Origin of the sequence: Colwellia piezophila ATCC BAA-637 (assembly GCF_000378625.1) — a bacterium.
Classification (GTDB): domain Bacteria; phylum Pseudomonadota; class Gammaproteobacteria; order Enterobacterales; family Alteromonadaceae; genus Colwellia; species Colwellia piezophila.
Genome location: NZ_KB905166.1, coordinates 230,686 through 344,589 on the forward strand (window position 1 = coordinate 230,686; position 113,904 = coordinate 344,589).

General features: G+C 37.8%; 130 protein-coding genes and 1 tRNA gene (1 of these 131 only partly in view). 17 read left to right on the forward strand and 114 right to left on the reverse strand.

Features of this window, described 5'->3' with window-relative positions:
- The 6 genes from F580_RS0113125 to F580_RS0113150 all read right to left on the reverse strand — a co-directional run.
- Positions 1–844: the 5' portion of a M20/M25/M40 family metallo-hydrolase gene (locus tag F580_RS0113125; protein WP_019028195.1), read on the reverse strand. 167 nt of this gene lie to the left of the window's left edge; only the first 844 of its 1,011 coding nucleotides appear in the window; it begins with the start codon at positions 842–844; its stop codon lies off the left edge, out of view.
- Between the two features lie 2 nt (positions 845–846).
- Positions 847–2,025, reverse strand: a complete 1,179-nt coding sequence (locus F580_RS0113130) for a tetratricopeptide repeat protein (protein ID WP_019028196.1) — start codon at positions 2,023–2,025, stop codon at positions 847–849.
- 132 nt (positions 2,026–2,157) lie between these two features.
- Complete coding sequence (locus F580_RS0113135) at positions 2,158–3,615, reverse strand: acyloxyacyl hydrolase (protein ID WP_040357320.1); 1,458 nt, start codon at positions 3,613–3,615, stop codon at positions 2,158–2,160.
- A 118-nt stretch (positions 3,616–3,733) separates the two neighbouring features.
- Positions 3,734–3,824: transfer RNA gene (locus F580_RS0113140), tRNA-Ser, on the reverse strand.
- Positions 3,825–4,016: 192 nt separating this feature from the next.
- Positions 4,017–4,781: a hypothetical protein gene (locus F580_RS0113145; protein WP_019028198.1), complete on the reverse strand. Its 765-nt coding sequence runs from the start codon at positions 4,779–4,781 to the stop codon at positions 4,017–4,019.
- A 90-nt stretch (positions 4,782–4,871) separates the two neighbouring features.
- Positions 4,872–6,659, reverse strand: a complete 1,788-nt coding sequence (locus F580_RS0113150; RefSeq protein ID WP_019028199.1) for a nitrilase-related carbon-nitrogen hydrolase — start codon at positions 6,657–6,659, stop codon at positions 4,872–4,874.
- Positions 6,660–6,936: 277 nt separating this feature from the next.
- Between F580_RS0113150 and F580_RS0113155 the strand changes: the two genes are divergently transcribed.
- Positions 6,937–8,025 (forward strand): class I SAM-dependent methyltransferase, encoded by a 1,089-nt coding sequence (locus F580_RS0113155; RefSeq protein ID WP_019028200.1) that lies wholly within the window; start codon positions 6,937–6,939, stop codon positions 8,023–8,025.
- A gap of 179 nt (positions 8,026–8,204) precedes the next feature.
- Here the strand turns inward: F580_RS0113155 and F580_RS0113160 are convergent, their stop codons facing one another.
- The 19 genes from F580_RS0113160 to F580_RS24535 form a co-directional block, all read right to left on the reverse strand.
- Positions 8,205–9,434: a beta-ketoacyl-ACP synthase gene (locus tag F580_RS0113160; protein ID WP_019028201.1), complete on the reverse strand. Its 1,230-nt coding sequence runs from the start codon at positions 9,432–9,434 to the stop codon at positions 8,205–8,207.
- Entirely contained in the window at positions 9,434–10,159 is a 726-nt protein-coding gene (gene fabG / locus F580_RS0113165) for a 3-oxoacyl-ACP reductase FabG (protein WP_019028202.1), read from the reverse strand. Before fabG ends, F580_RS0113160 begins: the two co-directional genes overlap by 1 nt.
- A gap of 84 nt (positions 10,160–10,243) precedes the next feature.
- Positions 10,244–10,702 (reverse strand): hotdog family protein, encoded by a 459-nt coding sequence (locus tag F580_RS0113170; RefSeq protein ID WP_019028203.1) that lies wholly within the window; start codon positions 10,700–10,702, stop codon positions 10,244–10,246.
- Complete coding sequence (locus F580_RS0113175; protein ID WP_019028204.1) at positions 10,695–11,924, reverse strand: beta-ketoacyl-ACP synthase; 1,230 nt, start codon at positions 11,922–11,924, stop codon at positions 10,695–10,697. The genes F580_RS0113170 and F580_RS0113175 overlap by 8 nt, the downstream gene beginning before the upstream one ends.
- A 5-nt stretch (positions 11,925–11,929) precedes the next feature.
- Positions 11,930–12,481, reverse strand: coding sequence for a DUF3261 domain-containing protein (locus F580_RS0113180; protein ID WP_019028205.1), 552 nt, complete (start codon positions 12,479–12,481; stop codon positions 11,930–11,932).
- Positions 12,472–13,731 (reverse strand): NAD(P)/FAD-dependent oxidoreductase, encoded by a 1,260-nt coding sequence (locus F580_RS0113185; protein ID WP_019028206.1) that lies wholly within the window; start codon positions 13,729–13,731, stop codon positions 12,472–12,474. Before F580_RS0113185 ends, F580_RS0113180 begins: the two co-directional genes overlap by 10 nt.
- A complete protein-coding gene (locus tag F580_RS0113190) occupies positions 13,728–16,013 on the reverse strand; it encodes an MMPL family transporter (protein ID WP_019028207.1) in 2,286 nt (761 codons plus the stop codon). Before F580_RS0113190 ends, F580_RS0113185 begins: the two co-directional genes overlap by 4 nt.
- An 8-nt stretch (positions 16,014–16,021) precedes the next feature.
- Entirely contained in the window at positions 16,022–16,699 is a 678-nt protein-coding gene (locus tag F580_RS0113195; protein ID WP_019028208.1) for a LolA family protein, read from the reverse strand.
- Positions 16,699–17,124, reverse strand: coding sequence for an acyl-CoA thioesterase (locus F580_RS0113200; protein ID WP_019028209.1), 426 nt, complete (start codon positions 17,122–17,124; stop codon positions 16,699–16,701). Before F580_RS0113200 ends, F580_RS0113195 begins: the two co-directional genes overlap by 1 nt.
- Positions 17,117–18,658 (reverse strand): HAL/PAL/TAL family ammonia-lyase, encoded by a 1,542-nt coding sequence (locus F580_RS0113205; protein ID WP_019028210.1) that lies wholly within the window; start codon positions 18,656–18,658, stop codon positions 17,117–17,119. The genes F580_RS0113200 and F580_RS0113205 overlap by 8 nt, the downstream gene beginning before the upstream one ends.
- Positions 18,655–19,641 carry a lysophospholipid acyltransferase family protein gene (locus tag F580_RS0113210; protein ID WP_019028211.1) on the reverse strand — a complete coding sequence of 329 codons (987 nt, stop codon included), beginning with the start codon at positions 19,639–19,641 and terminating at the stop codon, positions 18,655–18,657. The genes F580_RS0113205 and F580_RS0113210 overlap by 4 nt, the downstream gene beginning before the upstream one ends.
- A complete protein-coding gene (locus F580_RS0113215) occupies positions 19,641–20,372 on the reverse strand; it encodes a glycosyltransferase family 2 protein (RefSeq protein ID WP_019028212.1) in 732 nt (243 codons plus the stop codon). The genes F580_RS0113210 and F580_RS0113215 overlap by 1 nt, the downstream gene beginning before the upstream one ends.
- Complete coding sequence (locus F580_RS0113220; protein ID WP_019028213.1) at positions 20,369–20,791, reverse strand: ApeI family dehydratase; 423 nt, start codon at positions 20,789–20,791, stop codon at positions 20,369–20,371. The genes F580_RS0113215 and F580_RS0113220 overlap by 4 nt, the downstream gene beginning before the upstream one ends.
- Positions 20,784–22,229, reverse strand: a complete 1,446-nt coding sequence (locus F580_RS24530; protein ID WP_019028214.1) for an AMP-binding protein — start codon at positions 22,227–22,229, stop codon at positions 20,784–20,786. The genes F580_RS0113220 and F580_RS24530 overlap by 8 nt, the downstream gene beginning before the upstream one ends.
- On the reverse strand, positions 22,222–22,785 hold the full coding sequence (locus F580_RS0113230; RefSeq protein ID WP_019028215.1) for a COG4648 family protein: 564 nt from the start codon (positions 22,783–22,785) through the stop codon (positions 22,222–22,224). Before F580_RS0113230 ends, F580_RS24530 begins: the two co-directional genes overlap by 8 nt.
- 48 nt (positions 22,786–22,833) lie before the next feature.
- Positions 22,834–23,082, reverse strand: a complete 249-nt coding sequence (locus tag F580_RS0113235; protein WP_026301430.1) for an acyl carrier protein — start codon at positions 23,080–23,082, stop codon at positions 22,834–22,836.
- Positions 23,083–23,096: 14 nt separating this feature from the next.
- Positions 23,097–23,351: a phosphopantetheine-binding protein gene (locus F580_RS0113240; protein WP_019028217.1), complete on the reverse strand. Its 255-nt coding sequence runs from the start codon at positions 23,349–23,351 to the stop codon at positions 23,097–23,099.
- Positions 23,332–24,105, reverse strand: coding sequence for a lysophospholipid acyltransferase family protein (locus F580_RS0113245; RefSeq protein ID WP_019028218.1), 774 nt, complete (start codon positions 24,103–24,105; stop codon positions 23,332–23,334). Before F580_RS0113245 ends, F580_RS0113240 begins: the two co-directional genes overlap by 20 nt.
- The gene (locus F580_RS24535) at positions 24,098–24,850 is read right to left on the reverse strand and encodes a beta-ketoacyl synthase chain length factor (RefSeq protein WP_019028219.1); all 753 of its coding nucleotides are present in this window, start codon (positions 24,848–24,850) and stop codon (positions 24,098–24,100) included. The genes F580_RS0113245 and F580_RS24535 overlap by 8 nt, the downstream gene beginning before the upstream one ends.
- A gap of 390 nt (positions 24,851–25,240) precedes the next feature.
- Between F580_RS24535 and F580_RS0113255 the strand changes: the two genes are divergently transcribed.
- Both F580_RS0113255 and F580_RS0113260 read left to right on the forward strand, forming a co-directional pair.
- Entirely contained in the window at positions 25,241–26,401 is a 1,161-nt protein-coding gene (locus tag F580_RS0113255; protein ID WP_157443103.1) for a GNAT family N-acetyltransferase, read from the forward strand.
- Positions 26,402–26,459: 58 nt separating this feature from the next.
- A complete protein-coding gene (locus tag F580_RS0113260; protein ID WP_019028221.1) occupies positions 26,460–27,116 on the forward strand; it encodes a DUF938 domain-containing protein in 657 nt (218 codons plus the stop codon).
- 133 nt (positions 27,117–27,249) lie between these two features.
- Here the strand turns inward: F580_RS0113260 and F580_RS0113265 are convergent, their stop codons facing one another.
- Positions 27,250–27,693 (reverse strand): hypothetical protein, encoded by a 444-nt coding sequence (locus F580_RS0113265; protein ID WP_019028222.1) that lies wholly within the window; start codon positions 27,691–27,693, stop codon positions 27,250–27,252.
- A gap of 266 nt (positions 27,694–27,959) precedes the next feature.
- Positions 27,960–28,646 carry a hypothetical protein gene (locus tag F580_RS0113270; protein ID WP_019028223.1) on the reverse strand — a complete coding sequence of 229 codons (687 nt, stop codon included), beginning with the start codon at positions 28,644–28,646 and terminating at the stop codon, positions 27,960–27,962.
- A gap of 197 nt (positions 28,647–28,843) precedes the next feature.
- Between F580_RS0113270 and F580_RS0113275 the strand changes: the two genes are divergently transcribed.
- On the forward strand, positions 28,844–29,215 hold the full coding sequence (locus F580_RS0113275; RefSeq protein WP_019028224.1) for a hypothetical protein: 372 nt from the start codon (positions 28,844–28,846) through the stop codon (positions 29,213–29,215).
- Between the two features lie 225 nt (positions 29,216–29,440).
- Here F580_RS0113275 and F580_RS0113280 read toward each other — a convergent pair whose 3' ends face one another.
- Positions 29,441–30,169, reverse strand: a complete 729-nt coding sequence (locus tag F580_RS0113280) for a hypothetical protein (protein ID WP_019028225.1) — start codon at positions 30,167–30,169, stop codon at positions 29,441–29,443.
- A gap of 235 nt (positions 30,170–30,404) precedes the next feature.
- Between F580_RS0113280 and F580_RS0113285 the strand changes: the two genes are divergently transcribed.
- A complete protein-coding gene (locus F580_RS0113285; RefSeq protein ID WP_019028226.1) occupies positions 30,405–31,100 on the forward strand; it encodes a 2OG-Fe(II) oxygenase in 696 nt (231 codons plus the stop codon).
- Positions 31,101–31,262: 162 nt separating this feature from the next.
- Here F580_RS0113285 and F580_RS0113295 read toward each other — a convergent pair whose 3' ends face one another.
- From F580_RS0113295 to F580_RS26610, 15 genes are all read right to left on the reverse strand, one after another.
- Positions 31,263–31,478 carry a hypothetical protein gene (locus tag F580_RS0113295; RefSeq protein WP_019028228.1) on the reverse strand — a complete coding sequence of 72 codons (216 nt, stop codon included), beginning with the start codon at positions 31,476–31,478 and terminating at the stop codon, positions 31,263–31,265.
- 62 nt (positions 31,479–31,540) lie between these two features.
- Complete coding sequence (locus tag F580_RS0113300; RefSeq protein WP_019028229.1) at positions 31,541–32,434, reverse strand: DMT family transporter; 894 nt, start codon at positions 32,432–32,434, stop codon at positions 31,541–31,543.
- Positions 32,435–32,538: 104 nt separating this feature from the next.
- Complete coding sequence (locus F580_RS27225) at positions 32,539–32,853, reverse strand: DUF6693 family protein (protein ID WP_019028230.1); 315 nt, start codon at positions 32,851–32,853, stop codon at positions 32,539–32,541.
- 112 nt (positions 32,854–32,965) lie between these two features.
- Positions 32,966–33,328: a hypothetical protein gene (locus F580_RS0113310; protein ID WP_019028231.1), complete on the reverse strand. Its 363-nt coding sequence runs from the start codon at positions 33,326–33,328 to the stop codon at positions 32,966–32,968.
- Between the two features lie 96 nt (positions 33,329–33,424).
- Positions 33,425–33,679 carry a hypothetical protein gene (locus F580_RS0113315; protein ID WP_019028232.1) on the reverse strand — a complete coding sequence of 85 codons (255 nt, stop codon included), beginning with the start codon at positions 33,677–33,679 and terminating at the stop codon, positions 33,425–33,427.
- A gap of 103 nt (positions 33,680–33,782) precedes the next feature.
- The gene (locus F580_RS0113320) at positions 33,783–34,187 is read right to left on the reverse strand and encodes a hypothetical protein (protein ID WP_019028233.1); all 405 of its coding nucleotides are present in this window, start codon (positions 34,185–34,187) and stop codon (positions 33,783–33,785) included.
- Positions 34,188–34,315: 128 nt separating this feature from the next.
- Positions 34,316–35,587 carry an alpha/beta hydrolase gene (locus F580_RS0113325; RefSeq protein WP_019028234.1) on the reverse strand — a complete coding sequence of 424 codons (1,272 nt, stop codon included), beginning with the start codon at positions 35,585–35,587 and terminating at the stop codon, positions 34,316–34,318.
- Between the two features lie 678 nt (positions 35,588–36,265).
- The gene (locus F580_RS0113330; protein ID WP_019028235.1) at positions 36,266–37,033 is read right to left on the reverse strand and encodes an IclR family transcriptional regulator; all 768 of its coding nucleotides are present in this window, start codon (positions 37,031–37,033) and stop codon (positions 36,266–36,268) included.
- A gap of 207 nt (positions 37,034–37,240) precedes the next feature.
- A complete protein-coding gene (locus tag F580_RS0113335) occupies positions 37,241–38,737 on the reverse strand; it encodes a CoA-acylating methylmalonate-semialdehyde dehydrogenase (RefSeq protein ID WP_019028236.1) in 1,497 nt (498 codons plus the stop codon).
- Positions 38,738–38,785: 48 nt separating this feature from the next.
- The gene (locus F580_RS0113340) at positions 38,786–39,946 is read right to left on the reverse strand and encodes an iron-containing alcohol dehydrogenase (RefSeq protein WP_019028237.1); all 1,161 of its coding nucleotides are present in this window, start codon (positions 39,944–39,946) and stop codon (positions 38,786–38,788) included.
- A gap of 86 nt (positions 39,947–40,032) precedes the next feature.
- On the reverse strand, positions 40,033–40,968 hold the full coding sequence (locus F580_RS0113345) for an enoyl-CoA hydratase (RefSeq protein WP_281167223.1): 936 nt from the start codon (positions 40,966–40,968) through the stop codon (positions 40,033–40,035).
- A gap of 41 nt (positions 40,969–41,009) precedes the next feature.
- Complete coding sequence (locus tag F580_RS0113350) at positions 41,010–42,272, reverse strand: CaiB/BaiF CoA transferase family protein (protein WP_019028239.1); 1,263 nt, start codon at positions 42,270–42,272, stop codon at positions 41,010–41,012.
- 746 nt (positions 42,273–43,018) lie between these two features.
- Entirely contained in the window at positions 43,019–43,405 is a 387-nt protein-coding gene (locus F580_RS0113355) for a DUF1329 domain-containing protein (RefSeq protein WP_019028240.1), read from the reverse strand.
- A 328-nt stretch (positions 43,406–43,733) separates the two neighbouring features.
- The gene (locus tag F580_RS0113360) at positions 43,734–43,940 is read right to left on the reverse strand and encodes a cold-shock protein (RefSeq protein WP_019028241.1); all 207 of its coding nucleotides are present in this window, start codon (positions 43,938–43,940) and stop codon (positions 43,734–43,736) included.
- Positions 43,941–45,059: 1,119 nt separating this feature from the next.
- The gene (locus F580_RS26610) at positions 45,060–45,305 is read right to left on the reverse strand and encodes a hypothetical protein (protein WP_019028242.1); all 246 of its coding nucleotides are present in this window, start codon (positions 45,303–45,305) and stop codon (positions 45,060–45,062) included.
- Between the two features lie 1,369 nt (positions 45,306–46,674).
- Between F580_RS26610 and F580_RS0113370 the strand changes: the two genes are divergently transcribed.
- Positions 46,675–47,502, forward strand: coding sequence for an AraC family transcriptional regulator (locus F580_RS0113370; RefSeq protein ID WP_019028243.1), 828 nt, complete (start codon positions 46,675–46,677; stop codon positions 47,500–47,502).
- Between the two features lie 242 nt (positions 47,503–47,744).
- Here F580_RS0113370 and F580_RS0113380 read toward each other — a convergent pair whose 3' ends face one another.
- Entirely contained in the window at positions 47,745–48,470 is a 726-nt protein-coding gene (locus tag F580_RS0113380) for a hypothetical protein (protein ID WP_019028245.1), read from the reverse strand.
- A gap of 454 nt (positions 48,471–48,924) precedes the next feature.
- Here F580_RS0113380 and F580_RS0113385 point away from each other — a divergent pair, with 454 nt between their 5' ends.
- The 7 genes from F580_RS0113385 to F580_RS0113430 all read left to right on the forward strand — a co-directional run bounded on the left by F580_RS0113385 (position 48,925) and on the right by F580_RS0113430 (position 63,906).
- Positions 48,925–49,809 carry an ABC transporter ATP-binding protein gene (locus tag F580_RS0113385; RefSeq protein ID WP_019028246.1) on the forward strand — a complete coding sequence of 295 codons (885 nt, stop codon included), beginning with the start codon at positions 48,925–48,927 and terminating at the stop codon, positions 49,807–49,809.
- 10 nt (positions 49,810–49,819) lie between these two features.
- Positions 49,820–53,401, forward strand: a complete 3,582-nt coding sequence (locus F580_RS0113390; protein WP_019028247.1) for a M1 family aminopeptidase — start codon at positions 49,820–49,822, stop codon at positions 53,399–53,401.
- 560 nt (positions 53,402–53,961) lie between these two features.
- On the forward strand, positions 53,962–54,657 hold the full coding sequence (locus F580_RS0113405) for a DUF3667 domain-containing protein (RefSeq protein WP_019028250.1): 696 nt from the start codon (positions 53,962–53,964) through the stop codon (positions 54,655–54,657).
- A 729-nt stretch (positions 54,658–55,386) separates the two neighbouring features.
- Positions 55,387–57,294 (forward strand): YfiR/HmsC family protein, encoded by a 1,908-nt coding sequence (locus F580_RS25560; RefSeq protein ID WP_019028252.1) that lies wholly within the window; start codon positions 55,387–55,389, stop codon positions 57,292–57,294.
- Between the two features lie 11 nt (positions 57,295–57,305).
- On the forward strand, positions 57,306–58,262 hold the full coding sequence (locus tag F580_RS24545) for a DUF3369 domain-containing protein (RefSeq protein ID WP_019028253.1): 957 nt from the start codon (positions 57,306–57,308) through the stop codon (positions 58,260–58,262).
- A 686-nt stretch (positions 58,263–58,948) separates the two neighbouring features.
- A complete protein-coding gene (locus F580_RS0113425) occupies positions 58,949–61,108 on the forward strand; it encodes a TonB-dependent receptor plug domain-containing protein (protein WP_083926984.1) in 2,160 nt (719 codons plus the stop codon).
- Between the two features lie 833 nt (positions 61,109–61,941).
- Complete coding sequence (locus F580_RS0113430; RefSeq protein ID WP_019028255.1) at positions 61,942–63,906, forward strand: TonB-dependent receptor plug domain-containing protein; 1,965 nt, start codon at positions 61,942–61,944, stop codon at positions 63,904–63,906.
- 1,039 nt (positions 63,907–64,945) lie between these two features.
- Here F580_RS0113430 and F580_RS0113440 read toward each other — a convergent pair.
- From F580_RS0113440 to F580_RS0113510, 12 genes are all read right to left on the reverse strand, one after another.
- Complete coding sequence (locus F580_RS0113440; protein WP_019028257.1) at positions 64,946–66,328, reverse strand: MFS transporter; 1,383 nt, start codon at positions 66,326–66,328, stop codon at positions 64,946–64,948.
- A gap of 154 nt (positions 66,329–66,482) precedes the next feature.
- On the reverse strand, positions 66,483–66,902 hold the full coding sequence (locus F580_RS0113445; protein WP_019028258.1) for a VOC family protein: 420 nt from the start codon (positions 66,900–66,902) through the stop codon (positions 66,483–66,485).
- A gap of 199 nt (positions 66,903–67,101) precedes the next feature.
- The gene (gene rho / locus F580_RS24550; RefSeq protein ID WP_019028259.1) at positions 67,102–68,058 is read right to left on the reverse strand and encodes a transcription termination factor Rho; all 957 of its coding nucleotides are present in this window, start codon (positions 68,056–68,058) and stop codon (positions 67,102–67,104) included.
- A gap of 359 nt (positions 68,059–68,417) precedes the next feature.
- The gene (locus tag F580_RS27370; protein WP_019028261.1) at positions 68,418–68,579 is read right to left on the reverse strand and encodes a glycine zipper domain-containing protein; all 162 of its coding nucleotides are present in this window, start codon (positions 68,577–68,579) and stop codon (positions 68,418–68,420) included.
- A 135-nt stretch (positions 68,580–68,714) separates the two neighbouring features.
- A complete protein-coding gene (locus F580_RS0113465) occupies positions 68,715–69,356 on the reverse strand; it encodes a hypothetical protein (protein ID WP_019028262.1) in 642 nt (213 codons plus the stop codon).
- 93 nt (positions 69,357–69,449) lie between these two features.
- Positions 69,450–69,992, reverse strand: a complete 543-nt coding sequence (locus tag F580_RS0113470; protein ID WP_019028263.1) for a hypothetical protein — start codon at positions 69,990–69,992, stop codon at positions 69,450–69,452.
- Positions 69,993–70,109: 117 nt separating this feature from the next.
- Entirely contained in the window at positions 70,110–70,514 is a 405-nt protein-coding gene (locus F580_RS0113475; RefSeq protein ID WP_019028264.1) for a hypothetical protein, read from the reverse strand.
- A 100-nt stretch (positions 70,515–70,614) separates the two neighbouring features.
- A complete protein-coding gene (locus F580_RS0113480; protein WP_019028265.1) occupies positions 70,615–71,037 on the reverse strand; it encodes a VOC family protein in 423 nt (140 codons plus the stop codon).
- A gap of 334 nt (positions 71,038–71,371) precedes the next feature.
- Positions 71,372–71,674 (reverse strand): helix-hairpin-helix domain-containing protein, encoded by a 303-nt coding sequence (locus F580_RS0113485; protein ID WP_019028266.1) that lies wholly within the window; start codon positions 71,672–71,674, stop codon positions 71,372–71,374.
- Between the two features lie 99 nt (positions 71,675–71,773).
- Entirely contained in the window at positions 71,774–72,091 is a 318-nt protein-coding gene (locus tag F580_RS0113490) for a heavy metal-binding domain-containing protein (protein ID WP_019028267.1), read from the reverse strand.
- Positions 72,092–72,536: 445 nt separating this feature from the next.
- Positions 72,537–72,875, reverse strand: a complete 339-nt coding sequence (locus F580_RS0113500) for an outer membrane protein assembly factor BamB family protein (RefSeq protein ID WP_019028269.1) — start codon at positions 72,873–72,875, stop codon at positions 72,537–72,539.
- 131 nt (positions 72,876–73,006) lie between these two features.
- The gene (locus F580_RS0113510) at positions 73,007–73,306 is read right to left on the reverse strand and encodes a hypothetical protein (protein WP_019028271.1); all 300 of its coding nucleotides are present in this window, start codon (positions 73,304–73,306) and stop codon (positions 73,007–73,009) included.
- Between the two features lie 161 nt (positions 73,307–73,467).
- Here F580_RS0113510 and F580_RS0113515 point away from each other — a divergent pair, with 161 nt between their 5' ends.
- Both F580_RS0113515 and F580_RS0113520 read left to right on the forward strand, forming a co-directional pair.
- Positions 73,468–73,698: a type II toxin-antitoxin system ParD family antitoxin gene (locus F580_RS0113515; protein ID WP_019028272.1), complete on the forward strand. Its 231-nt coding sequence runs from the start codon at positions 73,468–73,470 to the stop codon at positions 73,696–73,698.
- Between the two features lie 8 nt (positions 73,699–73,706).
- A complete protein-coding gene (locus F580_RS0113520) occupies positions 73,707–74,000 on the forward strand; it encodes a type II toxin-antitoxin system RelE/ParE family toxin (protein ID WP_019028273.1) in 294 nt (97 codons plus the stop codon).
- Positions 74,001–74,126: 126 nt separating this feature from the next.
- Here the strand turns inward: F580_RS0113520 and F580_RS0113525 are convergent, their stop codons facing one another.
- From F580_RS0113525 to F580_RS0113750, 42 genes are all read right to left on the reverse strand, one after another.
- Complete coding sequence (locus F580_RS0113525; protein WP_019028274.1) at positions 74,127–74,507, reverse strand: VOC family protein; 381 nt, start codon at positions 74,505–74,507, stop codon at positions 74,127–74,129.
- A gap of 97 nt (positions 74,508–74,604) precedes the next feature.
- A complete protein-coding gene (locus F580_RS27125; protein WP_019028275.1) occupies positions 74,605–74,727 on the reverse strand; it encodes a hypothetical protein in 123 nt (40 codons plus the stop codon).
- 132 nt (positions 74,728–74,859) lie between these two features.
- Entirely contained in the window at positions 74,860–75,300 is a 441-nt protein-coding gene (locus F580_RS0113535) for a DUF6326 family protein (protein WP_019028276.1), read from the reverse strand.
- 119 nt (positions 75,301–75,419) lie between these two features.
- Positions 75,420–75,890 carry a GNAT family N-acetyltransferase gene (locus tag F580_RS0113540; RefSeq protein WP_019028277.1) on the reverse strand — a complete coding sequence of 157 codons (471 nt, stop codon included), beginning with the start codon at positions 75,888–75,890 and terminating at the stop codon, positions 75,420–75,422.
- A 225-nt stretch (positions 75,891–76,115) separates the two neighbouring features.
- Positions 76,116–77,855, reverse strand: coding sequence for a gamma-glutamyltransferase (gene ggt, locus F580_RS0113545; protein ID WP_019028278.1), 1,740 nt, complete (start codon positions 77,853–77,855; stop codon positions 76,116–76,118).
- Between the two features lie 511 nt (positions 77,856–78,366).
- Positions 78,367–78,909 (reverse strand): M23 family metallopeptidase, encoded by a 543-nt coding sequence (locus F580_RS24560; RefSeq protein ID WP_019028279.1) that lies wholly within the window; start codon positions 78,907–78,909, stop codon positions 78,367–78,369.
- Positions 78,910–79,114: 205 nt separating this feature from the next.
- Positions 79,115–79,342: a hypothetical protein gene (locus F580_RS0113555; protein WP_019028280.1), complete on the reverse strand. Its 228-nt coding sequence runs from the start codon at positions 79,340–79,342 to the stop codon at positions 79,115–79,117.
- A 119-nt stretch (positions 79,343–79,461) separates the two neighbouring features.
- Positions 79,462–79,647 carry a hypothetical protein gene (locus F580_RS0113560; protein ID WP_019028281.1) on the reverse strand — a complete coding sequence of 62 codons (186 nt, stop codon included), beginning with the start codon at positions 79,645–79,647 and terminating at the stop codon, positions 79,462–79,464.
- Positions 79,648–79,759: 112 nt separating this feature from the next.
- Entirely contained in the window at positions 79,760–80,164 is a 405-nt protein-coding gene (locus tag F580_RS0113565; protein WP_019028282.1) for a hypothetical protein, read from the reverse strand.
- Positions 80,165–80,271: 107 nt separating this feature from the next.
- Positions 80,272–80,724: a hypothetical protein gene (locus tag F580_RS0113570; RefSeq protein ID WP_019028283.1), complete on the reverse strand. Its 453-nt coding sequence runs from the start codon at positions 80,722–80,724 to the stop codon at positions 80,272–80,274.
- A 145-nt stretch (positions 80,725–80,869) separates the two neighbouring features.
- Positions 80,870–81,376 (reverse strand): GNAT family N-acetyltransferase, encoded by a 507-nt coding sequence (locus tag F580_RS0113575; RefSeq protein WP_157443106.1) that lies wholly within the window; start codon positions 81,374–81,376, stop codon positions 80,870–80,872.
- A gap of 116 nt (positions 81,377–81,492) precedes the next feature.
- Complete coding sequence (locus F580_RS0113580) at positions 81,493–81,966, reverse strand: GNAT family N-acetyltransferase (protein WP_019028285.1); 474 nt, start codon at positions 81,964–81,966, stop codon at positions 81,493–81,495.
- A gap of 76 nt (positions 81,967–82,042) precedes the next feature.
- A complete protein-coding gene (locus tag F580_RS0113585) occupies positions 82,043–82,765 on the reverse strand; it encodes an SIMPL domain-containing protein (protein ID WP_019028286.1) in 723 nt (240 codons plus the stop codon).
- Positions 82,766–82,880: 115 nt separating this feature from the next.
- Positions 82,881–83,186, reverse strand: coding sequence for a putative signal transducing protein (locus F580_RS0113590; protein ID WP_019028287.1), 306 nt, complete (start codon positions 83,184–83,186; stop codon positions 82,881–82,883).
- A gap of 114 nt (positions 83,187–83,300) precedes the next feature.
- Positions 83,301–83,681 carry a hypothetical protein gene (locus tag F580_RS0113595; RefSeq protein ID WP_019028288.1) on the reverse strand — a complete coding sequence of 127 codons (381 nt, stop codon included), beginning with the start codon at positions 83,679–83,681 and terminating at the stop codon, positions 83,301–83,303.
- Between the two features lie 965 nt (positions 83,682–84,646).
- Positions 84,647–85,627, reverse strand: a complete 981-nt coding sequence (locus F580_RS0113605; RefSeq protein WP_019028290.1) for an NAD(P)-dependent alcohol dehydrogenase — start codon at positions 85,625–85,627, stop codon at positions 84,647–84,649.
- A gap of 167 nt (positions 85,628–85,794) precedes the next feature.
- A complete protein-coding gene (locus tag F580_RS0113610; protein ID WP_019028291.1) occupies positions 85,795–86,580 on the reverse strand; it encodes a PhzF family phenazine biosynthesis protein in 786 nt (261 codons plus the stop codon).
- A gap of 44 nt (positions 86,581–86,624) precedes the next feature.
- A complete protein-coding gene (locus F580_RS0113615; protein ID WP_019028292.1) occupies positions 86,625–87,074 on the reverse strand; it encodes a GNAT family N-acetyltransferase in 450 nt (149 codons plus the stop codon).
- 124 nt (positions 87,075–87,198) lie between these two features.
- Positions 87,199–88,386: an esterase gene (locus tag F580_RS0113620; protein ID WP_040357256.1), complete on the reverse strand. Its 1,188-nt coding sequence runs from the start codon at positions 88,384–88,386 to the stop codon at positions 87,199–87,201.
- A gap of 134 nt (positions 88,387–88,520) precedes the next feature.
- Positions 88,521–88,994 carry a DUF1203 domain-containing protein gene (locus F580_RS0113630; protein ID WP_019028295.1) on the reverse strand — a complete coding sequence of 158 codons (474 nt, stop codon included), beginning with the start codon at positions 88,992–88,994 and terminating at the stop codon, positions 88,521–88,523.
- 442 nt (positions 88,995–89,436) lie between these two features.
- Positions 89,437–90,018: an alpha/beta hydrolase gene (locus F580_RS24565; protein ID WP_245560626.1), complete on the reverse strand. Its 582-nt coding sequence runs from the start codon at positions 90,016–90,018 to the stop codon at positions 89,437–89,439.
- A 403-nt stretch (positions 90,019–90,421) separates the two neighbouring features.
- Positions 90,422–90,826, reverse strand: a complete 405-nt coding sequence (locus F580_RS0113640; RefSeq protein WP_019028297.1) for a DoxX family protein — start codon at positions 90,824–90,826, stop codon at positions 90,422–90,424.
- Positions 90,827–90,993: 167 nt separating this feature from the next.
- Complete coding sequence (locus tag F580_RS0113645) at positions 90,994–91,455, reverse strand: hypothetical protein (RefSeq protein WP_019028298.1); 462 nt, start codon at positions 91,453–91,455, stop codon at positions 90,994–90,996.
- Positions 91,456–91,498: 43 nt separating this feature from the next.
- On the reverse strand, positions 91,499–92,551 hold the full coding sequence (locus F580_RS0113650; RefSeq protein ID WP_019028299.1) for a S41 family peptidase: 1,053 nt from the start codon (positions 92,549–92,551) through the stop codon (positions 91,499–91,501).
- A 36-nt stretch (positions 92,552–92,587) separates the two neighbouring features.
- Positions 92,588–93,466, reverse strand: coding sequence for a CPBP family intramembrane glutamic endopeptidase (locus F580_RS0113655; RefSeq protein ID WP_051092081.1), 879 nt, complete (start codon positions 93,464–93,466; stop codon positions 92,588–92,590).
- Positions 93,467–93,568: 102 nt separating this feature from the next.
- A complete protein-coding gene (locus F580_RS0113660) occupies positions 93,569–93,886 on the reverse strand; it encodes a hypothetical protein (RefSeq protein WP_019028301.1) in 318 nt (105 codons plus the stop codon).
- A gap of 66 nt (positions 93,887–93,952) precedes the next feature.
- Positions 93,953–94,678 (reverse strand): SIMPL domain-containing protein, encoded by a 726-nt coding sequence (locus tag F580_RS0113665; RefSeq protein ID WP_019028302.1) that lies wholly within the window; start codon positions 94,676–94,678, stop codon positions 93,953–93,955.
- A 124-nt stretch (positions 94,679–94,802) separates the two neighbouring features.
- The gene (locus F580_RS0113670; RefSeq protein ID WP_019028303.1) at positions 94,803–95,177 is read right to left on the reverse strand and encodes a DUF6896 domain-containing protein; all 375 of its coding nucleotides are present in this window, start codon (positions 95,175–95,177) and stop codon (positions 94,803–94,805) included.
- A 117-nt stretch (positions 95,178–95,294) separates the two neighbouring features.
- Positions 95,295–95,675, reverse strand: coding sequence for an energy transducer TonB (locus F580_RS0113675; RefSeq protein WP_019028304.1), 381 nt, complete (start codon positions 95,673–95,675; stop codon positions 95,295–95,297).
- Between the two features lie 109 nt (positions 95,676–95,784).
- Entirely contained in the window at positions 95,785–96,150 is a 366-nt protein-coding gene (locus F580_RS27330) for an undecaprenyl-diphosphatase (RefSeq protein ID WP_083926987.1), read from the reverse strand.
- Between the two features lie 627 nt (positions 96,151–96,777).
- Positions 96,778–97,260, reverse strand: coding sequence for a DoxX family protein (locus F580_RS0113690; RefSeq protein ID WP_019028307.1), 483 nt, complete (start codon positions 97,258–97,260; stop codon positions 96,778–96,780).
- 121 nt (positions 97,261–97,381) lie between these two features.
- Positions 97,382–97,735: a hypothetical protein gene (locus F580_RS0113695; RefSeq protein WP_019028308.1), complete on the reverse strand. Its 354-nt coding sequence runs from the start codon at positions 97,733–97,735 to the stop codon at positions 97,382–97,384.
- 126 nt (positions 97,736–97,861) lie between these two features.
- The gene (locus tag F580_RS0113700; RefSeq protein WP_019028309.1) at positions 97,862–98,104 is read right to left on the reverse strand and encodes a hypothetical protein; all 243 of its coding nucleotides are present in this window, start codon (positions 98,102–98,104) and stop codon (positions 97,862–97,864) included.
- 132 nt (positions 98,105–98,236) lie between these two features.
- Entirely contained in the window at positions 98,237–98,443 is a 207-nt protein-coding gene (locus F580_RS0113705; protein ID WP_019028310.1) for a hypothetical protein, read from the reverse strand.
- A 187-nt stretch (positions 98,444–98,630) separates the two neighbouring features.
- Positions 98,631–99,482 carry an SDR family NAD(P)-dependent oxidoreductase gene (locus tag F580_RS0113715; RefSeq protein WP_019028311.1) on the reverse strand — a complete coding sequence of 284 codons (852 nt, stop codon included), beginning with the start codon at positions 99,480–99,482 and terminating at the stop codon, positions 98,631–98,633.
- A 119-nt stretch (positions 99,483–99,601) separates the two neighbouring features.
- Positions 99,602–99,988, reverse strand: a complete 387-nt coding sequence (locus F580_RS0113720) for a hypothetical protein (protein WP_019028312.1) — start codon at positions 99,986–99,988, stop codon at positions 99,602–99,604.
- Between the two features lie 168 nt (positions 99,989–100,156).
- Positions 100,157–100,666, reverse strand: a complete 510-nt coding sequence (locus F580_RS0113725) for a hypothetical protein (protein WP_019028313.1) — start codon at positions 100,664–100,666, stop codon at positions 100,157–100,159.
- A gap of 117 nt (positions 100,667–100,783) precedes the next feature.
- Positions 100,784–101,536: a type 1 glutamine amidotransferase domain-containing protein gene (locus F580_RS0113730; RefSeq protein ID WP_026301437.1), complete on the reverse strand. Its 753-nt coding sequence runs from the start codon at positions 101,534–101,536 to the stop codon at positions 100,784–100,786.
- A 184-nt stretch (positions 101,537–101,720) separates the two neighbouring features.
- The gene (locus F580_RS0113735; RefSeq protein WP_019028315.1) at positions 101,721–102,104 is read right to left on the reverse strand and encodes a PAS domain S-box protein; all 384 of its coding nucleotides are present in this window, start codon (positions 102,102–102,104) and stop codon (positions 101,721–101,723) included.
- Between the two features lie 112 nt (positions 102,105–102,216).
- Positions 102,217–102,846: a LysE family translocator gene (locus tag F580_RS0113740; RefSeq protein ID WP_245560627.1), complete on the reverse strand. Its 630-nt coding sequence runs from the start codon at positions 102,844–102,846 to the stop codon at positions 102,217–102,219.
- 107 nt (positions 102,847–102,953) lie between these two features.
- Positions 102,954–103,250 carry a HigA family addiction module antitoxin gene (locus F580_RS0113745; protein WP_019028317.1) on the reverse strand — a complete coding sequence of 99 codons (297 nt, stop codon included), beginning with the start codon at positions 103,248–103,250 and terminating at the stop codon, positions 102,954–102,956.
- Positions 103,250–103,531, reverse strand: a complete 282-nt coding sequence (locus F580_RS0113750) for a type II toxin-antitoxin system RelE/ParE family toxin (RefSeq protein ID WP_019028318.1) — start codon at positions 103,529–103,531, stop codon at positions 103,250–103,252. The genes F580_RS0113745 and F580_RS0113750 overlap by 1 nt, the downstream gene beginning before the upstream one ends.
- Before the next feature lie 188 nt (positions 103,532–103,719).
- Between F580_RS0113750 and F580_RS0113755 the strand changes: the two genes are divergently transcribed.
- Positions 103,720–103,959, forward strand: a complete 240-nt coding sequence (locus F580_RS0113755; protein ID WP_019028319.1) for a type II toxin-antitoxin system ParD family antitoxin — start codon at positions 103,720–103,722, stop codon at positions 103,957–103,959.
- On the forward strand, positions 103,959–104,252 hold the full coding sequence (locus F580_RS0113760; protein ID WP_019028320.1) for a type II toxin-antitoxin system RelE/ParE family toxin: 294 nt from the start codon (positions 103,959–103,961) through the stop codon (positions 104,250–104,252). Before F580_RS0113755 ends, F580_RS0113760 begins: the two co-directional genes overlap by 1 nt.
- Before the next feature lie 97 nt (positions 104,253–104,349).
- Here the strand turns inward: F580_RS0113760 and F580_RS0113765 are convergent, their stop codons facing one another.
- From F580_RS0113765 to F580_RS0113840, 16 genes are all read right to left on the reverse strand, one after another.
- On the reverse strand, positions 104,350–104,916 hold the full coding sequence (locus F580_RS0113765) for a GNAT family N-acetyltransferase (protein WP_019028321.1): 567 nt from the start codon (positions 104,914–104,916) through the stop codon (positions 104,350–104,352).
- 55 nt (positions 104,917–104,971) lie between these two features.
- Entirely contained in the window at positions 104,972–105,454 is a 483-nt protein-coding gene (locus F580_RS0113770; protein ID WP_157443108.1) for a hypothetical protein, read from the reverse strand.
- A gap of 115 nt (positions 105,455–105,569) precedes the next feature.
- A complete protein-coding gene (locus F580_RS0113775) occupies positions 105,570–106,040 on the reverse strand; it encodes a protease complex subunit PrcB family protein (RefSeq protein WP_019028323.1) in 471 nt (156 codons plus the stop codon).
- Between the two features lie 102 nt (positions 106,041–106,142).
- Complete coding sequence (locus F580_RS0113780) at positions 106,143–106,682, reverse strand: hypothetical protein (protein ID WP_019028324.1); 540 nt, start codon at positions 106,680–106,682, stop codon at positions 106,143–106,145.
- A gap of 148 nt (positions 106,683–106,830) precedes the next feature.
- A complete protein-coding gene (locus F580_RS0113785; RefSeq protein WP_019028325.1) occupies positions 106,831–107,259 on the reverse strand; it encodes a VOC family protein in 429 nt (142 codons plus the stop codon).
- Between the two features lie 126 nt (positions 107,260–107,385).
- Positions 107,386–107,853 (reverse strand): OsmC family protein, encoded by a 468-nt coding sequence (locus F580_RS0113790; protein WP_019028326.1) that lies wholly within the window; start codon positions 107,851–107,853, stop codon positions 107,386–107,388.
- 117 nt (positions 107,854–107,970) lie between these two features.
- Entirely contained in the window at positions 107,971–108,588 is a 618-nt protein-coding gene (locus tag F580_RS0113795; RefSeq protein WP_019028327.1) for a rhomboid family intramembrane serine protease, read from the reverse strand.
- A gap of 116 nt (positions 108,589–108,704) precedes the next feature.
- Entirely contained in the window at positions 108,705–108,902 is a 198-nt protein-coding gene (locus F580_RS0113800; RefSeq protein ID WP_026301438.1) for a CPXCG motif-containing cysteine-rich protein, read from the reverse strand.
- Between the two features lie 510 nt (positions 108,903–109,412).
- The gene (locus F580_RS0113805; RefSeq protein WP_019028329.1) at positions 109,413–109,781 is read right to left on the reverse strand and encodes a hypothetical protein; all 369 of its coding nucleotides are present in this window, start codon (positions 109,779–109,781) and stop codon (positions 109,413–109,415) included.
- A gap of 122 nt (positions 109,782–109,903) precedes the next feature.
- Complete coding sequence (locus F580_RS0113810) at positions 109,904–110,662, reverse strand: hypothetical protein (RefSeq protein WP_157443109.1); 759 nt, start codon at positions 110,660–110,662, stop codon at positions 109,904–109,906.
- 31 nt (positions 110,663–110,693) lie between these two features.
- Complete coding sequence (locus F580_RS0113815; protein WP_019028331.1) at positions 110,694–111,095, reverse strand: GFA family protein; 402 nt, start codon at positions 111,093–111,095, stop codon at positions 110,694–110,696.
- A 99-nt stretch (positions 111,096–111,194) separates the two neighbouring features.
- On the reverse strand, positions 111,195–111,908 hold the full coding sequence (locus F580_RS0113820) for a hypothetical protein (protein ID WP_019028332.1): 714 nt from the start codon (positions 111,906–111,908) through the stop codon (positions 111,195–111,197).
- A gap of 119 nt (positions 111,909–112,027) precedes the next feature.
- Entirely contained in the window at positions 112,028–112,423 is a 396-nt protein-coding gene (locus F580_RS0113825; protein WP_019028333.1) for a DUF3465 domain-containing protein, read from the reverse strand.
- A gap of 127 nt (positions 112,424–112,550) precedes the next feature.
- Complete coding sequence (locus F580_RS0113830; RefSeq protein WP_019028334.1) at positions 112,551–112,952, reverse strand: hypothetical protein; 402 nt, start codon at positions 112,950–112,952, stop codon at positions 112,551–112,553.
- Positions 112,953–113,157: 205 nt separating this feature from the next.
- Positions 113,158–113,466 (reverse strand): hypothetical protein, encoded by a 309-nt coding sequence (locus F580_RS0113835; protein ID WP_019028335.1) that lies wholly within the window; start codon positions 113,464–113,466, stop codon positions 113,158–113,160.
- 127 nt (positions 113,467–113,593) lie between these two features.
- A partial coding sequence (locus tag F580_RS0113840; RefSeq protein WP_026301439.1) for a hypothetical protein occupies positions 113,594–113,904 on the reverse strand: 311 nt, incomplete at its 5' end.

A 113,904-nucleotide genomic window follows, 5' to 3' on the forward strand; every position in this document is an offset into this window, starting at 1 on the left:
TATGGTAATTTTTATGAGGACCAACGCCAAAATATATAAAGGGAATACCTGCTTTACTAAAGACACCGTGGTCACTCGCCATTAGCCAGTTTATGTGATTGACACTGGTGCCAATACGCTTACGTCCTCTAAATCCATAGGTTAAATGTACGTTAGGTCTTTTTTTTAAACTTGCTTGAAATTTATCAAATTTAGCTAAGTCTTCCGGATTGAGTATTTTATTAAGATCTTTACTGATAAAACGCAATTTCTTTGTATGTTTACTGCCGGCAATCATATCTAAGTTAATGTTTAATCGAATGTTATTAAGTAAGTTTTTTTGTTGTTCGATAAAAGCTTTCGCGCCTAATAAATTAACTTCCTCGCCATCACTAAAGAGTAAAATAATACTGTGCTTTAACGGTGCCTGCTTTAATAGTTTCGCGTAATATAATAATGCCGCGATACCTGAGGCATTATCATCAGCACCATTAAAAACTTTCCCCCCTTTTGTGCCTAAGTGATCATAGTGTGCGCTCAGCAGAATATAGCGGTCCTGAAAATGGCTACCTGGGATAGTGGCAATGACATTTGCACCCTGTTTTGATTGAAAGAAACCTGACTTGGTAAAGGCATGGAGGTATTGATTATTAAAGGGGGGCACGTTTAAGTTTTCAAGCACTGATACCAGGTAAGATTGAGCCTGTAAACTGCCTTGACTTGAAAACTTACGGCCAGAGAATTGATCAGAAGATAAAACATTCAAATGTTGGAGCAGTTTTATCTCATCTTGTGTGCCCCATACAGGGGCTATAGAACACAAGCTAAGCAGTACAATCAATAACTTATAAGCGCTTAAACTCAAGACTACCTTGTCTCTTGGTGTTTAAGGAAATTCAACTTAGCAATATATTGCCTTTGCGTATCTGTTGTCCTAGTTAGCGCAACTGCTTTTTTCATTGACCTTTTTGCTAAGCTTAGTCTGTTTTGTTGATAGTAGGTTTTTGCTAAACCAAAATAAAATTCATGTTGCTCATCATCCAGGGTAATGGCTTTTTTATAATGTTTTATCGCTTTTTGGTAAGACTTAATAAAATAAGCCTCATTAGCTAATAAAGCATGATAATAAGGATTATTAATACGAGACTTATGTATATAGGCCTGAATCGGTTGTGCTTCACTGGTCCGGCCTTGTTTATTCAATAACAAAGCCAAGTTACCTAATGACGTTAGATTATTACCTTTTAGGCTAATTGCATGCCGATACGCGCTTTCTGCCATGGTTTCATGATCAGTTAATTTATATAAAATACCTAAATTACCCCAAGCAGACGCAAATTTATTATCCGTTAATGTCGCTTTTTTAAGGTAATGATAAGCCAGAGTATAATTTTTATTAACCAGTTCTTCAGCGCCTTTATTGTTATAAAACATCGCTAATACAGTATGTTTTTCAATCACTTTTGACGGGAAGTTTTTTTTAGCTATGAATGGGTCAAAGTCTATCCTGGTTGCTTTACCGCCCCACAGCACTCGCCTACTGACATCGCTACTGTCCTTTACCAGTAAATTTACATGACCCGTTAATAAACTATATTTGCCATTACGCACCCAGTATTCGGGAACTTCAACGTTTTGAAAACTGATATTCATGCCTGCTTCCTCAGCCAGGGCATAAGCCATAATGGTCAGAGACATACAGTTAGCTACCTTACTGTGATAAGCCTGTGAAGCCGTGACATTCGCATCACCTTTATAACTTAAGGCGATATTTTCTTCATTAAATAAGTGTTCAAGCAAAATGATGGTTTTTTGTTGTGCGGAGCGGCTATTGACTAATTTGGCTTGCACCATCGCGCGCATTTCATCATCAAGAGCAAAGATTTCTTGTTCTGTTTCAATGGGAATATCGCTTGAAGAGAGGAATTGTTGGTCTAAGTATAAGTTGTGTTGCGCAACAGCAGGTTGGGCTTGATGGTTTTGGTTGCTTTGACAAGCAACCAAACAGGATAGAAATAGCAGTGATATAAAAAATCGATAGTTCATGAACACTCCACTACATAAGTAATGCTAGGAATGTTCTTAGTCTATGACATAGAATAAAAAGTTGCTATGAAGCTAACTAATTATTCATATTTGATTACAATTTATTCAGTTATTATGCAAGTTTGCCCGCTATTAACGTTCACCTTCACCTAAAAGATAGACTAAACGTAAGCTAGTATTATGATCTGAGGTATTAGCATTGGTACTATGATAAAAGCGCCAGTCTAGTTGCAAGGCAAAGTTATTATTTAGCTTGTAGTGCACGCCTACGCCACCATTTACTTGAAACTTTTTAGTCTCGATATCTCTTTTCCATAAAGTTTCACCGAAACCCGCGGTCAAGTAAGGCCTAAAGTCGCTTTGGGTATTAAAGTAGAACTGGCTGTCTAAACTATAATTCTCATAGTTATCATCTACTGAAGTTGCATTATTGGTTAACTTTGCTTTCGAATACGTTACTCGACTCGAGAATTGACGAGTAAAATATAAACCTAAACTGTATTCCGTTGTTGTACCACCTTCAACATCCCATAAATCATCAAGCTCAGTATGGCCAACGCCATAGGTGACACCAATAATGCCGGTATCAATAGGGTCTCTTTTATGAGATGACCTTTTATAGGCTTTTTCTGTATAACTACTACCATCACCGATTTGTAATGAAACATTAAAGTTTATTTGGGTTTCTGTTTGGCCTGCATCACCGAAAGGTCTTTCATTAAAACTAACAAACCCCGTACCGGCTTTAATAATTTCTTTACCAAATAAGTTATTAAGACCAACACTCATATAATCAACCGGATCGAGAAAGAACAATGCGGTGCTACCCAATGTATCAGAGCCCCAGATCGTACTGCCACCTTCACGAAGATCCATTTCAGCATTATAGGCCCATTCTCCGTAAGCCCAACCAAGTACCGGCGTAATCACTAAATCTTGGATAGATGGCACTTCAGCAAAGGCCTCAATACCGTATTCCCAATAGAAAGTCGACATAATAGTCGCGTACATAAAGGCGTCCCATTGACGGTAACCTGATTTACGCGCTACTTGGTAGTAAACACCACCAAAGTAAGGGTGGCCAATAAAGTTGAGCGCTGCTGTGTCTCTGTCCCACACAGGTCCGGCTTTTACATTGTCAGACCATTTACTGAAAATACCTTCTTCTTTATCCCAGTTAGAAATATCTTCTGGTAATAAAGCGATGATACCAATAACACCAAAGCCATAGGCAAATATTGAATTGGTTTGTGACCAAAGTCGATCACTATCCTCACCATTTTTATCAGTAAATATAGACACTTGAAAAGGTGAATCGTAAAAATCAGCAGCCTGAGGAGTATTTTCCCATAGAGAATTTGTCGCCATTTCTCGGTAAATATCTTCAAGGTTTTCTTCGGTAATTGCCGGGCTAAGTTTGATTTCAGTCGATGGCTGGTTCAAAGCAGCGGTGGGAGTATTATTTGGCTTTGTTTCAGCCTGAGCAAACACAAGGCTAGGAAATATAATTGCGGTGGCGAGTGATACGGCTAAAGTAATACGCTTAATATTATTGGTTTTTGCATTACTTGAATCTATATTCATGTCCATAACGGTCACACTCAGTTCCTTAATTATTAACAATACGAAATTACTATAGCAACAGTAATCACTCGCTTTAAAAAAGCAAAAAAGCCGCTAACTTTTCAGTTAGCGGCTTTTTCTAATGTGGCGGTGAGATAGAGATTTGAACTCTAGAAGGGCTACAAACCCTTGCCGGTTTTCAAGACCGGTGCTTTCGACCACTCAGCCATCTCACCAAGTTACTTTGAAAAGAACAACTTATTGCTATTCCTCAAAAGTGGGCGAATTCTAAATACTGACGCCCCTTTTGTAAAGCGTTAAATGCATAATTTGTTAAATAAAGTTAAGCATGCTCGAAAAAAGAACAATTAGAAATTAAATATCATTTAAAACACCTTTCTGCAACTTTACTCAACCGTTCTAAGCCTTTATTTATTTACTGCAGCTAATGGTTGTGTCAGTTGAAACTCTAATAAAGTACCTGCGGGGATATTAATTGAATTGCCACTGGTAAGTAATGATACGCCTAAGCCGACTTTAGCCATATTTTTTGCTCCATCAGAGCCATTAGCTAAGCCACCAATAGCCGCTAAGCGTGCCGTTCTACCAACTGTAGTCTTACCTGTACTTTCAGTTAGCGCTTTCATCTCTGTAGTATGGATCGGCTTCATTTGATTATTAAGCATTATATCAGTCATGGTTAACTGCAAACTTGTTTTACCTCTTAATCGACCTGATTGTTTGACTTGGGTAATAACCCCATACAATGTGCTACCTCGTGGGGCAATCACCACATCATTACTCACTAAATCAGCTTCAAGGCTTACGGTAAATTTATGGCCACCTTTATGCTGTTTAGAGTTAATTGCTGTATTGGTTCTTACGACGACACGTGTACCTGTAGCAGCAACCGCATTATCTTGAACAGCCGGTGGCACATCCTTAGCACTACTCTTCGCTGGGGTTTGTTCACTGGCAGCAGGCACTGCATCACCAAAACTAATACTTTGTACCTTATTGGTATCAAAAGAGAGCTGCTGGCCGGCTATTTCAAAGACCAGTTTATCTGCATTACGTGAAACCAAGGTTCCCGTTAACGTTTGACCATCTTTTAATACCAGCACATCGGCAAGGGCACTAGCCGAAACAAAAAGTGATAAGCCAAGTAATGAAGACGTTATTATTTTTTTCATTATGATTCCATATAACAATTATTAAAAAATACCTGAACGGATAATAGACTCCTTTAATGGCTTAATCTAGCAAGTTTTAATTGTTTATAATCACTTATCACAAGCAGCAATGGGATGAATTACCGCTTTGGTAATTTTACCGTATTGAAGTTTGACCAGTGGTTGATTGCTATAACCGCGGAATTTAGGTGCCTGCCACTGAGGTAATAAGGCTGACTTAGTGGCAGAATTAATGGTTAAATTAGCAATAAGGCCAGTAGATTTTTGCGCTTTGACTTTGTTTTTACTATAGATGTTGTCGCTAGTGTTATTGGTAGGCCTATCATTAGCAAAGCTTTTCTCACGACTTGCAGCAACGATACAAATTCTATTTTCAGCGGCGAGAGACAACAGGTTGTACTCAACCTCACTTCGTTCTTGAATATCAAAAGCTATCAGTAATACCTGTATACCTTGACGGGCCGCCAAGTCTACGATTTCGGGAATAGTCGCGTCATCACCGGTTAACATAGCAAGGCGGATATTACCTTGCTCTAACGGCAATTCAATAATATTTAATTCATCACCTAAAGTCGTCCATTGATATCTTTGACACAAATGTAATTGTGACTGTTTTGCGATCAAGCCCTGTTCACTTATTAACACCGCTTGATGGTTGCCATTGAGGATTAAACTAGTACATAGGTATTGAAAAGGCCTGAGTACCGAGCTTACTTGTTCAATAAGTTGTTCACATAAGCCAGCAATCTCAGCTCTTTTATCAACATCATTAGTCATGGTTTTATCAGCGATAAAGAATAACTCTGGTAATTGAATAATGTCACTGAGGTTATTTTCAATATAATGACAAACATCTTCAATGGCTTGCTCATTCGACTTGTAGGTGGCAAATATTGCCACATTAGCCGTTATCGGCACGTTACTTTGCTTATCATCAGCCGTCTCACACATCAGCTTTTGATAAAGTTTTTCGCGCCGCTGTTTAATAAAAATCGTACCGTCAGGGCGAATCTTATGGTCTAGCCCCGCCCCGGTAAGGTTAAGTTCGGCAAAAGCAAAACCTTCTTCATTACTCATTAGCTTGGCCTGTACTTTGCCACAAGGAGAAACTATTTGGCTTTGACCTGCGCCAAGATGAATACTGACCTGCTCTGGCTCAAAAGTTACTTGAGCGGTTGCTTGGGGTTTACCTTGAGCAACTAATGAACCAATCTTGTTTGCGGTGATAACAAAGGCGTTATTTTCAAAGGCTCGAGCGGGATCATGAAAGCTAGTTTGATCTAATGCACAGGTGCTGATGGAATTACAAAGTAAAGTAGCTCCACTTAAGGCCAAATCTCGCGCAGCATTAAAAGTAAGACTATCGTTCCCTGATAACAGTCCAATTTTTGCTTCATCCGTGGTAATCACTCCTGTAGTTAGGCTACTACTGATGAAAAATTCGTTTTCTAACTCTGTTAACGCTTGTTTATCTTGTTGGTGAATAAGCTCCCCTAATGGTGAGAATAAACAAGTACAAACACTAATATTTGATTTAACCAAGGCGTCTTGATGTTCACGTACTTTGTCCCGTCTTAAAGTGACGTTGATAACAAGGTAGCAATGATGCTTTTTTGCCTGTGCTGCAATCGCTTTTATAAATTCACCTTCTAACGGTAACGCTTCATACCACGCCTGATTATGATCAATGTAACCAGACTGAAGGTCATTACCCTGAGATTCGTTAGCTAGGGTGTTGCTAAAAAGGCTATTAGAAAATTCGGGCAGCACGATTAATTTTGGTTGGCATGTAGCTGCTTTATCTATCAGTCGAAGGCAAGTTACTAAGTTTTCTTGTGGATTAGAGGAGGTGGCAAATTGAGTAACAGCAACACGCATGATAGATTTTGTTCCAGGTAATTAAAGCGGTTTGAAGGGTGAATACTTACATGGTTGATATTTTACCTTAAAAGCTAGCGCCCAGGTCATTTAAATTTAGTTTAACTGGTGTGTAAATAAGCTTTTAATGAGGCTTAAATTCGACTATTTCACTAGGGTCAATCAATCGAAATATTTTACAATTCAACTGATTTTTCTATTTAATACTATTCAAACGCTATGTTTTTTTACTGTTTAATGACAAAATGAAAGTTCACTTATTTTCTGGTAGTTTTCAATGGATTATTATTCTCATCCCAAGGATATTTCAGCTTTAGACGCAAAATTAGAGGCACAAAAGATAGCCTTTTCCCCGATTGCTTTTCAAGCTGTAATGACTCTTCTCAGAACCGATATTCTCAAGTACATTTGCGATGCGGGTGAACAAGGTGCAACCGCTAAAGAATTAGCTGATAAATCAGAAATTTCAACATACGGTGTCAAGGTATTACTCGATATGGCCGCTTCTATGGGCATTGTCTGGATTGAAAATATTGATCACTATAGACTCGATAAAACGGGGCACTTTATTATTAACGATAAAATGACCCAAGCCAACATCAACTTCACTCAAGATGTTTGTTATGAAGGCATGTTCCACTTAGAACAAGCCATTCGAACAGGCACACCCTCAGGCTTAAAAGTATTCGGTGATTGGCCGACAATATATCCGGCATTAACCTCATTACCAGAAAAAGTTAAAAAAAGTTGGTTTGAGTTTGATCATTTTTACTCAGACCATTCATTTCCCGAAGTACTGCCGATTATTTTTGAAGATAAGCCAAAATGTATCTTAGATGTCGGTGGCAATACCGGTAAGTGGACCTTGGCATGTTTACATCATAATAAAGATGTTCGTATGGCTATTATGGACTTACCACAGCAATTAACGGTACTTCAGAAGAACATTGCCGATCAAGGTATGCTTGATCGCATTGAAGTACACCCAACGGATTTACTGGCTAAAGATGCGCCATTTTATCAAGGCGCTGATGTTATCTGGATGAGCCAGTTCTTAGACTGCTTTTCAGAAGACCAAATCCTTGAAATTTTAAAGGGCGCAGTGAAAGTCATGAGCCAAGAGTCTAGCTTATTTATTATGGAGACTTATTGCGATAGACAACGATTTGAAGCCGCTACTTATTGTATTAACGCAACCTCACTTTACTTTACCGCGTTAGCCAATGGCAATAGCCGTATGTATCACTCGGGTGATTTCATCAAGTTGATTCAAAAAGCAGGTTTGTATGTAGAAAAGGATATTGACGATATTGGCTTGGGCCATACCTTGTTCAAATGTCGTAAGAATATGCGATTAACCGACTAAGTAAACCAAGCTTTATTATTAAGGCGCACCGCCTGTTTAGGTGCACCGCCTGTTTAGGTGCACCGCCTGTTTAGGTGCACCGCCTGTTTAGGTGCACCGCCTGTTTAGGTGCTTAGTTGTTTTTGCATTTATTTAGCACTAAATACAAAAACAACAACAGCATCATTTAGCCAATAAAGTTAACTATCCTGCCAACGCTTAAAGATCAGTGAAGTATTGATACCACCAAAAGCAAAATTGTTGCTCATAACATAGTTGGTATTTAACTCTCTTGCCTGCCCTTTAATATAATCCAGTGGTGCACAGTTACCATCAACATTATCAAGATTCAACGTTGGCGCAAACCAGTTATCATTCATCATATTAATACTCGCCCACGCTTCAATAGCACCGCAAGCTCCCAAGGTATGCCCTAAGTAACTTTTAAGTGAGCTAATCGGGATCTCGCCAAAGGTATTGTGAGTTGCGATAGACTCGGCAATATCACCTTTTTCAGTTGACGTGCCATGGGCATTAACGTAACCAATATCTTGTGGTGATAATTGCGCATCTTCTAAGGCCAAACGCATGGCCTTTTCCATGGTTTTAGCCGTAGGTTGCGTTACATGTTTGCCATCTGCATTGGTACCAAAGCCGACTAACTCAGCTAAAATCGTGGCGCCTCTTGCCTGTGCAAACTCAAGCTCTTCCAGGATAAAAGTACAAGCACCCTCACCTATAACTAAACCATCACGGTCTTTTTCAAAAGGACGCGGACTCGTTTTCGGCGCGTCATTTTTTAAACTAGTGGCAAATAACGTATCGAACACCGCGACACTAGATAAACATAATTCTTCTGCACCGCCAGCTACCATGGCTTTTTGCTTACCAAATTTTATCGCTTCATAGGCATAGCCAATACCTTGTGATGACGAGGTACAGGCGGAGCTTGTGGTAATCGTTCTGCCGGTTAAGCCAAAAAACACCCCGACATTAACCGGTGTGGTATGCGCCATCATTTTAATATAACTGGTCGCTGTTATACCATCCATATTGTTATCTTTTAGTAAGTCGCCAAACGCTGGAATAGGCTCAGGTGAGCCCATACAAGAGCCATACGAAATACCCATATCGCCGCTTGTTAAGAGGTCGCTGCCAATTAATCCCGCTTGACTTAACGCCTCTTCAGTCACTTGCGTCGCCATGATCGACACCTTGCCCATAGAGCGTATTTGTTTACGTTTGTAATGACTAGGCGTTTGGTAATGAGGGACTGGAGCCGCTAGGTTAGTATTTAATCCTGAAACTTGACGCCAATCAGGCATATTAACGACAGCATTCTCACCTTTATCAAGGGCTGTTTTAAAACTTTGCCAATTATTACCTAAAGCGGTAATGGCTGAAATACCGGTAATGACAACTCTTTTCATTACGCTAACCCACCATTAACAGAGATGGTTTGACGGGTAATATACGCGGCATCCTCTGACATCAAAAACGACACGGTGCCAGCAACTTCTTCGGGTTTACCCATACGTTTTAATGGGATCATTTTCAATATTTCAGTAACCGGTACTTCTTCAGTCATGTCGGTATCAATCAAACCCGGTGCTACACAGTTCACGGTAATTTTTCGTTTTGCTAGCTCTAATGATAAGGCTTTAGTCGCGCCAATTAAGCCGGCTTTTGCCGCGCTATAATTAACTTGGCCGCGGTTGCCTATAAGACCCGAAACGGATGAAATTGTGACTATTCGACCGCCTTTTCGCGTTTGAATCATCGGCATCACTGTGGGATGGACTACATTGTAAAAACCATCTAAGCTAGTTCTAATGACACTATCCCAATCATCACCGGTCATTGCTGGGAAAGCCATATCTTTGGTTAGGCCTGCATTACATACCACGCCATAATAAGCGCCATTTTCAGCGATATCATCTTCAATGATCGCTTTAACTTGTGCTCTATCACAGACATCAAATTGTAAAATGGTTGCCGTGCGACCTAGCGCTGCTATTTGCTTAGCCGTTTCTTGTGCTCGGTCAATACTACTAAGACAATGCACAACGATATCAAAGCCATCTTTTGCTAACCGTAACGCTATTGACTTGCCAATGCCCCGACTAGAGCCGGTCACTAATACTCTTTTACTCATCTTATTTTATTCCTTACTTATTTCTTCGCTAGGTTCTAGCTAGGTCTTAGTGAAACCTTTACTCAACTTTAGCTAAGCCTAAACTTACACCAACTTACCTGCTACATAAGCGTCTGGATCAGGGGGTAAAAAGACATTGACTTGCGCACTGCTAATAACGCCTTGATGGTTTGAAATTTCACAACTATAAACGCCCAATCCTGATGTTTCTTTGTGTAATTCGACTATTTTGACCTTTAAATGACAACCTTTGTCGAAGTAATTTTGTTTTTGTATATATTTCCTAGTGCCTAAAAGAAAACCTATTTGCACCGGTTCCCCTTGCTCAAGTGCTTTAGCGCCGGCAAAAGCGGCAATGGATTGCGCCATATATTCAATACCAATATAAGCGGGCACACCCGAATTTTCAGCTTGATAAAAGGCTGAGTTTTCATTTATATCAAGCCAACAGGTGGCTGACTCTTGGTTAAACTCATCTAAGCCGCCAATTAAAATCATCGGCTCTCGATGTGAAATAAGCGCGCTAATGGGATATTTATTCACAATTTTTTCCTAAAACTTTTCCTACTCTTTTTCCTAGAATAAGGCTTATATTACTGCCACCAAAGGCGAATGAATTAGATAAGCATAGTGATAAATTATCAAGCTTTTCACCCGAGCTTACTTTAAATTTACTCAGTGTAGGGTCAATATCGCCATTGTTTTTATTAGCAGGAATGAGAAGGTTAGTATTGAGATCGCTCAACAGTAACCAAGTTAAGCCCGCCTCGATTGCCCCTGCTGCCCCTAAAGTATGGCCGGTAAACCGCTTGGTTGAACCCGCCGAAACCGATTGCTGACAAAACGCGGCCACCGCCTTAGCTTCCATATCATCATTTTTGGGTGTACCCGTGCCATGTAAATTGAGATAATCTAATTGTTGGACATCAATATTTGCAGAGTTTAGCGCTTTTTTCATCGCAGCTAAAGCGCCAACGCCATTGGGCTCAGGCGCTGAGACATGATAAGCATCCGATGACTCCCCCACAGATAACAGTTCGATATCAGCGGGCTTTTGGCTCATAACAAATAGCGCAGCACCTTCACCCAGATTAATACCGTCACGTTCACTGCCAAAGGGATTACAATAAGTTTGTGCAGTCGACTCAAGCGACTTAAAACCATTACATGGTAGTTGGCTTAAGGTATCGACACCGCCACAAATAACAATATCTGCCAAGTCACATTCGAGGATCATTTTCGCGCTAGATAAAGCTTTAGCGCTAGAGCTACACGCCGTAGAAATGCTATATACCGGCCCTTGAGCATCAAGTTTACTGGCGATAAAATCTGCGGGTGCAATCATTTCTTGGCTCGAATAATGAAAATCTATCGGCATAACCCCTGACGCTAAATGCGATTTTCGCGCTTGTTCCCCCTCTAATATGCCTGAAGTACTGGTACCTATCACCACAGCGATACGAGCAGATTTTATTTGAGTTTTTAAAGCCGTTATTGTTGGCATGATTTGCGTTAAAGCGGCTAGTGCTAATTGATTATTTCTGCTATCAAAGTGTTCTTTTTCGTTCGCTAAACAAGGTAATTCAGCGTTGACTTGGCCGACATACAAAGCTTGCCCATCGACAAGCAGATTGCTGTTCAAGCTTAAAAACTCTGCATTGCTTTGTTCAGCATTCGTTGACGCTATTAAATTTGTCAGTACACTGAGTTTATCTTTACCCAGCGAGCAGATAATACCTAAATCATGGAGGCTTGAGGTCAACATTACTTTTACTCTACCGGTGAAATGGTTAACTGGTAACCACGTTGAAGGTGTCGAAAACTAATGTTATCGCTGCCTTTGTTTATACGAATCACGACCTTGCCTTTTGATTCTATAACGCGTTCTTTGCCCTCATGGTGCTCAACTATCTTGGCGCCAATGATTGCTTCATTTAACTGCTTTACTGGCCAATACACTAATTGAATATCTGAAATGATATAAGCAAGCGGTAACATATCAACTTCAACATACTTTTTTTGTTGCAGCGCTTGCCCTTCAACAAAAACCAAGGAAAACAAAGGTAAACCTTGCGGTGATACAGCCACTAAGTTAAGGCCTTTTTCTGTTAACTCTAACCGTGTAAGTAGCTGATTAACGTTACCGTTATGAGTAATCGTTAACAGTTGCTGTTTTGAATGATTGACTAGTGTGCTATCTGGAGCGGTTAATTGTAGTGTCACACCTTGTGCAATATCAATCTGGTTAAGGCTCACATTTGAAGTGGCACTACAACCCGAAAGTATCAACACCCATACCGCGATAAATAATTTTACTGACATAACTCTACCAATGTTTTAAAGCGTCTTTCACTTTGCGCGACGTACGGATTTTTTTGATCCCAAGCGTAACCCGCTAAAATTGAACTAATCATACTTTTGACTGTTGTCTCTTGCTCTTGGTAAAAAATAACGTCTTGAAAACCAGACTCATACCATGAGTTTACAAAGGTTTTAAAACAATCAACGCCCTTTTTAAGTGGCACAGCAAAGCTTTCTTCAAAATCAACGGCTTCTCCGTCAAGATATCGCAATACCTGTGGCGCGATTAATACCGCAGAGCAAAGTGCGATGGTGACACCAGAAGAAAATACCGGATCAAGAAACTCTCCAGCATTGCCTAGTAAAGCATAATTCTTTGCCGCTAAGTGGGTGACGTCTGCCGAGTAACCGCCGAGTGTATTAACCTCATTCGGCCATTCTGCATTTTTTAAGATATCACGTAAATTAGGCGCCGCATGGACAAAGTGTTTTAAAATCACTTCAGGACTTTCGTAACCAGAAAACTGTTCAGGTTTACCGACCACGCCAATACTGGAGGTGCCGTCTGAAAAAGGGATTAACCAATACCAGATATCTGAATTATTAGGATTAACCGTGATCAAAATTTTATCGCGATCAAACTTAACCGCGTCACTACTGCTGTCAGTTTCACAAGCAATGTTGTCTTTCACATGGGTGAAATAGGACTGACGTGTTGGTAGATGTGATGGTTTTTCTAAACCTAACATTCGCGGTAAAACACGCGCAAAGCCGCTGGCATCAAGCAAAAACCTAGCTTCTACTTGGTATAAATTCCCTTGTTCATCTAATACTTCTAATAACGGGCATAAACAATCAACAGCAACCGTTTTAACTTCATGACCAAACCTAATTTCAGCTCCCGCCTGGGCAGCGCCATCCGCTAATATTTTATCAAAACTTGCGCGTTTCACTTGGTAGGTGGTACCCGGCCCTTTGGAGAATTTTTCGGTAAAGTCAAACTCAGTATATTGCCCTTGTTTATGAAAAGCCGCGCCATTTTTGAACTGAAAACCATTAGCCGCCGCGTGATCGTGCACCGTCTGCTCTAAGCCCGCTTGGGCTAGAAATTCCATACACTGTGGTAACAAACTTTCGCCAATTGAAAATCGAGGAAAATACTGTTTTTCAAGTACCAGTACACTACGCCCGGCACGAGCAAGCATCGCTGAAGCTACAGCGCCAGAGGGACCTGCACCAATAATAACCACATCAAAGTTTTCTTTTTTCACAAATTTTCCTTATTTACCACAGACAATGGAGCCAGTATAAAAATACTCACTATGCCTAACATTACTGTCAATCCAAAACTATACACCGCAGGAGTTTTACTAAAGACCAAAACACCAAAAACAAATAATGACGAAAGTGCAGACAAGGTTATTGCCAGTACATTGGATTTATTAGTACCTCGGTATTGATAAAAGATCAAATAATCAATGGCTAAAGCTAAAATCAACATCATGGCAAGTACATTGAATAAATTCAGCGGCCCTTGAATGGCATAGCTTAGCACTAATGCAATTGAGACGGATAAAACCAGTGCTAGGCTTTGATTAAATGCGGCCTTAAAGCCAAATTTAGCCAATATCACCAATGAGAAAATGATTAATGCGAACATGAACCAAGCCAATAAGCTCTGCCTTGACTGTGACATTATCTGTGAGATGTTTTCTGCTTTATCAAAGGCTATCAATTGCCCGTTGAAGTTTTCGGTAATGTCCGTCAGATGCGCAGCCGAAATATTTGATAACTGTAACAAGGAGACAAACTGCTCATTATCACCCTCCAGGCTTAAGCCAACATATAAAAACGGCAATACGTAGGGCGCCAACACTGAATGTTTAATGGCTTGATAAGTAAGTATTGTCGAAGGGTTAAAGGTAACAGTTAAACCCGTTGCTTGCTCCCATAAGGTAAATATGGCATGACTTTTAGCAAGGTCAAAACGTTTACTATTTTCATGTTGTTGCAGCTTAGATGGTAGCCAATCACTGATAGCAACGACTTTGGTATGGGTATTAGTATCGCTATTTAACTCAAACACTCGTCGGCGAACGGCTTCCTCGGTCTGTAAAACGTGTTCGAGACTCGATGCTAATATGAAAAATCGCTTTGTCCCTTGCTGAGATAAGGCTTTTTGGTGAAAGGCTTCATTAGCGATAAGCCTGGCGCTACTGCCGTTAAGATCGGCAATACTGTCATTAAATTTTATCGGAAATAATAAACAGGCCGTCAACACGACAGTGCTGATGGTAATCAACAAGCCAACTCTGCGACGTTGCATCCGATGAATAAGATTAATTAATTGCCTTAATCGCTGGTCTAATTGTCGGTCTACTTTTGAATGATTAAATCTTTCATTTGAAAGTGCGATAGCTGGCACTAAGGTAAAGACACAAAACATTGCGCCGACTAAGCCGGCAATAATAAAAGTAGCCACTTGACTCAAAAAGCTTACCGGCGCGAGGGTCAGTAACAAATAACCTAATGCGGTAGAAATAAAACCGAGCATAATAGATTTCTTTACTGTCGCCAACGACGCTTTTTTATTGGTCAGTTCGGTTAAAACATGAAAACAATAATCAATAGATATGCCGATAAGTGTGACACCAAACACTAAGCTAATGATATGAACACTGTCGAATAACAAAGCCAGGGCAATAAAGCCATACAACACCGCATTCGCAATGGTAAGCGATACCGCTAACAGCGCTTTTTTCGTTCTAAAGACCAAATAAACCATCATTAACATGGCAAGTAGGCTCAGACCACCAAAAAACGTCATTTCAAACTGTGCTTGGCTTGAGTTCTCCGCGGTATGAAATAGCACTCCTGAGTACTTCACATTCGTCTCGATAAAGTTTGACTCCACCTGATGAATAACCGATTTTATTTCACTTGCTAGTGTTATTGCCTTGTTTACATTGAGTGCATCACTCTCAATATTAAAAATGATAAAGAAGGTTTTCTCACTATTTAGTCGCGTCTTCGCGACTAATCGACCCTCATCAAGTATCAGTGCATCATTTTGACTAAATGCTTGTTCAACAAATGCCGCGGTCGCTAAACTGGGATCTTGGCCGATTGATGCATTAACAAAAGGGTTTACTACTTCAGCAAGCTTCTTGCTAGCGAATAAGCTATAGCCTTGTTGACTCGTTAATGCCTTCGATAAGTTATCCGTCAGCAGGTAGCCTTGGTATGGCAGATAGAATTGCACAGCCTTCGCTAAATCGACGTCGGTCGACTTTTGATTAAACCAAGGTTCTACTTTTGCTAAGGAGAGGAATTCATCATGAGCTAATTGAGCTTGTTTGCCTGAAAATGAAATAAAGACATGAGTTTTATTGTTGTCAAAGAAGTGTGTTTCCGCATCTTGTAACACCGTTTGCGCATTTTGCGGCAATAGTGTCAAAATATCAGCTTGAAACTTTACTTTGCCAGTAACCAACAACAAGATAAGTAATGTTATCGCCACTAACCCTTGAATAAGTCCAAGTTGATGTTTCATACTCTTCCTTATTTGTCGTTATAAGACTGGGTATACGACATTGATATTTCGGTTCTATTCATATTGGTATCATATAATACCAACGAATCCACGTTGCTTTCACCACATAAGATGATTTGTTCAATGAATGTTCTCATTGACGCTTGTATTGGTTTTAACGTCACACAGTGCGCTGACGTTTGATCGCCATAGAAAGTAAACTTACTGGTTAAGCCGGCAAAGTCACCGCCTATCAGGTCACGTAATAATATGGCAATACTCGCGGCTTGGGCTGGCGCCTTTTTAATACCTGAGCTGTCTTTAAAGTAAAGCTGATCGTTTTTAAATATAATCGCGCTATCTATTGGCTTGAGTGTTTGCCAAATAAATTGCTCTGCTGATATTTCGAAGCTACCGGTAGATAAAAAAGGATTTTTTAACACGGTAAAGTATTTCTTTTGTATGAAGTCACCCTGGTGATTATCAATACCGCCGCCTTGAATATTTAAGCGTTGTTCTACTTGTTCAATGGATAACGCTGACAGTTCATTTTGCTCGGTTTTTGCTTTGGCACTATCGGCTAAAACCGAATTAATTGGCAGCATAAATAAACTAAGTCCCACCACCCTAAGCCAACTTCCCTTTATGCCTTTAGCGCTTAAAGGTTGGCTTAGTTTAAACATTACTTTCGTCATAAAAGTACTCATTAGAGCACCTTCGCCAGTTTATCTAATAAGACTTTAGGACTGGTATATTGCATTTCCTGACTACTTTTCTCAACAGCGACTTGTACCGTGGTTGCTTTGGTCAATTTCTCACCGGTTTTGGCATCAGTAATGACATAATCTATCTTCAAACGCGTTTCATATTCTTTCAAATAAGCAACCACCTTCACCACCTGGGTAAATGCGGCCGAGCCAATGTACTTAATACGCATATCAACTATGGGCCATAAATAACCTGACTCGTCCATGGCAAGGTAATCGTAATCAAATTTTCTTAACAATTCACATCGCGCCACTTCGATATAGCGGGCATAATTACCATGCCAAACAATTTGCATTGGATCGCAATCATGAAATGGTATTTCAATGTCTACTTCTGCGCTTAACAAGGCATTTTTGCTATTCATAAAGTTTCCAACGCTGTGTTTGAATGGCGTCAATGGTATAACGTAAATCGGCTTCTAATGGTCTATCTTCCACCAAGGTTTCAAAGTTTTTGGCAACATCGTCATACATCGCCATTAAATTCGGCGATAAGGTATCGTGGTTCAGCTCACCACTGGTAATGCGAATCCTAACCGCTTGTACCGCAGCCAATAAGGTGCTCGCTAGTACTTGCTCGGTTAATTGCATCACCCGTAAAGCATCTCTAGCGGCTATGGTGCCCATACTCACTTTATCTTGATTGTGACACTCGGTTGAGCGAGAAAATACACTGGCTGGCATGGTTAATTTTAAAGCTTCCGCGGTATAAGCTGAGGCACCAATTTGTACCGCTTTAAAACCATGGTTTATGTATCTACGTTCATCACAGCTTGCCGATAAGTTTGACGGTAAGCCATTGTTATAACGAGTATCAACTAAAGAGGCAATTTGCCTATCCGCTAAATCAGCTAAGTTAGCAACAACCGTTTTCATGCTATCCATAACCATGGCAATATGACCACCATAAAAATGGCCACCATGTAACACATGCTCACCAATACCATCAATTATCGGATTATCATTGGCAGAATTGAGCTCGTTTTCAATCATGCTTCTAAAGAACGGCAGGCTGTCTTGCAATACGCCAATAATATGCGGAGCACAACGAATAGAGTAGCGGTCTTGCAATCTATCCGAGTTTCTAGGATGTTCATAATGGTTTAAATCTTGGCGGATCCAAGCGGCAATTTGCCCTTGCCCTGGATGCGGTTTTACCGAAAACAAAATATCGTCGAAATGATGACTATTACCTTGTAACGCTAGGCTAGAGAGAGCGGTAATACGGCTGGCCAATTTGGCTAAATACTCGGCGCGGTCAAACGCTAAGCAAGAAAGTGCGGTCATCACCGCCGTGCCATTCATTATCGCTAAGCCTTCTTTAGGTCTTAACGTAATAGGTGTTAGGCCTTGCTCTAGCATAACTAGAGCACTGGATTTAATTTCGCCTTTAAACATCACATCGCGTTCGCCAATTAAAGCGCCTGCGACATAAGATAGTGGCGTTAAGTCGCCACTGGCGCCTACTGAGCCTTCTTGTGGAATAACGGGAATAATATCTCGGTTGATAAATTCAACTAATAGATTAAGTAATTCCCAGCTAACACCGGAATATCCTTGGCTTAACGAAGCAAGACGCGTAGCAAGTATCGCTCGCCCTTCAGTGCGGTTAAAGGGTAGGCCTAAGCCACAGCCATGAAAGCGGGTTAAATGTAAGGGCAGCTCTTTAACAAGATCTAATGGAATATTCACTGTTACCGAATCACCATAGCCAGTAGTAACACCATAAATAACGCCATCTTCTTTAAGTAGCGTATCTAAAAACTCAATTGCCGAGTTAATTTTCTTGCCAAAATGTGCATCATTACTTAATTCTACTGGAACATCTTGTTTTGAGATTTTAACAATATCTTCTATTGATAACCTATCTAAGCCAAAAATGGCTACTTGCTGACTCACTTACTCTCTCCATTAATTTCTGTACGGCTAACCTGTTCATCTTTTTGCCAAAAGTCATAAAAATTAAACCATTGGTACGGGTACTTTACCGCGTAAAAACTTAGCCGTTGTGCATATTTCTCTACGATACCTTGTAAAACTTGCTGACGATGTTTTCTCGGTAGCGCTAATTTATCGGTTACATGTTCAAAAATCAGCTTAAAGCGTCCTTTTGATTTAATACAAAAAATCCAATAGATTGGGCATTCTAACAAAGCGGCCAATATAAATGGTCCTTGGGCGAACGGTGCTTGTTCACCTAAAAAGGGTGCATAGATTACTCTGCCACCTATGCTGATACTGGTTCTGTCGCCAACAATAACAATGGCCTCGCCCTGCTCGACTTTCTCTTTCAGTGCAACCGCAAGACCTGGGCCCATGTCGCTCACTTCGATCAGATTTACCGTGACTTTATTGTTTACCCGTTCTAATAATTGATTAAATTTCACCGCATTTTCGGTAAAAACTAACACATTAATAACTGTTTCGTTATTTAGGGTATTTAACGCACGACATACTTCTAAGTTACCTAAATGAGAGCCAATAAAAATCCCGCCCTGCTTTTTTTCTGTTAGCTCTTTAATGCCATCTCGGTCGATGTAATCAATATCATGCTTGGTGATTTTACCAAGCCAAGCATCAAGCTTATCAAAAGCGGAATCTGCAAAGCTGCAATGTAACTTTAAACCGTGCCAAAAACTCACTTTTTCTTGGTTACCTTGTTGATAATTTGCCGCTTTATTTAAGAAATCAAGTGAAGCCTGACGGGCGACTTTATTAACCAGATATAAATAACAAACCACCGGAAATAACACCAACCATAAGATACGTCTGCCAACCAGACGATAAAAGCTAAATAAAACTCGCATACCCACAACAGAGCCACGTTCTTCTAGGTTCGACCAATGACTCTTTTTAGCTTGCTTGACTGAAGAGTTAGCCATTAACTGAAGTGGCGTAAAATAAGTTTAGGAGATCTTAATAACATACCAAAAAACAAGCGGGTATGCATCCAGCTTATTCGGACATTATCTTCAATAGCTCTAAAATGCGATACGCCAAATTCAGGATAAATCACCCTTGTTGGCAAGAACTTAACATCGAGCCCTTGCCAATATAATCGCACCATAATTTCCGTATCAAAGTCCATACGCTTGCCGATGTTAACATTGTCCATTAAAGTTATGCTTGGCGCTAGCGGGTAGACTCTAAAGCCACACATACTGTCTTTTAATTGCCATGATAATGTTTCAATATAAACCCAAAAGTGGGTAATAAAACGCGCAAAATAACGAATTTTAGGAATGGAGTCATCGTACACAGGCTTACCTGAAATGAGGGCTCCAGGGTGTTTTTCAGATAAATCGATTAATAACGGCACATCAGCAAGATTATGTTGACCGTCGGCGTCAACTTGAATGCCATATTCAAAGCCAAGTTGAAAGGCATGTCTTAAACCCCTTTGCACAGCCCCGCCTTTACCTTGATTCTCACTAAGGTGAATAAGGGTCAGTAACGGGACTTTATCAACGAGTGTTTCAAAAAGTTGTTTAGCTGAGGCTTCGCTACCATCATTAATCATAATAATGGGTAATTCATACGCCGATAACCTTAAAAGTACGTCTTCAAGTTGATGAGTATGATTGTAATTGGGGATGATAAAGCAATACTTCACGACGTTTCCCCTACCAAAGTGTCACCTGAAAAAGCTTCATCTAACAAAGTTTCTTGTAGTAAGCTTTCTTCTAAAAGAACACGGCCACTTGAGTGTACACCTTTGGCTGAATGGTATTTGAATAAGAATTTGTGATCAGATTTACGCGTTAACGATAATGAAACTATTTGATCAGCATAGATTATTTCTTGAAACTTAAGTATTTCAACCTGTTTAACCACGCTAGAAGCTAAGTTTAAGTATTGTATAGCAAAATTCACCGCCCAATCCAGCTGCACTACGCCTGCAAGGATAGCTATATTAGGAAAATGCCCCTTAAAGTAATCTAAGCTAGCCTGTACTTTAAACGTCAATATCACTCCATTTTCAATGATTTCTTTGGCAATAAATAACGGCTCGGTTTTCAGTAATTTATTCAAACATCTGCTCCAATTCACTTTGTACTAATTTCCCTTGCGAATTATAAGGTAATTCACTGACGTAACGCCATTTTTTTGGTAAACAGACCAATTCAAATTTTCCCAGTAAATGGTTTTTAAGCGCTCGGGTAAATAACATTGCCGATAACTGATGTTGTTTTACTGAACCTAGTGCGGTTAGACTTACGATGGCAAACAAAACATCGCGTTTACCCAATTTTAGGATAATACGTGATTCATTAACCCAAGCATGCTCGTTCATTAGATGCTCCATAGCCGATAAATTAACCCGCTTCTCTTCTAATTTAACATTGCGGTCTATACGCCCGTACAAGATAAACTGTGTTGGAGACGTTAATTCGCCGGTATCATCGAGTAACATTGACGACTCTTGCACCCAAGGGGATTGTAATATCAGTCTTTTACTGTCTTGCGCTTGGCTTAGCGTAATGCCGGTGAATGTTTGCCACTTGGCAGCAGGCAAAGAGTCAACTTGTCGATAGGCAATGCCGCCGGTTTCAGTGCTGCCATAGACTTGCGTGATAGCAATGTTTAACTGTTGCTTAAGAGTAATGGCAACATCATCGACCAGCGCGCCGCCCGATGAAACAATATGACTGAAACACCTTGACTGTTCTACCAGGACATTGTCACTGACCAATCGTTTCAAGAAGGCCGGACTAGAGATTAAAACCACCGGTTGTTCACTGTTTAGTGAGGCGTTAATATGCTCAGGATAGTCAAAAGAATCAGCAATGGTAGCGCCGATAGATAAAGGCCACAGCAAACGAAAAAGTAAGCCGTAAATATGCTGATGAGAGACAGTAGCAATGACTTTGTGGTAACGCGTTATGCTAAAGGTGTTTTGTAATTGCACTAATTCGGCATTAAGTTGTGGCCATGTTTTATTGACAAATTTGGGCTCTCCTGTTGAGCCCGAGGTAGAGAAATAAAGGTTTCCGGCTTCAGGCCAGGTAAAGATACTATTGATATTTAGCGGGCGTAACTCGCTATTCTCCTTAACGATACTGTTAGAATTCGAATCAAGGTTAGCATCAACGTAACAATCACCATCAATGTTAAATTCAGTCGATTCTATACTGGGAATTTGCAGCGCATGATCAACATAACCTGAAAATGCAACGGCGATTTCCGCAAGGGAATTAAGGGTTTCAACTTGGCCATTATTAGGGAAATAAATATCAAAAGACTCTGCACTTAACGCAAATAAGCGGACTGAAAATTGGTAAGTATCCGCATGAAACAAGACAATTTTGAGTGGCTTTTTTGATAGATTATATGCAGCTGCTGTTTGTTTATAGCGGCGAATCCTGGCCCGATAATGATTAATATCAATGACAAAATCGTTAAAGGAGCGGTCGATATTGTTAAACAAAAATAGTCGTTGCGAATTGGCAAGTTTTGTTAAATTAAACACTTTTCTTGTGTCCCGCTTTGACCTTCAAGCGAACTAGCCACTCTACTGACATTAATATGGCCATCAAGATATAAGAAATAAGGCCGTTGTATAAAGTCCACTGCTCTATCGACAAAAACAGTGCCGTGTAAAGGGCGATACTGCCATTGATACAGAAAAATAAACACCATACCAGGGTAACTTTTTCAGTATATTTAACGGCAAAGTCAACAAGGTCAGGCTCTTGCAGTCTGGCTAAGGTTTCAATGACACTAGGTTTACGGTACAAAGAGTAGGAAAATATAGCCAACAGGCCAATATTCATCGCTACAGGGTAAAGTAAAACACCAATAACTTGATCAAATACCACGGTAAAAAGAAGTACTGATATAGCTAAAATAGACGTTAATTTCAACCAAGGGTGTTTGTTTTTGTTGGACGATGCCAATCGCAATGCAAAAATACCCATAAGCACAATGGCAACATAACGCGGCTCAAAATAAGTAAGCCCCGTATAGACAATGATTGGATATAAGATTAGTAGTAGCGCGAGCAGCGCTGTAGTAATTTTTTTCACTTTTTTATTTTTATTTTTATTTTTATTTTAGTTTATTGCTATTACAGGTTATTCGTTCAGTAATTTTGATAATTCATCAATGATATCATTTACCGTTCTAACCCTTTTAAAGGCATCAGGCTCGATTTTCTTACCGGTGAATACTTTAAGTTTAACAACAAGATCTATGGCATCAATACTGTCTAAGTCTAAATCTTCATATAAGTTTGCCGTCAGCGATATATCTTCAGGTTCAATCTCAAAATCATCGATAAATATTGTTGATAAAACGTTGTATATTTCTTCTCTAGATTGCATTTTTAGATCCATTACTACTGGTTTTGTTCAATAAACTCAGACAAACTATTGATTGAGTTGAAATGTTTTTTTGTTTCTTCTGAATTAGCATCGATTTTTATATTGAAGGTTTTCTTGATGGCTAAGCCCAATTCAAGTGCATCAATACTGTCTAAGCCAAGACCATCGACAAACAACGCCTCATCATCTTGTATGTCTTCTACACTCACATCTTCTAAATCAAGTGTTTCAATAATTAACGTTTTTATCTTAGCCTTTAAGTCCGACATGCTTTTCTAATTCCTTATTATAAAATTGCTCAAGTTCACGCGTGTATACCCTCGACAGGAGAGTTACCGGGATTTCATCATGCTTGTTAGGCTGAGGTGCAGCGGACAGCAAGGTCAATTCAACCTGAAACTTGCGCACTGGTACTCGATACCATTTTTCATTTTTTGTTAATGTGGTCGGATTGATCGTTAACTTAAAACATTGGATAGGAGAACCACACCTAATAGCAATGTTTGCAACACCGCGCTTAAATTTGACCGGTTTATTGGGCGTTGTTCTTGTTCCTTCAGGAAACATAATTAAGTTATTTCCTTTTGCCAATGAATCACGACAATCTTCAATCAATTGTTCGGCATTATCATTGCTAATATAACCGGTATTACTAAGAACGCCTCTAATAAAAGGGTTTTTAAACAAACTGGCTTTGACAATACACACAGCATCAGGAATGACTGAAATCAATAATACCACATCTATTAAAGAGGGGTGATTACAAATAACCAAACTGCCGCGAATATTACTGAATTTTCGACGATTTTCCACCCTAAATTTCGATATTTGTGTGATTTGCATAACACCAATAAAGAACTTAATTGCGTATTGTACTGTCTTTCTTGAACGCTGTTGCGCAATCAGAAGATCTTGGCAAAACAACCTTTGTACCGGTAAAACTAACACCGTTAGTATTAGCCCACCCAGCGCAAAGAGACTAAAGCATAAGCCGGTTGCAAATATCCGCCATAACTTATTCATCACATAACCGATCTATTTTCCATTGATGACCGGGCATCATTAAGGTTTTAGGTTTTGAAGGTTCATTCAGCCACCGACAAAATGAAATCGCCTGCGGTAGTTCCATTACGTTGTCATCTGCAGGACTACCAGTCAAACTGCCACTGTTTACTCTCTTGATTGAAAGCCTCTGACCAGTGAAATCATCTTTCGTTAAAATCAAGGCTACGCCATGATCTATTTGCAGTTCATCTGCATAGTGAGCATAGGGACTAGGCAGAGCTTGATCACAATGCACTAACAATACTTGCTCGTGCTGACCTGTTTTTAAACGAATATACGCTTCAACAAGCGCCATCATAAAGGTATCTTGCCCAGCTGACACGGTTGTTGATGCTTGTCTGTTTTGGGTGAAAATAGTAAACAGCCCGGCAATAGCATTGTGAACGGACAAACTAAAAGCGGTTGGTGAAATATCTTCACCCAAGGCTAAATCATGTAACATTGTTGACGTTTTATGCAGATCGCCATGTCGTGATGAAAACACACTAACTAACGCTTGAGTCTCATCTTTAATAACGTCTAAAGCACAGTGCATCGCCAATTTTGCAAAGGGACTAAGACGTCGCCTTTGCATAGGTTTTAACACGGCTAGTTTTGGCAAATCAGCTTTAATAAAAGACTTTTCCTGAAAACCTTCAACGTTAACGACACTGCTTTGAGCTTCAATTATGATTATATTTTTTATATTTACGCAGAAGTCCATACTAGAACCCTTTTCCTAAATGCCCAACATTCTTATACACTTATTCTAAATTATGTAACTTTAGCAATCTACACTGATTTATCGATAATGCTTAATTGGGAGGGATAAATTATTGTTATAAGCTGATTTATTGTTTAATTTGGTTGAATTGTAGCCGCTCAATGTTTCCAATGCATTAACAAGCTTAGCTTTGACAAGGTTAGCTGAAGTCCAGTACCGATAAGTTCAGTTCAGTTAAAAATACTCATTCATTGCTGAGCTCAAATCCACTCAGTATCAAGGTTAATGATGAAAAGCTAAAGCGCCTTAAAGCCAACGGCGAAAAAGAGTAGTTCCCTGCTGATAATTAAAGGTAATATATAAATACCAACGCTAATGAGAAATTACCGATTGAATACCCACCTAAACATTAATTTCATTAACACTATTGGCCAAGTTACTGCCAAGCATTGGCAAAATTTAACCAACTCACCTTGCCCTTTCCTTCAATATGATTTTTTAAATGCCCTTGAGCAAAGCCAATCAGTTACTGCTGAGCAAGGTTGGCAACCTCATCATCTCGTGGCGACAACAGATAATGAAGTGACCGCTGTTATGCCGATGTATTTGAAAAGTCATTCTTGGGGCGAGTATGTTTTTGACTGGGACTGGGCTGAAGCCTTTGAGCGTAATGGCATAGATTATTACCCTAAACTAGTCGCCACCATTCCTTTTACGCCAGTGAGTAGTGATAAGTTACTCTCCGCGCATCTGAAAATAAATGACGTCTTCGCGCCACTCATCGAGCATTGTCAGCAGAAAAATATTAACAGTTGGCATATTTTGTACTGTGATGAAGTTTTAACTGCGTTACCCGAGCATGTATATCAACGTAACACCGTGCAATTTCATTGGTTCAATCGTAGTTATAAAACATTTGCTGACTTTCTCAGTACCTTCACTGCACGCAAGAGAAAAAACACCCGTAAAGAACGGTTATCTATTACTGAACAAGGTATTAAAATCCGGCAATTAAAAAATAGAGAAATTAGCCAACAAGACCTCAAATTTTTCTATTTAACTTATCAACTGACTTATTTAAAACGCGGTCATCAACCTCATTTAAGTATTAAATTCTTTGAGCTATTAATTGCTAGCAAAACAGACAATATTCTGTTGATTATTGCCAGTAATGAGCAAGAAGATATCGCTTGTGCACTATTCTTTTTTGATGACACGCAATTATATGGTCGGTATTGGGGCTGTACTAAACAGGTGAACAACTTACATTTTGAGCTTTGTTATTATCGAGGCATCGAGTTTTGTATTAAAAACCAACTACAAGTCTTTAACCCCGGCACTCAAGGTGAACACAAGATTCAACGAGGCTTTGAGCCGGTATTAACGCATTCTTATCACTGGATTAAGCATCCTGCTTTTAGAACAGCCGTGCAAGATTTTTGTCAACAAGAGCAACAGCAAATGCTCACGTATCAGCAACAATGCCGGCAAATGTTACCTTTCAAACAGGTAACTTTAACAGCGACACCGGTTAAAGCTTCGCCTCCTTAAGTAAGTCGCTTAGCTCGTATAAGAAACATACTAAAACACCTAAAAATAAGAAAACATAATGAACAAACCTTTCTCCCAAGCTTGTGAAAATAATAAACAACCGATTTTGAATGTTTTGACTACCGTGTTCAATAATAGCCAACATGTGTTGGAAATTGGCTCTGGAACCGGGCAACATGCGGTGTTCTTCGCTAAGCACCTGCCCCACTTAACTTGGCAAACCAGTGATTTAGCGATAAATCATCAGGGGATTAATGCTTGGTTAAACGAAAGCACTTTAACGAATGTGCTACCACCTATTGCCGTTGATTTAAATGATACTTGGCCAATATCAACCCTAAGTAAAAGTAATGCTAAGAGTCAGAGCCAAAGCCATAAGAGCCAACAACAACAACTACTACCCTTTGATGGTTTATATACCGCCAATACCCTACACATAATAAGTTGGCCTTTAGTGATCAAGTTTTTTGAAGGCATTGCCGAAATTATGGGCTCTCAAGCACGTATTTGTATCTACGGCCCATTTAATTACCAAGGGGAATTTACCAGTCCAAGTAATGCAAATTTTGATCTCTGGCTTAAAGACCGAGACAGTCAAAGTGGTATTCGTGATATAGAAGCGATCTTAGCATTGGCAGATGCTGCCGGGCTTGATTTTATTGCTGACCATGGCATGCCAGCTAATAACCGTTTATTGGTGTTTTCTAAGCGCTAACAGCTACGTATTTAGTTAAGTGGCCTTTGGCTGGCTTTTCACCTGCAAATGAATTGAGGGCTGTGCAGATAGCTGAGCAGCTTTGCAAGGAACTAGGAGCTAGATTGAACCTATTGAAATACTTGATATAAGACTATGAAAATTCGATTATTTTAATTATTTTAATTTTATTTTCGACTAACTCAATGGTAAATGTTGACCAAATCGAACGTCTTTTAGTTAATGAATATATTCTCACGGTAAATTCACCTTGGTTTGCCGGTAAAAGTTTAAAATCAAAAACAATGATGTTTTCTTTTTGTTGAGATTCCCTTATTTCTTCAATCGACCTATTAATTAAATTAATATACTCTGTTTTATTGAAATAAAGCGTAACCCCTTGCGCACTTGAACCAAAATTTTGTTCTATTTTTATTTTATTTGAAAGATATTTAAATATATTATCTGGTGAGTCTTTTCTTTCTTTTAACATTAAATCACTAAATGCATTTAATTGCGAAAAGTCTAAGGATTTCGCATAAGTTTCAACTGAGACTAAGACAAGTAAAAATAAGACTAATTTAAAATATCTAATCATGCAAAAAACCTAAAGCTATAACAGCTTAATATTGAGAGGAATTTGTAATAACAGTCCATTGTTTTAGCTTACTCCACATTAATATCTCATATTTTCAATTAGCTATAAACAAAATAACTTTTTATTTTTGTTAAATGTATTTTAATTAAACGTCTAGCTTATACATCAAACAATTCTGTTTCATTTTCCTATATATCTAGGGTGAATTTCCCCCAATACTAAGAATCAAATAACAAAATATATTATTAATAAAGTAAGGTATAAGACTACTTAAAGTCTTCAGTTTCAAAATATAAAGGCTTTATCGTGCCGCAATGTAGAAACTTATATTGAAGTTCCGTTTCTTTGGGTACTGGCGATGAAGTGATAAAACGGTTTAAACAACCCGCGGCTAAATCAACGCTTAATATATGGTCGAAGCTAGGTGCTTGCTGAATTCTATGAATGTAAATTCTATAATTTTGTTTTAAGGTCACGACATCATATTCTTGTTGTCTACTGGAAGGCTTAATGTCATCAAAAGTACGTACATACAGTTGCTTATCAAAAGTCAGTGAAATATTTTGGTAAATTAACATGCCGCCTCGCTCAAAATGTCCGGCGTATAAATCAGCCTGTATCACTATTTTCTCGCCACGCATTAGACGTTGTAGATTAAATGGCTTGGGTTTAATGGTAATAAATTGACTATCTCTGACCGTTTGTAATACCGCCAAATCCTTATTATCTAATTGATAGAGTAACTGCACATTATGAGGCTTTTTATACAGCGGTAAATGAGAGGCATAAATACTGGAACCCTGAACGACTAAAACCATGCCATGAACCCCCATATATGAAGGGTCTAAAGGGGGGAGTTCTTTGACTTCATCCTCCGCAATACTCACTGGTGACAATAGAGCTAAGCCTAAAAAGAACACAAAAAACAACATAACCAATAACACTCTTTTCATAGTGAAGCCCTTATTTCACAGTCGGTTTTTATATTATAGTTGCTTTTTCTAACAAAAATATCCAATCGAAATAAGATGTTAAATTTATTTTCCGATTAAATAACTTAAACAGATAAGCGCCCTGAATTTATTTCTGGTTAAACTTATAGAAAATTTTAAGTACAATAGCGCCACTAACACCCTGACCGAAAAGATGTATGGCATTAAAAGTAGATTTAAGACAATTTCTTGACGACAAAGGCAACGAACTAGCGCTAACTGAGCAAGCAAAAAAGGTTTTCAACTTTGTCACTAAAATTGTCTTGTCAGTTTCACAGCAATCGCTTGCACAAGAAATATTTTCCCATACGGGGTTTTCCGATAATATTGAGCAACCGCTCATTGATGTTGATTTAAAATGCAACACCCGAGGTGATGAGCTGTGTTGTTGTGGCCACATTGAAGCTGGCTGTAACACCATCGGCTCAGTTAACACCATAACGTGGCAATGCGATACCTGTGCAGCAGCGGGCACTATCTCAAATTGGCAAGGTAGTCTATGGGACAAACAAAAACGCACAATGCATTAGCAGATTACTGCGTCAAAACCCAAATTCCCTACAAAAGTAGTCATAAGCAAGCTATTTTGGCCATAACCACCCTGACCATGCACAATTAAAAAAATTTACCCGGACAGCCAATTAACGTAAACCGACATGATTGAGTTAGCAAATTACACGCTCAAAAAATATTGACTGCCCTTACTCTTGTACCGTTACTTTCTCAAAAACAATAATCGTGCTGTTAGCTGTTTTTTATTGTATTGGCTTACCTTGATATAAATAATCTGAAAAGCTATCGATTGATGTTTCGTTGATATCGGTAAAGTAAGCAAAACTCCCCTTCATCTTCATTTCATTTTCCTTGGCGAGTATTGCGCCGTCAATATGTAAAAAAGTAAAGGTGAGCGCTAAATCGGTAATGTTGGCGGTGAACATCGGCGAAAAATCAGCATTATTCCAAATCGTTATTTTTTCAATGAATTGTTTATCTTTTTGATAGACCAACTTGCCTTGCAGCTTACCAATAGCATCTTTTCCTAGTTTTTTGATATGAACATTAAACGCCATTACTATATGATGTTCATCATTAGAGACTAAAGACAAACTTTCTTGGTTAATTAACTGCCTTAACGGCAGTTGTGTATTGCCGCCTTTGTTCTTTGTCTTGCTTTGCGCTTGTTTGTTTTTAGTAAATTTCTTAATTTGTTTTTTTGTCGGTAGCTGGCCATTAATTTGGCTAAGCAGCCATGGTTCACCTGCCAGGGGTAAATGGTGTTCAATACTACTTGAAATATCACCCTCCTCGTTTTCGTAGCGAGATATTTTATAGGACCACCGTTCTTTCTTGGTATTTTCAAATTTAATAATAGCGTTATTCACTTGTTCCTTGCATAACGCTAGTTCAGTTGGCGTATTTTGTGTTGCCAGGACGTTAAAGGCGGCAGTAAAGCAGAGCAGTAACAAGCAATAATTTTTCTTCATCTTTGTTCCTTTTCAAATAATAAAATGAAAGTCTAAGCTTCTCGGTGTGAAATAAAGGTGAAACCTGAATAATATTTACCAGCATTAACGCCTCACTTGTTACATTTTTGTAACTAAATATTTAAAATTAAGTTAATATTGAAAGCAGACAATTTACGTAACGACTTTTGAATAATGATGAGTAACGTATTTGAAAAATTAATAATATGAATAAAAATAATAATAAGGATAACTAATGAGCCAATTTATCGGCGTGTTTGAAAACGCTTTTTCCGACGAGCTGTGTGACAAACTTATTAAAGGTCATCAAACAAGTGATAGAGTTGTCAAAGGTCGTGTCGGCAGCGGTGTGATGACCAACCTTAAAGATAGCCATGATGTGACAATGGCTGAAAAAGAGTGGCAATCGTTACAACTTGAGCTGATCAATGCGAGTTATCCTCATGTAAAAGCTTATTTAACTGAGCATTATATGGCATTAATTTCAGCGTTGAACCCAACGGTTAAAGATCCCGAAACCGGGTTGCCTACCTCAGTAAATAAAGAAAATTTTGACCGTTTAGGTAAACCCTATTTAGATCAATTGATCCAATATGTTTTTTGTTACGATAATTTTACCGTACAGCGCTACGAACAAGGGGTTGGTGGTTATCATTATTGGCATTCAGAAATTTTTCCGCAGTTGCCTCACAATAAGCCATTACATAGAGTATTAGCTTTTTTATATTATCTAAATGATGTTGAGGAAGGTGGCGAAACTGAGTTTCATTATCAGGGTATAAAAGTTAAACCAAAAAAAGGCTCACTGGTTATTTTTCCTGCCGGATTTACCCACACTCATAAAGGACATATTCCAATATCAGATGAAAAATATGTTGTTACTTCTTGGCTAATGTATAACAAAGCTGAACAGCTCTATGGTAAGAATTAACCAGCGGTAACCAGAACATTCACCTTAAAATTATTTGAAAACACTACAATAGCTTCAATTATTAATGGCGGTGTTAATTGTTCAAGCCCACGCTTACCTGTCGATGTTAATTTACTGATTAGGTCTTTTGCCATAAGACCTAGATTGCATAACTTGTACTAACTATTTAGAGATAAGAGACTTAGCGTAACCAAACAGCCGATCTTTTACTTGCGGGCTTAAACCTAAACTTAACAGGCTTGATGAAAACACTGCAATGACTATAATACTCTTGATAATTTTAGCCCCGGTAAATAAGGCAAAAAGTATGAGTAAAGCCGCATAGCCAATACCGATTAAGCCTAAAAATAAGCACATTCCTTTAATATCGTTATTCATATATTTCCTTAATAAAATAATAAAAATCCGTGACAGTGTTATTTGTCGTCTTAACTTACTGGTTATGTTTTATTAGCGATTTTTTGTTGTGAAAAATATTTACCTAATACCACAATTAATATACCACCAAGTACTATAGTCGCTGAAATAATAAGGCGCACGGTAATTACCTCTGACACAAACATCACCCCTCCTATCGCTGCAATAATTGGTACAGACAGTTGCATAACGGCTGCTTGTGTTGAAGAGAGCCCCCCAAGTGCGATATACCATATTGTATATCCTAATCCAGAGGTTATAACACCTGATAACAAAGCCAATACTATGCCTTCTAATGAGTAATGCATACTTTGCAGGGTAAAAACCGTTAATAACGCCACAAAAGGTATAGTCCTTAGAAAGTTATAAGTGGTATCCATCAATGGATTTTCGGAGCTACGCCCTTTTAAGGTATAGATACCCCATGAAATACCAGCGACTGTCATCAGCATGAAACCGTCAATGGAAGGCGCGGTTATATTGGGTAAAATGAGATAAACAAACCCTATGAAAGCGATGATAACACCAGACCACTCACTAATATGTAAGCGCGTACCAGACATAACAGACAGTAATATGATGGTAATTTGCACGGTGCCAAAGAGAATAAGTGCACCAGTACCGGTATCGACTGAAAGATAAGCATATGAAAATGTTATGGCATAAAGAAACAACGAAAAACCTGCGGTCCAACTGCCTTTAGAGGATACCGCTTTGTTACTTCCTTTGATGCTTGCTTTGAGGCTTAAAATGATGAAAAGAGCGATAGCACCTGATAACAGCCTGATCCCAGTAAAGCTAGATGCATCAATAGCACCATTACCCAACGCTAAACGACAGAGTACTGAGTTGGCAGCAAAGGCAATTAATGCCAAGGCGGTCAGTAAGCTTGTTTTTATCAAATATTTATTGCTCATAGCTGCTCATTTCAAACAAAACGACTACCAAAGTAGTTCAAGACAGATTTATACCGCCAATTACTGCCTGTCTTTTTTAATTAAGTTGTTAATTAACTTGTTAGTTAGCCGATAGTGGTATGGTTTAGCGAATAATTCCATACTTTATAAAAGTAAAAAACATAACCTAATCCGAAAGTAATGATGGAGATAATTATCCATAGAATTACATGACCAATACTGCCAAAGATATCTGTATTACAGGACATTTGCCTTGATACACCTTGATCATCTATGACAACGGAACGGTTGATAATAAATTTGGAAAATGAATAAGGGAAGAAAAATAAAGCAATCCCCACAGTTATGATGCTAAGCATGAACCAGATAATTAAATGGCCTAAGATATCTAAAGTGGCTACATCGGCTTGAATTCGCATAATACTCCCGGTAATGATGGTAATTTAACGCTTAGCTAAGCGGCTAATAATTTGGCTCTAATGCTAATAAGCTCACACACAGCCATCGATTAAAAGCACTTGAAATATATACTTACTCAAACAAAACAAAAATCCTTTCATCTGAATGTTGTAAGTAGTTGTATTTTATTTCTAATAATCGACCCGCTAAATCCATAGTATTAATATTTATATTTCCCCATGAACCTTCGTCAGACCAATGAACCGCGATATTTTTCAATTGCTCATCATCAATAATTGCTAACTCCTCTGAGAAGTTTAATGGTAGCAACCAGAGTTTGTCGGTTAAAGCCGAACTGGCACTTTTAAAACAACTGAGTAAATCGCCAATTTGCTCTTTGGTGAAGTTACCCCCACCCAGTATTGAAGATTCCGGAACTTCTTCAATACTACTAAAATCGCAATCATTTTTTGCTGCGAAGAATGTTACATCCACATTGAATCCTTTAGGTTTTGATAGCGCCCAATTAATGGACAAAGTAATAGTTGACTAAAATATTGAGAACAGAGCACAGTCAGCTGTTTGGGCCGATTATAATGATCTACTGCTGGCCTCATTAATATGTTTTTTCAATGAATCTACTTGTGCCGTACATTGTTTTCTTTCTTGCCCGGTCATCTCTGAACACTTTTGAGAAGACTCATGGCCATCAACTGTTTTAGCAATAGATAGCGCCAAGCAAATAGGATCTGCTGAACGGCAACCGGGTTTATGGTAGTTAGGATTTGAACTACAACCACTTAAACCCATAACCAAATAAACTATTGATAGCTTTATAAATGACATTTTCGTAATGACCTATTATAACGCCTGACTAAGTGGCGAAAGACGAAAGATAAACGATAAAGCAGCATAGACCAACTATATTTTGTCCTTATTTAACCGCTTATTATATTCCAGTTTCGGTATTTATAGTTAATATAGGGAATTTATTTTCACCAAATGAAACCGTAATTGATAGCGTTTCGCTCCCCTCAAAACTTACTTTAAACGCCAAAGGACTTTTACGTTTCCCATTTGCAAATAAGGCCATTAAATGTCCATTTTCAAGCGTTCTACTTCCTGTTGAAGCGTTTGTTACCGTTACAACAGCCCAGCGTTCCCCTATTTCATTGCTCATAACCACATAATTTACCAGTTTAAAATCGCTAGATTTAGGCTTAATACGCCTATCGTTAGGAAAAGCCAGTTCTAGATTGTTTGGAATAACACGATCCACCGTTAAAACTTCTGTTTCATTTGCTCCGCTTGAAAAAGATAACAGTAACAATGCTGAAATGATAATTTTATGCACGAAATGATTCCCTTAAAGATAACCCCGCAATAAGCGGAAAATTATTGTTGGCTAAAATGGTTGAGTAATGAAAAACAGCCAACGTTAAACTTTCCGTTGAATGTTATTGTTGCACTTCAAACTTAATACTAACCCTGATTATCCAGTAGCTTAGCTTTTATAATATTTATATTCCACTGATTGCTGTTATATGATTTGGCTAATTCAAATGCTTTTTCATAGTAGTTAAAGGCAAGTTTTTTGTTGCCTAGCTGCTCGTAAGTTGAGGCTATACTTTTTAGATACTCTATAGAGAAATTGAAGTTAGCTTCCGATTGTAGCAATATTTTTAATGCTGCCTCGGGGGACTCGTAATGTCCAACATAACTAGCTTGCATAATAATAAAGCTTTGCTGGGATGCAGGGAGCTCATCTTTTACCCTCGCCATAAACGCAGGTATTTCATCTGTTTTTTTGTGCCTGTAAAAATATCGAATTGCAGATTGAATACTTGGTTTCGGTATTGGCTGGTTGATAGTTAATGACAGAGATAGCGCCTTGTAATGTTCAAGCAAGCTATCTGCGGACATAGAAGACGATAGTTTTTTATCCGTTATATACCACCCATCAAATATAGCTCTCAAATCACTACGTAATGCAACCAGTACAACCGAATTGTGATTTTCATTTGGATAATGCGAAAATTGCCATTGAATATTCTTAGGTTGAATTTCATCTAATATTTGCAAAACCCCATAGACCCCTTGTCTAGTTTCATCGCCTAATGATAAATGCAAAGCGACTGGTTCATGTTTACTCTCCCCAATAAAATCTTTAGCTTTTGTCATAATGGCATGATCATTCAACCAAACAGATGGGCTCATGGAGACAAAGTGCTCAAAAGAATTCGGCGATTCAAATAATGCATTTAATACAAACAATCCACCGATAGAATGACCGACGAGTATGGAGTTATTTGCGACTCGGTAATTGCTATTTATAAAAGGCTTAAGCTCTTTAACTAAAAAATTTAAGAATTGCTTTGATTTACCAGAGTCCCCTTGTTTAAAAGGTGCGGTTAATTCCGTTGGCGTCATATATTGGCGATACTTATCCGTTCCTTTATCTGCTATCCCCACCAAAATGACATCTGGAATCAATTGCCCTTTATTTGCCATAAAGTCCAACATCCCTGATATTCCCTGGAGAGTATAATCACCATCTAAAAGGTAAAGAACAGGGTAAGTTGCTTTGGTATTACTACGGTAAGATTCTGGCAGTAAGATATGAATTTCACGTTCTTCATTTAAATAAGTTGAGGTGATATGAAGTCGTTTTCCGGTGTTAAACTCGGCAGAAAATACAAATTTCGAGGCAATCAAAAAGATTATCGTTAAAACGAAAGATATTTTTTTTATCATTATAATCATCCATAGGTATGATATTTACTAAAAAGGCATAACGCTAAGCTAAGCGGATAATGCGGCTGGCTAAAATGTGAAGCGTAGCTAAACGCAGCCAACTGTACTTTATCCACTGTTAAACAGCTATTTATAAGTTTAATCAACTACACATGAACAAGCTATCTCTCCATCTTTAATCCACTTTCTATAACCTGAGCACATTTCATTTTATCGTTACTACTTCCGCAGTTCTCTCTGAGGAGACATTAATATGCCATGCATTACGTTAACTAAGCGCACCAAGATGTCATTCGTGGTTAACTATTTTAACTATTGATTGGTTAAAGGCTAAGCATCACTTTTACCGCAAAGCGGTCTAAATGTAAAAGTAAAAACCATCCAATCTAACGATCACTTTGGCTACGAAAGCTGACCTTTCAAGTTTTCAATATAATGACTTTTCAATGCGCCACAGACTAGGGGTTTTGACAAGCATATTGATATGAAATAACCTTTATAAATGGGTGATTTATAAAAGTTATTTACTGCCACTATATGACTGACAAGAAGTGTGTTGTGGTGTGATAGCATGGAATACTTCGTTCTAACGTGAGCAAGCCAAAATAGTTAACCAATAATCTTTGCATCACTGTAAGGTTTTTAGTCAGTAGTGCTATGTTGTGAATTACTGGCCGATTATGGCTCTTTGAGCAGGTCACCTAACTCGATGGCGGCTTGGCGCAATACGGGTTCAAAATCGAGTAATGCTTCTAAGCTTTTACGGATCACTGGAGCATGGGTGAACAGACAGGCAAACAACTTTCCATCCTGATCTTTAATGGGCACCGAGCAGGCAACCATGCCATCGACAAATTCTTCGTTATCAGTGCCTAGCTCATTTTTCTGAATTGTTAGCAGCTCGCTTTCTAAGGACTCAGGCTCAGTCAAGGTATTACGTGCCAATTTGTCCAGTGACAGTTTACTTATAATTCGCTGACGACGCTCTTTAGGTAGGGAACTCAAATAAAGTTTACCGCTAGCAGTACACCATGCGGGCGTGTGACTGCCGACCGGTAAATGGATGCGCAACGGCCAATTGGTTTGCACACGATCGTAATAGATCATCTCGATACCATCGGGGATGGCGATACCACAGGTTTCGCCAATGGTCTCCGCCAGATTTTTTAGAATGGCCTGACGTAAAGCTTTAAAACGACTGCTATGTAGCACACCTAAGGCGATACTGTGCATGCGGTCACCGGGAACTAACAAGCCACGCATATTAATTTGCACATAATTATCAGCTTCCAGTTGCTGTAACAAGCGATGAATACTGGGTTTAGGAATATCGAGCAGAAAGCCTAGTTCAGCGGGGGACATAGGTCGTTCGGCACGAGAAATAGCCTCTATGATTTCAAGTACCCGGGTAATAGATGAACCTTTCTCTCTGCGCTGAACTGTCATGTTATATCCTGTGATAAATTTCGCGCTCATTATAGGCAAATCTGACGCATTTAGGCAAGCAACAGCTAGTCTCAAAGGCAGTTGAGGGCTAAACAAATGAGCTAAAAAACCATGGCTAGCCCATCGATTAGCAAGACTAGCCCATTGATTAGTACACTCGCCAACATTGCCACTCAAACAATGACAACAAGCTTAATAGTACTTGAGTTAGCTCAAGGTTGGCATTGAGAACTCAGCCCCTTCACGAACGCCAGCTGAAGGCCAACGCTGGGTGATAGTCTTACGTTTGGTGTAAAAGCGTACCGCATCAGGTCCGTAAGCATGTAAGTCGCCAAACAATGAACGCTTCCAACCACCAAAACTATGATAAGCAACGGGTACAGGCAATGGCACATTAATACCAACCATGCCCACCTGAATGTTATCCGAAAAATAGCGTGCCGCTTCACCATCTCGAGTAAATATACAGGTACCGTTGCCGTATTCGTGCGCGTCTATCAAGTCCATCGCCTGTTGCATTGTTTGCACACGAACAACTTGTAATACCGGACCAAAAATTTCTTCTTTATAGCTGACCATATCTGCAGTAACGTTATCAATTAATGTACCACCAACAAAGAAACCACCTGGGTAACCGTCAACTTTCATCTGACGACCATCAACCACTATGGTAGCACCTTGTTCCTCTGCATGATTAATATAGCCAATCACTTTATCGCGGTGCTGGCTGGTAATAACCGGACCAAAATCGTTACTACTGTCCGTATATGCGCCGACTTTTAAGCCAGCCATGGCAACGGTCATCTTCGCTACCAGCGCATCTGCAGCAACGTCACCAACAGCAACGGCCACTGATAGCGCCATACAACGTTCACCCGAAGAACCAAATGCCGCGCCCAACAACTGATTAACTGCATTATCCATATCGGCATCTGGCATGACGATAGCATGGTTTTTTGCGCCGCCTAATGCTTGGCACCTTTTACCATTAGCATTGGCTGTGGCATAAATATATTCAGCGATTGGTGTTGAGCCAACAAAACTAACGGCCTTAATGCGTACGTCAGACAACAACACATCAACCGCGACTTTATCGCCATTGACTACATTCATTACACCATCAGGTAGTCCAGCTTCTTTTAATAACTGGGCAATAAATAGCGTTGCACTCGGATCGCGCTCTGATGGTTTTAAGATAAAACAGTTACCGCAAACAATCGCCATCGGAAACATCCATAACGGCACCATGGCAGGGAAGTTAAAGGGGGTAATTCCGGCCACAACACCTAAGGGTTGAAACTCGCTCCATGAATCAATGTTAGGTCCAACATTTTTGCTGTGCTCACCTTTTAATAACTCTGGAGCACCGCAAGCGTATTCAACATTCTCGATACCGCGTTGTAATTCACCCGCCGCATCATGTGATATTTTGCCATGCTCTTCACCAATCATTTGGCCAATTTTATCGGCATTGGCTTCAAGTAACTCTTTAAAACGAAACATTACCCGTGCGCGTTTTATCGCTGGGGTATTGCGCCATGCTGGAAATGCTGCCTGAGCACAACTAATGGCTTGCTCTACTGTTTCAACAGAGGCAAGGGCTACTTTTCGAGTAACCTGGCCCGTTGCTGGGTTAAATATATCTTGGGTACGAGCCGTCTCGGTGCATATTTCACCGTTAATTAAATGTCCGATAATATTCATAAATAATTCCTAAAGTATTAAAAATAGTGATATTGGCAATGGCGTAGGTTAATGCCACAGCCCTTGATAGATTTGGATAATGTCACTGATAGACGGCTCTATAGGGTTATTGCCCGGTGAACCAGATGCCAATGCTTGCTCTGCCATGGTTTGACAGGCCTCAAAGAATTCATCACGCTTAATACCAAATTTCTCTGGTGTTGGCACCGCTAATTCATCATTTATGGCACTAAGCTCGGTTAATAATTTCTGGTTAGCAAGCTCATTGCTATCTTGTTCTGTGGCAATACCCATCGCTCGTGCACAATCGGCATAGCGTGCTGGCGCGGCGGGAATTGAATAAGCGGTAACGCTTGGTAATAACATCGCATTGGAAAGGCCATGAGGCACATGAAAAAAGGCACCGATAGGGCGACTCATACCATGCACCAAGGCTACCGAGGCGTTAGAAAATGCGATACCTGCTAAAGTTGAGCCAAGCATCATTGCCTCACGAGCCTGCTGGTCACCACCATCATGATAAGCTTTACGTAAATTTGGCCCAAGTAATTTAATGGCAGCAATCGCCTGACTATCACTGTAGGCATTGGCTTTTTTACTGACATAGGCTTCAATGGCATGGGTTAAAGCATCAATGCCAGTATCGGCGGTGATCCGGGGCGGCAAGCTTATGGTTAACTTAAAATCGACCAACGCGGCAACGGGCATAAAGCCAATGCCAACACAGAGCATTTTCTCGTCGGTAGTTTCGTCCGTGATGATGGTAAATCGAGTAACTTCAGAACCTGTGCCAGCTGTAGTGGGTACGGCAATAACTGGCAAGCCTTGCTCTATAACCATTCGTGGGAAGCGATAATCTTGCATCACGCCACCATGCTTGGCCAAAATAGCGATGGCCTTGGCACTATCAATTGGGCTGCCACCACCAAGAGCTATAATACAATCATAGTTACCCTCTCTAGCCTTCTCTACACCCGCTTGAATAGATTTAACGGTAGGCTCCGGCACGGTATCGTCAAAGACATGGGCGGAAATGTTGTGGGCGCCTAAACTCTCTTGAATACGACGGGCATAACCAAGTTGCACCATCATCTTGTCGGTTATGATAAGCGGACGGTTGCAGCCTAAGCTAACTAATACGCTGGCTATTTCTAAGCTAGCGTTTTCACCTACCTGCATAATGCGCGGCAGAATAACTTGAGTGGACATTTCAACTCCTATTTATATTTTTAAGTATTTGGCTTAGTGGCAGCCTTAATAACGAAGGCCTCAACACTAGTCATCATTATATTTTACTAGCGATGGCGAAAAACAGGTGCGCGTTTGGCAATAAATGCATGCATACCTTCTTTCTGCCCCTCGGTAGCGAAAGCTGCTTGGAATAAACGACGCTCATGACGCATGCCCTCAGTCAGGCTTGTCTCAAAGGCAACATTGACCGCTTCCTTCGCCATACGTACTGCTGGGCTGTTATAGGCGGCAATGGTATGTGCCGCTTCCAGTGTGATTTGTAACAGGTCTTTAGCTGGTACAACTCTCGCCACTAAGCCAGCCGCTTTTGCTTCTTGAACATCAATTGTTCTTCCGGTTAACACCAGATCCATCGCCAGTGACTTGCCGACCGCATTGGCCAAACGTTGTGAGCCGCCGATGCCCGGCAAAATACCAAGCTTGATTTCCGGTTGTCCAAATTGAGCATCTTCAGAGGCAATAATAAAATCACACATTAACGCTAACTCGCAGCCGCCGCCTAGCGCATAACCACTGACGGCGGCAATGATAGGTTTGCTAATAGAACGTAATTCATCCCAAGGAGCAAAAATATCGTCACAATAAAATTCAGCGTAAGTCAGGTTTGCCATTTCTTCAATATCAGCACCGGCAGCAAAGGCTCGGGCGCTTCCGGTTATAATAATTGCACCAATATTATCGTCAGCATCAAAGGCCTTTAAGGTATCAACCACTTCTCGGGCAAGCTGCCTGTTCAAGGCATTTAAGCTTTTAGGTCGATGTAGGGTGATCATACCTACCCGTTCACGGCGTTCGACCAGTATAGTTTCTAGCGCTGTGACTGTTGATTGTGTGGTAGTTGCCGATTCAGTACTCTCTTTAGCTGCTTTACTTTGCTGCTCTGTGCTATTGGGCTTAGATTTAACGCTATTTTTGCTGTTCATCATTTGATTCTCTTTTTTGGCATAGTAAGGATTAAGTGGCAGAAGTGACTTTGGCATAAGTCTTTAATACCATTCCGCATAAAGAAGTGACCACTTTCTTATACAGATTGGTATAATTCACTATCCTCCGAATTCTGTTGAGGTTGAAATTGAGGTTGAGGTGTCGGGGCATAAGCACCATTTTTAGCCATCAATTCTGCTAAAATGGCCTCGCGATGTTCGTTTAGCGCTGGTGACTTGAGTGGTACTTCAGGATCAATTTCTGTTAGTGAACTCATCTTTATTGGATTACCTGCGGTACGTATTGCTCTGTCAGCTTCGCCTTTGACTTTAACGATCATGTTGCGAGCCAACAATTGTGGATGAGTGAATAATTTATCAATGGTATTTATCGGCGAACAAGGTACTCCCGCTTCATTGAGCGCATCAATCCAATGTTGCATCGGCTCGGTGAGTGTTATCGCCTCGACATCTTTAACCAGTTGTTTACGATTTTGTACGCGTAAATCGTTGGTCAGAAATTTTTCGTCTAAAGCCAATTGCGGGAAACCCAAGGCATCCATCATTAACATGAACAACGTATCATTGCCGGCACACATGACGAACTTGCCATCACTAGCGGCAAAGGTTTCAAAGGGGGCCAGCGAGGGATGATTGTCACCGGTTCGTGTTGGTACAATGCCTTCTACGTCATAGCGTGCTAGTGCGGTTTCCATCAGTGCTGCCTGACAGTCGAGCATGCCAATATCTATTCGTGTGCCTTGCGCATCACGGGTTCGGCTATAGAGTGCTGACAAGATACCAATAGCAGCAAAGAGTGCTGCACCTAAGTCGCCAAAGCTTGTGCCAACGCGAGCTGGCTCTGCACCTGGCCAGCCTGTTAAGCTCATGACACCGCCCATCGCTTGTACAACCATATCGTAACCGGGTAAGTCACTAAATGGGCCGCTGTGTCCAAAACCTGAAATAGACGAATAAATAATATGAGGATGGGTTTTAGCAAGACGCTCTGGCCCGTAACCAAGACGTTCCATCACCCCTGGGCGGAAATTCTCCACTACTACATCACAACTGTCCAACAACCGCTCTAATAGCTCTCGGTCACGTGGTGATTTTATATCAAGAGAAATACTCTCTTTACCGCGGTTAAAACACATGAAGTAGGCTGAATCTACGCCGACGAAAGGCCCAAATGCACGAGTATCATCACCTGTACCAAAGCGTTCAACTTTAATTACTCGTGCACCTAGATCCGCCAAAACCATTGTGCAATAAGGCCCAGCTAGTACGCGAGAGAAATCCAATACGGTAATTCCATCTAAAGGGCCTGGCTTTTCTTCTGTTTCACTTATTTGATTCATCAATGCTAATCCGCTAGTTTATTAAATTTCACGTTTAATTAAAATGAGACTAAACGTATCGATTTAATGAAATTACACTGACAACCATAATGAGTCAATACGTATCAATATAGACTTTAGTAGGGTGTTATCAATAAGGGGTATGAGTAATATGGAAGATTTTACTTATTTTTTTTATACAAATAGATTGATAATTAAAAAGGTTAACAATGTAATAGCACCAGATTTATTTTATTGTCGTGGGCTTGCAGGCTTTGTTTAAACTCGGTGGGAACTATGATTCAAGATAATTATTATTTAAGCTTAACGTTAAAATCTTATAGTCATTTTTAGAGTATGTTTATTATCGGTGCAGGTGATATAAGTCTTTAGTTCTTTCTATTAACAATAAATTTGGCAACGATGTGAACAATAAATTATATCAATGAAATTCTAGTTTAACCCAATCAAGGTCGGTGTCATTTATAACGTGCTCACTTTAAGTAAAGTAACAAGTACGTTGCTCATTTTCTTATTGCATATATCTTGAGTGCTGAAGCTAATCAACTAAATAAATAAGGGATCGCGTTAAAGACTAAATAGGTTGTTGGGGTAAGACTACAACAGCTGACATTTTTAGTTACGATACTAAGGCAAACTAACACCACAGCTTAAATAAGAAAGCAGCCTAATTTTAAGGATGCTTTCGTTTTATTAATTTAAAATTTTATTAGTTAACCTCAACTCTGGATAATGAATGTTATTTTTTATAAGTACTTATTTATTATCAACCACATAGCATAAACACCTAGGCTGAAGTCTTTTCGAGAAGATTGTTGTTCAAAAACAATGGGCTCTTTTATTTCATTACTTAATAGTGCTAAATAACGTTCTGCCATTAAATCATGATAAATTTCAGCTGAGACAAAATTGGTATCACCTACTGCATATTGTAATTGGTGCGCTTCGCTGACTCGCCATAATAAATTCTTATCGTCATATAAATCAACAATGCTTATTTTCCAGCTATCTTCATCAATATAGAAGACCCACTTTGAATAAATATTACGCGTTGTATCTTTAATGCTTGCTTCAATTTTCCAGACTCTATGTAGCTCCTGATGATGAATAAAGTCCTGTCGGCACATTATCATGATGTAACTTCAGCGCCTTGACATGAAAAAAATGTCGATAACACTTGAATGAATTGAAGAATACGGTTGTTAGCAGCGCCGGGGGATTCCAATGGCTTTAACTGAGGTGCAGTGCGTTTAGCCCCCTTCTCTTCTGGGTGCCGTCGCCACCGCGACAAATGATTTTAAATGGGCTCTAGCCCCATTTTTTCAATGTTCACTAATACCATAAGGATGACATTAGGCATTTAGGAGGTGAAGCTAATTTGGATTGGTTTTTCAATTGAAAACGCATAAGTAAGTGAGTGCGTGTAACGCATCCACTTACTTACTTGTTATGTGCTAAAGCTTAAACAGCAACAACTTTATTTGCACATGGACCTTTCTGTCCTTGACCCACTTCATACTCAACAGCTTGACCATCAGCCAATGTTGCATATTCACCGCCAGATTGAATTTCTGAATGATGAACAAATAAATCTTTACTTCCGTCTTCTGGAGTAATAAAACCGAAACCTTTATCTGCATTAAACCACTTAACTATACCTTTACTCATAACGTTCTCTTTATTTTTGGTGAAAAATATTATTCTGATTTGCTATCACCATTACAAAATCAGATTTTTAATTCAATTAAGTTACCTTAAGTTTCAAATTATATTCCTGATTAGCGATGCTTACCATTTTTATTTTTCATACTAGCCACCTTTCGTGCAATAACAACATGTCCTGAGGTGGACAACTAGTAAAATTTAGCTATTCATTGGTTAAAAACTAAAGCTCACTTTTACCACTTTGCGGAAGTAAGCATTTGACAATTTAGACTGAAAATTTTTGTATGTTTTGATCTAGAGCGGACGTACCCCATAGATAAAAAGATGAGGGTTTTGATTATAGATTTTTGCCAATGAGTCATTCAACCTGAATGTGAACTTAGCCAACAAAGCGACCATATAGACATTACAATTAAAGCGACAACTCTTCCGAAATCTTTCTCTTATATTTTACAGGCACCCCCTATTCTCACTTCGAGTGTCAACGCAAGAACTGCTTCGCACCCTTGAAACCCTATGACTTGTAGTATAACTGACGAAGCCAAGCGAGCGACGCGATATACTGTTCCCTGCGTTAGATCCGCACCCAATACATTCATACGGTAGAACTGGCGAAGCCATGGCTACGTAGAGAAGCAAGGTAGATTAGTGACAAATAACACATTCAATTACGTTTACCACACATCAATACCTACCTTTGATAGCTATCATACTGCATGAAAATAAAGATGAAATAAATTACAGATAACTGTTGTCTGCTCATATGGCATGAGGAAAAATTCGTTTCATTGAGTTGGGCAGATTCCTGACTTCCTAATCAGATAAGTGAGAATGTTATGTCTAAGTTAAACCGCACAAAATTAAAGTTATCAATGGTAATGACTAGTATTTGTTCAGAATTAGTGTGAATTATAACAAGCTTAGCAAGAAACCTCCTAAGAAGTTTGCCTCAATGGCATCAGGTGTTAAGCGCACCATGGTTTTAATCAATGCTGCTATAGATGCATTGCCCTAAGTGTTTGTATTACGCGTCTCAATGACCCGTAATTTTGTTTGAGTGGAGGGATGTTCCTCCCTAAGTTAAAAAGTGAGAAACGTATGAATGGCATTATGAATCTAATTCTAAACGACCCAATGACCCAATGGACATTCGGTGGTAGCTTCGTCCTTCTTTGTATTATGGGCTATTATACCTGGTTCTTCATCAGCAAAGTGATGAATTCCCCTGATAAAGATCATAGCGAGTGATTTATGAACTTCGGCAAATGGAAAATTATCAATAAGTCGGTGACTGTAGTGAGCTTTATGATATTTATAAGCACCATTATGATTAGCTATCCGTTTAGCTAATACTTCAGTATTCCACAACAAATAGCTGCTCACATATCTATGATAATATTTACAGCAATATTCAAAATCAGCGGTGGACTGCTGATGGTGTTATAAAAAGAGCATCATGATTCACTGAAAATAAATGTTATTTAGCTGTTGCTAAGGCGTTCCCTGAGTTAGATAGCGGATCTACTAACGATTAAATTGAGTCGTCTCCTGTAGCTGCTCCAGCTCCAAAAGCTAAACGTAAGCTTGGTTTGATGATGACGTTTCATTTTGAATGATGGAAAGTCTGAGTTGACTCGCTATTTTTATGGCCGTTCCAAGCAGTATAAAGCGGCTACAAAAATTACTATCAATATTGAGAAGAGGACTAAAAGACTATAATGTGGCACAGTTAGCGTTTTGAGATGGACTCCCACATTAATGCTCTTTGCTGAGCAGTATAATTTTCACGAGGTTTTCTTTTCATAGCTACGCTCCTTTGTATTAAGGATAGCGTTGCATTCACCAATTGAACTCAAGCCACTAAGCGGTCCTAATTATTAGAGCAATCAACTCTATTTTTATGTCAGCTATCTTCAGGGATAGCTGACCTTATAAGAATTTTTCTATGGCGCTTTCGCCCCCAAAGTGCTGTAGAATAATTATCGGTATGTTACATAAATAATCGATGTTCAACTAAAGATATGTATTTTAGTAGAACCATTAACTAGTTGTTAATTAATAGGTTTATATGAAAACAGAACCCGGCACTATAAGTCAGCTTTACTAATAGCTTTAACACTATGTTTTTATAGGTTATTTAATTATAACGTATTTAAATACTTATCCAAATCAATGTATTCAAAGTCCGTAATATAATCTTTAGATATTGGCTGTTCTTTAGGTAAACTGCTCACTAAAAATTGAAATCTGGTAATATTTTAAAACCCTAACAATTGCCATAGAGCTACCATCAAGTTTTAACATCCTAAGGGCAACTTTTAGCACAACATAGTCAAGAATCACTTGTCAAAACCAACCTTTGAAACAGTCATTTGAGGCTGCATACGTAATGTAAACTGATGCTACCTTATTTTTTAATAAAAAGAGGGTATTTAGAATACAAAAGTTTGTTCTACCTTCGTAAGCTGACCAATAAATTTATATATAACCTTCTATGACAACCGGAATCACAATCCTGTTGTCGATATAGGATTAAGTTGTATTAGCAGTAAATGAAATAACCAAAGTTCACACCAACATTTTCGTTCCGCTGCACATAGGTCTTAGTCCATCGAGGCAAAATTCAAGCCATGCGTCATTTGACATGATGTTTTACTTTTATAGACAGACTGATAATTAGCCTATGGTATACTTACAAATTTAATTGCCAAGCAATCCTATATCTGGAGACGTAAATTTGTCTAAGCAAGTAATTCAAAGCGCTACAGCAAAGAATATTGGCTCGAATTGGATTGTTCGTGCTCCCGGTGAGTTGGAACGAGCTGAAGCTTTCTTTAATGGTTCAGCTTATGCGCCGCATCGCCATGACACCTACGCGATAGGAATCACCTTATCAGGTAAACAACGGTTCAATTATCGTGGTGAATTAAGACAAAACGAATCGGGTCAATGCTTAATTATTCATCCCGATGAGCTACATGATGGCCAAGCAGGTACCGATATAGGAATGCGTTATCGTGTGGGTTATATTGATCCCGCTCAAATTCAGCAAGTACTTGGCGGTAAAGCGCTGCCATTTATCGAAAATGGTATTTCAGATGATCCTAGACTTTACCAAGCAGTATTAGGACTGTTAGGAGAAATGGATGATGACCTTAGCGGCTTAAAGTATCAAGACGCTTTGTTTGATTTGGCGACTACAATGGAAATGGTCTCGGATGACAAACAAAAAACCAAACCAACATTTGATTACCAAGCAGCTGAAATGGCTAGGCAATATATCGCCGACAACTTAAAACAGTCAATTTCATTAGACACACTCGAAACCATCACCGGGCGCGATCGCTGGCAGTTATCACGAGACTTTAGAGCACTTTTTGGCACTAGCCCGTACCGTTATTTGATCATGCGTAGGCTTCAGCAAGCAAGAGCCATGATGACTAAAGGGGTTCAACTCGCTGAAGTTGCTAGTTTATGTGATTTTTCCGATCAAAGTCATATGAATCGACATTTTAAAAAGACCTATGGTATTAGTCCTAAAAAATGGTTAAGCAGTTTATATTAATAGATCAACCACCAAATTTTTTCTAACATGCTTTTAGCTATTTCAGGCTGGAAGAAAGAAAAAATTACTGCGAAAACAATCAATAATAAAATGATTTTTTTTCGTGTTAAATTTTCTCGAATTTTTTGAAATAATGATATTGACTGTGTCGATTGTATTATTTTATCAGCGCTATTGTTGTTCATATTAACCTCTATAAATGGTTGTGAATAAAAAGTGTTAGATAATTAAGTTTTAGTAAATCAATGGCTAGTCTCAACAAAAATGTAATCAGTGAAAGCAACATCAACAGTCACATTGATATTTGCAAACATCATTGCAGTGCCTTGTAATGATGAGGTTCTACTTCTTTGTAAAATGACATTTTTCGTCTTATCGAATGATATTTTTAAGTGCCATTTTTCTATGCCAAGAATCACCTTCGCGGTAAATTCATCATTATTTATTAGTTCAAGATGAGTGACATATGCTTTGTTTTTATCAAACGTTAACGTACCATCAATTTTTCCTTTAGCTGCATCGCCAAATTTTGGGTAACAGCCTTTAAAAGAAAACAGTACATAATCATCATGTTCTTCTTTGATTTTAATAGAGTCTATATCGACAAAATTTATAAACTTGTTTCTCATCAGGGCCTCTTCTGCATCATCAGCTTTATCATCCCAATACTGTGATATATCATCACTACTTGGTTTTTGATGATTAAGCTCTTCAAGAATCCATTGCTCATTGCTGTCGTTCGAGGGGGAATACTTTTCAACGCTGATTGTTTTCTCGCCATCAATATTTAGATCTTTGGTCAGGCGATATGACCACCTACCATTTTGAGTTTGTTCCGCAGATTCAAGGCTTGCTTTAATAAGGTCTATATAACTGGTTAATTTTTTATGTTCAGGTGTTTGGGCAAAGGTTAACAAAGGGACAATGCACAACATACTAGATATAAATTTTATCGTTTTACGTTTCATAGTGTTTCTCAAAATACTCAGATTAAAAATAGTTATTTAACCTGAACTCTGGATAATGAGTACTTGATGTTTAAGTAAAAACAACGACTTACTGTTGTTAAGAACCAAAGTCTTAAGACTAAATAGCTATATACTCTATCAATGTTTCAATGTTTCAATTTATTCGATTATCAAGGCAAAACGTTAATGAATAACGGGTTATTTATCGACGTTTTAACGCTGAGAATCGGATAAAGGGGAATATTGAGCAAGTGCTGCTTATCCAGAGTTAAGGTTATTTAGCGAGCAGTTTATTATTCATTCAAACTACTTTATAGAACGATTGTGCTAAGGCAAAAGCAACAACCTGCACAATCGTTCTATACCCATATTTTTATCAATTGTAGAATTCGTCCATAATTAACGGTTATCCAACAGCCACTTTTGCTGTCTGGTCTATATACAAAGGTAAACCATGTTAGAAATCAAAAACTTGAATAAGACTTATGACAATGGCGTTAAAGCGCTTAATAATGTCAATTTATGCATTCCAAAAGGTATGTTTGGATTGTTAGGTCCTAATGGTGCAGGTAAGTCATCACTCATGCGAACCATTGCCACTTTGCAAGATGCTGATTCTGGCTCAATCATTTTTGATGGTGTTGATATTCTAAAAAATCCAATAGAAATTCGTCGACGTTTGGGATATTTACCACAAAGCTTTGGTGTATACCAAGGCGTTCCAGCTTATGAATTATTAGATCATCTAGCGATGTTAAAAGGACTGATTAATAAAAAAGAACGTAAAGAGGTTGTTGATGGATTACTCGCTCAAACCAACTTGTATCAACATAGAAAAAATGCAGTGAGTGGTTATTCTGGTGGTATGCGTCAACGTTTTGGTATTGCCCAAGCATTATTAGGTGATCCAGATTTACTCATTGTAGATGAACCTACCGGCGGTTTAGACCCTGAAGAAAGAAATCGTTTCCATAACTTATTAGTTTCTCTTGGAGAGCAGAGAGTTATTATTTTATCCACTCACATCGTTGATGATGTTTCCGAACTTTGTCCTCAAATGGCCATATTAGCCGCAGGTGAAGTTTTGCGTCAAGGAAACCCTTTTGAGCTAATTGATGATCTCAAAGGACAAATTTGGCGTAAAACAGTCAGTATTACGGAAGTTGAAAGCATTGAAAAAGAATTACCGGTTATTTCAAAACGATTATTCGCAGGACAAATCATCATTCATGTATTAGCTGATTCAGCACCACAAGGTTTTGAAACAACACCAGCTGATTTGGAAGATGTTTATTTCTCATCGCTGCATCAAAACAAACAACAACGCATCGCAAGTTAAGGAGAGAAAAATGATAGCCAATATGTTCTTGTTTGAATGGCGATATTTTACTCGTCAACCATCGTTTTATGTCTCTGCAATTATATTTTTTAGTATGGCATTTTTTACCAGTGGATCTAATACGCTCGAAAATGTCTTTGGCAGTAACATATTTATTAATGGCCCCTTTTTCATTGCTCAAGCCATGGGGATATTGACTTTTTTCTCCTTGTTCTTAGTGATTACTTTTGTCGCAAATACCGCTATGCGTGACAAGCTAACAGAGATGGACGAAATACTCTATTGTAAACCTATCAAGCCACTACCCTATCAGCTTGGTCGGTTTTTGGGTTCTTTCGCTGTTGTGCTAACCGTTTCAGCGGTAATACCTATCGGCATGTTTTTAGGTAGCGTTATGCCATGGGTTACAGAAACTAGATTAGGGCCAATTAATTTTAACTATTACTTTAGTGCCTTTGTCTATATTTCAGTGCCAACGTTGTTGGTTTTTTCTTGCTTGTTTTACACAATAGCCGTTCGCACGAAATCAATGATGGCTGTTTATCTTACGGTGGTGGCAGTATTCATTTTAAACACTATCAGTGAAGGCCAATTTATGCAGCAAGATGTGCGAGAAATTGCAGCCTTATTAGATCCCTTTGGAAATAGAACTTTTCTCGAAATTTCAAGATATTGGACTGTGTTCGAAAAAAACAATGAAGTCATCACCTTAACCGGTGCTCTGCTATTAAATCGAATACTATGGCTAATAATTGGCGGCATGGTATTAGTATTCTTTGGTCAGTTAACAAAAAAAATGGTGTTAACTCCAACTAAATCATTAAAAAAGAAAGGTCAAAAGACAAGTAACAATGAAGTGTCAGCTATAAATTTGCAAGAGTACCACATACATTATAAAGGTTATGCTAAAGCGACACTTCAACAGTTTGTAGTGCGAGTCAGATTTGAAATTAAACAAGTCATCACTACGCCATCATTCTTGATCTTATGCAGCTTTATGTTGTTTGTGATGATCGCTGTTTTACTACAACCTAAAGGAATGTTCGGAAGTACCGACCTCCCCTTTACTCAATTTATGGTGCAGGTGATTATCGGCTCAATGAAGGTATTAAGTATTATTATTATCACTTATTACTCCGCCGAGGTCGTATGGCGTGAACGTTCATCAACCATGGGTGACATCATCGACAGCATGCCAGTATCTAATATTACTTTTTGGCTGTCTAAATTGGTCGCTGTATGGCTTGTTTTAATTTTATTGCTTGTTGTTGGTATGGCCGTCGCGATTACCTACCAACTAACTAATGGCTTTATTCAATCTTTTGAACAGCTGCAACTTAGTCAGTATTTAATCAGTCTGTTTTATTTTACGGCACTCCCGATGATGATGCTTACCGTGCTGGCTTTTCTATTACAAATTATTAGCCCTAATAAATATATGGGCATGTTTCTTTTTATCTTGTTTTATATTTCCAGCTTTGTAATGGAACCTTTAGGTCTAGGCCATAACATGTTCAATTTCAGTAAATCGCCTTTAATGAATTACTCTGATCTTAATGGATATGGCTGGTCTATAGTCACTCAAAACTGGTATATGCTTTATTGGGGTGCTTTGACTGTGGTAATGAGTATTATTGGCTTTGCTTTATGGCAACGTGGTAATGCAGTGAGCTTAAAGAAGCGTTTCAAAAATATTGGTTATCAAATCGGGAATAAGGGAAAAATAGCGTTAGCAACGAGTTGTTTGGTCTTTATTTTAAGTGGCACTAATATTTATTACAACACACAAATTGTTAATCAATATACGAGTATTGAAAAGCAAAATGAAATATATGCTGATTATGAGAAACAATTTTCCCAATATGCTGAATTAGCCGTTCCAGTTATCACAAAGTTAACTGCGGCGGTTGATATTTATCCAAAAGAGCTGAAAGTTGAAGCCTCCGTTGAGATAGAAATATTCAATAAGTCAGAGCAACCCATAAATCGATTCTTAGTTTCAACCATAGTTTTAGACAAATTTAATTTGGCTATTGAAGGCGGTAAATTGGGACCTTTAGATCCTATGCTAAATAATGGTTGGTTCGAGTTTGACAAACCTTTGATGCCCGGCGAAAAACGTCAGGGTCGCTTTGAACTTGTTAAGCAAATCAAAGGATTCTCTGATAAACGCATGACGACCAATATTGTTGAAAATGGTACGTTTTTTAATAATACCGAGATGTTTCCAGTGTTTGGTTATCAGAGGTTTGCAGAACTAAAAAGTAGTAACTTAAGAAAAAAATACAATTTACCACCAGCAAAGCGAGCGCATAAGTTAGAGCAATCCCAATTCTACAATGAAACTATTATGGGGCCATCAGCTGGGTATTTAGCATTTGAAACAACCGTTTCTACATCAATCGACCAAACCGCTATTGCGCCTGGCTACTTGCAAAAAGAATGGACAGAGGGTGACCGTCGTTATTTCCATTACAAAATGGACGCACCAATAGAGAATTTTTTCTCTTATACATCGGGACGATTCGAGCGCTTAAAAAGTAACTATAACGGCGTTGATATAGAGATTTATTATCATAAAAATCATGATATTAATGTAGAGCGGATGGTTGAAGGTATTAAAGACTCCATCGATTATTTCAGCGAAAATTTTGGCGCTTATCAGCACAAGCAAGCACGTATTATTGAAATTCCGAGATATTATGCTTTTGCTCAAAGTTTTCCAAATACCATAGCATTTTCAGAGCGTATAGGGTTTATCACTGATATGCGAAATGAAAATGAAGTTGACCAAATCTATTATGTCACTGCCCATGAAATGGCACATCAGTGGTGGGGAGGTCAAGTTGATGGTGCCAATGTTCAAGGAAATACCATGATTACAGAAACATTAGCTCAGTACAGTGCCCTGATGTTAACGGCTAAAAAATATGGCAAAAAGAAAGTGCGAAGTATTTTAATTACTGAAATGGATAAATATTTTAGTGGCAGAAGCAGTGAAGGTATTGAAGAGCTACCGCTAATGAGAGTTGAAAACCAACAATATATTCACTATCGCAAAGGCGCTGTGGTCATGATGTCATTAGTTGATTTGTTGGGTGAAGAACGTATGAACAACGCACTTAGCCGTTTTATAAAACAATTTAAATTTAGTGAAGGCGTTCACCCCACCACATTAGATCTACAAGCATTTATCAGCCAAGGTGCGAATAAAGACGAATTAAGTTTCATTAAAGGTGTTTTTGAAGAAATTAACATATATGACTTAAAAGCTAAATCTGTTGATATCAAAGCACTTGATAATGAACAGTTTGAGGTGACCTTAACTGTTGAGGCTCACCTAGCCAATGCTGATGGGCAAGGCGTGGAAACAGCAATGGATTTATCGCAAATGATTAATATTGGTTTGTTTCTCGATGATCCCGATGATCTTTCAGTTAATAATCCACCTTTATATTTGAAAAAGCACTTAATCACCAGTGGCAAAAATATTATCACCTTAATTGTTGATAAACGTCCAATGTTTGCTGGCATTGACCCTTTTGTGACATTAATAGACCGAGATAGTGCTGATAACCTTATTAAGCTGTAATAATATAAAACAGTCACTTGTTAACCGCCAAATAAAAAAGTCATGGATGACTTTTTTATTTGTTGTTGTAAATGCATAAGAGCGATCATAAGAAGCTTGTTTTGGTTCAGTGAATATAGCCACTCATGTAGCGTTAAATATGCAATATCGAGGGGACCATGCATTGTGCCCCTATATAATACCAAGTACATTAATTAATTGACCACTTAGCGAGAATTAAAAGGCTTAGAGGCAAGGCCTTGATTGAAGAGAATGGTTATTCAGGAGAATATGCTCCTGCATTCTCTAAAAAGCTACATCCATGTAGCGTCCTTGTCGAAATCAATAACGACGCATGTAAGCCTTTTAAACTCGCCCTTTGGGAGTTTATTAGCGAACCAATAACGGCTCAGAATTAAAGAAATATAGAATAACTATGTTTAAGTAATTTTGCTTGTTATAAGCTCGCTAATACAACCCTAAGTTGACCAATTTATTAGTGTAATTGGTATCTTCAATTATTAAACTATGACTGTTCTGAGCGATCTAGGTTGCCTAACATCCCACAATGGATTTATGATATGCAGATTAATTGTAAAAATTGCCAAACAGAACTTCAGGAAGATGCTCACTTTTGCTTACAATGTGGGCAAAGCACAGCCAGTCTAAACCGACCGTTTGTTGCTGTGAGCAAAGACATGCTTCATGAGTTATTAGATATTGATGGCCGACTGTGGCTTACTCTGCGCATCATGTTAAGTAAACCAGGACAATTGACACAGGAATTTAATCAAGGAAAACGAGTAAAATATACTCCCCCCTTTCGTTTATATCTTGTGATCAGTATTCTATTTTTCATCATTTTTTCTAGCATATATCAAGTTTACGAGCCGACCCTTACGTTAACTGACTCTATGAGTAGTTATTATTCCAAAGCAATGTTTGTCTTATTTCCTATATTTGCGTTGATTGTACAACTCTTTTTCCGGCAGAGTTTCTTCATCGGAAATTTAGTATTTTCCATGCATCTGCATAGCATCATCTATTTAATGTTAATGATTATCGCGCCTCTAGAGGCTTTGGAGCAATATCATCTGGTATTTCTACTACTTCAAATCCCTCCTACCTTATATTTAGGTTGGTATATATATACGGCTTTTAAAACCGTACATCAACAGAGTAGGTGGAAAACAATAGGAAAAGTATCTGCAATTTTTATAATATATTTTTCTGTACTAGGTATCGTATTTGATGTCGTGATGGAAAATATCTTTTAATCTAGCAACGTCTACATAACATTTAGCCTAGATAAAGGCTTACACAAATTGTTGAGTCGAAATAAGTTTATCAAAGTTACCGTTATAATCGCGTGATTACACAGTCACAATATACCGTCACAATAACCGCAGTGTGCTCATTGTGACGGCTAGACATAGTGATTTCGGCTCTCTATTTATGACCGATTACTGCCCCATAGTTGTTGTTATGGTACTAAAACCTTAGGTCAGCGATGTGGCAATAGTTAGCGTTTCAAGATGACCTATCACTGGCATAATGATCTTAAACCCACCCCTCAAGCGGCAATATATTTCGGTTATTATTACCTTGAATATGTTGCGTTGACCATTTGAATTCACAGCGCAAAACGATCATTAGTTCTACAGCGCTTCGTGCCTCAAACCGCCATGGAATGATTAAATTTATATCCGCTGTAAGATCGGAAAGTTGTCGTTTAATATTTTTACGGGGCTTATTCTGCTTAGCGCACAGAGAAGTCATTGTTGCTTTACAAATACCAGTGACCCAATGATCACTGGTGAAATGCTAACTAATACCACTTTATAGTCTTTTACTCCTGATTCAGACCATACTTAATTGGTTCAGGTTAGTGCTATTAGTTTACTAATAATTCAAAAAATTTAAAATAAGCTATTATTATTGTTATTGTTATTGTTATTGTTATTGTTATTTAAAGCGTATTAAATTCACAGGGACTTAGTTACTAAATGATTCTCAATAAAATACATTCTTCTTTATGTATTAAAATATTAATCATACTATTTCTGTTGTTAAATTTTTCACAGCTCTCTGCCGCTGAAAAGTTTAAGGATGAACAGGTGAAAGTCGCTTTGGTTTATAATTTCATTAATCATATTACTTGGCCAAAAGAAAACCTAAAAAATACTTTTACCATCGGCATTTATAATGACCCTTCATTATTTAAGGTGTTTTATCTTGCTTTGGAAAATAGAACACGCAAAGATAAAAAGATCCAAATAATTAATGTTCATTCAATCGATGAGGCTAAAGCGACTGATGTTATTTACTTCTCTAAGAAATACAATCAAGAATTCTCAACTTTAGCTAACAATATACGAAGTTCAGCAACTTTAGTGATCAGTGAAGAAAGCACCGAGCGCCAAGATATAATGATCAACCTTACTAAGGATGCGCAAAGCTCCACTTTTTCTTTTGAGGTCAACAAATCTAATATCATTTATGAAAAACTAGCCATGTCAAAAGATATGCTTTTGCTTGGCGGTACTGAGTTAGACGTAGCAACAATTTATCGCGAAACCGAAGCTGCAATGTTGAAAACAAAACAAAGAGAAGTGGCATTAAATCAAAAGTTATACCGGCAAGAACAGCGTTTAGCCGGGACGATGCAAAAAATACAACAAATGAATCAGGATTTAAAAACAAAATCTCGACAGTTATTAACCAATAGACGAGAACTTGATCTAGTTAATAATAAATTAGGAAATCAAAGAAAGATAATAACCAATAATCAACAAAAATCATTAGCGGCCGCTAAGCAATTAATTACAGTAGAGAAAAATTTAAAGTTGGAAAAACAAGCAGTTGAAATAGAAAAATCAGCTCATCAAGCGGTAATAAAACGTATCGAAAGCAATAAAGTTATTTTAAAAGAGCAACAATTAAATTTAGCAGAACAAACAGAGCAGCTTAATCAAAAGAATTTAGCCTTAATTAAACACAGTCAAACGATTGATACTCAAAAAAGAACCATCACTATTGTTTCCATATTAATCATTATTGCCGTTTCGGTTACTATATTAGTTATCATTCTTTTTGTTAAAAATAAAAATACTACTAGAAAATTATCCCATGCATTAAAAAATCTAGAGATCAGTCAGAATCAATTAGTTGAATCTGAAAAAATGGCAGCGTTAGGTAGTTTAGTCGCAGGTGTTGCCCATGAAATTAATACGCCTATTGGTATATGCGTTACTGCCTCTTCCCATCTCCATGATTCTGTTTCATTTTTGGATCAAAAATTTCAAGAAAATAAGATGACTAAAAATACTTTGCGAAAATTCATTGACGAGTCCAGTCAATTGTCGATTCTCATTAATAAGAACCTTAACAGAGCGGCTGAATTAATTTTAAGTTTTAAACGAGTGTCTGTTGAACAAAGCTCTGAGCAATTACATAATTTAAGAGTTAAAGAAACCTTACTTGATATTGTGACTAGTTCTAAACCTAAATTCAAACATTATGATGTAGAAATCATTATCAATTGTCCAGATGACATTGTACTTAAAAGTTACCCTGGCATACTGGCACAAATTATTGCTAATTTTATTAATAACAGTTTTGAGCATGGCTTTGATGAAAACGTAAGTGGTGGTGTTATCAATATTACCGTGACACCAAAAGAAAATAATTATTTATTACGCTTTCAAGATAATGGTAAAGGAATTTCTCCAGAAATCCTACCTAAAATCCTAGAGCCTTTCTTCACGACTAATCGAGAATATGGGGGCTCAGGGTTAGGTTTAAATATCGTTTATAATTTAATTCGTAATAAATTAGATAGTGAAGTGAATTACGGCTCTATTATTGGTGATGGGACATGGTTTGAACTAACCTTAAAAAATCTAAAAAAATAAGTAGGACAAAAATGGCTGATATTGATGATGAGATGCTCTTTAGTGAAGAAGAAGTAGATATAACACATGATAAATCAGTTTATCCATGGCGTTTGTTGATCGTAGATGATGATGAAGATATTCATACGGTTACTAAATTAGCGTTAAACAACTTTGAATTTAAAAATAGACCGGTTGAATTTTTAAGCGCCTACTCGGGCGCAGAAGCGAGAGAAATATTATCAAAAGAAAAGGATATTGCCTTGGTATTTCTTGATGTGGTGATGGAAAGTAAACATGAAGGTTTAGATGTTGCTAAATGGATAAGAGAAGAGTTAGGTAACCGTGAAGTCCGCATTGTCTTACGGACAGGTCAACCGGGCGAAGCACCAGAAAGAGCTATTATTACCGATTATGATATTAACGATTATAAAGAGAAATCTGAATTAACCTCGCAAAAACTTTATACCGTTATGTGTGCTTCATGTCGATCTTATCAGGATATTGTGGCTTTGAATAAAAATAGAGCATGTTTAAGGATGATTATTGAATCTTCCGCTGATATTTTTAGAATGCACTCATTTGAAAAGTTTGCTGAAGGGACATTAGGTCAATTATCGGCTTTGTTGAATCTCCAAAGTGGTAGTGCATATTTATTAAAGCAAGGCTTAGCGGCTCATAAAGAGAAAGATAAATGGATTATTTTGGCTGGTACTGAACATTATGTACAGAAAGTAGGTACCTCACTAGAAGTAGATTTAAATATCAATTTAGATGCTATGTTTTCCGAAGGAGAAAGTATTCACGTAATTGATGATAATAGGTTATTTGCATGTGTCAATATAGGTGGAGGGAGAAAAGCAGTGATGATCTTAGAAGGCTATATCTCTCAGGATAATATTGACATCTCTTTGGTTGAGTTGTTTTTGAGAAACATTTCTATAGCTTACGAAAATATAGTGCTCTTGAAAAACACAAAGATGGAGTAGTATTTTTTAAAGCAAATAATGTCAATAATTTATCTATAGTTCTAAGTAAAATCCAATAACTTAATTGTTTTTGAGGCTAAAACGTATTTAAATCAATTGGCTTATAGCTGGTTTGTGTCGGTTTTTACAGTGTTACCTTGTTAATGTTTTGGACAATAGTTAGACAGACAACTGAGCCAACACCACGGTCGTTCATCATATAATTATTAATGATCACTTTGCACTTTATAGTCATTAGCTTTTAATTTTTTTCCATATATTTTTCTAATGATCGTTTTTATCAATAGGACTTAAAATACCAGAAGAATGCTGACCTATAACATGAGTATAAGTTTGAGTTGTGGACTTCCCAGGTTTCACTAGACAGTTTCTAGTTCAGAAAGCAATTATGAGCACCGTACCAATGTATATGAGTTCAGTATTGAAACCATCCCTAAGTGAATATAATACAGTTAAAGAATATCTGCTCCTATTTGTTTTTGTGTTTTTTTTACATGATGTAATACCTTATACATTCTTTATTACCTATCAATCAAAGGATATACAATCTTAAATAAATTGTTATGACCCCTTGTTATTTCAGGCTATTAAGCAGCAGGCCTTTAACTTTATGACTATACTCAAAGGATCAGAGCAAAGCAACATTTGGATTTCTTAGTTGAAATTCACAACAACTAGAGGTGGTCATGTTTAGAAGCGCACATAGAAATGCAATCCCTACAATAACGCTTGGGCTTACTTTACTGTCTACATTTACGGTAAACGCTGACGATTCTACACAAGGTCTATTTTCACTGTCCCTTAGTGAATTACTGGAAGTAAAGGTTACAACTGTGTCCAAACGGGAGGAATCAGCAAAAACGGCACCAGGTTCAATTATTGTTATTACTGATGAAGACATTAAACTTAGAGGATATCGTCACTTACGAGATATTTTAGCGGATATCCCAGGGTTTAGTGTTCTACCGCAGGTGACTCAAGAATGGCTCAACTACTACACCGTTAGAGGGATCACCGGTCAAAATAAGTTTGTCATACTGCAAAATGGTATTCGAGTTCATTCGCCAACCGGCCGAAATCAAGCCATCGACTCAGGCTTTTCCTTGTATGCTATTAAGCAAGTTGAAATTATGATGGGGCCAACGTCAGCTCTTTATGGTGCTGATGCAATGACCGCCATAGTAAATCTAGTGACTTATGACGACCCTGAAGAATCGGCGGATTTCATTTCCATAACGGTTGGTGAAAATAATAATAGCAGTGCTGAATTTTTCGTATCTAAGGCTCTAGGTGATGACTCAGCAATTTTTATAGGAGGACACAGCAACAAAAACGATCATCAGGATCTGACTAAAGAATACCACAACTATTACACTCCCGTTGACCTTACTACCTTTTCTGGCACCACAGTTTTACAAGCCTCTGAACGAAATAGCATGGGTTACTTTAAAACAGAAAGCGAAAGTATATTTGTAAATTTTCATTTTAAAGACTTGCTGAAAATTGGGTTTAACCATCGTTCAGAGGGCCAATCAAATCATATTGGCAGTCCAGTGGCTGACGAAAATATCGATGAGAAAGCATTTTGGACAATGGATTATCAAAATGTATATATTGAGACGAATATAGCAATAGGCGATGTTCACAGCAACACGCAAATATCTTATGCACAGTATGAGCTAGCCCCAGATTCAGGGTATGCCAACATTTTTGTCAATTTTGCCAGTCGCTATAAATATGAAAGAGGAAATGAATTCGAAATTAATCAAAACTTTAATATTGATATTTCAGAAAAAACCCAGATCGATTTTGGTTTTAGCTACGAAAATTTTTATATGCTACCTAAAACCACCGATCTAGCGCAGCCGTTTAACCCCGACCGACCCGTATCAACGCAATCTCTTGTTTACCTAGGAACTGATCTGCCGATAAAAATATTTGAGTTAAATTACAATAATCTAGGTTTTTTTACGCAATGGCGACAACAGTGGCTCCCATCTCTAAGCAGCACCTTGGGGCTGCGCTACGACAATAGTTCAATTTATGGTGATACCACCAACCCACGATTGGGCATTGTTTATCAGTCATCCGAAAAAATGACCTGGAAATATATTTATTCCACGGCATTCATCGCTGCCTCACCAGCTTTTAGTTATGAGCATTACGGTTCATTTGCTTTCCAAGATGATAATGATGTTTATCAAAGCTTTTTTATGAATATACCTAATCCAGACTTAAAACCAGAAGAAATGACGGCGCATGAAATCAACCTAAATTACCAACTGGATTCATCGACCAATATATTTTTAAACATATATAAACAGGAAGTATCAAACCTCATCAGTTCAGGAGCCACTAATCCTCAACAGCCTTTATATATTTCTGGCGGTGAAATAGCGTTCACCCAGAGTAAGGTCAATGCCGGCGAAATTAGTAATCATGGCTTTGATGCTGGGTTCCGATTAAGACGGCAGATAAGCAATTGGCAGGCAGACTATTGGCTTTATTATAGCTATGTAGATGGTGAACTAAACGATGAAAGGCTTCCCCTCACCGTTGACCATATGATTAAATCTGGGCTGACTTTAAGCAAAGGGAACTGGTACATAACGCCAACAATAATCTATCGTTCAGAGACCTCTGGCGGTCCTGGTAGCACAGTTGAAATTGATGATCTCACCCTAGTAAATCTAATTGCTGGCGTAGAAAAGTTGCCTTTAAATTTATCAGCTAGCCTTCGGGTAAACAATTTGTTCGATAAAAAACATTTTTCTGCGCATGGTGCTACTGAGGGAGTGCCACAAGAAACCCGAACTATTGAATTTAAGTTAACCCTAGTGTTTTAAATTCAGCTAAATATATTGAGAGGTCTTCTTGGTGGCAACAGTGAACCTTAGCTCGTAATCACTGAGCAATGAAAAACATGGTCAGAGTTAATGTTTTCTTTTGTGGCATGTACGGACGTTATCGATACAAAAACTAATAAAAACACCTGTAAAACTAGTGAAATTTAATGTCTTCTCTGTATCTAAGTGAACGTTAGGTGGGATGATTTTCACTCGTAAATGTTGACATTGAAATAGTAAACCGTGAGCTTTACAAGACGAATCTTCACAGGCGGCTTTGTTGTCTTACCCCATAGATAAAAATATGAGCCTTTAGATGATGACTTTTGTCAATGAGTCGTTAAACCTGACTGGCAACTCAGCCACCAATGCGGTCATTCCTGTATTTGTATTGGCGTGACATCAAAGTGTGTGAAGCAGAAATATTCAGCAAAAATTTTAAACACTAGGTTTTCGACAAAATGTACCACAAAACTGTCTATATTCATTAGTAGTGAGGGCTTAAATTCATGTTAACTGAAAAGGTATAATCAAATTCACATATTTGAACCGCTATGCACACTTTGTTTATGTTTCTATAGTAAATTAATTTATTAGGTTCATCTTATCCTACGGACTTGATAGTAGTAATTCCCGCTTAAAAATAGAGTTAGCTAACTTAACATTCATGATTTTTTTCTCCATAGACTTCTTGTAGAATGACTCGTTATGCAACTAATATAATAATACCTATACTAGGTTAATAAGTTCACTATTTTGCTAAATATTTAATTTTTTCTCTGGAAATAAAATAGCTTAATCAATTTTAGTACTCAGTATTAGTCTAAGGAATTATGGAAAATATTATTCGCCTAACAGCTTCTCTGATAATTTCATGTTCACTATTTTGCAGTCCTGCACAGAGTGAGGTACTAGAGAATCTGTTTAACTTATCTTTGGAAGAGTTACTTGAAGTAAGAGTTTCTGTCGCCTCGACAAAACCAGAAACGGTAGTTGAAACACCAGCCATAGTTTCGCGGTACAATCGTACCGATCTAGAGAAAATGGGCATAACTACGTTAAGAGAAATGTTCAACTTCATCCCAGGTGTTATTGTTCAGGATTCTATAGCTGGCTGGGCCTCAGTGCAAATTAGGGGTATAGATGAGGCATTTAATCAGAAAGTACTTTTTTTACTTGATGGTATTCCTTATCACCAACCATCTCACTCTCTCATTCCAATGGAAGGTATTCCATGGGAGTCAATTTCTCATGTAGAAGTTATACGAGGACCTGGCGCCGTTTTTTATGGAACACAAGCATCGGGTGGTGTATTCAATGTGATAACCAGAAAAGATATTGGTAAGAGTTCTGCGTCAGTTAAAATAGGATCAAATGGCCTTAAAGAAGGTAGTGGTTATTTCAATCGAGAGTTCTCGGATGATTCCGCAATTTATTTTGCGGCAGAATACAGAACAGAAGATGGTTACACTGCCACATATAATGAAGTATTCCCCAATGTAGGATTGGTAACAGGCGAGGTTGATCGTTATTTAGAAAGGCAATCGGGATTATTACGCTATACCAACAACGAATTTAGCCTTCTTTTTCAGGCTTTTTCTGACACCACTGTTGGTATTAACGATGGTGTCACAGGCGAAAACACCTTACAGCCCTTAACTTTAGAAACCAAAGGCCAATTAATTCATATAGATAATAACTGGAGCACAGATAATAGCAGAACCATTATTTTCTCCGACTATAACCACTACACCTTTGACATAAAAATAGAAAATGCAATCGCTCCAGGTGTTGGCATATTAGGTACAAAAGATAATAACGGCAAAGACGACTATCGATTCAGAGTTGGTGGTAGTTTTGTTTATAATATGAATCAATCTCTCGAACTCGCTGTCGGCGTTGAACATGAAACTCGTTCGGTCGGGGATTATCGAATCTATTTGTTAGATGATCCGAGCACACCGCTAGCTACATCCCTTGAGAAAAGTAAACTAGATGAGTTTTCGGCATACGCTCAAGTAGACTACACCCTTGAAAACTGGCGTTTTCTTATCGGCGGTCGGTTTACTGATAATGAATTAAGTGGTAAAAAAACAACACCGAGAGCGGCTATAGTGTATAAAATTGACGAGTATCAATCATTGAAAACACTCTATTCAACTGGCTTTAACTCCCCAAACCCAACACAAACAAGCGTTTACGCGCCTGGAAATGTAATAGGAAACGAATCGTTAACAGCTGAAATAGTAAAAACGTTTGATTTCGCCTACTCCTATTCAAAATCAAACGTATTATTTGTCGCCAATATTTATGCTTTAGAAGCAGAGGACTTCATAGAAAGGAGGTTTAGTGAGGCTGACGGTGCGGTTTCATTTTTTAATGAAGGAAATTTTAAGCGTCAAGGCGCAGAAATCGATTTTCAAATGGCCACCTCTGATAGTAAATTATTTATAAATTTAGCCTATCAAAAAGAAGGTAATAAGGTTATTGCTGAAGACCCGACGGCTTTTAACACACCTAGACTAACTTTAAGTATTGGTGCAAGTACTGACCTTTGGGACATGCACAGTATAGGTGGCAACATCACATATATAGGAGCGCGTCATAATTTAGACGGTTATAGTATCGTTAATATTAACTATACTGCGAGATTATCTGATTTTGATTTATTTATTGTTGTTCGCAATCTTTTGGACGCAGAGATTTTAAACCCCGACATTTCAACTCAAAATAGTGACCTTGTAGCACATGGAGAAGAAGGTGTTAATTTTCAATTAGGCGTTAGAGTTTACTTTTAATGGGATTACTTATTTGGGTGACCGTAAGACGCCATATACTGCCAAATATTTCAAGTTATTTGTTGACGGTTTTATTGAATGCTTTGGAGAAAAGTGGGAAGACTTTAAATTCAAATTGGCCGAATCAATGGCAAGACAAAAAATTAAGGAAGGATTCATAGCCAAAGATGATAGTAATTAACACAATATCGAACCAGATGGAGAGGTTCATTAGACATCGAAAAAGTGGTACCTGCTGTCTTTTCATATTTCCAACTAAAGAACCTTTTAAGGCATAAAACAATTTTAAACTCCAATGACAATATCTATATAAGGCGCATAATTAAGGTTAACAAATGGAAGGTCAACGGCAGCAATGAGCTTGCAGCGTTCATAGATATTGTTCTCGTTCTATAACTGTAATTTTATTTTTTGAACATTAAATCAGTCTCAAAACCGATTTTATTAACGTCCGCTATGCCAATAATTTTGATTTCAGCTGTCGACTTGCTTAGGTCAACTAACTGGTGTTCAGTTAACCTCAACGAACACTCAAAATTTCAAAACCTTACTTCTTCTTAGCGCACTTTGTTGCCTTTACAATATTACTGATTTGTCCCGTTATTTACAGAGCACCAGGTAAAAACATCTTTGCCATTCTGGCAGTTGACTCAATGAGGCTAAAGCCTAATTTAGGGCTACTTTGGGCTTTAGCCTTAGACGTTTTATGCTTTTTCTCTTTTCCATTGCTAATGACGAGTTACAACAGCTTTACCAACGAACCATAACCCTTCCACCTTGAGTCTCAGATCATCATAATAACATTGCAGGCATTCGCCTGTTTACTCATTAATATTGAAGTCGTAATGCAATTGCATAGTGTTGTTACTCAGTAAATATGGCTACTCATTTAGCGTTAAATAAAGGGTGGTTTTTAAGCCGCTAGTACCTCGAAGCGTCATAATAAAATGACACCTTTAGGTATGATTTTAGCGAGTCGATAAGCTAAAATTTACCTAGGGGTATCTCCAAGTAACCACACAACCGTCAACAAGGTGCATCACTCAAGTGGCTTTTTTGCCGCGATATATTCCGCCTGCATAAATGCCCAAACGGAGATGATGCCAAAGGCAGAAATCAAGATGAGCATATTCATAAAACTAGACCAACCACCTGCGCTATCTGCCAGTCTTCCGCCAATGAAAGCAAAGGTTGCACTAGCGGCAAAACCGAAGGCATCTATTAAACACACCAAAGTCGCACTATGGGGGCCGCCATATTCAATGGAAAATATCGACATGGGTAAGTAATAGGCGGGAGAAATTGAAAAAGCGAAAAGAAAAATGGCCCCCAACGCCACTAGGTAGTTCAACTGAGCGCTTAAATTAAACCAGGGTAAATATTTCAAGGTCAGTACGCTCAATAAACTCAGTATTAAAGCGAGGGTTAATACGGTCCTGATACCTCGCTTTGAAAAGCGATCGTAAAAAGCCATAGATGCCAAAAGACCAGTCAAAGAGCCAACGGGAAAAACGGTCGAGGCCATTGCGGCCTGTGATGGGTTAAGTTGGTAACTTTCCATAAGATAAACCGCAACAAAGTCCAAAAAGGCCATCATGCAAGTAAGTACCATCAACATGATCACCACGAGCCAAACTCTAGGGCTTTTTGCAAAAGCTACCAGTCCAGCAATCGTGCTTGTGCCTTGCAGCGGATGATTATATTTATTTTCTAGCGCCTGTTTTGATGCGATGGCCAACTCAAGATTCTTGCTCTTATTATGGGTATTAACATCGGTATTGATATCGGCATTACCATCGGTATTAACATCGATATTGTTTTCATCTTCTTTGAAAAAATAAGCATCTTCAGGTTTTTCTTTCAAGTAAAAATAACAGCCTATAAAAATGATGAAGGCAAAAGCAGCCGCGATAAACGCCACCGTGCGCCAATGCATAAAACTTAACAACCAACCGAAGAACAACGTAGCCAACACCACACTAAATCTCGAGCTAGTAGCGACAATACTCCACACTTGTCCATAACGTTGCGGGTGATACCACTGTCCGATCAATTTTGTCATACCGGGCCAGCCCGAAGATTTGGTGCAATAAAGCAGAAATGAAAAACCAGTAAAGGCCATAACATTAGGCGAAAGTCCAAAGGCGATGATAAACAGCGCAGTCAAGAAAATGCCAATTAAAAAAGTAACACGCCCGCCAAACTTATCGGCAAGGGGTCCCCAAATCAGTTTACCAACCAGCGCACCTAAGGTGCCATATGCAGCAAAATCACCCAAGTTTGTTTTTGTTAATGCTAAGGTTTCATCGGCAAGTAAGGCCGGACTGAGAATAGTGACCATTTGGCGACAAATCATCATGGCGGCATAACCAAGATACATGGATACGAGAATATTGATTTGCTGCGGGGGTCGGTTAGACATAATCTATCCCTGAACCGTCGTCTGTATAGTCGATGGCTATGTTGACTTTAATGATTAACCTTAGCTGACCATTGGTTAATCAGCAACTTAGACCAACCAAAGAGCAAAGAAACATAACACTAGCCAATATGAGTGCCAATTAAGAATATTTTGCTCATTCGACTTTGAACAATACTTTAGGATTAACCATGGTTTTCATTTCAAGAACATTACCGTTCGGGTCTTCAATAAAAAAGGTTTCCTGTTCATATTCACTGCCGATAAAACGACGATAAGGTTGGTCTAAATAGGCTATACCAGCCGTTTCAATACGCTCTTTTAAGGCTTTAAACGCCCTATCAGACAAATGTATACCAAAGTGGGGAACGAGGACGCTACCCATGTCTACTTCATGGCGTACTGTTGGCAAACGTTCTTCGCTTTGGTGTAAAGTCAATTCGTTGCCCCAAAAATCAATATCTACCCAATGTCCCTCCTCGCTATTGCCACTTTTACAGCCAAGTACATCGCAATAAAACCTTTTAGCTAAATTTAAATCGCCTGCAGGAATGGCCAGATGCAAACAGTTGGACATAACTTTCCCCTTGTTTTATTTTAAACGTATGAATTAAATAGCTACTCTATTTTATAGAGCACCAATTCATATAATACCAAGTGCATTAAAGCCAAAATTAATAAAAAGAGCGTTTATACTTTGTTCCGCAGAATAAAGACGCACGCGCTTTATATACTATATACATGCTAAATGGACCTTGAGTGCTTAATAAAATTTGCTACTCACGATTCAAAAGTTCGGCATTTGTTGGGTATTTCTCAAGTAACTCAACAAGTTTCCTAGCACCCTCTACAGGTTTAAGACCGGTAAGCGCCCTGCGCAACACGGTTACCTTGTCGAGTTCTTTCGAATTGAGCAGCAGCTCTTCACGGCGCGTGCTGCTTTTTGCAATATCTAACGCGGGAAAAATTCGTTGATTTGCCGCCTCACGCGATAAAACGACTTCCATATTACCCGTACCCTTAAACTCCTCAAATATCACCTGATCCATTCTACTGCCAGTATCAACCAGTATGGTCGCGAGAATGGTAAGCGAGCCACCATTTTCAATTTTTCTCGCTGCGCCAAACAGTTTTCGTGGTATTTCCATCGCTCTAGCGTCAAGGCCGCCCGACATGGTACGGCCGCTGCTCCTTTGACTGGCATTATGTACTCGTGTCAGCCTTGTCAGAGAATCAATGACAATCATTACATCGTGCCCTTCACCTGCTTGCCGGCGAGCAATTTTGAGCAGGTCATTGGCGACACGAACGTGTTGGTCATAGTTTTCATCCGTAGATGAGGCGTATACTTGTGCCGGAACGCTGCGCTTAAAATCCGTTACCTCTTCGGGACGCTCATCAATAAGTAACGCATAAAGCTTTATCTCTGGGTAAGCCTTACCCACCGACTGACAAATATGTTTTAACAAGGTGGTTTTTCCTGAGCCTGGCGGAGCAACAATTAACCCTCGCTGCCCCATACCTATCGGCGTAAACAAATCCATCGCTCGGGTGGACAGTTGCTCAGAGCCTAATTCTAGGCGAATACACTGATGAGGATTGATGGCAACGCCATTTATAAAACGCTTTAGGGGGTCAACGTGAGGTACAACCTTGGCCACTTGTTCGACTTGCTCGACTTTTATGGTGGTTTTTTTTCTTTTCACATTCAACGTTAATATTTTTCTTGTCATGATATCGGTTTTTAGCTCTAGAGGATTAAGTGTTTTTTGATGTGTTTACTGAAGTCTAAGGTAGCATAAAGCGTTTTTAAACCAGCCCTACGGGGATGTCTGAGCAAACCATGTTCTTCATTAGTTCCTTTTTTAAGGATGCTACATGGATGCTCCTTATTAGAGAATGCAGACGTGGCATGGATGCCACTTATTAGAGAATGCAGGATGCACATTCTCCTGTGCACATTCTCCTGTGCATATTCTCCTGTGCATATGCTCATAAATACCCCTTATTAAAATGAGGCGCTTTGATCATCAATTGCCTAGGCGTTAGTAAAAAAGAGATAATAACGTATTAAAAAAAGTATTGATAAATTTTAAAGCAATTTAGCTAAATATTTTTGGCTTACTTTAAAGGCTGCGCCAATTGTTACCCCAATACATATTCCAACAATGATACCCATTGATATATTACCAAATACGGCCCCAAATGAGACTCCCATTGATGAACCAAGCGCTACACCCAAACCGAGAACCAAGTACCCGATTGTTCTTTTTCATCTAATTTTGACGGCATTTGTTTGATTCCTTGGGGTGACTAAATACAAAAAATTATAACGAAACCGAAATTTAGACTCTACACGGCAGAGCTATCCGATTCACTGTTGCTGGGGTTAAAATTGGTGTTCTCGAGTCATCAATTTTTCTATCATGCGTTGCTTGGTTTCTTTAATAGGCACGAAAGTATCCGTTGATGTCGATGAATAATCTAGCGTGCAAAAAGAGGTGCCAGGGACTATTTGTATTGGCTCTGGTTGGGCTGCATAGAAATCATCCAAGTCAAGCTCTGGTAGCATTGCTGTAATAACAAGTTGTGATCTAGCCATAACATTAGGGTCGCCTAATCGACCACGCTGCCCCCATTTTATCTGCACTTGCTCGCAGGTAATATCATCAGATGAAAGATCGAAGTTCGAAAAGATGAGCACGTCCCCGTCGGCATCAAAACTATATTTTAACATCACCGAGTCAAATGCCATCGCAGTATCCTCCCATCCGTTAGTGAAACTGTAAGTAGCCTGTGCGATGTCGGCTCCAAACTCCATACCCACCTCAGTTGGAGTGTAATTTCGCTGCTCTGCTGATGACGTCTCACCTTGGTAGAGCACTTTAGCCAATCCTTGCCACACAGTTGATGTTAAAGGGAATTGTTCAACTAGACGCTGATGAACACATTGACCTCTATTCATGATGTCAGCTAAATTTTGCTGGAAGCTATTTGTCAGTACCAAATGAGCATGTTCGCTTAATGGCATACAGTCATTTGCATGGGCTAGTTCGTGATAAAAAAGCGCTGAGGTCAAGACCAAAATATCATCTAAACTCCGTTCTTCGGTTCCCGTCAGAGGTTAATTTTTTCCAGCATACTGGTTATTAATCACTAAACGCCCAATTTCTCTGAACTGCAGGTCGCTGCCATATTCCGAACGATAATCTGCTTGTTGGTTAATGGTCGATTTTTCTTCATTAGTCAACCAAAGATAAGCCGGATCAATATAGATAGCACCGGTTTCTAGACGATAGTGGGCTGGTCGAATGTCTTGGTGGATAACAATTGCCGTTGTTGCCCTAAATAACAAGAGCATCTCTGCAGGCATGATGACCAGCAATTCACGCATTCGCTGCCTCATCCATGAATGTGATACCACAACGCGATTCATGATTTCATCAATGCTTGGCTTGGTGTTATTTAGGCCAATTATTGGTAGTTCATTTAACGTACATGAATCACTGGCGTCTTTAATTGCCACACATCTGATAATATTGCCAGTATAGGGTTCTGTACCGGTAGCAGGCTGAAGATTACTGTAATCTATGCTATTGCTATTCGAATTCTTCTCATCACAAGCCACTAAGCCAAGACAGCACAAAATTAAGAAAACCTTTTTCATATTTTTTATCTTCCTTTGAACGAACTTTCCTACCAGTGACAATGCTGATGAATTAGCCTTAAAGCTATCATTGGCAATAAAATTTATAGCGGCTCTAACGATAAATCAATGGAGACATTAGCGCGAAACTTGATAACTTTGCAATGATGGAAGATCGCAGTCTATTGTTTTGATATAAATATTCCGCTCAATCCACATAATTTCTAAATCGTATAAGCAAAATGAGTATTTTGTCGGATCTTCTTCCCATACACCTTTAGTTTTCACTGATACCGAAGTGAATAACTCGTTATCGTTTTCCCACCAAACCAAAACCAAGTAATCACAGCTAGCACCATCATGAAAAATAACAAAAGCAGGAGTATTTAACCAATCGATGTCACGAGCAGATTTAACTTTTTTAAGCCGTTGAAAATATTTTGATTGTTCAACAGCAGCATTAGTCGCCGACACCGTATAAATTTTAACACCTGTTTCATCTAGCCAATCAACATGGCCTTCTATACTGCGCGGATTGTACATAGCATTCCTTGTAACGCCCTAATACGGGGCAAAAAATTGTTGGCTAAAATGTGAGGCAGAACCGAGCCAACTGTTGCCTGCCCGCTATTTAATGGCCTTGTTATAGCGCTCTTGATGCCATTGGGTGATTTGGATCTAATTGAAGTAAATCCCATAAGTTACCGTATAGATCTTCAAATACTGCTACGGTACCGTAATCCCGTTCTTTTGGTGCTCTAATAAATTTTATACCATCTGATATCATACGATTATAATCACGCCAAAAATCATCGGTATTTAAGAAAAGGAATACTCGGCCACCGGTTTGATTTCCGACAAAATCATTTTGCTCGGGCTTAGATGCACGAGCTAATAATAGTGTTACACCATTAGAACCCGGTGGAGAAACCACAACCCAACGTTTATCTTGTTCTGGTTGGTAAGTATCTTCCACAAGTTCAAATTTGAGTTTATTTACATAAAAGTCAATTGCCTCATCATAGTCTTTAACGACTATCGCAATGTGTACTATTGATTGTTTCAATTTATCTATCCTTGAATGCTATGCTGATGTAATTCAGCGCTATAACGCCCAAATTACAGGCTAAGTAATAACTGGCTAAAATCGTCGAGCAATACTTAGCCAACTGCTCCGTGTCCTTGTTAATTTACATTACCCTAAATTTAACTTTTATATAGCGCTAAATAAAAGAGAATAATACCAACGTCCCCTAATGATATGACTATATTTATTGAAAGAAGTAATGGCCACATTTTGTGTGAAAACCATGGATATTTCTAGCTTTTATTTAGAAAATGTAAACTTCGCCCAGGTCGACTTATCGTTATCTACTGCTTTGTCCGGCTTGAGTGACTAGTTAGCCTATATCCTGCTTCGCAGCTTTGACACTCTTACGCTCTGCCGTGTAATCCCACCAAGCCTTTGGTTCATCACCATTGATAAAACAGGTAACTGAAATAAACACATCAATAACACACGGGTCATGCCTGCTGCCTGTTATAATGCAGAGCCTGTCGTACATTTCATACGGGTCCTGCCCCACGAGATCATCGGGTTTCTCTATACCAAGCAACTCAAGGTCAGCAGCGCCTGCCTTACCTATATTTGGAAGGTCTGTAAGCTTACTTATATTTTCACGGACAACTTTACTCGGATTCATGATTCGCCTAACGCCCAACTAACAAGGTAAGTGATGATTGGCTAAAATGTTTGAGCAACGAAAAACAGCCAAGTGTATTTTTTACGTTTGAAGATCTTGTTATGTTTTTAATTTAACCGCTGTTCCAAAAACCATTATTTCACATGAGCCATCCATAATTGCACTTGTAGTAAAACGGATGCCGACAACAGCATCAGCTCCCTTTTCATCAGCGTTCTCAACTAGACGTTGAACAGCTATATCTCTCGCTTCTGTTAACATTTCCGTATAGCCGCGAATTTCACCACCGACGAGACTTTTTAAACCTGCCATGATGTCACGTCCAATATGCTTTGCTTGAACTACATTACCGGTAACTACACCTACTATTTCTTCGATTTCCTTGCCTGGAATGGACTCGGTGGTTGAATAAATCATAATACTTCCTTGAATAAATAACGCCTCATTAAGAGGCAATAAAATAGTTGGCTAAAAATAACGACGAAGGATCAAAAACCAACTATTTGTGTCCTTTTAAATGGCTTATAGTTATGTGTTTGATTAATTGATGATTAGTCAAACGTTTCAGGATTGGATTTCACATATAAACGTATTAAAAAAGCAACGAACAAATAAAATATAGTCAATATAACGGAGCCTCCTAAAGTTATGTTATCGAAAGCCCCTTGAGGATAGATACCTACAGTAGCTAAAACACTAAACATAATGAATATAATCCAAAAGGCTTTATTTTGATTATTACTCATATTTCCACTCCATAGAAAAACACATAACACCTCAATAAGCGGCCCGAAATAGTTGGTTAAAATGAACGAGAAACGAGTGTTAACCAACTGTTTCGCGTCCGTTTGAGTATACGCAATTAACTACTTGATGAAGCTGCACTTGTTGCGGCTACAGTAGTTGCAGCAACGGCTTGCTGTGTGGCTATTTGACTTGATATTACTGATGTATTTTGATGTTCACTAGCAATAATACACGTACCATAACCTAGACCTTTTAAAGGGTTTTCCCAAATAATAGCCCCATCAGAAGCTGATAAACAAAACAAGTGTCCCCCTGAGTATGCAAATACATTATCAGTTTCATAATAGACATTAGTGATAGTTGAGCTTTTAAGCTTGGTTTTCCAAAGCGGCTCGCCTGTTCTCTTACTCAAACAGACAACGTGATTACTAATACCTAAGAATAATTTATCCATAACACTCTCCGTAAATTAATTTTGCGTATATCGGCCCAATAACAGGCTAAGTAATGCTTGCTAAAATTGTGCAGCGTAACGGAACCGAGCAAGCTTTACCTGTCCCATTACTTAATGTGCATGTTAGTTATTTATATCAACTTGAGTAACATAGTAACGGCAATAAAATAGACAACAAATGAAGTCAACACAATCCTTTTAACTTTACCATGAGATAAATAGTCATCTCCGATTAAAACCATATATAAGCCGATTGGCGCAATAAAGATCGAAATAAAAAAAGGTAAAGGTAGAGGTAGGAGGGATAAAACTGTGAATACTGCAGAGGCTTTCGCGACTTGTTTTAAATTAAAGTGCTCACCTTGAAAACCATATGAAAAAAGTAAAATTACAAAAACGATAACAAATGACATCAATCCTTGAATAAACACAAAACTCTCCTTAAATAACACCCACTAAGGGGCAAAGTATACTTGGATAAAATAGGTGAATGAGTGGACAAAACAGCCAATTGTATTATGTCGATTTAATTGCCTAGTAATATTTTCATGCCATAATCTAATATATATTGGTACTTGTGAGGTTTTACATTATGGCTAAAAATACCAGCGTAACATTGGGCGATCATTTTGATCAATTCATAAAACAACAACTTAACACTGGTCGTTATGGCTCCGCAAGTGAAATTGTTAGAGCTGGATTAAGAGCTTTAGAAGATCAAGAAGCTAAGCTACTAAATTTACGCAATATGCTCATCCAAGGTGAAAAATGCGGCATTGCTGATTACAGTTATAAAAGTTTATTGACCGAGCTAGATAAATAAAAATATTAATGAATAATTTTTTATTATCTTCGAAAGCAAAGTCACCTTTAATTAAAAGAGCTAAATATACCCAATTGACTTGGGGTAAATCGCAAAGAAATGATTATTTAACAATACTTGATAATACCTTTCAATTTTTAGCTGATGAAGCAAAATTAGGTATTAATTGCGATTATATTAGTGAAGGCTACCACAAGTATCCTCAAGCTAGCCAGGTAGTTTATTACAAAGAGCTTCAAGTTAATCAAATTTTAATAGTGCGTACACTGCATAAAACTATGGATGTAAACTCCGCACTATAGAAAAATATAACGCCCCACTAAGGGAAAATTTAACCTTGGCTAACCTGTTGAACGAAGTGATAAAAACCAATGGGAAAATTTCACTTTTGAGTAGCTTGTTTTGACCCTTTTACTATAATCTTAAGATCAATCTACCCGATGAAGTGCACAAATTTTATTATTTGAAGGATCTCGTAAATAAGCTAAATATATTTTTCCAATAGCTCCCTCTCGTACTCCAGGAAGATCTTCACAAGAAGTGCCGCCATTCGCAATGCCCGCTGCGTACCAAGCATCCGCTATATCTGAGGTCTTTGCTGAAAAACCAATAGTAGAACCATTTCCATGGCAAGCAGGCTTGCCATTTATAGGCTTAGTGAGCGCCAAAACACCACTTTTAGTAAAATAAAAGCAACGTCCTTTTTCGTCGATTACACCGGGTTCGTAACCCATAGCGCCTAAAATTGCATCATAGAAAACCTTCGATTCTTGTACATCATTTGCACCAATCATTACATGACTGAACATTTTAATTCTCCTCGTTAAAAATAAATAGTTCGCGAACACTAAGGGCTATAACGCCGCTTAGCATTAAATCCTAATGGCATAATCTAAACTTCTTTTTTCATAACCCCAAAGCCCCAAGTGAATTGAGATAGCTTTCAACATCTTCTCGTTTTCTACCTTTAAACAGCCCTGCCGTTTCGACATCTATAGTATCTACTATTTTATACTTATACTTTTTCATGAGTTCTCCATAAGCTTCTTGAGTAGTGCATGCCTAACGCCCCAGTAAGAGGAAAATAGTAGGTGGTTAAAATAAGCGATACCGGAGCAAAAGCCAATAATTTTTGTATCCTTTTGAATGACTTATACATTCTTATACTAATTCATCCGTTTTAGGCCATTGCCACGCATACCATACGATTGCGATGGTGATCGCAATTTCTATCGCTGTCAGCAGTAGATAAAACGCCCAAGTCTCTGTCAAATTGAACAAAATATTGGTAAGTATAAAAAACATACCCACACCGATGTTAAGCCAGCGATTGATTTTCGGTTTTAGCACTAAGGAAATAAAAATCATAATACTGGGTATTGCCATTAATATTGCAACAAAAACAAATTCTAATTGAGTATTAAGATCAGCTGCAGTTGTTTTTACCTCCATTGCCTTCGCTAATATTCCTGGGACATATATTTGTATATAGTCACCGTAGACATAGCAAAACATAACCGCGACCCAAAGCGCAGAAATCTTTAGTTTTACATTAATTTGAAAATCTTCAAAAACTGCTGTACTACTTTTAACTGAACTCATTCAAAACTCCATATTCTCGATAACGTATAACGCTACAATAAGCGGCTAAATGAAAGCTTGCTATAATTTTCGAGGCACGAGCACAGCAAGCTTTTATGTGTCCGTTCTTAATGGCCTTGTTATGTGGTTAGAACACATTCCATTTTAATGGATTTTAATACCACACCATTTTGAGTAGTGAAGTCACTTTTGCTTTGTTCCACGAATCCATTTCGTAAATAAAAATTAGCGGCATTAAGTGATGAATCTACTTTAAGAACTTTAATGCCAGCGTCACGGGCTTTTGTAAATAGAAATTCAATCATTTCTTTGCCAATTCCCTGGCCAGCATAGTCAGGCGATACAAACAACGAAAGTAAAAGCTGTCTTTCTATATTTAGCTCACCAAAACAGGCTATTTTATCTTCCAACACCTTAACATACAGTGTACAGCCATCATTCACGCTGCGTATAAACCGCTCAGGGCGAGCTTCCCCTACCCAAGCCAAAATAGTCTTAAGATCATAATCTCTTACGCATAGAGCTTTTGCAGAAGCTCTAAAAACAGAATCCATATCGATGTAATCTGATTGTTCAGCAATACGAATCATAAAATACCAGTCCTTTTGAAGTACATAACGCTTACCTAAAAAGAAAGTTTTACTCGGCTAAAATTTTGAATAACGAATAAAAGCCAACTATATTTTGTTCTTTGAAGTGACTTATAGTTCGACCAAGCCACTATAACCATTTGATCCTGATAAATTAATATACACTTCACTACGTTTGACGTTGAAGTTAAACCGCTTTTTTCAAATTTAATTTAAAAAATTAACTTAGTGAGCTGCTGCTAATCCGTCTCTTCTGGAATCAGAACCGGCAATATAGCCTTTTTCCAATTTCATCACTGCCTGACCACCACCGAATATTAAACCTCGATTATTACCAAGAAAAACACGTTGAGCGGTCGACATAATTGGATTTTGTGGTGCATGGCCCATCGATATTAATTCATCTACCGTGCTTTGTGGAATTGCTTTTTCGAAACTAACGTTGTTTTCTTCCCAATGTCTAAATCGAGGCGCATCGATGGCTTCTTGTACGTCCATATCAAAGAGCACCATATTAAGTAAGACTTGAACATGTGCTTGAGGCTGTTGTGCTCCGCCAACAATACCATAGCTTAACCAAGGCTTTTGCTGTCCTTGCTCATCCATCTTTGTGACAAAACCAGGAATAATAGTGTGACATGGGCGTCTTCCAGGCGCTACTGTATTGGCTCTATTTTTTTGCATAGACAAGCCAACACCTCGGTTTTGTAGCGCAAAACCGGTACCTGGAACGACAATTCCTGAGCCAAATGAACCCGCCAAGCTGTTAATAAAAGACACCATATTCCCTTTACTATCACCAACACTTAAATAGGTGGTTTCGCTTGTCGTTAATGAGCTCTCAGGATCGGCTCTTTTCATCGCATGATGGGCATTAATTTGCGCACGGCGCTTAGTAATAATTTCATCTGATAGCAATTGTTCAGGGGTCACCTGCATAAACTTGGGATCGCCAACAAAGTATTCTAAATCAGCATAAGCAAGCTTTTTAGCTTCAATTAGGTGATGAAGATATTCGACAGAATTGTGTTTCATGGCGGTTAAATCATAAGGTTCCAATATCTTAAGCATTTCTAAAGCGGCAATTCCTTGTCCATTTGGTGGCAATTCCCAGAGTCTATATTCTTTGAACGGAACCGAAATAGGCTCAACCCAATTTGCACTATATTGGGAAAAATCGGTTTCCGTTAAAAATCCGCCTAATTCTTGAACCCTTATAGCAATTTTTTGCCCAAGTTCACCACCGTACATCACTTCAGGGCCGCGCTTCGCGATAAGCTTCAATGTATTTGCGTAATCGGGGTTAGAAAACCATTCGCCAACTTTAGGTGTTCTAACGCCATCAATTAAAAATGTTGCCCTTGAACCTAAATCCCAATTAAGCTTACTTTCAAAAAGCGCCCATTCAGCTGCGGTAACTTTAGAGACAAGAAACCCCTTTTCAGCTAACTCAATGGCTGGTGCTAATGCCTGAGCTAAGCTTATAGTCCCGTGTGCTTCTAATAATTTTGCCCAACCAGATAATGCCCCGGGTAGAGTAATAGATTGAGGGCCATCATCTGGAACACTGCTGCGATCGCCAATTTTTTCTAACGTCATTAACGCACCAGCATGACCACTGCCATCAATGCCAATTAATCGCTGCTGTTCTTCAGACCAATATATAGCAAACATGTCACCACCAATGCCGGTCATATAAGGTTCAACTACACTTAAAACGGCGGCAGCAGTTACGGCGGCATCTACTGCATTGCCACCATTTTTTAATACGGTAAGACCTGCCTGACTAGCCAAAGGCTGACTAGTAGCCACCACACCATTTGGTGCATATACAGCGCTTTCTTGATAGTTTTCTATTGGTGCACCAAGTCCTGCACGCAGTGAAAATCCAGCCACTATAGCTGATATCGCAACCAGAGTGATTATTGCAAGCGACCAAAAAATAAAACGTTTTATGCCATTCATATTAATCATTTCCCTTAAATGTAATCCAAGTTCATTTTATTCTTATTCTTATTCTTGAGTGAGGTTGTGCCTTGAGTGACTTATTAAATAGTAAGTTTCAGATGCATTCTTGCTTATTAGGCATATAACGCCTCGTTAAGGAGAAACAATTAGTTAGCTAAATTGTTGAGGAACAAAACTGCTCACTGTATTTTGTCCCGCTTAAACAGTTTATTATATGAAATTTATGGTCTAGAACAAGTACAGGCTAAGTCACCATACCCTTGAATCCATTGACTATATACCCACAAATACACTCTCTTTGAACCTTAGAGCAATCTTGACTATTAACGCCACTGCTGCCAGTCGAATAGGTACATGCTGATATAAGTAAAACGAGGGATAAACCTAAAATTTTAATCCAAACTCCATTTCATATAACGCCTCATGAAGCGGAAAAATACAGTTTGGCTAAAATGTGCGCAGCGCGAGCCAACTGTAATTTTGCCGTAACAGAGCCTTAATAGGCAAACTACATCGCGGTATAAATTACACCCTGTACAAGTATTTTGTCATTAGGGCTAGCGTTTTTAAAAGAGATTGGAATCGTAGAACAGTTGCCAACAACATTATTTTTCACACAAGAATCATCTAGCTCAATGACATGAAAGTGTAAGTGCGGGATTGACTCCATGCCAGTATCACCACTATAGGCAATAACATCACCTTGCTTTACCTCTTCTCCTAGCTCAACCGTTGCACCAATATTTGTAATATGCATATAAAAAGCAAAGCTACCATCTTCATGGGCGACGGCAATATAATTAAAATCACGTTCTTTATTGTTACCATCAAAAAAACTGTCCTCAATTGCAGCTACTTTGCCAGTGCGAGCAGCATGAATAGGAGTGCCAACATCCATTACAAAATCAAAAGCAAATTCATTTTTATATTCAATGGAATGGGTATGAAACGTGCAGTTACCCTGCCTTAACTCATAACTTTCACTAAGACCAAAAGGTAACTTATATAATGAGTTTTCAGGTTCAATAAATCGAGATGAGTTTTTCGTCATACAATTTAGATCTATTTTAGCCCTAGTCGAGTTACATGAAGTGAGAACGAATAAACTAATTATTATTATGAAAATTCTATGATACATACGCTTCCTTGCTTTGTTTTACGCCCCACTAAGGGCCTCTAAAGGTTGGCTAAAATTGTGCAACAAAGCGAAACGTAGCAAACAGTTACGTGTCCTTGTTTATTTTCTTGCTATAGGCCTACTTATCCACAGTTTGTTTAATAATAAGTAAATCCACTAGTACTTTTTGAAATATGTGCAAACAACCACTAATTGAGAATATGATAATTAAAATTGGTGAAAACTGAGCACCATCAAAGAAATAATCATTTGAAAATTGCACTAGAAGTGTTAATAAAGCAATAATTATTATAGGTTTTACAAAATGCTTACTAATTGAGGCTTTGATATCCTTTTCGGTAATCATACTATCTCCGTAATTTGATATAGGTATATAACGCCTCACCAAGAGGCAAATAATAGTGGGTTAAAATATGCGAGGAACGAAGCCCTGCCAACTGTTGCGTGTCCTAGTTTATTTGCTTGTTATGTGTTTTTGGCACTCCACTTTCCAGAGACAATCATGACATAAGCACCGATAGTAATAGTACCTAACATTACTCCTATGAGAGGCGCTGAACTCCCAACGAGAAAAGACATACCAAGTGAAGTACCTAAACATAAGGTTAAAGCACAAAGTTGCGCTCGATTAAGTTTATTGTTAAATCTCATTGTGGACTCCTAATCCGTGAGTTTACTGAGAATAATCATAGGTATATAACGCCTCACCAAGAGGCAAATAATAGTGGGTTAAAATATGCGCGGAACGAAGCCCTGCCAACTGTTACGTATCCCTGTTGATTTTATTGTTATGTGAACACTCATTCAAAGTAGCTAAACCTAAGTCTATATGAGCGACTATATAACCATATTCTTTTTTTGAGAGTGCAGCTTTTTCAAATTGTTTTTTTGCAAGTTCATGGGTCCACACATTACCACAAGGTGCGTCCACTATTGTTGTATCAACTTTTAAAAGTTGCACATCTTCGATCGCAAAACCTTTTTTTACCGCACTTTTAGCACATAGGCTTAATGCGTATTCAACAGCATATATGTCAACACTTGGCATACCAATAAACTCTACATCACAGGCAAGTTTACGCGTCCCCGTTTCATCAACGTAATAAAGTTGACCCGTGGTACATGACGTAATTAACACAGATAGTATAATGATTAAAAGTCGATTCAAACTCAAACTTTCCTTGTACCAACGCCCAAATAACAGGCTAAGTAATAGTTGGCGAAAATGTACGAGGAACGAATGCTAGCCAACTGTTTAGCGTCCGTTTGAGTAACTTATAAGCACTTTACACTGTAGTTATTAATATTTAACTTTACCGCTTTACTATGTAGGCCGTCACCTCTATCAATACGCTTTTGGTTTAAGTTAAAAAAGTGACTTAATTGTTTTTCCGGAACAATAAAATCATGATTGTTATATATAATACTGTTGTTTTTTATAGGAAATATAGAAATAATATCTTTATTACTATCTACGAATACTAGCTTATCGTATGAGCAAAAATTTTCAGATGTTTGAATATTGGCATTAGCGGTAAGAATGGTTGTTGAAACTAAATCTTTCAATTTGTGAAAGTTTTCCCATCTACCATAAAGCACCGCCGATTTTGTTTTGTGGTCAAGCCAAAAAATTAATTTCGTCTCATCTAAAGTAGATGAGTGAAATTGCATGTCATCGCTTGCAATACATCCAAAAGTTAAGAATACCAATAATATCAGCTTTTTCACTTTACTCTCCATGTTAGGAATACTCGCCGTAATCTTGTGTGCTTATAATGCCTGCTTAAGCGGAAAAGTAGAGTTGGCTATAATGCGCGAGGTACGAGCCCCTGCTAACTGTTACGTCTCCTTGTTTATTTTCTTATATCTCGTTTTATAGAGCCACTTGATAGATGTCGACTTTAAAGCCACGAAATACAGAAGATTTAATAAATTGAAAACCTGTTCTATTTACCACTTTAACAGAGCTGATATTCGCTGACTCTATTAGTGCGTGTACCACTTTAAGCTTTAAGGATTTTTTAGCAAAATCTAATAAACCAAATGTAGACTCAACAGCATAACCTTTGCCTTGTTGGTCAGTGGCAAGACGATAATTGATATGTATAACATCATCAGTGTCTACTTTATGTTTATTAAGACCACACACTCCAACAAACTCATTAGTTATCGAGTTATAAATTGCCCAATGCCCATAACCATTTAAGTCATATTGATTTTTGCAATTAGCTATATAATCATAAATCTGTTCTTCTGTGTGAACACCTACTGTCGAATATTGCATTACAATAGGATCAGCTAGCACTTTTAATAGGTTTATAGCATCCTCCTTCGTAATTTGACGAATACTTAACCTTTCAGTTTCAACAATAGTCAACACAAACTCCTAGAGATAAAACGCCCTGTTAAGGGGGAAAATATAGTTGGCTAAAATGTTGATCAGAGTGAAAACAGCCAACTGTATTTTCCCCCTTTAAAGTTCTTGTTAGCAATAATTTACGCTAATGCCTGTCTCATTTTACGACCACCTACTGGAATTAAACCATTTTTTTGGTAAAAGTTTAATGTGCGCTCAAACTCGGGTAAAGGTGGAGTACATAACTCAATGCATGACCAATTATGCTTTTTACCATAATCTTGAACTTGCTCAATTAACATTGAACCTACACCGGAAGCTCTGAACTCAGGAGAAACATAAAACTCTTGGATTACACCGATTTTACCACCCGCATATAATGCGTATGTTTCTGTCATGGTAACTACAGAAATCGGCTTGTTTTCAAACATTCCAATAATTGCCGAATAGTGGCCATCCCTAATGAGTTCATGACAACGTTGAATTGTACCATTGAGATCAATATCAAAATGCTGAGCTTTTGTTAGCGCACAAATTTCAGTTGTAAGTTCTACAACAAAGGAGCCTATTAGTTCAGAATCTTTAAGTGTGGCTTCTCTAAAGTTGATATGCATACATACTCTTGATTATTGATAACGCCTCATTAAGAGGCACAAAATTGTGGATTAAAATAAACGACGAATGAGCAATTTATTCCATTGTGTAAACAACATAAACGGTTGCTGTAGCTCTCATTTTTCCAATTTTAAATACACCAGCCTTTGGCGGCACTCTATACCTTAATTGACCAGCACCGTATGATTGTCCGTAAACATCCTGATTTGGATGTAAATTATAAGTTTCTTGTTGTCGAGTTTGGAATTCGGAAACAGAATAAACATCTTTGAGTGTTTTACCCTGAATTTCAGCAATTTCCTGAGCTTTTAATTTTGCATCTTTAATTGCTAACATTAATACATTTTTTTTAACGGCACGTTCATCAGCTAACTCTACAGTCGATGATATTTTTGACGTTATTCCTGCTGAGATTAATGCATCATTTAATAATGGATATTTAGTTAGATCTTTTAAAACTATATCTATATTACGACTAACTCTCGTACCATTATCAATTCTTTTCCCGTTATCCCTTTCTATTGCGGGATAAATCTGGATAGGTGTTGCGGTAATTTGATTTGCTTTGATTCCCAACTTTTTAGTTGATTCGAAAATTTTCAATGATTTTTGGTCTATTTCTAACTTTGCAACTTCTGCATCTAAGTTAGTTGAAACAATAGATACTGATATCTTAATTTGATCAGGAATAATCTCTTTTTCTGCGTACCCTTCAACATAGATATGAGGTTCATTCGGGATTACCGAAGCAAAAGAAGAAATTGAAATTATTAATAGAAGTAGCAATATCGTTTTCATGAGTAATCCTTTATCAGGTAATACAGAGTTTGATTTTCGTATAACGCCCAAATAACAGGCTAAGATTATGTAGCGAAACGTAGCCAACTGTTACGTGTCCTTGTTGATTTTCTTGTTATGTGTTTCCACTCTGACAATTCCAGCATACTTCAAAAGAGGGGTCATTTTCCTCTGAACAGCTTTGACAAATCCAATCTTCACCTTTATCACTGTTTTGTGATGATTTTAATATTTCTATAGCTTGCTCAAAGTCTTCGTCATTAGTAACCCAAAGTTCTGGCCAAGCATCGAAGGCCGATATTTCACCTACAGCCCCTTGTGCAAATTCATTTTTGATAAATGTACTTATTCCTTGTGCATCAATGAGGTTCTTTGCATTGTTCACAAGAAAATGATTCTCGTTGGAATATACCAGCTTCATAATTGAATACTCATAACGCCCCAATAAGGGGCTGATAATAGCTTGCTAAATGTGCAGCGAAGCGGAACCGAGCAAACGGTTAGCAGTCCCGGCTTTATTGGCTTGTTAGCTGTACTAACGTATAAACGACTTTCTGATTAAACTATATATAAAAAAGTCAGCGGCCAAATGTACTACAGCAGCTCCGATGGAGCCAATGCCCCTAAAATCAGAAAACTTTTTAATAAAGCTATCGCCGTTATGTTCCAAGTTGGATTGTATGCTATCCATTGCGGCTTCAAGCAAGCTATATGCGTTATATATTGCAGAAAGGTTAACAACAGCGAACATTAAAAAAAGAATTGTGACAGCCCTTTGTTTGTCGTGATTCCATTCTATTTTTGATGAAAACAACCAACCCAAAAGGATACCGCAAGCAGCTACATAGAAGTTCCAAAGAAAATCAATTTGTTCGCTTATTGATAAAGCTATTTGGGCTAATTCATAATCCGTCATAAAAACTCCATAATTGAAATACAGCTAACGCCACAATAAGCGGCTAAGTAATAGTTAGCAAAATGTGTAGGAAAACGTAGCCAACTGTTACGTATCTCGTTGATTTACTTGTTATATGTGTGTGTTTGAAAAACACTGAAATGGCCAAGAACATTAAAGCTTGTAGCGTGGAATGAGTAGATTTAAAACCCGAACGCCACTTTACTGCTAACCATGAATTTGAGCCGTTTATATAAGACTGATTAAGCGTAAACATAAGCAGAATTTATAAAACCTAGGGGAAGTTGAGCTATGTGCACTAAATCCATTTAGGCGAAAACTGTGTAACCAAAAATTCAAAATATTTTATGCCGCTAAAGTTACCACAAAAGAGAACAGAAACAAGTACTAAACTAAAAATTAAATGCCCAAGCCACAAAGACTAATCATTTCACTAACTGGCGACATATAACGCTTTGCTAAGCGATAATAAAATAGCTGGCTAAAATTAGCGAGGAACGAGCAAAAGCCAGCTGTTATTTGTCCCGGTTGATTTGCTTGTATTTACATCGAATGAAATGCAGCTATTATTGAAAATACAACAAAAAATAATGTGGCGTAAGGTGCGGCACTTAAAAATGGAATAAAGGTAATTAAAACCTTAACCACAGGCGGTGTTGTTGAGTTGTTAAATTTATAACCGATAAACAGCATTAAAAAATAATATAAGGGAAATAAAATGGATGACCAAGTAATATACTTAAAAAGTAATGCATCCCAAAAATTGGAAGCAATATTGTCATTTGTAAATAGGCTCATAATCAATGAAATTGGCCAGTTAAATAACATTAACAACCAAAATAACTTAGACAGTCTGAGATAAGTGAGCAATGCAGATTCCTTTGCTTAAAATGGTTGGCTATAATGTTCAACGAAGTGGACTCAACCAATCGTTATGAGTCCGACTTAAAAATACTTGTTAGGTTTCAAAATTTTCCCAAAGAAAGTACAACTGGCCCCAACCTTTGTTCTGTCTCTACTCTTCTATGGGATTCAGCAGCTTGCTCAATCGGATAAATTTTATCGACGATTGCTTCTATTTTTCCATCCTCAATCATTTCTTTGAGTGCAAGTAGCTCTTCCTCCTTTTCACCTGCGAAAGCAAAAGTCACGGTCTTATCAGTAAATTTAGAAGACAGAAATGATCTCAGCATGTCTGATAGTCGAGGATTTGCCATAAGATAACGGCCCTTGGGTTCGAGTGTTTTAACACATTCGGAATAAGAACTTCCAGCAACCATGTCAAAAATTACGTCATAGGTTTTGCCACTTTTTGTAAAATCTTCTTTGGTATAGTCGAAGAAATGATCCGCGCCAATACGACGAAGCATTTCTTCCTTGATGGTACAATCAACTGCCGTTACTTCGGCTCCCATTTCTTTGGCAATCATCACTCCAAAAGTACCGATACTTCCGCCGGCACCATTGATCAAAACCTTTTCCCCATTTCGGATATTCGCTTTTTTCAAAAAGTGAAGCGCATTCAGACCTCCTAGAGGTACCGCTGCTGCTGCTTCAAAGTTTATATTGGACGGTTTCGGTACAATCGTGTAGCTATCAGGTAGGGTCATGTATTCACTATAACAGCCCATCCGAAGCCCCGCGCACCCGAAAACCTGATCACCCTTATTAAACTTTGAAACGTTTTTCCCTACTGATTCGACTTCCCCTGCGAAATATCCACCTAATACCTGTCGCCTTGGTTTTGTTAGCCCTAGGGCAATACGTAAGGGTAGCCAAAACCACTTTACTGCAAATTTGAAACTTCGCATTTCACAGTCAGACTTCGTTACCTCAGCCGCATGAACTTTTATCAAAATCTCATCGTCCTTGGGAGTGGGTTTCTCTATTTCTTTGAGCTGAAGTACATCCGGTGGCCCATACTTTCTGTATACAACGGCTTTCATAAGTATTCCTCTAAAATAATTTTGATTAGGCCATTTTTAGAAATGCTAAGGAAAAAAACACCCTGCAGCCTTGAGACCTAACGCCTTACTATGCGGCGCAAAATAGTTGGCTAAAATCACGATGAACGATCACTGCCAATTATTTTTTTTCCTTGTTGAATTTCTTGTTATGTTTTGATAGTAATTATCCCTGACATGTAATCTACAGCATTACCCAAAAGCATGACTCTATCTCCAATAACTTCGCATTGAACAATTCCAGTCCTTTGAGATAATTGTTTACCAACAAGCTTATTTCGGCTTAGTTTTCTAGCCCAGTATGGTGCTATTTCGCAATGAGCAGAGCCAGTTACAGGGTCTTCATTAACTCTTAATTTTGGAAAGAAGCAACGGCTAACAAAATCGACTTCCTCACCAGGTGCTGTCACAACAACTCCTCTTAAATCTAAGGCTTGAAGTTTTACGAAATCAGGGGTGAGAGCCTTAACTTGAGATTCACTATCAAGAACCACTATATAATCAAAAGCTACAAGTGTTTTAGTTGGGATAACTCCTAAGGCCTCCTTTAACTCCGTAGGAGTGTCAATAGGTTTAATGTCACTAGCAGGAAAGCTCATACTATATCCTGAGCCGGATCTCCCAACCTGCAATGTTCCACTTTTTGTATAAAATAATATAGATTCTTTAACATAACCAAGGTGCTGAAATAGAACATGAGCGGCGGCCAAAGTCGCGTGACCACAAAGATCAACTTCATCTTCTGGGGTAAACCAACGTAAAGAATAACCATTATCTTCAGCTACAAAAAATGCAGTTTCAGATAGATTATTTTCTTCTGCTATTTTTTGAAGAAGTTCGTCAGAAACCCATTCATTAAGTGGACATACTGCGGCAGGGTTGCCTTCAAATGTATGATCTGCAAAGGCATCAATCTGATATATTTTTATTTCCATTGCTTAAAGCTACTCCATACTTATCAGAAAAACATCACGCCCACTTAAGGGGCCAAATTAACTATGCCACTTATGTACACATCTGGCTGATGTAATTCCATAAATGATTCAGGTGAATTTAAAGATTTAAAACCAAACTGCTCGTAAAGGCTATGTGCATCACTTGTAGCAAGTGCCATACGTCGAAGACCTTGCAAATTAGGATGTCCAAGAATAACTTGCATAAGCAACTTACTTAAACCTTTACCTCTATGCTCATTTGAAACGAAAACATCAGCTAAATATGCAAATATTGCAGAGTCCGTAACCATACGCGCAAAAGCTACTTGGTGACCTGAATCAGTAAAAACACCAAAACATAACGAATTATTTATCGCTTTTTTCATGGTGTTGATTGGAATGTCTTTAGCCCAATAAGAGCTAGATATAAAAGTATGTATTACAGTTAAATCCATATCTTTTATATCTGAACTAGTTTTATAACCTGAAATCAACACCAACTCCTTTTATAAGCATAACGCCTCACTAAATGGCAAATAATAGCTGGCTAAAATAAGTGAGGCACAAACAAAAAGCCAACTTTAATTTGTCCGATTTGAAAACCGTCGTTAGAAGCGCTTATTCGCCAACACTATCTAGTTTTTCTCTATATTCATCTAAATATTGTTTGTGCTTATTTTGGTGCCAATCAATCATTGATTTAGATTTTTCTACCGCTTGTGTTTGGTATTTAACCGCCTTGTTAACATTTCCAAGATCTGCATATGCCTTTGCTAAGGATGATAATGCATATGCTGACTCGGGATAGAGGGCGACTGTTTTTTGATATATAGACAATCCTTTTTGGGAATCACTTGCCATTAAGGATTTTGCTAGCGCCTTTAAAGAACCCTCTGCAGAAATATCGAAACCATATTTTTTGTCAGAAATTAGAGCGTAATAATCAATTATTGCTTGAGCCCCATTTTTAGAGATTTCAGAGTCAGCTTTAAGATCAGTATGAATATCATTAAAAAGAGCTTCAATGCCGTTTACAATAGAAATTATTGGTTGTGACATATAATTACTCTTATTATTACGATGAACTTGCCAATCAAGAGTACTTGGTGAAGATGCTTTTAGTGCTTTTTCAAATAAATCAAAAGACGGTAGATTACCTTGTTCATATTGATGGTTACCTGTGGCAAGGTATAAAAATCTCATTTGATCATCTTTTAAGGCTAGTTTCACTTTTGCTTCTGACGTTATTAAACCAAAATCATTAGCCAGTGATGGGCTAGAAATAATATATGCGTTAAATAATTTAGGTCGATTGAGTAAAGCAAATAACCCTAATGCTCCATTTCCCATAAAACCGCTATAAACTTTAAACCCATTTGTTCTATATTTTTCATCTATAGCGTTTAGTAGGTCATACTCAAAATAATCGAGCATTGTTTGATTGGTTGGTTCACTCACAATTTGCTCGAATAACTTTGCAAATTCAGGATTGTAATTTGCAGGAGTAATTACAATTGATTCAAGCCAAGGCCATTCTCCGTTGTGGCTCAACCAATCATGTAAACCGCTAAGATAAGGTTGACTACGTGGATGCAAATCAAAAACTACGAAATACTTCTTATCCTTTCCTTTAGTCTCACTATAACTTTTTGGCAATGTAACGTTATATTCAATAGGTTCTTTAAAAAATTTAGATTTTACTTTCAATGATTCTATGGGATTGAGCTCCATGATATCTGTAGATTTTGCAGATACAGGAAGCAAGGAAGACATAAAAATCAAACTAGCTATAAGTATTTTAATCATTGTAAATCCTTTTGTAATACACCAAATTATAAATGCGCTTCTAACGCCGCAATTGGCGGAAATTAATAGTTGGCTAAAATGTTAAACAAAGTGGAGCCGAGCAAGCTGTTACCAGTCCGACTTGAAAACCCTTGTTAGGCACGGTGCACCGCACTACAAAAACAACCAGGGCCTGCATAGTGAAGATGAATATACTCAACTTTAGAATTTTGGAATTGCTTTTTCAATTTCAACTCCAATTCCGTACCTTTAGCAATGTCATGGGCTACCATCATATTACTTGAATCATAGGCCTTTACCGAAAGCAGCCGATTATTAAGCATTATGGGCACCTGATTTACACCAAACTTCATCGTTTGAGAAAACTCTCGTACAAGAACGGTTCCTATGGCTTTATAGGCTGATTCTACGTCATGGTGCCAATAAGGTAAAAATAGAACTCTTTCTCCTAGTTTTGCATCTTCCAACGATACACGACAAGGATATCCGGGTTCTTCATCTACAATCATCCATTTTGCTTGATGTGATGCAAGCTCTTCATCATTCAAATCCATAAATGAAGTAAATTCTTTTTTATCAAGAGCAATAAATTGAAAATCGGTTGCCATTTTTTAATAATTCCTTTGTATTGAATTGGCGTCAAAGGCCAACTATTTTTTTCAGTTCTGAGAGCATTGTTATGTATGATGCAAGCTAAACGCACAAAAACACAATCAAAATAAGCATTGTAATAAAGAAGAACATTCGACCTACTCCTTTGTGTTCACGGTTGTTTACTCTCAATTTGTATTTCAAGATGGACAGCTGCCTTTGAGTCAACTCGCTACAATGAAGACAGTTAAAATCATCTTCATCAATAAATAAGCCACAATCTTCACACCTTTTTTGCTTTGGACGAGAAATATCCGGTGTATCAAACTCCACTGAATGGACCCCCTCATACTGACATATAACGCCCACTTAACAGGCAATAAATTGTAAGTAAAAATAGCGACGAATATGTTAAAGCCAACTTTTTTCCCTTGTTGAATTGCATGTTATACGCAATTATCACGATTCTTTAAACAGCCAATACAATCCCTGAATTGCAGTTGTTGGAAACGCCGTTTCATGGTTTGCGCCTTGAATAGTTAATAATTTTACTTTTGTATTAGGGAATAACTTACCTGATAGCTTTAACTCAAGTTGCTTTGCACCTTTAACCATATCGTGTTGTGGTGAATCCAGTTCAATAGTTTCATTAGCCCCAACACCAATAAACACCTTATGTGTATTTAAATTAAGCTCTGTTTCAATTTTAAGAATGTCATTATCTTTAAACCACACCGATGGGCTACCGAAGACATAATTATTAAACATATCAGGTTTAGTAAACAATATGTATACGCCAAGTAGTCCACCAAGTGAATTACCAACAAAAGTCCTAGACTCATTCACTCTGTAGTGTTTTCCGATGAAAGAGAAAACTGATTTTTCAATAAAGTAAATATGTTCTTTCGCTTTTCCTGTTTGATACTTCCAGCTTGAATCTTCAATATGAGTGTAATCACGAATCCTACTAGAAGGTCCTCTAGATGCTTTTGAGTATGAAATCCCGACAATTATAGCCTCTTGCATTTTTCCAGTATTCATCGAAAATCGAGTAGCGCCAGATACAACTTAGAAGCTATACCATGCGTCTGTTAAGTAGATAACAGGATATGACTTATCTTTTTTATTGTCATATGAACGTGGTAATTTTATAAAAAGAGGGTAAATCCTTTCTGAATCTGGGTCTTTAATTTCGATGACATTGCTTCGAGGAATTTCAAAAAACATTGGTATCTTGAGCTTTTACTAATTGAGTCGAATTAATGAAAAGAAATATGAATATATAAGGTGTAAATTTCACTCAAACTCCGTTTAGGGTGTATCGGCCCATTAACTATGCCACTTCAAACGGGCTAAATAATACTTGGCTATAGTGTGTAGCGAAGTGCTACAAGATCAGAGCGAAACGCGGCTAACTGTTGCGTTTGCCCTCTTCTTTGACTTGTTAGGAAGTTGTATCAACGCTTTCGGTTTTGTCTAAACACCACTTACACGCACCTTTACTCGCAATAAATAAAAATAGGAAACAATAAAGTATTGCTGCATCACCATGATTAATAATAGGGAAAAAGTTTTCATCAAACCGGAAAGCCCAATGAAATTGTATATAAGCTATAGCCATTGTACCGCTAGATAAGAAAGCGGCAATACGAGTTTGAAACCCAAGGATTAAACATAAGCCACATACTAATTCTATTAATCCTCCAAACCACATTTGAGATCCGAAAGCGGTTTCGTGACTAGCAAGCAAACCGAATATTTTCTGTGTACCATGAAATGTAAATAAAACACCTGAAACTATTCTTAATAATGCATAAATAGAATCTGTGTGCTTTGAAAGTAAGTTCATTAAATTACCCCTTTATATTAAAATTATTATAAATGCAGACATTGCTTAATATTCGCTGTCTGTCTGCCTAACGCCCAAATAACAGGCAAAGTAAAAGTTGGCTAAAATAAGCGACGCAGGAGCAAAAACCAACTGTAATTTGTCCTGCTTTAACGACTTGTTATGTATTACCACTGATAAGCAACCTTTATAGATACACCACTTGAACTTTCTTCAAATATATTTTCATTTTTTGAAGTTACACCACTGTAAATAGAACCACCGAGAACAAATGAACTGTTATTAAATCCTGAAAAATAATAATTATAAGTACCTGACAAACCGTGATATATAGCTACTTCTCCATTGGCAATGTGTGCGGATACAGCTCCTCCGAATATACCTAGGGAGTGGTTGTCACCTCCTATTTTACGATCCCAACCTACGCCATAGCCAATCCCTGTGCCATCCTCACTTGAATGTACGCGAATACCTAAAGAGGCATAATATTTTGAATCGTTGGTATTAATGGAATATTTCGCGCCTATACCACCATGATCGTTCCCTAAACCTAAAGAAAAATTTGAATCATCCGCAGCAAAACAAAATGAAGACGCAGACAAAGCTAACACAGATATTATATATTTCATGGAGAACTCTACTTGATGCATAACGCCGCCAGAAGCGGTGAGTTTACGAGTCTGACTTACGGGATTTGTTACGCGACAACTCAGCTAACTCAGCTAACTTGGCGTCGATGTCTTTGATCTGGTATTTATTGTCAGCTGATTTTTTAATTTCAATAAGAGCCATTTTATATGCTACTTCGAGTGCTTTATGGCTCACTGTATCGACGTGAGGCTTAACTCCAACTGCCTCCCAATTTGATTTTGTTATAGGGTTAACCGCTTTTGCAATTGGAATAGCAGCCCTAAAACCATCACCTAGTTCGAAGTATTGCCATGGATTTGCCCCTCCCTTAGTTTGTTCTCCAACTATTGTTGCTCTTTTCAGGTGTTTAAAATTATAGGCAAATTCCTCAGCTGCAGAAAATGTATGCTTACTAGTGAGAATGTATAGCGGAAGGTTAGGTTTTTTGACTCCATTAATCTTGTCAAATGTCCAAAACTCTGAAGTAGTGCCTGTCATTCTCGAATAAAAACTGTTGAGGTGAGTTTTAGAATCAAAAAAATAACTGCTAATAAGCTGTACCATTTCAGCACTTCCACCTCCGTTATTTCTTAAATCGAAAATCAATGCATCTACTTCAGACACAAGAGCCAAAGTATTTTCAGCCCTTGCTCTGGAAACCTCATTCAATTCATCTAACCCCCAGAAATCTATGTAGCCTATGTTGCCATCCAAAATTTCAACCTTGTTGAACCCTGAATTCTTTCTTTTTAATTTAGCAAACCAGCCTTCATTAATTTCTTGCTTTTCAGGCTCTTTAGTCAAATCCCTCCATTGAACTGTAAAATGTTTATCGTGTTTACGTAACTCAGCGGACATTATACTTGCTAACTCTTTTTTGCTTTCAGCTTTTAAGAAATTTGAATTGGTGCTGATCTTTCTCAGGGTATGTTCTATCTTCGCGATATTGTCTATTAATACATATTTTTCCTTAATATTCTTCTCTAAGGATGCTAGTAAAGCTATTTTTTCTTCACCTATTATATCGTCACTCATCACTGGAAAAGAAAAAATCAAACAATATACGGTAATCCATCTTACTAACAATTTTCTCATAACACTTCCTAGGTTATTTTGACGCGTAACGCCTTGTTATGTTTTGGCGACAGCAAACTCTGCGACACCTTTTTTCCAAAAATATATAGCTACACAACAAGCTGTAAGGGCAATAATTGCTCCGAACTCATCAATATACCAACTCGACTCCGTATTCTGCACTGTAATGGGGGTAAATATTTTTTGTATAAAAACATTAGAGCTCGCGTGGTAAATCACTGCAGTCCACAAACTACCTGTTTTCAAACGTAGGTACGCCATAATGACGCCGGTTGAAGTTATAAACAAGGTGAAGAAAAATAGTTGATAATACAATGGCGTCACATCATTACCATATAATCCTTTAATCATTAGTGGCCAATGCCAAACAGACCAAACTAATCCACTGACAAGAGCAACACCAGTAAATGACATGAATTTGGACAACTCAGGAACAAGTAAGCCACGCCAACCAAGTTCCTCCCCCAAAACAGAAGGTAATGAAACTACAAAACTGATGGTAGCGACTAAAACGATGTGAAACAAAAGTATACTCGTGTCACTCCAATGAGTTAAGTTGTAATTCTCTTTTTGCTTTAATAAGAACTCAGCGTTATAGAAATCACCAAAACCTACAAACCAAACTATCAGATATGCCGAGAATGCGATTGAGAAGGGAATTAGGTAGCTCATCCATTGAAATTTCCACTCTCCCCACTGCCAACCTAGACTAGCTAAACTTCTTTTTCGGATAACACAAGTGACTATAGTAGCGAGTCCAACACTCAGCATTAAAGGAGTTGCTTGCCCCATTCGAAAAATTAACCAATATCCTAATATATAGAACGCAACTACGAATGAAAAAAATGTAAACAAAGTTAAAGCTGTATCTCTAGAAATCTTCAAATTTTTCTCCTGCAAACGAATGAAAAACATAACGCCCTAATAACGGGAAAATAATACTTGGCTAAAATGTTTGAGGAACTAAAAATAGCCAACTGTAAATTTTCCGTTTAATTGCCTTGTTAGTTGCGCAGCTCACATTAATAAATAAGCAGTACTAAACAATACAATATAAATCAAAGAAATTAAAATGTTAAGTCCCAACAGAGTTTGACAATACATTCCTGTAATATTGTAATTACTTCTCAAATTAGAGTTAAAAAGTGCAATTGTTGAAGGAATGACTAGCAAAGCAGAGACATAAAACATGGGAGTCACTACATAAGTAAATAACCAACCAGCCTCAACTATTTTATTGTCTGGGGAATTTGGAGAGATTGGAGAAACGCAAAGATATAGAAGAATTACAGCAATGAACGCTAATGCAGCTCCGATAGTTTGTATTATACGCATAACTTCCTTGAAACTAACGCCGCAAAAAGCCAACTGTTACTTGTCTTTTTGAGAGACTTGTTATATTCACTTTACTTCTAGGTCAAATACAACACTAATTGATGCTGAAAAAACAATATTCTCTTGTAGGTATTTACCTGGTCGACTAGCTTTGCTGATGCGTGAGCCCGTAACCTCAATTCGTTCAATATCGCTGTTTGCACCATATCGATAACGGCTATTATTAGACGTTGAGTTTATGCTATAAATTTTACCTAATTTAGCATCAAAAGCACTAGCCAATGAATTACCTTTTTCTTTAGCATTCTTTACAGCCATAGCATTAACTTCATCTTTTAAAGAATCAGCTTTTGATGACTTCAATTCAATACTTCTGATTTCATCAATTTTTACGCTTAAAGCAAAATCCATAAAGGCATTTAAACGTTTAATGTCGTTTAGCGTTACTTTTATATTTCTATTTGCCATGTAACCATCTAGCTCTTGTTTATCATTATTTGAATAAGAATAAATAGGTCGTGTAGTAATACTTGAAGCTGAAACGTTGTCTTCATCAATATTAAATTTAGCTAAACCTTCAAGGAAGTTGTTAACCCTATCATCAACATCCCTTTTAGCGTCTATGCTTTTTGTCTTTAAACTCTCTACTTCTAGTTTAATAACTGCAATATCGGGTTCAGCTTTGAGTTGTGCTGTTCCTACAATTGAAATATGACGGTTGTTGGGCAAACTGTTGTTTGCATGTACAAATGAAGAAAATGCTAATAAGGCGAAAATGCTTAAATATTTCATTGAACTTCCTTGTGAATATAACGGCCTGTTAAGGGGAAATAATATAGTTGGCTAAAATGTTAAGCGAAGCGGAACCGGGCCAGCTGTTTTTTATCCTTATTAATTAGCGTGTTATATTGCATTTTCACTTCAACGCTTCGGTTATAAAACACTGTAACAAATCTTCATTCTCATATAATTTACGGTACTCAGCAAAGGGAAGATTACCTTCATTGTATTGTTTCTCGAAGAACAACCTTAAACGCCACTCATCAGGCTCAACTTTATCAAAGTTGAAATCTATACCACCTACATTAGCAGTTCGATAGATATCTACCCCAATACCATTAGTGGAATACATCCAATTGGTTCCTGGTATTGGTTTACGTCCTCGATGTTCCTCATGAAGTATATCTTCAACCTTTTCAAGTTGGAAAGATTGAATTAGAAGTTCTTCTGCCCATTTTCTTTGAGCGTACCAAAGAGGTATAATCTTCCTGATTTTTTCAATATTATCCATATGTACCTAAGCAATATAACGCCCCCGTTAAGGGGCTTTTTATTAGTTTGCTAAATTGTGTAGCGAAGCGGAACCGAGCAAACTATTAAAAGTCCTGCTTAATTTTCTTGTGATATTTTATTTCTGTCCAAAAGTAAATTCAGTTATCACATAAACAGGTGTATTAGATGGATTAGCTTTAGATGGCACATATTTGATATTGCTCAAAGCTCTTAATGCAAACTTATCCCAAGCCCCTTTGGGCGACGACTCAATAACTGTTGGGCTAAATATTTCTCCGTTAGAATCGACTAAATACTTAATATTAACAAAGCCACCAGTTTCTGGCACCTTCATGTTTTTAAATTTAAAACTAAACTCTTTAGCTTCTTGGACCCAATAGTTTTCTAAATTAGATTGCTCAATCGTTATAGGTGATTCAGTCAAGTACTGCTCAGGTGTTGACTTACAACCACTCAACATTAAAAGACCTAGGGATAAAACACTCAAAAGTTTCATAAACACTCCTTGTAAAATATAACGCCTCACTAAGAGGCTAAAAATTGTTGACTAAAATTAGCGAGGCACGAGCATACTCAACTGTTTTTAGTCCTGCTTGATTACCTTGTTAGGCATTTTTTTTCACCAACTGATTCAATAAGATACCTGTTTTGTTCTGAAATTGAAACACGATCACGTAGGAAAATATTGAAACCAAAATAGCACCTAATATATCTAGAGGGAAATGGACACCACCAAAGACTCTAGATAACCCGCTAATGAAGCTACACCCGCATAAAACTATGACTAAGGCTCTAGTTGTTTTATTAAATAACAACATTACAGATATAGAAAAAATAAAAGTCGTATGATCAGATGGAAATGAAGAATCAGGAGCATGTCCGATTAACTGTGTCCCTAGATTATCTACAAATGGACGGGGATGAAAATAAAAAAGAGAAATAACATAACTAGTTAGCATTCCGAGCAACACAGAAAGCCCAGAGTTGAAGCTCGATTTTTTTCTTTCTATATAATAGTCATAACTCCAAAGAAGCTTAAGGCTACCTGTAATTGTCCTATTTTGGGGACATTAACCAACACCATTAAAAAGATACTAAAGATATACACCAACGTATATAAAAAAAGACAAAAGAGCGCAAAGTTACGTATCCATTTATCGATAATCTCGAAATAACCACCCATAGTAACCCTACCACCCCAATCAGGGGCTGATAATAGCTTGCTAAAATGTGCAGCGAAGCTAAACCGAGCAAGCTGTTAACAGTCCCATTTCTGAATTGATTTGTTATATGCCAATTACACTAATCAGTTAGCTCAATTAATAGTGTGTAGGACAAAATAAAACCAAACAAAGACGTGTTAGGAGTTATTGATTTTATAGCCCAATCGTCTTTATTTAATTGCGATATTTTTTCATTCAAAGCATTTAGATCCACTTGACTGGACCAAAAGCTTTTCTTTTTAAATTCGACTATTCTTTGCAATTTAGTACCCTTACTTAATTATTGATGTCCAAACATGAATGGCTTATAACGCCGCAATAAGCGGAAAATTATTGTTGGCTATAATGTGAAACGAAGTCGAACGTAGCCAACTGTTAGGTGTCCTTGTTAATTTTTTTGTTATGTTCTTTTACGCATAGAAAGTACGCCCAAGCGATCAATATGATTTGCAATGGTGTACGTATTAATAAATATACCGCTCCCCATTGATGCCCTCCAAGCCCAACACTATTTAAAGCAGCGTAGATATTAGCAGGAAAGAAAATTACAAAAATAAGAATCCCCAATTTTGCCGCGATAGTTTGAAGCTTAGGTATGAAAAGTGCGATGCCAACTAATAATTCGAGAGCTCCAGTAACATATATTAATGTAACTTTAAAAGGTACCCAAGCAGGTAGCATTTCAACCATTCCATCGGTTTTTACAATGTGACCAATAAAGAAAAATATAAATGCGAGACCTAAACCCCAACAAGCATATTTATTAATATTAACAGGCTTCTTCCTGAATTTTGCCGATGCAAGAGCTATCACCAGCGGAGAAGATAGAATTAGAAGAATTATTATTGGAGTTACCATAGTTCCATCCTAATAAGATAACGCCACCATAAGCGGCTAAGTAATAGCTGGCTAAAATTGTGAACGAAGTGAACGCAGCCAGCTGTTAAAGGTCCTGCTTAATTTTCTTGTTAGCTATACCCTACGCTGATATAGAATTAAATTTAACAAACAACAAACCAATTGAAAACATAATAAACCCAGGAATAGCATGAACCAAAACAATTGGATATTGAGCTATAACTGATTTAGTAGGAACAAAAAAATGAGGGTCGAACTTTTGAATGAATTTATAAATTGGTTTAGCCACAGGTTTAAACCAATTATGAAAGTAATACCCGAATACAGCTAAAGCCTGAACCTCTAATAAAAGTACAAACAATTCCAAACCGATACCATCGATAAACAAAGCTAAAGGTATAAGTTCTGGCTTTAACAATAAAAATGTAACTAATAAAAAACCAGCTATTTTCCATGACGACTTTCTTAGATTCATACTAAATCCTTAAGGTATAGCTAACGCCCAAATAACAGGCTAAGTAAATGTTGGCTAAAATGTGAAACGAAGTGGAACCGAGCAAGCTGTTTCGAGTCCGACTTGAAAACCCTTGTTATATTTCGTTTAATTGAGCCAAGCAATTGAAACAATGATTAGAGCATAAAACAAAATACCTATTACGTAAGGCACAAGGTATCCATTGTTAGATTTACCTTTTAACTGTTTATATTCACTATAACTATGTAATTGATATTTAGATAAACCGAATGAAATTACCCGTAATACACCTGCTCCGGTTATATACAGAATAAAATCAAAAGCCAAAGCTACAAATAGACTCGGTATGAACTCAAGAAATATACTCATTCGACTCTCCTATCCACAGAAATATAACGCCCAAATAAGGGGCTTTTAATAGTTTGCTGAAATTTGAAGCGAAGCGGAACCTAGCCAACTGTTACGTGTCCTTGTTTATTTTCTTGTTATGTTTTTTAAACGCTACTTATTAATTGTATCCTTACGTTCTTTATCATATTCCTTGTAGGTTTTATTATCCGTGTTTAAACAGTCGTTATGTTGTTGCTCTAACGCTGCGTCTTCAATACATTTACTCTTTTGATAGTCTTGGCCTGCTTGATACAATTGTTTATTACTACAACCAGCTAAAATAAACGAAAAGAAAACAATAAATAAAAGTTTGCTCATGATGTTACCTCAAAATTTAAATCACCCAGATAAGACGAATAAGCTTTATTTAAGTTCAACTCCGCTACCAATAAAAACATAACGCCTTGCTAAGCGGCAAAAATTTGTTGGCTATAATTAGCGAGGAACGAGCAAAAGCCAACTGTTTTTTGTCCGTTTAAGCAACTTAGCTCTGGTTGCTAGCTATTTAGATATCCTCAGCTTTTAGAGGAATAGGTTGCTTGCCGTCAATATCAGTAAAACCATATTCTAGAGCAAGTTTGGCCGCAACTAGAATTTTTCCAGACTTCTGCATTATGCTTGAATCTGAAGCTAGTGCTGCTACAGCACGCCCTATAAATTCTGGAGATTCTGAATTAGATAAATCCAAATGTTCTGCACCTTTCATAACAGCCTCAGTACGTACTATACCAGGGTAAAGTGATACTACTGCAATATCATGTGAGCGAAGCTCTTCTGCCATGCAAGCTGTCATGCGGTCTGTCGCAGATTTTGAGACTCCATATGCGACACCCTTATCATTTCGTTGAGATGAAAAAAATGAGAGATTAACAATTAGTCCATTATTTTGAGTAAGCATCAAGCGCACTGCATACACGCTAGATACATAATGGGCACGGACTCCCGCATGAAACATTGAATCCCAACGCGATATAGGCGCTGTCCAGAAACCGCTTTCCTTCCAAAATTCTGTGCCATTAGTAAAGTGCTCGTAGCCACCCCAAACATTATTGACTAATAGGTCAAGCTGGCTATGTTTTTCTTGAATCCGCTGGAACACTGCAGCTACTTCCTGATCTACACAGTGATCGCATTGGATAGCAATACACTTTCCACCGAAAGAATTAATTTCATTGGCTGTTCTTGTTATCGAACCAGATAACTCAGAGTCAGCTTTCCCTTCTTCTACAGTTCTTCCAGTAATGTAGACAATCGCACCAGCTAAACCCAAGCTAAGCGCTATTCCTTTGCCAACACCACGACTTGCTCCCGTCACGAGAACAATTTTTCCTTTTAGTGGTTGGGCAAGTTTATTCATCTATTACCTAATTTCATTTCTCAGTGCTGCTGAAGTACAACTTCAAAGAGCTAACGCCCTAATAATGGGCAAAAAATTGTTGGCTAAAATTGTGTAGCGAAGCGAAACGTAGCCAACTGTTACGTGTCCTTGTTTATTTTCTTGTTATGTGTTTCCAGCCATTCCTGTGCTTTACCAATATTAATAAACACCTTAGCCTGACTTTTAAGCAGAATTTGAATGCCTTGGGTTTGAACACTATTAGAAACAACAATAGCAGTTAAAACACATCCATTTTTGTCGTACCATTCCCACAATGATTTAGTTAAAGCGGCAGTAGTCGGAGAGCCTAGAACCTCGTCATCCCATACTTCAACTCGCTTCCAGTCTTTAACCGACCTTTTTGAAACGGATTTTTGAATTAAAGGGATATAATATTCAAGGCCTTCTTCGTTAAAAGGTCCCTTAATTTCTAGAGTAAAAACATCATTCACCCATGAAAATGAAATTTCACCATGTTTATTCATATATCACCTCAATGTTAGACATCATTTAATTATAGAAGGTGTCCACTAATTGCGGGTAACACTGTCAGCTAACGCCGTTTTAAGCGGCAAATTGCAGTTGGCTAAAATAAGTGACAAAGGAGCAAAAGCCAACTATTTTTTGTGCTGCTTTAATGGCTTGTTAAGTTACTAATACTCCAAACAATAAACACCTGATTCACTAGCCCATTGTTTGATTTTCGGTATGATTTTATCATCTTGAATGTAAAATATATTCGTATAATCCCAGCTTTCAAAATATACAGCATAAAATTCGGGTAAAACTAACCTGCAAAATTTATCTGAGGAGTCATTATCACCGGCAGGATGTAAATAGTTATCCATAGATTCTTGAGAGCTGAACTTTCTAAAAGACGGGCAACAACGATCCCATTTACCTTTAAACTTAAAATTCAAGATTTCAGTATTTTTAGACATAATCTTTGCAAAATCATGCAATAACCTGTTTCGGCGCAACTGCTCATTTTTATCAGGGCGATCATTTTGAAACTCTTCAAGAGTTAACCAGTGGTCAAAAACAGTTATTTCCACTTTCTTATAGTGAGGAGTCTCATCTAAACAATAAATTTTGAATAGATCAGGAAATTTAGCATTTAGCTCTATTTGCTTATTTTTACTTAAATTTATAAAATTACGCACATATTTCCCTAGTAACTTAACGCCCAAATAATGGGCAAATATCAGTCGGTTAAAATAAGCGACGCAGGAGCAAAAAACAACTGTTTTTTGTCCGTTTGAGCAACTTGTTAAGTGCCGCTACTGTTTGTTTAATATTATCATTTCTTTTGCAACAAGAGCTGCCGAGGGTAAAAACATTGTTGAAACAATTCGCTGGTCGATGACAACTTCGTGTTTATCTTTTAAGGTTTGTTTATTTTGTGCGATGGCACCATTTTTATTTAACTGACTTTCAACAAGAAATGGTAACAAAGTGCCTTGTTTTGCCCATGATTTAGAGTTTTCTGTTGAGTCTGGAAAACCAGCAACTTTTTTACCCTTGACGAGAAACTCCCCCGTAGATAAAACAACATTAGAAAAAGCACCTGCGCCATGTCCACCCCCACCAATAATACCGCCAGATTCATATATTTTTGCAATAATTGATTGTAATTCTTTATTATTAGCAACATCAAATAATGGGCCGTAACCACCACCAATATAAACTCCCCAATAATTACTGGGTTCAATCTGTTTTGGGTTGAATGAGTTGTTTGCTTTATCCATGAAACCTTCATATTTAATGGTATAACTGCTGATACCCAAAGGATCCATCATGAATTCAACTTTTCCACCTTCAGGTGATGCAAAATCAACTTCGAATCCGTGACTTACAAATATATGATATGGCGGTGCTACCTCCCATAAATTATTTCTAGCATCATGCTTTTCAGGATCCCCCATATCAATCATATTTGAAGTAATTATCAATACCTTTTTAGCAGGAGCTGCATTCGAACTAACCGAAATGCATAATATTATTGTGAAAAAAATAGAGATGAGATACTTCATTATTATCCTTAATTAAAAAATATTTTATTAGTTTAGATGTGCCAAATTGATAAAAAGTTTAATTTGATCAGCATAGGCATTTAACGCCGTTTTAAGCGGCAAATTGCAGTTGGCTAAAATAAGTGAGGCACGAACAAAAAGCCAACTGTAATTTGTCCGACTTGAAAACCTTGTTAGGTGAGCTCTATTTAGAGAAATTAAAATGGTCTAAAAACACATCAAAAATCACTTCGTCAACCTCAAGTCCATAGCAGCGTGTATGCAAAAACTCACCATTTTCCTCATACACGCTTGAGTTATAGATGATATATTTAATACCATCCTTGCCTTGAACTTTTGCTGGGTAATTTTTTAACTTTTCGAAATCACCTAGTCGCTTCATCATGTCAGTTAGGCAATTTTTATCCATTTGAAATTCTGAAACGTGATGGCCAACATACTGCGATTTCGTATAGCCTAAGGATTCAAGTTCATGCATATTGGCATAAATAATAATACCTTCAGGTGACACAGCGTGAATACCTATTGATGAGTTATTTAGGAATTCTTCAGGATTCTCAGTAAACATAAATCACCTAACGCCCATTTAAGACGAAAAATATAGTTGGCTAAAATAGGTGAACGGAGTGAACAAAAGCCAACTGTATTTTGTCCTGCTTGAAATTCTTGTTAGCTCTCGATTACCTCTGAGTTGAAATTGCTAAAACACCACCCGCACTGATAAATGCAGAACCAAACACTTTTCCAAGAATACGACCTGATACATATTTTTCACTACCTGCTTTTAAATTTTGGCTCAAAAGAGAATATGAAAGTAAACATAAAAAGGAGCACGTCATAAGAGTTAAAACCAAAATTAGAAACTGAGGTAGTAATGGCTCAGAAACAACAATAAATTGCGGAAAAAGTGCAGAAGTAAATATTATTGCTTTAGGATTAGTTAAAGATATCATTAATCCTTGCGTATAAAGGCTCCAAGCGCTGAATGATGATTCTTTCTCATCATTCATATCATTTAACTGTACACCACTGCGCCAAATTTTAACTCCCATATACAAAAGATAGAGTGCCCCAATTATTTTAATTACGGTAAAAGCTGTAGAAGAAACCATTACCAATGCGCTCAACCCCAATATGGAACATGCGGACATGGTAAATAGACCTGTGACATTTCCAGCCACTGTAATAAGAGAACGTAAAATACCAAATTGTAGACTGTGCGTTGATATTAACAATATTGCAGGACCTGGAATTGCTGCTGCGATAAAAGCAATTGAACAAAATGCTAACCAAGTTTCGAATTGCATCATAATTCCTTGTAGAGAGCTAACGCCTTGTTAGGCGGGAAATAATGGTTGGCTATACTGCGCGAAGCGCAAACCAACTGTTATTTGTCCGTTTAATTGTCTTATATTTTTTATGTCACTACAAAATTTACAAAGTGGACATTGGTTAAATTGATTTGCTGTTTAGCATGCCAGAGATCGTAGTTGTCTTGCATTGATAGCCAACTCTCAGGAGTCCTGCCAATTGCTTTTGATAAGCGAAGTGCCATTTCTGGTGAGATAGCACTTTGACCTTTTAGCACTCTATTTAAAGTAGACGATGCAACATCTAGCTGTTTAGCTAAATAACGACAGCTTATACCAGATGGTTCCAAATAAACGTCATAGATAAACGCCCCAGGGTGTGGCGGATTATGATGCATACTCATTAGTGATAGTCCTCATAGTTGAGAATATAAGCATTACCATCGATAAACTCGAAAGTAATGCGCCAATTACCATTTACAGTAATAGACCAAACCCCGTCACGATTCCCTTTTAATGGATGTAATTTAAAGCCGGGTAAATTGATATCATCAATTTCTTGTGCGGTATCGATTGCAGCAAGTTGCATACGTAACTTACGTCGGTGATGTTTTGCCTGAATACCTGAAATACTACCCGTCTGGAAGTATTTCTTAAGACCTTTGTGCTTGAAAAATTTAATCATGCTACAAATGTAGCGTGATGCGCATCACTTGTCGATGAAAACATAACGCCTCATTAAGAGGCAAAAAATAGTTGGTTAAAATAAGCGACGATGGAGCAAAAACCAACTGTTTTTTGTCCCTTTAATTGCCTTGTTATATTTTTTATACCATAATCTAATATATATTGGTACTTTCGAGGTTTTACATTATGGCTAAAAACACAAGCGTAACATTGGGCGATCATTTTGATCAATTTATAAACCAACAACTTAACACTGGTCGTTATGGCTCAGCAAGTGAAATTATTAGAGCTGGATTAAGAGCTTTAGAAGATCAAGAAGCCAAGATATTAAATTTACGCAATATGCTAATCCAAGGTGAACAAAGCGGTATTGCTGATTACAATTATGAAAGTTTGCTAACTGAGTTGGATAAAGATAATCACTGATGCGTAAATTCTTATTATCAGGGAAAGCAAAGTCAGATTTAATTAAAATAGCTCGCTACACTCAATTAACTTGGGGAAAAGAACAGAGAAATGTTTATCTAAAGATATTAGACAATACATTTCAATTGTTAGCTGATGAACCAGAGTTAGGACTTAACTGTGATTACATAAGAGAAGGTTATAGTAAATATCCCCAATCTAGCCATGTTATTTACTATAAAGAGAACAAAGTTAATCAAATTTTAATCGTGCGTATATTGCATAAAAGTATGGATGTTAACTCCGCACTCTAGAAAAATATAAGGCCAAGTTAAGCGGCAAATAATAGCTGGCTAAAATGTGTGAGGCACGAACAACAGCCAGCTGTTATTTGTCCGTTTGAACGCCTTGTTATAAGGTTTTAGCTACCCACTGCTCTTTAGTTATTTGATATAAAACTTGTTCTTTTAATTGCTCGTTATGAACTAATGGGTCATTAAAGTTTTTCTCTGTATTAATCATTTTTATACGTTCCATAACCTTCTGTGAAGCTTTATTCACAACAGATGTAACTGAGATAACACTAGTCAAATTTAAGTCATCAAATGCAAATTCTAAAACTTTTTCTGCGGCTTCTGTTGCATAACCTTTACCCCAGAACTGATTCATTAAACGCCAACCAATTTCGGTTGCAGGACTTACATCAAGATCAGGTGGTGAATTGTGTAGACCAACAAACCCAATAAATTTATTAGATAATTTTTCTTCAACAGCCCAAATACCCCATCCACGATCAGATATAAGCTTCGCAAGTTTTAAAGCTAAGTTAGTACTTTCAACTTCATTTAAAGTACTTGGGAAATGTTCCATAACTTTCGTACATGCATTCAGCTCTGCAAAAGGAGCATAATCTTCGCTTTTCCATTGCCTTAAAATCAAACGATTTGTAGATAATATTTTAATTGTATCGATATTCAAACTAAGATGACCTTATAACGCCCCAATAAGAGGCTGCTTTATTGACTTGTTAGGGCTACGGGATACCTGGAACCCACAACTCATACGCCACACCATTTATTTTGTATTTAATTAGCGACTGAAATTCTACTGACTTAGTTAAGAGTAAGTTAGCTTTGCTATCGTATACCCTTAAGCTTGGTGACTCATCAACGATAAAATAATACTTTTGATCACCCGTCAAACCGCAGTCTGCAACGCCACTCTTATGTTGAATCGGTAATTTGATACCGTTTGAGTTTATTAGGTTGGCATTTAGGCCAGAGCTTAAAGTATTACCACCACAATCAAGTATTTGGTTGTTTCTCTTAGAGTGATAAAAACTGCCTAAGAGATTTTCCAAGGTATATGTATTCTTACTTGTAATAACCGTCAAAGTCGATAGGCAATCATCTGTTTCAGGGACGCAAACCTGATTATCATTAAACGATACTATTAGCTCATCTTGGGCATAAGCGAAAGAAGAGCATAAGAATAGTATTGCTAGAATTTTGCACATAACCCTGAGTAGCCCTAACGCCGTTTTAAGCGGCAAATTACAGTTGGCTAAAATTAGCAGCGAAGGCGCAAAAGCCAACTGTATTTTGTCCTTGTTTAACAGCTTGTTATATATACTAGCAACTAGACACCGTGATTTCTTCGGTTACCAATATCTCATTTGTTGTATTTAACTTAATTAGCTTAAAAGGATTTGTGAGAGCTTCAGTTGTAACACAATTATTTCCAGGCAAACCTAGAAGAACTTGGGCTCTAACGTGATCGTTTTCTACAGTAACAGATGGAATAGCAATACTATATCCGCCGGTATTTCTAGTACCCATATCGATCAAAAGAATAGTTTCTTTTTCAAAGTTAACGGCTTTTATCGATTCACTGGTTCTTTTTAGTAGCTCATTTTCATAATCTGTTTGGTTTCTTATAACAATTACACTTTTGCTTGTTGAATCTGCATATTCATTGTATTGCGATTCATGCATTATTTCATATTCTACAGGCTGAGGAGGAGGTGGTGGTGATGTTGCATTTGCATCATAACAACCTTGAATTTGAAAGATGAACGGTATGAGAATTAATAACCTTTTCATGATAAATGCTCCTTGTATATAACGACTTGCTAAGCGGAAATTCACAGTTGGCTATAATCGCGAAGCGATGGCCAACTGTTAATTTTCCGTTTAAGCAACTTGTTAGCTTTTTTTCATTAAATTTGCAAATTCAGGGTGGTTAACTGTAGCCTTAATTAAATCCTGAACAGCAGGAGATAAAGCGTCCGCAGTTGCATTACATGCAGTAATTGCATCAAAGCCACTTTTGAAAGAATATTTATTATTAACCGTTAAACTAGTTCCATTAGTTGAATTCAAACTAAGACCTAAATCCCAATAGCCATTGGTTAAACCCGTAATTGAAGAGAATTCTACTTTGGTGACATCACCAGTAATTTTTACAGCATCCGTTGAGTATTTGTCTGCCATTTTTAACTCATCATTAAAAGCTTTTGTAATAAACTGTGGGATAGTTAGCCCATCTGCTGGCTCAATTGGCCCCATCAGACGACAACCAGAGCTAAACTTTACAGGCTGATTTAATGATGCAAATTCTCCATTTATTTCAGGTAATTTTTTCAATACTTGGATGTTGTCTACAGAAACTGCATAGCGTGGAGGTTGCATTGTTGAACAGGCACTTAACGCTAATACGGTAATAGCTAATACTACTTTTTTCATTTTTCTTCCTTGTTATTATACGAATATAAAAATTTGAACCCGATTGAAAGCTAACGCCTCATTAAGAGGAAATTTATAGTTGGCTAAAATGTTGAACGCAGTGAAAACAGCCAACTGTATTTTTTCCGTTTGAAGTTCTTGTTAGGGCTTATTCTATGATGAGACTTCCATCTTCATTGAACTCCCAACAGTCACCAAATGCCACTTCCCATAAATGCCCATCAGGATCTGAAAAGTAACCACTGTATCCACCCCAAGAAACATCTTGAGCTGTTTTTTCAATATTACCACCAGAGCTTCTAGCTAACGCCAATACAGTATCTACCTCTGCCTTAGAACGAGTATTATGAGCTAATGTAATACCTGAAAACCCTGAGCGGTGTGAGTTTAAGTTTGGAGATACGTCTTTTGCTAGTTCATCTAAAGGATACAAAGCTAAACAGACACCACTTGTCTTAAAAAAAATAATTCCATCTTCAGGTTTTTTTGATGATGGAAACCCAAGAGCGGTATAAAACTCAAAGGATTTTTTCAAGTTTTTCACACCTAATGTGATAATACTGATATGTGGATTCATTTTTTTAATCTCAATAGGTAGCTGAAACGCCGTAAGCCCTAACGCCCAAATAATGGGCTAAAAATAGTTGGTTAAAATTAGCGACGCAGGAGCAAAACCAACTGTTTACAGACCTGATTGATTTGCTTAGGCTACGATTTCCGTAACGATTTCAGTCTTCACGGAGTTAGCAATAAAACACTGCTCATGAGATTGATGGTGCATTTTCTCAAGTTGCTCCATTGTCGGTTTTTTATCCCCCGAAAACTGAACATGTGGTTTAAGTGTTACTTTGGTCATTGATATTTTACCATCACTGTCTTTTTCCATAATACCTACAGCATCATCTACATATGAATCAACCACATACCTTCTTTTTGCTGCGATAGATAAAAAGAATAACATGTGGCAACTAGAAAGAGACGCAACAAATGCTTCTTCGGGATCGACATTTGCTTCAACTGAATATGGTAAAGGAACTACATGAGGTGAAGATGAAGCCTGAACGGTTACACCTCCATCAAAAGTCCATTCATGCCCTCGGCTATATTTGTTATCAACGTAACTTTCATTGTTACCTCTAACCCAATTGATTTTGGCAAAATACTCTGACATTTGAACTCCGTATATGAAAGTAGCCTAACGCCCTAATATTGGGAAAAAAAATTGTTGGCTAAAATGTTGAGGAACGAACAACTGCCAACGGTTAGCAGTCCGTTCTTTAACGCCTTGTTAGCTTTTTTGTGCCAAATGAACATATTGCGGTTTGATACGATATAAATAGTAAATAGCCAAACTACAACCAATAACAAAACTTAGAGAGTGTCCTGCTTTGGGATAACCGACCGATTTAAAATCTAAATATAGCGCTGGTATAAGTGCAAATGCGAGAGCACTTAGAATTAAATATCCATGTTTAATTTTGCTGATAACTAGAATCAAACCAAATCCAGCTAAACCAAAAGCAGCTTGTGAAGCTCCTGTTCCTGTATTCCAAGGCGGTGGAGTAAATTGGGTACTAAATAACGTCCCAATAGCTCCTGCGAGTAGCCAAATAGCTAACATGTATTTAGAACCAACCTTACGCTCTATGATAATACCCAAAAAGAGGATAGATAATACATTGTAAATCATATGCTTTTGATGGACATGTATCAATTGAGAAGATAATAACCGCCATACTTCAAAGTTTTTAATACCTTCGATAGTTAAACCACCAAAGTTAGCGAGTTCAGTTATTTTAGACTTGCCTAGTATCGAGCCACTAATTTGGTAAGCGACATAAAAAGATACACATACTGTCATGAAGCATATTATAAAAGTAACGAAAGGCTTGTGATTGGTATTCATACTTATTCCGAAAGCTAACGCCTCACTAAGAGGCAAATGATAGTTGGTTAAAATAAGCGACGAAGGAGCAAAAACCAACTGTTATTTGTCCTGTTAAAACGCTTGTTATGTATTTATTAAAACACATCATCTTCGCTATAGACACTAACTTCAAGCTCACCATTTACACTTTCAAAAACCAAGAAATTTATCGGTTTACAACATACTTGGCAATCTTCAATATACTGTTGTTCCATATCGGATGAATCAATTAGAATTTTAATTGTTTCACCACAATAAGGGCATCCTATAGATTTCTCAGTTAATTGATTCAACTTTTACGATCTCCCAGACATGCCTAAATACATAACGCCCCATTAAGAGGCAAATAATAGTTGGCTAAAATGTGTAGCGAAGCGGAACCGAGCCAACTGTTACGTGTCCGTTTGATTGCCTTGTTAGTTTCTGGTTATTAAAAGCACTAACTTTACAATAAGTTATCACGTCTACGGGATAGACGGAAGATACAAAAAACACTACCCGCACTACACACATAAACCTGATTTTGAGCCTTAAAAACTAAAGCTAATCTGATCTTAAAACATTGAAAGGCGAAAACTGGGTTGGGCAAAGAAGAAGAAGTGAGTATTTGAAGGCACTGTCATTGCCAAACCAAAGATTGACCCAAACACAAAATATTAAGGTAAGCACTGAACTAGCAAATAAATTCAGCTAATTTAGTGCGTGCAACTGACGCCTAAATAACAGGCTAAGTAATGGTTGGCTAAAATTGTGTAGCGAAGAGAAACGTAGCCAACTGTAATTTGTCCCACTTGAACAGCTTGTTATGTGTTTTGCAGATTTAGCCAATTCATGGCTGCTTCTTGGTTACGGAATGACTTAGTATTATTACTAGTTATATTATCAGCTAGTTGCTCCTGTAAGCTATTACAGACAATTATTGCAGAAGCGTAACATCCATTGTCTTTGTACCATTTAGCTACGGCTTCACCCTTTGAAACTACATCAGGTGAACCTAGAGTCTCCTCATCCCAAATTTCTATTTTACGCCACGATTCTAAGCCTTTACTTAATATTGACTCTCTAATTTTTGAAATAAGAATCTTCAATCCTATTTCATTAAATGGACCAAATGTTTTAACGATTAATAAGTCTCCGTCCCACAAAAGAGAAAGATCACCATGAGCATTCATAAAATCTCCTTAGGTAAACACATAACGCCTAAATAACGGGCTAAGTAATGGTTGGCTAAAATTGTGTAGCGAAGCGAAACGTAGCCAACTGTTACGTGTCCTTGTTGATTTACTTGTTATATTTATTTAAGCTCCCATAATTGCAAACCTGATATATTTACACAATAAACTTTTTCAAAAGTATTGGGTGATAAGGTAAAACAAGATAATACTTGGCTAGCTTCACCATTTGAAGCCAAGGCTATATCAACACCAATTAATAGTGTGGTTTCTGGGTACTTGTGAATATTACCGTGTTTCTTGTTATAAGATTTCTGGATGAGTACCGCTAGTTTGTTTATCCATTCATCATTATCGATAAAATCATATTCTGAGTTTTCTAAAAGTCTTCGTTTTCGTCCAACTCCCTCATATAATGGAGTTCGGAACATAGGTGCAGTTCCGAATTCAACTAATGCTTCAGCCTGAATTGAATTTTGATAACCGTCAATTGCGAGCGTTACCTCAATTCTCTCAACTAAATCACCGTTATCCTTGATTATCTCCGCATCAAAAGACTGTTCACTTCCAGGGTAAAACTTTAAAAGGTAACCTTCACAAGAATATTTTCTTGAACAATATTTTGATAGAGGGATAAGCTCTTTAATGATTTCGTTAGTGACACCTTTTCTCTGAATCAAAAAGTCTCTTGATTCTCTCGTCACATGATATCTTTTAAGTAAAGACTGCACCCACACTTCAGCGTCTTTTGTTTTTATCGGAGTTGCTAACTCCTTATTTGTAATAGTTGGGATAAGACTCATATTTCGAGATAAATATAACGCCCTAATAATGGGCAAATTATAGTTGGTTAAAATAAGCGACGCAGGAGCAAAAACCAACTGTCATTTGTCCTGTTAATTAGCTTAGCTGTCATTTTGTGGGAAACTCTTCGTGTTTTGGTAGATCGCACGGCGAATTGAACCACGGTGCTTTTGAACCCCAGAATATATTTTGTTGCGGTTGAATGCCAGGATCTTCATCGAGGGTGCCCGCGGGGACGACAATGTTTTTTCCGCCTTGAACTGCCCAAGGCAAGGACGAACCACAATTCATACAAAAACATGTAGCAAAGTATTTTGCATCAGGATGCTCGAAACGCCCCAGATACTCTTGGCCTTGCAACCATTGAAACTGTAGAGGAGGAACAAAAAGATTTGGAGCCTGTGCGCCACCAGTAAATTTTCTACAACGGGAGCAGTGGCAATATTGAAACGTTTTAAATGGTGGGGTTATTTCGTATGTAACTTTCCCACAAACACAACTTCCTTTCATGATGCCTCCGATAATGATAAATGCTTGATGACAGCTAACGCCACATTAAGCGGCTGATAATTGTTGGCTAAAATAGCGACGCAGGAGCAAAGCCAACAATTATTTGTCCTGCTGAAATGACTTGTTAGCTTTCTGATGCTGGCACCACCAGTCACTTATTATATTTGATATCTCAGGCTTAAAAGAAGCAATATAATCATCAGATAACCCACGCGCGCTTGTTGCGTGAGGCAATGATATTACATTTAACCTTTCATACTGCTGAAAACCCACTTTAAATCTTGTGCATTTTTTCCCGTTGGCAACAATATCTTTCTGTATCCAATTGGTGCCGTTTATTTTTTTTCCAAATATTGAGGCCACCTTTACATTCAATTCATGAGAATTGAATGCCCAAAGCAATTCCTTACTGAACAGGATAAGTATCTTAGGTTTCAATAGTTCACATGTTTCTAAAAAAGAGTCGCTATCTTGAACACATGCTTGATGAGTATTAGTACCGTTCATGTTGTTTGAACATGTCTGCAACCAATTGGTCTGTATGATAGATTTCTCAAAATCGCCAATATCTTCGATAGTATCACCTAGTTTAAATCCCCAAAGAGAAAACCACTTAACGATATTGTTACGAAAAGGGTAATCATTGACCTCTTTGTCAGAAAAGAATGATTTATATGGATCTTCTCGATTAATTCCAGACTCATCTAGATTTTTATCATTTTCAGTGTACCCATGATTTATCCCACAAAGTAAAACTCCTCCGCTTGAGTTTTGTGGATAAATTTTGGTGTGGATAGGTAATTCAATACTCACGACTTCCCCTTGAAAGCTAACGCCCAAATAACAGGCTAAGTAATGGTTGGCTAAAATTGTGTAGCGAAGCGAAACGTAGCCAACTGTTACGTGTCCTTGTTGATTTACTTGTTATAAAGCTATTGGTACGTTTTACCTTTGTGCTTTAACCAACCACCAACATGATACCCGTTTGGATCTTTATGAGTCCAGTGAACTACACCACCTTTTTTGTTCCACTCATATTCACCATAAAATTGGACTTGATCACCATTGGAGATTTGATTAATTCTTGGCGCTAGATCTATGTTATGAGCGATTAAGATAGTTTTACCAGACGAAAGTTTGAGGATGAATTTTTGATGGCGAGAGCCTTTATTGTCGTCATTTAATATACGGACAACAGTACCAACACCTTGAACCTGAACATCACTTGTTTGATTCTCGTATGCGTTTTGAATAGACGAAGCTTCAGCAAAGCTTGCCCATTGGAATAAAATGAAGCTAACAAAAAGTAATACTGATAGTTTTCTCATGCTCCAAACCTCCCCTAGCTTTATAACGCCTAATTAACAGGCAAAAAGTAGTTGGCTAAAATAGGTGAACGGAGTGAACAAAAAGCCAACTGTTTTTTGTCCTTGTTTAATTTCTTGTTAGGCTACTTTATCCCGCACAGATACAGTATTCAATGCCTCTGCCGCATGCTTTGCAGTTATTATAATCACTATTTTTAGGAGCTGACGGTTGTTTAGTTGCGCTATCTACTCCTAAAGTTTTTTCAAGTAGTTTAATTTTATCCCAGCAATTCTTTAAATACCTTTGCTTTTCTTTTAACTCATTTTGAAGTGAAATTATCTGAGTTCGTCTGCTTTGCATTTGATTTTTGAAAGAGCTAATCTCAGTATCTTGATTTTCCTTCAAGTCACTTGTTATAGCAAACTCAGTAGATAAAATTGAAATACGTTCACTCAGCTCATTAGTTTGATTTATAAGTTTTGAGTTTTCAGCCTTTAAGTCAACATTTGATTTCTTCAGTTCGCTTTCTCTAGAGGGAACAATTTTCAATAAAAAGTACACCACAAAAACGGAGCAGAATACTTGCGATATTAACAAGATAATTGTTTGCGAGCTCAAACTTATACTCCGAGTTTAATTGAAATCAACAGTAGCCTAACGCTTACATAAGCGGAAAAATATAGTTGGCTAAAATGTTTGAGGAACGAAAAACAGCCAACTGTAATTTTTCCGTTTAATGTTCTTGTTAGGCGAATTATAAGCCGTCTATTTGAATTGGAACTCGAAACTTAACCTTACTTGCAACTTCGGTTCCTTCTGTTAAATCGCCTCCTATACCACCAACCCCAGCAATACTTAATTTAGCACCACCCTCTTTAGAGCTGGATTCTGTTACAGCAATATCAAAGTCGACGTAAGTAACAAAACCATTGCCATGGGAAAACATATTGAGTTTTTTTAGTTCATCAATATAACCATGACCATTGCGCAGTGTTGATGAGTTCTCTTTGACTGCCTCAGTCACTTGCTTAAGCGTTTCAGCTACAAATTCTTTCACATCCATTTCAAAATACTCCTAAATTGAGGTTCGCCTAACGCCCTAATAATGGGCAAAAAATTGTTGGCTAAAATGTTGAGGAACGAAAACAGCCAACTGTTTTTTGTCCTTATTTATTAGCTTGTTATATGGCTTAACTGCCATCTGCTAAATGTACAACTGTATAACCCATTACTTTGGATTGAAACCATTTAGTAGAGTCGTTATAACACTTTTTAAACTGAGGCGTTTTATAATTACCTAACCCGTATTGATTACCACAGTTTTCTAAACTATATGAATTGATTATCCTAGCGAGTTCCAAGTTAGCTTTTCTTTTACTATTTTTAGCTTCCTTGGTGTGAACAAAATATCCAGTTGTTGCTGAGGCGATTACAGCAACTACAATAATAATACTGAAAAACTTCAGATTGCTCATACTGATCCTTATGCCATATAACGCCC

Bases quoted from the DNA above. Each gene is read 5' to 3' on its own strand.
- F580_RS0113735 (WP_019028315.1), bottom strand. From the start codon at position 102,104: ATGTTTACTGAGAATCCTGAAGAATTCCTAAATAACTCATCAATAGGT.
- F580_RS0113755 (WP_019028319.1), top strand. From the start codon at position 103,720: ATGGCTAAAAACACAAGCGTAACATTGGGCGATCATTTTGATCAATTT.
- F580_RS25560 (WP_019028252.1), top strand. From the start codon at position 55,387: ATGATTCTCAATAAAATACATTCTTCTTTATGTATTAAAATATTAATC.
- F580_RS0113775 (WP_019028323.1), bottom strand. From the start codon at position 106,040: ATGAAAAGGTTATTAATTCTCATACCGTTCATCTTTCAAATTCAAGGT.
- F580_RS0113195 (WP_019028208.1), bottom strand. From the start codon at position 16,699: ATGAGTACTTTTATGACGAAAGTAATGTTTAAACTAAGCCAACCTTTA.
- F580_RS0113380 (WP_019028245.1), bottom strand. From the start codon at position 48,470: ATGAAACGTAAAACGATAAAATTTATATCTAGTATGTTGTGCATTGTC.
- F580_RS0113465 (WP_019028262.1), bottom strand. From the start codon at position 69,356: ATGCCATTAAGCGAACATGCTCATTTGGTACTGACAAATAGCTTCCAG.
- F580_RS0113605 (WP_019028290.1), bottom strand. From the start codon at position 85,627: ATGAAAGCCGTTGTATACAGAAAGTATGGGCCACCGGATGTACTTCAG.
- F580_RS0113210 (WP_019028211.1), bottom strand. From the start codon at position 19,641: ATGGCTAACTCTTCAGTCAAGCAAGCTAAAAAGAGTCATTGGTCGAAC.
- F580_RS0113325 (WP_019028234.1), bottom strand. From the start codon at position 35,587: ATGATAAAAAAAATATCTTTCGTTTTAACGATAATCTTTTTGATTGCC.
- F580_RS0113745 (WP_019028317.1), bottom strand. From the start codon at position 103,250: ATGAGTATGCATCATAATCCGCCACACCCTGGGGCGTTTATCTATGAC.
- F580_RS0113265 (WP_019028222.1), bottom strand. From the start codon at position 27,693: ATGATTAGATATTTTAAATTAGTCTTATTTTTACTTGTCTTAGTCTCA.
- F580_RS0113730 (WP_026301437.1), bottom strand. From the start codon at position 101,536: ATGAAGTATCTCATCTCTATTTTTTTCACAATAATATTATGCATTTCG.
- ggt (WP_019028278.1), bottom strand. From the start codon at position 77,855: ATGAATGGCATAAAACGTTTTATTTTTTGGTCGCTTGCAATAATCACT.
- F580_RS0113790 (WP_019028326.1), bottom strand. From the start codon at position 107,853: ATGTCAGAGTATTTTGCCAAAATCAATTGGGTTAGAGGTAACAATGAA.
- F580_RS0113445 (WP_019028258.1), bottom strand. From the start codon at position 66,902: ATGTCCAACTGTTTGCATCTGGCCATTCCTGCAGGCGATTTAAATTTA.
- F580_RS0113760 (WP_019028320.1), top strand. From the start codon at position 103,959: ATGCGTAAATTCTTATTATCAGGGAAAGCAAAGTCAGATTTAATTAAA.
- F580_RS0113330 (WP_019028235.1), bottom strand. From the start codon at position 37,033: ATGACAGTTCAGCGCAGAGAGAAAGGTTCATCTATTACCCGGGTACTT.
- F580_RS0113740 (WP_245560627.1), bottom strand. From the start codon at position 102,846: ATGATGCAATTCGAAACTTGGTTAGCATTTTGTTCAATTGCTTTTATC.
- F580_RS0113315 (WP_019028232.1), bottom strand. From the start codon at position 33,679: ATGTCATTTATAAAGCTATCAATAGTTTATTTGGTTATGGGTTTAAGT.
- F580_RS0113350 (WP_019028239.1), bottom strand. From the start codon at position 42,272: ATGAATCAAATAAGTGAAACAGAAGAAAAGCCAGGCCCTTTAGATGGA.
- F580_RS0113490 (WP_019028267.1), bottom strand. From the start codon at position 72,091: ATGATTTATTCAACCACCGAGTCCATTCCAGGCAAGGAAATCGAAGAA.
- F580_RS0113595 (WP_019028288.1), bottom strand. From the start codon at position 83,681: ATGACGGATTATGAATTAGCCCAAATAGCTTTATCAATAAGCGAACAA.
- F580_RS0113275 (WP_019028224.1), top strand. From the start codon at position 28,844: ATGGCATTAAAAGTAGATTTAAGACAATTTCTTGACGACAAAGGCAAC.
- F580_RS24545 (WP_019028253.1), top strand. From the start codon at position 57,306: ATGGCTGATATTGATGATGAGATGCTCTTTAGTGAAGAAGAAGTAGAT.
- F580_RS0113175 (WP_019028204.1), bottom strand. From the start codon at position 11,924: ATGTTGACCTCAAGCCTCCATGATTTAGGTATTATCTGCTCGCTGGGT.
- F580_RS0113270 (WP_019028223.1), bottom strand. From the start codon at position 28,646: ATGAAAAGAGTGTTATTGGTTATGTTGTTTTTTGTGTTCTTTTTAGGC.
- F580_RS24560 (WP_019028279.1), bottom strand. From the start codon at position 78,909: ATGACGAAAAACTCATCTCGATTTATTGAACCTGAAAACTCATTATAT.
- F580_RS0113535 (WP_019028276.1), bottom strand. From the start codon at position 75,300: ATGAGTTCAGTTAAAAGTAGTACAGCAGTTTTTGAAGATTTTCAAATT.
- F580_RS0113640 (WP_019028297.1), bottom strand. From the start codon at position 90,826: ATGAACTTACTTTCAAAGCACACAGATTCTATTTATGCATTATTAAGA.
- F580_RS0113440 (WP_019028257.1), bottom strand. From the start codon at position 66,328: ATGTCTAACCGACCCCCGCAGCAAATCAATATTCTCGTATCCATGTAT.
- F580_RS0113475 (WP_019028264.1), bottom strand. From the start codon at position 70,514: ATGTACAATCCGCGCAGTATAGAAGGCCATGTTGATTGGCTAGATGAA.
- F580_RS0113500 (WP_019028269.1), bottom strand. From the start codon at position 72,875: ATGGATAAATTATTCTTAGGTATTAGTAATCACGTTGTCTGTTTGAGT.
- F580_RS0113690 (WP_019028307.1), bottom strand. From the start codon at position 97,260: ATGGTAACTCCAATAATAATTCTTCTAATTCTATCTTCTCCGCTGGTG.
- F580_RS0113335 (WP_019028236.1), bottom strand. From the start codon at position 38,737: ATGAATATTATCGGACATTTAATTAACGGTGAAATATGCACCGAGACG.
- F580_RS0113405 (WP_019028250.1), top strand. From the start codon at position 53,962: ATGCAGATTAATTGTAAAAATTGCCAAACAGAACTTCAGGAAGATGCT.
- F580_RS24565 (WP_245560626.1), bottom strand. From the start codon at position 90,018: ATGAATACTGGAAAAATGCAAGAGGCTATAATTGTCGGGATTTCATAC.
- rho (WP_019028259.1), bottom strand. From the start codon at position 68,058: ATGACAAGAAAAATATTAACGTTGAATGTGAAAAGAAAAAAAACCACC.
- F580_RS0113665 (WP_019028302.1), bottom strand. From the start codon at position 94,678: ATGAAATATTTAAGCATTTTCGCCTTATTAGCATTTTCTTCATTTGTA.
- F580_RS0113485 (WP_019028266.1), bottom strand. From the start codon at position 71,674: ATGAATCCGAGTAAAGTTGTCCGTGAAAATATAAGTAAGCTTACAGAC.
- F580_RS0113555 (WP_019028280.1), bottom strand. From the start codon at position 79,342: ATGATTACCGAAAAGGATATCAAAGCCTCAATTAGTAAGCATTTTGTA.
- F580_RS0113155 (WP_019028200.1), top strand. From the start codon at position 6,937: ATGGATTATTATTCTCATCCCAAGGATATTTCAGCTTTAGACGCAAAA.
- F580_RS0113180 (WP_019028205.1), bottom strand. From the start codon at position 12,481: ATGTCAGTAAAATTATTTATCGCGGTATGGGTGTTGATACTTTCGGGT.
- F580_RS27225 (WP_019028230.1), bottom strand. From the start codon at position 32,853: ATGCGAATTCAAGCCGATGTAGCCACTTTAGATATCTTAGGCCATTTA.
- F580_RS0113645 (WP_019028298.1), bottom strand. From the start codon at position 91,455: ATGAAATATATAATATCTGTGTTAGCTTTGTCTGCGTCTTCATTTTGT.
- F580_RS0113135 (WP_040357320.1), bottom strand. From the start codon at position 3,615: ATGGACATGAATATAGATTCAAGTAATGCAAAAACCAATAATATTAAG.
- F580_RS0113515 (WP_019028272.1), top strand. From the start codon at position 73,468: ATGGCTAAAAATACCAGCGTAACATTGGGCGATCATTTTGATCAATTC.
- F580_RS0113825 (WP_019028333.1), bottom strand. From the start codon at position 112,423: ATGAGAAAACTATCAGTATTACTTTTTGTTAGCTTCATTTTATTCCAA.
- F580_RS0113795 (WP_019028327.1), bottom strand. From the start codon at position 108,588: ATGAATACCAATCACAAGCCTTTCGTTACTTTTATAATATGCTTCATG.
- F580_RS0113650 (WP_019028299.1), bottom strand. From the start codon at position 92,551: ATGAGAAAATTGTTAGTAAGATGGATTACCGTATATTGTTTGATTTTT.
- F580_RS0113590 (WP_019028287.1), bottom strand. From the start codon at position 83,186: ATGAAGCTGGTATATTCCAACGAGAATCATTTTCTTGTGAACAATGCA.
- F580_RS0113300 (WP_019028229.1), bottom strand. From the start codon at position 32,434: ATGAGCAATAAATATTTGATAAAAACAAGCTTACTGACCGCCTTGGCA.
- F580_RS0113340 (WP_019028237.1), bottom strand. From the start codon at position 39,946: ATGTCCACTCAAGTTATTCTGCCGCGCATTATGCAGGTAGGTGAAAAC.
- F580_RS0113695 (WP_019028308.1), bottom strand. From the start codon at position 97,735: ATGAATCTAAGAAAGTCGTCATGGAAAATAGCTGGTTTTTTATTAGTT.
- F580_RS0113150 (WP_019028199.1), bottom strand. From the start codon at position 6,659: ATGCGTGTTGCTGTTACTCAATTTGCCACCTCCTCTAATCCACAAGAA.
- F580_RS0113245 (WP_019028218.1), bottom strand. From the start codon at position 24,105: ATGAATAAGTTATGGCGGATATTTGCAACCGGCTTATGCTTTAGTCTC.
- F580_RS0113720 (WP_019028312.1), bottom strand. From the start codon at position 99,988: ATGAATAAACATGGTGAAATTTCATTTTCATGGGTGAATGATGTTTTT.
- F580_RS0113815 (WP_019028331.1), bottom strand. From the start codon at position 111,095: ATGAAAGGAAGTTGTGTTTGTGGGAAAGTTACATACGAAATAACCCCA.
- F580_RS0113630 (WP_019028295.1), bottom strand. From the start codon at position 88,994: ATGGCAACCGATTTTCAATTTATTGCTCTTGATAAAAAAGAATTTACT.
- F580_RS0113360 (WP_019028241.1), bottom strand. From the start codon at position 43,940: ATGAGTAAAGGTATAGTTAAGTGGTTTAATGCAGATAAAGGTTTCGGT.
- F580_RS0113470 (WP_019028263.1), bottom strand. From the start codon at position 69,992: ATGAAAAAGGTTTTCTTAATTTTGTGCTGTCTTGGCTTAGTGGCTTGT.
- F580_RS0113145 (WP_019028198.1), bottom strand. From the start codon at position 4,781: ATGAAAAAAATAATAACGTCTTCATTACTTGGCTTATCACTTTTTGTT.
- F580_RS0113430 (WP_019028255.1), top strand. From the start codon at position 61,942: ATGGAAAATATTATTCGCCTAACAGCTTCTCTGATAATTTCATGTTCA.
- F580_RS0113385 (WP_019028246.1), top strand. From the start codon at position 48,925: ATGTTAGAAATCAAAAACTTGAATAAGACTTATGACAATGGCGTTAAA.
- F580_RS0113190 (WP_019028207.1), bottom strand. From the start codon at position 16,013: ATGAAACATCAACTTGGACTTATTCAAGGGTTAGTGGCGATAACATTA.
- F580_RS0113160 (WP_019028201.1), bottom strand. From the start codon at position 9,434: ATGAAAAGAGTTGTCATTACCGGTATTTCAGCCATTACCGCTTTAGGT.
- F580_RS0113585 (WP_019028286.1), bottom strand. From the start codon at position 82,765: ATGAAAACGATATTGCTACTTCTATTAATAATTTCAATTTCTTCTTTT.
- F580_RS0113660 (WP_019028301.1), bottom strand. From the start codon at position 93,886: ATGCGTATAATACAAACTATCGGAGCTGCATTAGCGTTCATTGCTGTA.
- F580_RS0113240 (WP_019028217.1), bottom strand. From the start codon at position 23,351: ATGTCGGACTTAAAGGCTAAGATAAAAACGTTAATTATTGAAACACTT.
- F580_RS0113675 (WP_019028304.1), bottom strand. From the start codon at position 95,675: ATGAAACTTTTGAGTGTTTTATCCCTAGGTCTTTTAATGTTGAGTGGT.
- F580_RS0113705 (WP_019028310.1), bottom strand. From the start codon at position 98,443: ATGAGCAAACTTTTATTTATTGTTTTCTTTTCGTTTATTTTAGCTGGT.
- F580_RS0113700 (WP_019028309.1), bottom strand. From the start codon at position 98,104: ATGAGTATATTTCTTGAGTTCATACCGAGTCTATTTGTAGCTTTGGCT.
- F580_RS0113345 (WP_281167223.1), bottom strand. From the start codon at position 40,968: ATGCCAAAGTCACTTCTGCCACTTAATCCTTACTATGCCAAAAAAGAG.
- F580_RS0113780 (WP_019028324.1), bottom strand. From the start codon at position 106,682: ATGAAAAAAGTAGTATTAGCTATTACCGTATTAGCGTTAAGTGCCTGT.
- F580_RS0113750 (WP_019028318.1), bottom strand. From the start codon at position 103,531: ATGATTAAATTTTTCAAGCACAAAGGTCTTAAGAAATACTTCCAGACG.
- F580_RS0113620 (WP_040357256.1), bottom strand. From the start codon at position 88,386: ATGATTAAAATACTTATAGCTAGTTTGATTTTTATGTCTTCCTTGCTT.
- F580_RS0113260 (WP_019028221.1), top strand. From the start codon at position 26,460: ATGAACAAACCTTTCTCCCAAGCTTGTGAAAATAATAAACAACCGATT.
- F580_RS0113770 (WP_157443108.1), bottom strand. From the start codon at position 105,454: ATGTGCAAAATTCTAGCAATACTATTCTTATGCTCTTCTTTCGCTTAT.
- F580_RS0113295 (WP_019028228.1), bottom strand. From the start codon at position 31,478: ATGAATAACGATATTAAAGGAATGTGCTTATTTTTAGGCTTAATCGGT.
- F580_RS0113805 (WP_019028329.1), bottom strand. From the start codon at position 109,781: ATGAATGCTCATGGTGATCTTTCTCTTTTGTGGGACGGAGACTTATTA.
- F580_RS0113580 (WP_019028285.1), bottom strand. From the start codon at position 81,966: ATGCATATCAACTTTAGAGAAGCCACACTTAAAGATTCTGAACTAATA.
- F580_RS0113280 (WP_019028225.1), bottom strand. From the start codon at position 30,169: ATGAAGAAAAATTATTGCTTGTTACTGCTCTGCTTTACTGCCGCCTTT.
- F580_RS0113525 (WP_019028274.1), bottom strand. From the start codon at position 74,507: ATGTTCAGTCATGTAATGATTGGTGCAAATGATGTACAAGAATCGAAG.
- F580_RS27125 (WP_019028275.1), bottom strand. From the start codon at position 74,727: ATGAAAAAGTATAAGTATAAAATAGTAGATACTATAGATGTCGAAACG.
- F580_RS0113610 (WP_019028291.1), bottom strand. From the start codon at position 86,580: ATGGAAATAAAAATATATCAGATTGATGCCTTTGCAGATCATACATTT.
- F580_RS0113200 (WP_019028209.1), bottom strand. From the start codon at position 17,124: ATGAATAGCAAAAATGCCTTGTTAAGCGCAGAAGTAGACATTGAAATA.
- F580_RS0113130 (WP_019028196.1), bottom strand. From the start codon at position 2,025: ATGAACTATCGATTTTTTATATCACTGCTATTTCTATCCTGTTTGGTT.
- F580_RS0113670 (WP_019028303.1), bottom strand. From the start codon at position 95,177: ATGGATAATATTGAAAAAATCAGGAAGATTATACCTCTTTGGTACGCT.
- F580_RS0113655 (WP_051092081.1), bottom strand. From the start codon at position 93,466: ATGTTTTTCATTCGTTTGCAGGAGAAAAATTTGAAGATTTCTAGAGAT.
- F580_RS0113715 (WP_019028311.1), bottom strand. From the start codon at position 99,482: ATGAATAAACTTGCCCAACCACTAAAAGGAAAAATTGTTCTCGTGACG.
- fabG (WP_019028202.1), bottom strand. From the start codon at position 10,159: ATGAGTAAAAGAGTATTAGTGACCGGCTCTAGTCGGGGCATTGGCAAG.
- F580_RS0113235 (WP_026301430.1), bottom strand. From the start codon at position 23,082: ATGCAATCTAGAGAAGAAATATACAACGTTTTATCAACAATATTTATC.
- F580_RS0113520 (WP_019028273.1), top strand. From the start codon at position 73,707: ATGAATAATTTTTTATTATCTTCGAAAGCAAAGTCACCTTTAATTAAA.
- F580_RS0113785 (WP_019028325.1), bottom strand. From the start codon at position 107,259: ATGAATCCACATATCAGTATTATCACATTAGGTGTGAAAAACTTGAAA.
- F580_RS0113560 (WP_019028281.1), bottom strand. From the start codon at position 79,647: ATGAGATTTAACAATAAACTTAATCGAGCGCAACTTTGTGCTTTAACC.
- F580_RS0113540 (WP_019028277.1), bottom strand. From the start codon at position 75,890: ATGATTCGTATTGCTGAACAATCAGATTACATCGATATGGATTCTGTT.
- F580_RS0113390 (WP_019028247.1), top strand. From the start codon at position 49,820: ATGATAGCCAATATGTTCTTGTTTGAATGGCGATATTTTACTCGTCAA.
- F580_RS0113835 (WP_019028335.1), bottom strand. From the start codon at position 113,466: ATGGATGTGAAAGAATTTGTAGCTGAAACGCTTAAGCAAGTGACTGAG.
- F580_RS0113285 (WP_019028226.1), top strand. From the start codon at position 30,405: ATGAGCCAATTTATCGGCGTGTTTGAAAACGCTTTTTCCGACGAGCTG.
- F580_RS0113355 (WP_019028240.1), bottom strand. From the start codon at position 43,405: ATGATAATGTGCCGACAGGACTTTATTCATCATCAGGAGCTACATAGA.
- F580_RS0113425 (WP_083926984.1), top strand. From the start codon at position 58,949: ATGTTTAGAAGCGCACATAGAAATGCAATCCCTACAATAACGCTTGGG.
- F580_RS24535 (WP_019028219.1), bottom strand. From the start codon at position 24,850: ATGGACTTCTGCGTAAATATAAAAAATATAATCATAATTGAAGCTCAA.